The organism is Mycobacterium sp. NGS17, assembly GCF_059813205.1.
This window is the reverse complement of the sequence record NZ_JCALED010000007.1, coordinates 229,792-324,433: the sequence shown is the minus strand read 5'-3', so window position 1 is coordinate 324,433 and position 94,642 is coordinate 229,792. Positions and strand designations below refer to the sequence as shown.

The window sequence follows — 94,642 nt, the reverse complement described above, 5'->3', positions numbered from 1 at the left end:
GGCCGGGAGCCACGCTGGCGTGACGCTCGGCAACGCAGGGGACCAGCTCACGTCACTTCGCTTGCCAGGAAGGCGCTTTCGGTCGTGCCGAAACGCACCCCGGTGGCGTCCTTGCCGATCAGCGTCAGCACCGCGACCGTGATGAGCACCGGTACGATCGTCGCCGCCAGCGCGAACGGGTAGCCGTGTGATTCGGCGAGGCGTTCCTGGATCGGCAAATTGAATGCCGCCAACAAGTTTCCGAGTTGATAGGTCACCCCGGGGTAGAGGCCGCGGATGGCATCCGGGGACATCTCGGTGAGGTGGGCGGGAATCACGCCCCACGCGCCCTGCACGAACAGCTGCATCAAAAACGAGCCCAGGCACAGCATCGCCGCGCTGCGCGAATACGCGAAGAGCGGGATGATCGGCAGCGCCAGGACCGCGCAGAAGACGACGGTGTAGCGGCGGCTGAATCGCTGCGACAGCGTGCCGAAGACCAGGCCGCCGATGATGGCGCCGACGTTGTAGACCACCACGATCCACTTGACCGTCGTGCTGGCCAGGTTGGCGCCGTGGTTGGCGTGCGCGCCGAGGAAGGTGGGGTAGACGTCCTGCGTGCCGTGGCTCATCCAGTTGAAGGCGGTCATCAGCAACGCCAGGTAGACGAACCGCCGGATGATCGCGCCGTTGCGCAGCACGTCGCGGATTCGGGTGCTGGTGAGCTTCATCTGATCCTGCGCGGCCTCCCACACCTCGGACTCCTGCACCCGGTAGCGGATGACCAGGCTGATCAGGGCGGGCACGATGCTCAGGGCGAACAGCCACCGCCACGACAACCCCAGCCAGTCGATCACCACCAGCGAGGCGACGCTCGCCAGCAGGTAGCCGAATGCGTAACCCTCCTGCAGCAGTCCGGAGAAGAACCCGCGTCGCTCCACCGGGACCTTTTCCATGGCGAGCGCGGCGCCCAGCCCCCACTCGCCGCCCATCCCGATGCCGTACAGCAGCCGCAGGATGACCAGCACGGTGAAGTTCGGTGCGAAGGCGCACAGGAAACCCACCACGGAATAGAACATGACATCAACCATCAGGGGCAGCCGCCTGCCGACGCGGTCGGCCCACAGCCCGAAAAGCAGCGCGCCGACGGGACGCATGATCAGGGTGGCCGTCGTGACGAACGCGACTTCGGCCTTGCTGTGGTGGAACGTCTTGGCGATGTCGGCGTAGACGAGCACCACGATGAAGTAGTCGAACGCGTCCATCGTCCAGCCCAATAGCGCCGCGATGAAGGAGTTCCGCTGATCGGCGGTCAACTTCGTTCGGGGACGTTGTGTGGTCACGTCAGCATCGTGGCTTACGCGGTGCGATAACGCGACTTGTTCCACCATGTGGACTCCGGGAGTAAGTTCCGGATACATGCGGATCATCGACGCCGACGGACACGTAGCCGAGAATTCCTCGCTGGCAATCGAAGCGATCAAGCGATGGCCGCAGCACGTCAAGTTCAGCACGGACGGGCGGCCGGGATTGACGCTCGAAGGCCGCAACTACCCCGAGGACACCGGCCCGGGTGCGGGTTGCCCGCCCGAGCACGGGATCAGCAAGGCGCCCGATATCAATTGCCGTTCACCCGAGGGCGTGCTGGGCGACGCGGATCGCGATCACATCGACACGATGGTCCTCTATCCGAGCATGGGGCTGTGCGCGCCCAGTCTCGAGGATCCGGAATTCGCCGCGGGATTCTCGCGCCTTTACAACCAGTGGATCGCGGACTACTGCGCCTCGGCGGGAGGGCGATTGCGCGGCGTCGCCGTGACACCGATCGAGCACGGCCAAGCGGCTATCGACGTGATGGCCGAAGCCAAAGAGCTTGGGCTGATTGCGACTTTGGTGCCGCCGGCGCTCAAGGACCGCAACCTCGACCATCCCGATCTCGACCCCTTCTACGCCGCCGCCGTCGAACTCGGCATGCCGTTGGGCGTGCACGGCGCCCCCGGCATCCATCTGCCCAAGATCGGTGTGGATCGCTTCACGAATTACATCCAGGTGCACTGCATCAGCTTTCCGTTCGACCAGATGACGGCGATGACCGCGATGGTCTCCGGCGGCGTCTTCGAGCGGCACCCGCAGTTGCGGGTCGCGTTCCTCGAGGCGGGCGCGGGTTGGGTGCCGTTCTTCATGGATCGGCTGCACGAGCATTACGAGAAGCGCGGCGACTGGGTCCAGCGCGGCTGGCGTCGCGATCCGCACGACTATCTGGCCGCGGGCAACATCTGGGTGACGTGCGAGCCGGAGGAACCGATCCTGCCGGGGGTGATCGACGTGCTGGGCGACGACTTCATCATGTTCGCCAGTGATTACCCGCACTGGGACGGTGAGTGGCCGGAGAGCACCAAGCACCTGCGTACGAGAAGCGACATCAGCGAGGCCTCCAGGGAGAAGATCGGCGGCTTGAACGCACAGCGCTTCTACAACCTGAACTGAGCGAGCTTCCGCTTACGCCTCGGACTGCCGGCTGGCAGGATCTGAGGGCATGGGCCCTTTTCTGTTGCGCGCCGCATTGACCGGACTCGCGCTGTGGATCGTCACTCTGTTCGTGCACGGCCTGAGCTTCGTGGGCGGCGACACGAAGCTGGAGCGGGTCGGCATCATCTTCGTCGTCGCGGTGATCTTCGGTTTGGTCAACGCGTTCATCAAGCCGATCGTCCAGATCTTGTCGATCCCGCTCTACATTCTGACGCTCGGCCTGTTCCACGTCGTCGTCAACGCGCTGATGCTCTGGATCACCGCGCGGATCACCGAACACACCACGCATTGGGGACTGCACATCGATCACTTCTGGTGGACCGCGATCTGGGCCGCGATCGTGCTGTCGATCGTTAGTTGGTTGCTGTCCTTGGTGATTCGGCGTACCGGCGCCTGACGTCAGGCGCCGTCGACCAGGCGCACCACGTCGCGCGCGCAACCCCAGGACAACGTGACGCCGTTGCCGCCGTGGCCGTAATTGTGGATGCACCGCGATCGCCCCAGCGGTTCGGCTTCCACCCGTACCGACGGCCGGTCGGGGCGCAGTCCGGTGATGACCTCGATCACCTCGGCGTCGTTGAGTCGCGGCTCGATGCGACGGCAGCGCTGCAGGATTCGCTCGGTGACCTCGGGTTCGGCGGTGGTGTCCCAGCGGCCGGGAATGCTGATGCCGCCGCAGACTACCCGCTGCGGATGGGGGAAGTAACAGGTCCATTGCGGCCCGGTGTTGAGTTCCAGAAACAGTTGCCGCAGACCGGGATTGGTGAGCACCACGTGTTGGCCGAACAGCGGCCGCACGGTGTCGTCACCGCTCAGCGCGCCCGCGGCAAGGCCGGCGCAATTGACGACGATTTCAGCGGCGTCGGCGGCCTCGGACAGCGATTGCACCGGACGCTCCTCGACTTCGCAGCCGGCCGCTGCGAGCCGCCGAGTCAGGTAGTCGAGGTAGCGCGGCATGTCGATCATCGGCACGGTCGCGCGAAACCCGGTATCAAAGCCGTCGGGAATGTCGGCCGGATCGGCCGGCCACAGATCGGGGATCAGCGACGCCGCCGAAGACATCGCCTCGCTCGCGGTCAGCTCACCGACGGCCAGCGCGGGTGCCAGCTGCACTCCGGAGTCTGGGTCCGCGGCGAGATCGGTGAACACTCGCAGCGAGTGTTCGGTCCAGCCCAGCGTTTCGGCCGCGCGTTCGGCCGGCCGTGGGGGAGCCCAGACAGCGCCGGCCACCGCCGAGGTGGTCTGCTTCAGCGTCGCGGCCGCCCAGACCCGCACCGGCCGACCCGCCTCGGCCAGACAGATGGCCGACGTCAATCCGCTGACGCCGGCACCGACGACGACAATTGTCCGCGCATGTGCCACGGCGCCACGGTAGCGAAAACAGGCCCGCCGCGGGTCGTCGGCGTCGACCGTCAGCGAGGACGGTCAGGAATGTGCCGCTTGCGAGGTCGCGGGAGCGGTCGGCGCTTGCGGCGCCCGAGACCCAGCCGGCGCCTGCGGAGCCGGAGACACGGCCGGCGCCTGCGGAGCCGGAGACACGGCCGGCGCCTGGGGGGCCGGAGAGGCCGATGGCGCCCGCTGGGCGCCCCCACCAAGCAAACTATTGAGGATTCCGAGCGTGCCCTGCACACCCGCGGGCGGTGAGGTCGCGGGCAGAGCGGCACCCGGCGTCAGCTGCCAGGGCTGGCAGCCGGAAGTCTTGAACGCTTTGTCACCCGGATCGATCTGGACGACCTGCGGTTTTTTGGACATGGCGTTGTCGATGATGCCGCCGTCCGGATTGGTCCGCTTCCAGTAGCAGGTGCCATCGCCGGCGGGGCCGCCAGAGCTGTAGATGCCGGGCGCGATGTCACTACCCACCGCGTAGATGCCGTCCTTGTCGATGGACGTTTTCGGCCCTGCCGGCGCAGGCGGCGGCGCCCCCGGGGACGGCGCAGCGGCCGGTGCCGGTGACCCCGGGCCCGGCCCGGGTGCCGGTCCCGGTGTGTCGTCCGGATCGGCGCTGGCAACCACCGTGGACGCGATCCAGCCCGCGACCATCAGGCTCGCAGCAACCAACCGTGCCGCGGTAGGTACTCCACCCATAGAGATCGAGGGTACCGGGATCATGCACCTAATTCACCGTTGCGACATCGCCGAGCCGCAAAGAAGGCCTAGGGGAGCCGCCGCACCCTGCCCGCATGACTGAGCGCGTGCTCGTAGGTCTTGAGATTGTCCCGGGAAATCTTCGCGTGCACGGGGCGTTCCAGGAAGAAGCGCAGCACCGGGTTGTACGCGTGATAGGTCTCGTGGAACGTCAGCACAGTGGTGCCGTCGGGCTGCTCCTCGAGCTGGTGATAGCCCTCGGCGCGGGACCACAGCGGGGCACCGACCGCGGTGTACCGCGACAGCTTGTTGAGCTCGGCCTCGGTCACCGTCTCCCACGAGCGCGCCCTGCCGCCGGACAGCAGGTACTTAGGCACCGGAAAGACGCAGGTGCGGACTAGACCCTCGCCGGCTTCGTTGCCCTCGTTGAGGATTTTCATGCTGCCCGTCGGCCACTCGAGAACCCGCGGCCTGGGCGCGTCCGGCGGCACCGGCGGATGCAGCACCCGCCAGACCCGTTTCGGCGGCGCATCGACGTGGAATCGCACGGTGTAGGACTGCATCAGCTTTCTCCGTCAGCCGGTACCCAACTGTTCCAGAACGTGATGGTCTCCGCGGGCGGCCGCTTGGCCGGCCGGAAGTCGGTGCCGATGGTGTACGCGACGGGAAAGAGCGCGGCCTGCGTGACGGTCGGCGGAATGCCGAGCAGTTCGGCGACCTCTCGCTCCTTGAACAGATGCATCGTCGTCCATACCGATCCCAGGCCGCGGGAGCGCAACGCCAGCAGAAAGCTCCAGCCCGCCGGGATGATCGACGCCCAGGCCGCCGCGGCGATGCCGGGTTCGGCCGTGTCGATGCGCTGATTGAGGCAAGGGATGACGTGCACAGGCACGTCGGCCAGCGTCTCGGTCAGGCTCATCGCGCTCTGGTACACCCGCTTCGTCTGCGCATCGGTCGCGTTGTCGGCCGCATACGCCAGGTATTGCGCGCCGATGCTGCGGTAGATCTCGGCGATGGCGGCCCGCTTGTCCGCATCGGTGATCACCACCCACCGCCAGTCCTGGGTATTGCTGGCCGTCGGGGCTTGCATCGCCAGCTGAATGCACTCCAGGATCACCTCGCGACCCACCGGGCGGGTCAGATCGAGGCGTTTGCGAACCGAGCGCGTCGTGCTCAACAGTTCGTCGACGGTGGCGATGTCCATGTAGTTCCTTCCGGATGGATGATCAGAGGTCGATGGCGCACGACTGGTCGACGCCCAGCACGCTCAACGAGCGTCCGAGGCCAAGAAAGACCGCAACGCACAGCGTGAGATCCAGGATCTCCTCGTCCGTGAATTCCCGCCGAAGTCGTTGAAAGAACTCGTCGTTGAGGGAGGCGTGATCGGTGGCGAAGCGTTCGGCGTACTCGATGCAAAGGCGTTGGCGCGGACTGTATCCCGGGTAGGTGGCGTACGCGGCGACGTTGTCGTAGAGCTCTGGTGCCACCCCGGCATCGAGCACAGATCGGGCGCGGAAATCCGAGCACGCAACGCAATCGTTGATCTGAGCGATGCGCATCCTGGCCAGCTCACGCTCGTCGGCGGGCAGGATGCTCTGCTGGTACGCGCCGCGGATCATGCGTTCGACCATGTCACCGAGTTGCGGCCGTAGCGTCCAGATCATGGCGGCTTCGCCGCCCGGGCCGTCCGGCACATTGAGACGGGCCATCAGCGAACTCCTGCCGGGTGAAGAGACGTACTGAGCTGAGCAAACCAGATCCGGCGCCACGCAGCTACATGTTCGAGGCGCGGAAGTTTCGCGATCAATGGGAAAGCCAGTTGTTGCGCACCGCGGAACATTCCCTTCACCAACTCAGCGTCGCGCCCGATTCAGGATGTGCGCCGCTTCGCTGACCATGTCGGCGACGATGTCAGCGGCGGGACGGACTTCGCGTACGCGTCCCACCCCCTCGCCGACCAATATCGCAGCGGTGTCGAAATCATCTGCGGCGACGGCCTTCTCGTAGGAAGCGATGGCTTCGGGCAGCCGCGCGGACAGCTCGGCCTCGTTGCCCTGCCACGTGTCCAGGAAGGCGTTTTCCAGCGCCCGCGCGTTGTATCCGGCGGGCCAATCGAGGCGGCGCACAAGGTCATAGACGCGGGTACGCACGGTGTCGTCTCCGCCTGCCGCCACTGCGCGATCCTGCGCCCGCGGTGACACCAGCGCTTCCGGCGTCGCCCAGAACCTGGTTCCCACGACCACGCCGTCGGCGCCCAGCGCCAGCGCAGCCGCCAACCCGCGACCGTCGCCGACGCCGCCTGCCGCTACCACCAACGTGTCGGGCGAACGTTCGGTGACGAAGTCGACGACCTCGGGCACCAAGGTGAAGGTCGACCGCACGCTCATTCCGTGGCCGCCTGCCTCGCCGCCCTGCGCGACGATGACCTCCGCCCCGGCAGCCAAGGCGCCGCGCGCCTGATCGAGGGTTTGCACCTGCGCGATAAGCGGAACGCCGGCAGCGTGGATGCGGTCGGCGAACGGCTGCAACTCGCCGAACGACAGCATCACCGCCGCCGGCCGCTGGTCCAGTGCGATGTCGAGGACCCCTGGGTTTTGGGCGAGGCTCCAGGTAATGAAGCCGTATCCGACTCGGGCGCCCTGAGCCCGGTCGATCTGGGATCGCAGCCATTCGGCGTCGGGATAGCCCCCGCCGATGAGGCCCAGGCCGCCCGCCTGCGTCACCGCCGCCGCGAGCCGGCCCCCGGAGATCAACGCCATCGGTGCGAGCAGAATCGGCTGCTCGATCCCGAACAGTTCGGTGAGGCGTGTCGTCAAACCCATCGCGGCGCTCACGTGAGCTCACCGGTCAGGAACTGCGCCCTACCGTGGCCGAAAGACCAGTCCTCGTCGTCGTTCTCGGTGACCGAAACGATCAGGTCGGCCGGGTCGAGCCGGCACCGGTCGGCGAGGCGGAAGGCCAGCAGTTCATAGAATTTCTGCTTGAGTTCGCGCGGACGTCGCCGGCTCACCATGTGCAAGACCACCTGGCGGGCTGAGCGCTCGATGCCGAGACCGGTATCCAGCGTGACGATCTCGTGGGCCGGGTGGGTGCGCACCACTTGATAGCGGTCCCGCTCCGGAACGCCGAACGCTTCGACAACCGCCTCGTGGATCGCGTCCAGCAGAGCGCGAACCTCGACCGGTGTACGACCCTCGATGAGGTCGACATACAACAGCGGCATCTTTCCTCCTAGGTACAGCGCGGGTTGCGCCCCCATTGCAACCGACGCCAGGCCCGGGGGAATCCCGCGTGAAATGCCTTCTGTGAAGCATTTATGCTCATCAGGCATGGACGTGGTGCAGGCGGGCCGGGTCGAGTTGCGTCATCTGCGCGCATTCGAAGCGGTGGCACGCCTCGCATCATTCACGCAAGCCGCCAAGGAACTGAGCGTCACCCAGCCCGCGCTGAGTCGCACCGTCCAGCAGCTCGAGAAGGCGCTCGAGGCGACGCTGCTGGACCGCAGCTCGCGGCACGTGGCGACCACACAGGCCGGCCGGGTTTTCCTCGGGTACGTCGAACGGGTGCTCGCCGAGTTGGGCAGCGGTGTCGACGCCGTCCGGCAACAGGCGAGCATCCGCCTGGGGTTCAGCTGGCTGTTGCCCGACCCATGGACGCAGGACACCGTCGCGGCATTCGAACGTGCCGCCCGGACTACCGTCAACCTGATCCGCACCGACGACGCGCTCGGTGCGGTCCAGCAGGGGAGGGTCGACGTCGCCGTGGTGCGAGGGCACGTGACGTCGACCGCCGTCCGAATCGTGCACCTTTTCGACGAGCCACGAGTGGCGGTGTGTTCCGTTCATTCACCCCTTGCGAAGCGGGCAGAGCTCGACTGGTCCGAGGTGCCACGCTGGCCGCTCGTCGTCAACACCACCAGCGGCACTACCGGCCCCTGGTCGTGGCCCGCGGGCGCTGGCCCCGAAACCATCGTCGAGACAACCAATTTCGATGAATGGATCGAATCCGTCGCGGCCGACCGGGGTGTCGGAGTCATCCCAGACGTCGCCATCAGGCGCAGCATCCACCCGGGCGTGCGATTCGTCGCGCTGCGGGGCGCTCCCGACATCCCCGTTGTCCTGGTGTTTCTGAAGCGGGCCAACAGTCCCGTACTTCGCCGCTTCATCGGCGCGGCCGTCGACACCGCCACCGGCCTGTGATGTACTCGCGCGAGACGCGCACGCCGTCAGGCGAGCGGCGCCAGACCGGAGCGCACCAGATCCAGACTCGCGGTCACGTCTGCGCCCAAGTCGCCCGAACAACCGCCACGGCCCCAATTCTCCACTGCGGCAACGAGAGCCGCGGCGACCACAGAGCCTGCGACCTCGGCGGCTAGATCGATGTTCGCCATATCCGGATTCCGTCCTCTGACGAAATCGGTGAGCACGCGGGCGAACGAGGACTGCACCACCCGCAGGTGACCGGCGATCCGCTCGGCGCTGATCAGCTCGGCGCGAGCGGTCGCGGCTTGGCGCACCACTTCGAGGTCGTGCGGGAAGGCGGCAACGGCTGCCAGCACCGCATCGAACAGCGATTCCGAGGCCGGTCGGTGGGCAAGCGCCTCGGTGAGCCATTCCAATTGCGTCTCGTAGTCCTGAAAAAGCACGGCTTCCTTGGTCGGGAAATGCCGGAAGAACGTGCGCTCGGTGACACCGGCCTCCCGGGCCAGCTCCGTGACGGTGACGTTGGCAAACCCCTTGTGGGCGAAGCTCTTCAGCGCCGCTCGGCGAAGTGCCTCATGCGTCGATCGTCGTCGCTGTTCATGACGGTTGCCCGGGGCGCTCATCTCAGCGGTGATCGTATCCCAGGTGGGTGGGCACGACTGACGTCTTCCAATTGCGTCAGTACTGACATATCCTTGGCTCGCGGGTACCCGATTGAGCCGAGGGTCAAGATCATGGGCGATACCGATTACGACGCCATCGTGGTGGGCGCCGGACACAACGGGCTGACCGCCGCGGCGATTCTGCAACGCGCGGGCCTGCGCACCGTGTGCCTGGAAGCCAACAGCTACGCGGGCGGCATGGCCGCGACGGTCGAATTGATCGACGGCTTCCGGTACGAGATCGCCGGTTCGGTGCAGTTTCCGATGGCGAGCCAACTCAGCAAGGACCTCGGACTGGACACGCTGCCGGCGGTGGAGCCCGACGTGATGTCAACCAACATCGGCGAGCATGGCGAAGAGCCGATGATCTTCTACCGCGACCCGATGCGGCTGATGACACACCTGAGCGAAAAGCACGGGCTGGAGGCGGTCACCGGCATGGCCGAACTGATCGGCTGGAGTCAGGGACCGGCAAAAGCGCTGGGCCGCTTCGACGTCCGCCGGCCGCCCAAGACTCTCGACGAGATGTATGCCTGCGCGGCCAACGACGGCGAACGCCGGGCGATCCATGAGATGCTGTTCGGCTCGGCCATGGACGTGATCGACCGCTACCTGCCCGACAAAGACAAGCACGCAGTGATGCGGGGCATGCTGGCTTTCCTGGCCGTGAACTCGACCTACCGCGGGCCGTACACGCCGGGCAGCGCAACCTGTTTGGCGTTTGCGTTGGCGGTACCCGACGACAGCACCGCGATGATGACCAAGCTCAAGGGGGGCATCGGCGCGCTCACCGAACATCTGCGTGAGCTCTTCATCGCCCACGGCGGCGAGATCCGGTTCCGGACCAAGGCCGAGGAGATCCTCGTCGTGCGCGACAAGGTGACCGGTGTGCGGCTGCGAGACGGGTCGACGATCTCGGCGCCGATCGTGGTGTCCAATCTGTCGCCCGATATCACGCTCGCCGAACTGATCGCACCCGAACACGTTTCAGCGCAGGTAATCTCGCGGATCTCCGGCCGCGACCACCGGGCATCGTTCGTCCAGATTCACTTCGCCCTCGACGGGCTGCCCGAATTCGCTCCGCCGTACGAGTTCCTCAACGACGAGGGCATGCAACAGTCGGTGGGAATCTTCGGGTCACCCGAATCCCAACAGCTGCACTGGGAGAACTGCCGGCGGGGCATCGTTCCGGACAACCCGTCGATGGGAATGCAGATCCCATCGGTGCACGATCCCGCCCTGGCGCCGCCCGGCAAGCACGCGGCGAGCGTCTTTGCCTACGCCTTCCCGGTCGAGGTCAACCGAGATCAGCACGGGCATCTCAAAAATGAAATGGCGCAACGGGTTATCGACAAGATCACTCGACTGGCGCCGAACTTCAAGGACATCGTGATACGCCACATCACGTTCGCGCCGTATCACATGAACACCATGTTCGGCGCGCCCTCGGGCGACTTCTGCCACGGGTTGCTGCACCCCGACCTGATGGGCCCCAACCGGCCCGGCCCGAAGGGCTTCCTCGATATGCCCATCGGGATCGACGGCCTTTATCTCGCCGGCGCCGGATGCCATGGCGGACCGGGCATCACCTTCACTCCCGGCTACGACGCCGCCTATCAGGCGCTCGACGACATGGCCTGAGTCAGGGTTTGCAGGCGGCTTCGAGGGGAAGCTCGGGGCCGCCGGATTGCAGGGACAGCAGGTACAGGTAGGTCGCGAGCGAATGTTCGCATGACACCGTGTATTTGACCAATGTCTTCGGCGGCCACGGAACCAAGCGGACGGGGATGAGCTCGACCGGATTGAGCACATGCTCGTAGTCCAGCGGCGGGGGCAGCGCAGGGACGATGTCCAGGCGGTTTGCGACGCGCCAGGAGTCTTTGACCACCTGGTCGAAGGTGGCCGCAAACAGGGAGTCGCCGGTGCGTGGGCTGCCGTAGGTGTAAACGACCGGGTCGGTAAACGTTGTGTTGGCGGCGACGTCAAGGGCGAGCAGTGTCGCGAGGGCCCCGCCGAGGCTGTGCCCGCAGATCGTCACGGAGCCGGGTTGCGGGGACGGAAGTTTCGCGAGCGCGTCGACCACCGTCGGTGCGCCCGGCGTGGCTCCGGTCCTCAGGGATTCGTACATGGCGGTGAAGCCGTCTTCGGTGTTGCCGGCGCCGGCCAGGAACGGGCACGGCACCTGGAGAAAGTCGGCGTCGTGAATCCATTCCAGCCATCCTTCCGTGCCGCGAATCGCGATCGCGATGTCGCCCGTTGTGTTCTCCCGGCAGATCAGCCCGATGGATACTTCGTCGTCGGCTCGACTCGGATCCATGTCGGTCGCCAGATCGTTGGCGTAGATCGTGGTGACCACGGTGTAGTCGACGCCGCCGGCGCTCAGCGCCTGACCCGCCTTGTTCGTCAGATCGCCGGGCGGCGTCGCGTACGTGGCATTGACGAGCTGGGCGAATTGTATTGCCTGCGTTACGTTTACCGTCGGTTGCGTTGGCATGGCGGGCCCGCTCCGGTTCAGCCGCCGAACGTTCCGGTGAGCTGCGCTTGCGCAGTCGCGGCACCCCCGATGGTCTGCGCCGCCTGAACACCGGCCAGGCCGCCGGGCAGCTGATAGTCGTTGGGCAGCTGGTAGAGGGTGAACCGGTAATGATGCGTGCCGGTTCCCGCCGGGGGACAGGGGCCTTTGTACCCGGCCTGGCCGGCCGTATTCGGCAGGACGGTCGCCCCCGCCGGAGCCTGTCCGTCGGCCGTGCTGCCGCCGCCCGGTGCGATTCCGATGACGATCCAGTGCACGTACAGGCCGTTGACGGCATCGGGGTCGTCGACGACGAGGGCGCCACCCGACGGTGCCGACCACGCCAATGGCGGCGCGATGTCGGCGCCTCTGCAGGTGTATTGCACCGGAATCGGCGCACCGTCGGCGAAAGCCGGGCTGCTGATCGCCAACGGTCCGTCCGCAGGCGCGTTCGGCGCCGTTCTCCCGAGGGTCGTCACCTTCGGAGCCGACGAGGTCGTCGGGTGGCTATGCCCGTCGCCGCCGCAGCCGACCAGGGCCCCCAGCAGCGCCAGCGCACCCAGCACCGCCGCGCCCCCGTGATATGTGCCCGCCCAAGTCGAATTCATAAGAACAGTCTGACTCGCGCGCCCGCGGTCGGGAAGGTCCCGATTTCACCGCGATTCGGGGCGCGCTACCTGCCGCGCTTTTCGACCTCGAGCACCCGCTTGCGCAGTCCCTCGGTGGCGGTGTCCATCAGGCTTTTGGCGCCCTTCTTGACCAGGAATCCCGGAACCGGCACCACTAGATCGACGGTCAGTTCAAAGTGGACCTTCGTGGAGTCCCCCTCGGGGGTCAGCGTGTAGCGACCCTCTTGCGCGCGTTGCTGTTTGGAGCTGACCAGGGTCCAGCCGACGCCGTCGTCGTAGACGGTGTATGCCAGTTCCTGTTCATCGCTGACGCCGACGAGCTTGACGACCTGCCTGGATCGGGTCGGGTGGTTCTGATCGTCGCGTTCGAGCACTTCGACCTCCTTGTGCGCCGACGACCACTCGGGCAACGTCTCGATGTCGAACAGCACGTCCATGATTTGGTCGGGCGTCGCCTCGATGACGACTTCGCGGGAATCGGTGATAGCCATCCCGGGGAGATAGCCGGTGCGATGCGCGCCGAAACCCGGCGCGCCGCGCGTCAGGGAGTCGGTCGAGCACCAAGCGCCGCAAGGCGGGGGAGGACGACGTCGCGCCATCCCGGCCCCATGCGCTCGAACGCCCGCGCCATGCGATGGTCGTCGAGGTCAAACCCGCTGTGTTCCAAGAACACTCGCGTGCCATTTCCCTCGGCTTCCAGTCGCCAGGTCAGCGTCCAGGCAGCGGTGAACGTGTAGGCGAACAGGTGCGGCGGGTCGACCTCGAGCACCGTGCACGGCTGCTTGCCAAAGCCCGGCATGTCGAGGGTGAACCGGTGGCCCACCACCGCGGCCACTTCACCCTCGGCCCACCACTGCCTCAGCAGCGCGGGTTCGGTCAGTGATCGCCACACCGCAGCCGGTGGCGCAGCCACGAATTGGTCCACCCGGATCGTCGCGAACCGTTCGGTCATTTGAGCTCCTCGGCTACATCGGCGAGCGCGGCCAGTCGGGCGCGCCAGAACTTTTCGAAGGGATGCAACCAGTCGCCGAGTTCCGCCAACGGCTCCGCGGTCAAGCGATAGATGCGATGACGCCCCTTCGGCTGGTCGGCCACCAGCCCGGCGTCGCGTAGCACTTTGAGGTGCTCGGCGACCGCGGGCCGGCTGAGCTCGAACCGTTCACTGAGTTCCCCCGCCGAGAGCGGTTGGTCGAACAGGATCTCCAGCAGTTCGCGCCGCACCGGGTTGGCCAAGGCGAGAAAGACGCGATCGACGCTACCCACATCCGGCAAGATATGTCGGATCTTCCCGACATGTCAACCATTTCCGACGTATCATGGCGGAGAAATGCGCGCCGAGCGGAAGCCCGGGTAGCTACGTTCCTGGTGTGCATCTCGCCTGGGAACGGCTCACCGGCACCGTGCACCGCTGCCGGCTCCCGTTCTGCGACGTGACCATCGGGCTGGTGGGGGGCCGTACCGGCGCGTTGCTCGTCGACACGGGGAGCACCTTGCGCGAGGCCGCCGCGATCGACGCCGACGCCCGGCTGCTTGCCAGGCGCTCGGTGAGCCATATCGTCTTGACGCACAAGCACTTCGACCATGTGCTGGGTTCGTCGGCGTTCACCGGGGCGCAAATACACTGCGCCCCCGAGGTGGCCGAACACCTGTCCTGGGCCACCGATCAACTCCGCGAGGACGCGTTGCGTCACGGCGCCGACCCAGCCGAGGTGGACGCGGCGATCGCGGCACTGCGGCCTCCGCGCCGCGGCGCTTACGACGCCGTCGTCGACCTGGGCAACCGGGCGGTGCAGATCGCCTACCTCGGGAGTGGCCATACCGCCTCCGACCTGGTGGTGGTCGTACCCGGGACCGATCAAGGCGAGCGGACCGTGGTGTTCACCGGCGACTTGGTGGAAGAGTCCGCCGATCCCGCGATCGACGCCGACTCCGATGTCGCGGCCTGGCCCGCGACTTTGGATCGGCTGCTGGCGGCAGGGGGCCCCGACGCGATCTACGTCCCCGGCCATGGTAAGGCCGTCGATGCGGGGTTCGTCCGTCGCCAGCGGGACTGGCTGGCCCGTCGTGCTACCGCCCCGTGATCGATGCCGTATCGAAAAGCCTTGTGCCCCAAGGTGTTGACGCCACATGCGGCCCCGCACCCCGGCAACCGGATGCGCCAACAGTTTTGGCTCGAGTGCTTCGACCCCTGATTGAACTGCCGTTGCCGGGGATAGACTCACATTCATTGGAATCGTGTGCGAAGAGGAGCTTAAGGCATGGCGATCATTGACAAGGACACACAGGTCCGGCCATCGTTCGACGACGAGGTCGCTGCCACGCAGCAATACTTCGACGACCCGCGCTTTTCCCGCATCACGCGCCTCTTCACCGCCCGCCAGGTAGCGGAACAGCGCGGCACGATCCCCACCGACTACACCGTCGCCCGCAACGCGGCGGCCGCGTTCTACGAACGGCTGCGCGAGCTGTTCGCCGAGAAGAAAAGCATCACCACGTTCGGCCCGTATTCGCCCGGCCAGGCCGTCGCGATGAAGCGCATGGGTATCGAGGGGATCTACCTGGGCGGCTGGGCGACGTCGGCCAAGGGCTCCACCACCGAGGACCCGGGACCCGACCTCGCCAGCTACCCGCTGAGTCAGGTGCCCGACGACGCCGCCGTGCTGGTGCGCGCCCTGCTGACTGCCGACCGCAACCAGCAATACCAGCGCCTGAACATGAGCGAGCAGCAGCGGGCGACCGCCACGCAGTACGACTACCGGCCGTTCATCATCGCCGACGCGGACACCGGCCACGGTGGCGATCCCCACGTGCGCAACCTGATCCGTCGGTTCGTCGAGGTCGGCGTGCCGGGGTACCACATCGAGGACCAGCGCCCCGGCACCAAGAAGTGTGGCCACCAGGGTGGCAAGGTGCTGGTGCCGTCGGATGAGCAGATCAAACGGCTCAACGCCGCTCGCTTCCAGCTTGACATCATGAAGGTGCCCGGCATCATCGTCGCCCGTACCGATGCCGAGGCGGCCAACCTGCTCGACAGCCGGGCCGACGAGCGCGACCAGCCGTTCCTGCTCGGCGCCACCAACCTCAACATCCCGTCGTACAAGTCATGCTTCCTGGCGATGGTGCGCCGCTTCTACGAACTGGGCGTCAAAGACCTCAACGGCCACCTTCTCTATGCGCTGCCCGAGGGGGAGTACGCCGAGGCCGGGGCCTGGCTCGAGCGGCAGGGCATCCACGGCGTCATCTCCGACGCGGTCGATGCCTGGCGCAAAAACGGGCAACACTCGATCGATGACCTGTTCGACCAGGTCGAGTCCCGGTTCGTCGCGGCCTGGGAGGACGACGCGGGGCTGATGACCTACGGCGAGGCCGTCGCCGAGGTGCTCGAGTTCGATGCCAGCGAGGGCGAGCCGGCCGACATGAGCGTCGACGAATGGCGAGCCTTCGCGGCGCGTGCGTCCCTGTACTCCGCCAAGGCCAAGGCGAAAGAATTGGGTGTGGACCCGGGCTGGGACTGCGAGCTGTCCAAGACGCCCGAGGGCTACTACCAGATCCGCGGCGGCATCCCGTACGCGATCGCGAAATCACTGGCGGCCGCGCCGTTCGCCGACATCCTGTGGATGGAGACCAAGACCGCCGACCTGGCCGACGCCAAGCAGTTCGCCGACGCCATCCACGCCGAGTTCCCCGACCAGATGCTGGCCTACAACCTGTCGCCGTCGTTCAACTGGGACACCACCGGCATGACCGACGAGCAGATGAAACAGTTCCCTGAGGAACTGGGCAAGATGGGCTTCGTCTTCAACTTCATCACCTACGGCGGGCACCAGATCGACGGCGTCGCGGCCGAGGAGTTCGCGACCTCGCTGCAACAGGACGGCATGCTCGCGCTGGCCCGCCTGCAGCGCAAGATGCGCCTGGTCGAATCGCCTTACCGCACACCACAAACGCTGGTCGGCGGCCCGCGCAGCGATGCGGCGTTGACTGCCTCCTCGGGCCGCACCGCGACCACCAAGGCGATGGGCGAGGGCTCGACTCAGCACCAGCACCTGGTGCAGACCGAGGTGCCGAAAAAGCTGCTCGAGGAGTGGCTGGCGATGTGGAGCGAGAACTACAAGCTCGACGAGAAACTCCGCGTCCAACTGCGGCCGCGCCGGGCCGGCTCGGACGTGCTCGAACTCGGCATCTACGGCAACGACGACGAGCAGCTGGCGAACGTCATCGTCGACCCGATCAAGGACCGGCACGGTCGCAGCATCCTCCAGGTGCGCGACCAGAACACCTTCGCCGAGAAGTTACGACAGAAGCGGCTAATGACGCTGATCCACCTGTGGCTGGTGCACCGCTTCAAGGCCGACGCGGTGATCTATGTGACGCCGACCGAGGACAACCAGTATCAGACCGCGAAGATGAAATCGCACGGCATCTTCAGCGAGGTCTATCAGGAGGTCGGCGAGATCATCGTCGCCGAGGTGAACCGGCCCCGCATTGCCGAACTGCTGCAGTCCGACCGGGTCGCGCTGCGCAAGCTGATCAACAAAGAAGATTAGCCAGCGGCTCGGTCGCGCCGGCCACGTCGACCGGCGTGGCCGCCACTGATCGGTCCTAGAACCCGGCGTCGCCGTGCATCGGCACGTCGCCATGCCCCTGATTCGACCATGCCTGTGGCTGGGTGCTCGCCCTGCTTCGGTTCGCTTCCACACGCGATGCCAAAAATTTACCTAGCGGATAGTTGCTCAAGTGTAGGATTTAGCTTGTAACAAACTTGCGTTTAGATTTAACAAACGCCCCGACAGAGAGGAGCGCCTGATGAGGACCACAATCAGGAACGCGTTAGCCGTGTTCGGCGGGGCGGCGGCGGTTGGTTTGACGGTCGGATTCGGTGTTAGCGACGTTAGCCCCACGGGCGGCGCCTCGACGCCGGCGACGCATTCATCCTCCGGCGTCGCGACGATGCAGACTGGCGCGCCAGCGCCGGGCGTGCACGCCGCCACGCTCACCGGCTGCATTCCCGGAGCGAATTGCTAGCCAAGGACCGTTCGCAACGGCCCATCGCATCTGCGCAATGGGCCATCTTGTGTGCCGCGGTCTTGGCTCCTCAATCTGTTTGCGCGGTCGCGCCGTGGGGTAAGAAAAGGTGGGCGGCGCGAAGTGGCGCATGTGGAGATTGGGGGATCCGATGAGATCAGGACCGAGGACGACGGTCGCGCTATTCGGCGGTGCGGCGATGCTCGTGTTGTCGGTTGCCTGCGGCGGCGGCAATAAAGGTGGCCCGAGCACCACGACCACTCCGACCACCACCCCGTCGTCCAGCGTTGCGCCCTCCACTGCGCCCGGCGGCGGGGGTCAACCGGGCGGCCCGAACGGTGGCGGCGGTCAACCCGGCGGCGCGAACGGCGGTGGGGGACCCAACGGCGGCGGCGGCAGCATTCCGGGCGGCCCGACCGGTGGCGGTGGCCCCGGCGGTGGCGGTGGCAGCATTCCCGGCGGCCCGACCGGTGGCGGTGGCCCCGGCGGTGGCGGCGGCAGCATTCCCGGCGTCGGCGGCGGTGGCGGCGGACCGGGTGGCGGCGGCGGATGCATCGGCAACGTCTGCGGCGGTTACTGATCGGGCGAACCGCGTCTCGCGTCACTAGAAGACCTCAAGACTTGTTCGAATAGCCGGTGGGGCCGGGATCACCTGGCCCCATCGGCTGAACCCTTGTCTGGGCCTAGGGCCCAACCCGTTATCCGAGTTATGGTTCTCCGCAACTCGGATGCAAGGGGACGTCAATGTCGAAGCTCAGATTCGGATACTTCATCGCCCCGTTCCACCGCGCGGGCACCAACCCGACGCTGGCCTTGCAGCGGGATCTGCAGTTCATCGAGCACCTCGACGCCCTGGGTTTCGACGAAGTCTGGTTGGGTGAACACCATTCGGCCGGTAGCGAAATCATCAGTTCCCCAGAGGTTTTCATAGCTGCCGCCGCGGAACGGGCAAAACGCATCCGGTTCGGCACCGGGGTCATTTCGCTGTCGTATCACAATCCGCTCTGGGTCGCCGACCGGCTGATGTTGCTGGATCACCTGACGCACGGCCGCATTATCGGCGGCGTGGGGCCAGGCTCGCTGCCCAGCGACTCGTCCATGATCGGCCTTACCCCGACCGACACCCGCGAGCTCCTGGAAACCAACCTCGACATCGTCGTGCGGTTGCTGGCCGGCGAGACGGTCAGCGCCAAAACCGCCACCCATCAGCTCTTCGACGCCAAGCTGCAGCTTGCCCCATACTCCGACGGCGGGATCCCGCTGTCGGTCGCCGCGGTCGCGTCACCGACGGGTGCGCGGCTGGCCGGCAAGCACGGCATCGGCCTGCTGTCCATCGGGGCGACCCTGACCGTCGAAGGATTCAATGCGCTGTCCTACCACTGGGGCATCGTCGAGGAGCGCGCCGCGGCCTTCGGCACGCAGGTCGACCGCAACAATTGGAGCCTGGTCGGTTTGTTCCACCTCGCCGAGACCGAGAAGCAGGCGCGCGAAGAGGTCAGGTTCGGCATCGAGCCGTGGTTTCGCTACTTCCAGAAGGTGGCGGCCTTCCCCCAGATGACGATGCCCGGAGACCAGCTCGACGAAATGATCGACGTCATCAATGAGAACGGGGCGGGCGTCATCGGTACGCCGGAGCGAGCGCGCGAACAGGTGCAGCGGTTGTGGGATCAGTCCGGCGGCTTCGGCTGCATGCTGCAGATGGGCCACGAGTGGGCTAACCCCGCCGCCACCCGACGGTCGGCCGAACTGTTCGCCGCCGAAGTCATGCCACATTTCCAGGGCCAGGCGCAGCCGACGCTGGATGCCGCCGCGCGTGCCGGTCAGGCTCGGGATGCCTTGGCCCAGTCGCAGTTAGACGCCGTGGCGCACATGACCGAGAAGTATGAAAGCGAAAAAGCGTCCCAGTAACGAAGTCCGGCCCGTTCAACCTGTGTGTTATATGTCGCCCGGTTCAGGGAACCCCTAGTCGAAGGTGGGGCCTACACCGGGCACCGTTACGACAGGAGTTCCAGCAATGATCGGGTCAATAGTTCTCGCCATCGTTGTGGGTGCGCTCATCGGCTTGATTGCGCGTCTCCTCATGCCGGGTAAGCAAGACATCGGCATGATCATGACCATCGCGCTCGGCGCCCTCGGTGGCCTGATCGGTTCATGGGTGGCCAGCCAGTTCGGCTACCACAACGCCAACGGCGGAATCGCTTGGGTTCCATTTCTGATCGGGATCGGCGCTGCCATCGTCCTCATCGCGCTCTGGGAAACCGTGCGAGGCCGCCGCGCCCGCCGTGCCGGGTTGCTTCGCCGGTAACCGGCTGAGGGTCAAGGGGACCGGCGCTCGAGACGCCACGCTTGACCATGTGGTTGGCGCGTAGAGGAATCGCTGCGGTGATTCCGGTGCTGCGTGCGCTTAAGAACCATTCCAGCTGGGTAAACCCGAGAAAGCGTGGCGACCATCGCTCTGGAGGGACCGGCCTCATGTTAAGGCAACACGCGATGCGTGACATCGACAAGGATCTGCAGGCGGTGGCGGCCATCCGCCTGGCGGCTCTTCGCCGCGCGGCTCGAGCTCAAGAGCGGCAGCGGTGCGATCCGTTGCCACCCGCCGGCGTTGCAAATGTCGCGCGGGGTGAACATCTGTCGCCGCACTCCGGTTGGGAATTTCTCCTTCAGTTGCCCGCCTGAATCGACGTCGCCGGCGGCTTCATATCGAGACGACAGCCAGGGCCCAGCGGGTAGCTAAGGACGTGGCGCATACCTGAAGGGTGACCACCGACCTCCCTCATTCCACGATCGGCGGCGCGCGCCGTCGGCTGTTACCGTGCCTCATTCTCGCGGCTGCCGCGACCGTGGCCCTGCCGGCTTGGTACGTGGCGCAGCCCCTGGCCGCCGAGACCTCGGTGGCATCGGGATCGGTGCGGCTGACGGACATGGCCCTTTCACCCCAGCCGGATCGCACCGGGGGCTTCGCGGCCGATGGCGACGACGATCAAGCCCAGCTGCAGCAGCAGCTCAATCAGCAGCAGTTGCAGCAGTCCATGCAGCAAGCCCAAGAACAAAACGACGAGGCCGAGCAGCAGTTCAATCGGGACATGCAGCAGCAACAAACCTACGAGAACCAGTTCAACAACCCGTAAGCGTGATCGAAGCGTGGCGGCCGCTCGGCGCGGCCGTCATGCGCCCTGCCGGAAAGCTATCGCCCGCCTTGGGATTCGCGCTCGGCCGCCTTCACCAGCCGGCTCGCGAAGAACCGAACCGCTCCGCCCATGGCGGCGCGCATCAGCGGGCCCGTCCCGCGAACGCCTTCGGTGAACGCGCCGGTCCAGCGGATGTCGGTTCCGCCCGTCGCGTTAGGCGTAAGGACCACCTCGCCGGTGTAGTCCTTGACCGGGGCTGAGGGCCCCACCAGCTTGTAGGCGTGGCGACGGTCCGGCTCGTACTCGAGCGTCTCCTCCTGCACGTAGAACGGCCACATGCCCACCTTGCGGATCGCCCCGACGCCGCCCGGCGCGGGATCGCCCTGGCGGGCCCAACTCGAGTGCATGACGATCGGCTTGGCCCACTGCGACCAGTTGGCGCCGTCGGCCACCAACCGGAACACCGTCGCGGGTGGCGCGCTGCTGGTGCGGTTGACTTCAAAGGAATAGTTGCGGCCCGGCATGACAACTCCTGGTAGTAGCGGACGGACGGCCCTGGACGCCGCTCGCCGGTAGGGTACCGCCCGGGCTGGGCGTCGGCGGGGCCGGGTGAAGCGCCGCCATCCCGGGCTGATCGAACGTCTGACGGAATCATCGAATGCGCCCGCCGCTCTTGACATTTGCCGATTCGCCTCAGCGAGACGGTCGCATCGGCCTGCCTAGACTGCAGTTATGGATCGCGATTCCCGGCACGACGGCCCGGATGGCCTACTTCGGATCGAGGACTGCCTGGACGCGGCGGGCCGGATCGTGCTGCCGTCCGGGGTCAACCTGATATCGCTGATCGACCGCAACATCGCGAACGTCGGTGACACCGTGGCGTATCGCTATCTCGACTACAGCCGTTCGGCCGGCGGAGATGCCGAAGAGGTGACGTGGAGCCGGTTCGGTATCCGGCTGGAAGCCATTGGTGCGCGCATCCAGCAAGCCGCCAGTCGTGGTGAGCGCGTTGCGGTCCTCGCGCCGCAGGGCATCGACTACGTCGCCGGCTTCTACGCGGCGATCAAGGCCGGAACCATCGCGGTCCCGTTATTCGCTCCTGAGCTGCCCGGGCACGCCGAACGGCTCGATACCGCGCTGCGCGATTCCGCGCCCACCCTCGTACTCACGACGACAACCGCGCGAGAGGCGGTGCAGAAGTTTCTGGACGGCCACCCGCACCTGCGCCGGCCGCGCGTGATCGAGATCGACGCGATACCCGACTCGGCCGGGCAGTCGTTCGTGCCTGCCGAGCTCGGCATGGACGACGTCTCGCATCTGCAGTACACGTCAGGCTCGACCCGGCCGCCGGTCGGTGTTGAAATCACCCACCGCGCGGTGGGCACCAATCTGGTGCAGATGATCCTGTCCATCGACCTGCTGGACCGAAACACCCACGGCGTCAGCTGGCTTCCGCTCTACCACGACATGGGCCTGTCGATGATCGGCTTCCCGGCCGTCTACGGCGGCCACTCCACGCTGATGTCGCCGACCGCGTTCGTTCGCCGGCCCCAGCGATGGATCCAGGCCCTGTCCGATGGGTCGCGGCAGGGCAACGTCGTCACCGCCGCGCCGAACTTCGCTTACGAGTGGGCCGCGCAGCGCGGCCTGCCCAGCCGCGGTGACGACATCGATCTGCGCAACGTGGTGATGATCATCGGCTCCGAACCCGTCAGCATCGACGCGATCAGGACCTTCAACAAGGCATTTGAACCGTACGGGTTGCCCAAGACCGCGTTCAAACCCTCATACGGGATCGCCGAGGCAACGTTGTTCGTCGCGACCATCGCCCCCAGCGCCGAGGCGACGGCCGTGTACTTCGACTCGGAACGGCTGGGCGCTGGGCACGCGGTGCCCGTCGACGCGGATTCCCCCAACGCCGTGGCACAGGTGTCGTGCGGCCAAGTCGCGCGCAGCGAATGGGCCGTCATCGTCGACGCCGCCAGCGGGTCGGAATTGCCGGACGGCGAGGTCGGCGAAATCTGGTTGCAGGGCAACAACGTCGGCCGCGGCTACTGGGGTCTGCCGGACGAAACGCGGCGGGCATTCGGCGCCGTGCTGCGATCGCGGCTCGCCGACGGCAGCCATGCGAAAGCCGCCGGACCCGACCGCGCCTGGCTGCGCACCGGCGACTTGGGCGTGTATCTCGACGGTGAGCTGTACGTGACCGGCCGGCTCGCGGACCTGGTGACGATCGACGGCCGCAACCACTACCCGCAACACATCGAGGCCACCGTCGCCGAAGCGTCCGAGATCGTGCGGCGCGGATACGTCACGGCGTTCGCCGTGCCGGACGGCGATGCGCCGGACGCCGCCCGGCTCGTCGTCGTCGCCGAACGCGCCGCGGACACCAGCCGTCAGGATCCACAGCCGGCGATCGACTCAATCCGCGCAGCGGTCGCGCAGCGGCACGGTCTGACCGTGTCAGACGTGCGCCTGCTGCCCGCCGGTGCCATCCCACGGACCACCAGCGGCAAGCTCGCCCGCCGGGCCTGCCGAGCGGAATACCTCGGCGGCACCCTGGGCGTCCGCTGATCGGCAAGCCGAACGATGAACCGGCTCGGCTTTCGCCTCTGGAGCGATCCGCGAATCGGCCTTGCGGCAGGCTTTGTTTCGCGATGGGCTCGGGGGACGCCCGCAGAGTTGACCGAACGCCCGCGATGCTTGGTGGCATCCTGGCCGTGTGGGCTTGCTATTCCGGTTGGCGGAGCTGTTGATCGTGCTCCTGCCGCTGACGGGCGCGATCGTCGCCGCCGTGCGCGCATTCGGCCGACGGCGCACCGACGGGCAATCGCAGGAGGTCCGCCGAACACGACCACCCGACCCGCCCGCTCCCGACGGTGCCGGTGTCAGTCAGGCGTCCCAGTGGCGCTCGGTCCGACGAGTGCTCGACGAGCACGGCCGCACCGATGCACGCTGGCTCGAATACGAGCTCGACGTCGCCAAGCTGCTGGACTTTCCGCTGATGACCGACATGCGCGACGCAAACACCATCGCATTCCACAAAGCCAAGCTGCGGGCCGATTTCCTGCGCCCCGTCAAGGCCGAGGAGCTGCTCGACGACCGTGACGGTGCTGCGCAATACATGGCCGCTGTCGAGGACTACGTCACGGCATTCGACGCCGCCGAGGCCGAAGCGATCCGCAGGCGCCGCAACGATTTCTCCCGGGCGGATCAGCAGCGAATCGCGCGGGCGCAGAGCCTGTTACGAGTCGCGGCCGACCCCGCGGCGGCGGCGCACGAACGCCAGCGCGCATACGATGTGGCCCGCAACGAACTCGACGGCCTGCTGGTGCTGCCGTCCGCGACGCAGGCGAACCTCGAGCGCGGGATCTCCGGCGAGCTGGAGCGATAGGCGACGCAGGGCGTGAGCTACGGGCAGGTGTATCCGCCGTCGATCACGACGTCAGAACCCGTCATATAGCTGGACGCCTCGCTGGCCAGATAGACGTACAAGCCGATGAGCTCTTCGGGTCGGCCGATGCGGCCCAGCGGTATCTTCGGCTCCCATTGGCGGTGATACTCCGTCAACGGCTCGACGAGCTCGGTCAGGATGTAGCCGGGGCTGACGCTGTTGACCCGAATGTTGTGCGGCGCCAACTCGACCGCCATCGCCTTGGTCATGTGGATGACGGCCGCCTTGGACGTGCAGTAGTGGCCGACCTGTTGTGGCACGTTGACGATGCTGCCCGACATCGAGGCGGTGTTGATGATGACACCGCCGCGGCCCTGGGCCACCATCGCCCGGCCCGCCGCCTGCGCGGTCAGGAACACGCCGGTCACGTTGGTGTCTTGGATGCGCTGGAATTCCCCGGGCGACATCTCCAGCATCGGCGCGACTGTGATGATGCCGGCGTTGCACACCGCGACGTCGATGCCGCCCAGCTCCGCGACCACCCGATCCACCATGCTGCTCACCTGTTCGGGCCGGGTCACGTCGCATCGGATCGGCACCACCTTGCCGGCACCGTCCGCGGCCAGCCCGTCGGCGACGTCCTGCAGGGCCCCGACATTGCGGGCCGCGATGGCCACATCGGCGCCGGCTTGGGCGTAGGCCTGGGCCACCGTCCTGCCGATACCGCTGGACGCCCCGGTGACCAACGCCCGCTTACCGCGCAGGCTGAACAAGTCCATGACGTTCATCCGAGATCCCCATTCACACGAGCGACCCAAAACCGAAACACGTTCTAGTGTGTCCGCTATGGGCAAATTCAGCAGGGCAGAAATCGATAACGCCGTCGATAACTACACCAAAGTCGTCGAAGGGTGCAGCGCCTCGGGCGACTGGCGACCGTTTGCGGATCTGTTCACCGAGGACGTCGTCTACACCGAGCACCACTACGGCGTCTTTCACGGGCGCGAAGCGGTCCGCGACTGGATCGTCGCGGTGATGGCGCCGTTCCCGCACATGCGTTTTCCCAATGACTGGGTCGCCCATGACGACGACAACGACGCCGTCGTCGTCATGATCAAGAACCTCCTGGACCACCCGACCGACCCGAAGGGTGAACCGTTCTGGTTCCCGAATTGGACCCGGCTGGTTTACGCGGGCGACGGGCTGTTCTCCAGCGAGGAAGACATCTACAACCCCGACCGCGACGCTCCCGGCGTCGTTGCGGCCTGGATGCAGGCCGGCGGGCAGCTCGCCACGACGGAGATCCTGCAGCCCGGCGCTTGACGCCTCTGGCGGCGATAGCGCTCTGCTGACTACCTACGGTGTGCGGGCAGCGACACGCGCGCGCGTCCGCCGCGATCGGACCTTGCCCAGCGCCTGCTCCCAGGCGAGCAGGGTCGTGGCTTTCACGTTGGCGGGTTTCACACTGTCGCGGGAGAGCAGCGCCGTCGCGGCGGCCTTCGTGGTCGCCGAGGCCTTCGACATGTGACCCGAGTCGAACGGCGGCTGCGGGTCGTATTCGAGCGCGAGTTGAATCGCCTTCGCGCGGGATTCGCCGCCGATCCGTGCGGCCAGCCACAGCGCGAGGTCGAGCCCGGCGGACACGCCCGCACAGGTGACGATGTCGTCCTGATGCACGATCCGCTCGTCGGCCACGGGAACCGCGCCGAATGCCTTCAGCGCGGGAACGGTCAGCCAGTGCGACGTCGCACGGCGGCCCTCGAGCAGGCCGGCCGCCGCGAGAATCACCGACCCCGAGCACACGGACGTCGTCCAGCTCGCGCTCTGGTGGGCCCGCCGCAACCAGTCGAGCAGCGCCTCGTCGCGGGCGTGAACCGGCGTCGATGGACCCCCTGGGACGAGAATCACGTCGGGGGAAGGGGTTTCGGCCAGTGAGTGCGTCGCGCCGATGACCAGCACACCGGAATCGGCGGTGATCGGCCCGGCTTCGTGCCACACGAAGCGCACGTCGGCACCGGGCAAATTGCGCAGCACCTCGTACGGACCGATCATGTCCAGCGCGGTGAATCCCGGATAGGCCACGATGGCGATTTGGGTCATTGAGAGTCCTTTCGGTGTCAGGCGAAGGCCTTGCGGTATTGGTCGGGCGAGATGCCTACGCGGCGAAGGAAATTGCGTCGCATGGTTTCCGCCGTGCCGAAGCCACACCGGGCCGCGATCGCGACGACGGTGTCGTCGGTCTCCTCGAGTTGCCGGCGCGCGGCTTCGGTGCGGATGCGTTCGACGTATTGGCCGGGCGCCTCGCCGATTTCGGCGGTGAACACCCGGGTGAAGTGGCGCGGGCTCATCGCGGCACGGCGAGCCAGATCCTCGATGCTGTGCGGGCCGCCCGGCTCGGCCTCGATGGTCTCCTGCACGTCGCGGATCGAGTCCCTCCTGGCCCGCGGCATCCAGACCGGCGCCGCGAACTGCGTCTGCCCGCCCGGCCGGCGCAGATACAGCACGAGCCAGCGCGCGACCGTCTGCGCGAGCTCGGTGCCATGATCGTCCTCGATCAGCGCGAGCGTGAGGTCGATGCCCGCGGTGACGCCCGCGGCGGTCCATACGGTCTCCGAACTCCGCACGAAGATCGGATCGGCATCGACGTCGATGGCGGGGAATTCATCGGCCAACCGGTCGGCGAAGGCCCAGTGGGTGGTCACCCGTTGCCCGTCCAACAGGCCCGCCTCGGCCGCGAGAAACGCGCCGGTGCATACCGTCACGATGCGCCGGGCGTGTGTGGCGACGGTCTTGATCCAGGCGACCAGCTCGGCGTCGGCACGGGCGGCGTCGACACCGGCGCCCCCGGGCAGCACGACCGTGTCGATCCGGTCGTCCGGCTCCGGTAACGGGGAGGCCACGAAGGACAGGCCGGTGGCCGTCCGCACCGGCTGCCCGGCGACCGACGACATCACGACCTCGTAGCCGCCGCCCGTCAGCAGCGATGCGCCCGTGAAGACGTCATAAGGTCCCACCACGTCGAGCGCCTGCACGCCGGGAAAGCCGACGATCACCACTTTGCGCGCCATAGATTCAGTGTTGGGCACGCCGGGGTGCGTCGTCTACGCCATGTATCCCACCAATTAGGACATGGGACCTGCCCCACCGCGGCCGCGGCGGCCTTGGCAGACTGTTGCCCATGGCACAGATAACGTTGCGTGGAAACCCGATCAACACTGTCGGCGAGCTGCCTGCCGTCGGATCCAAAGCCCCGGCCTTCAGTCTGGTCGGCGGCGATCTGGCCCCGGTGAGCAGCGAGCAATTCGGCGGTAAGCCCTTGGTGCTCAACATCTTTCCGTCTATCGACACACCGGTGTGCGCCACCAGCGTGCGCACCTTCAACGAGCGCGCCGCGGGTGGCGGGGCGACCGTGGTGAACGTCTCGAAGGACCTGCCGTTCGCGCAGGCGCGCTTCTGTGGCGCCGAGGGCATCGAGAACGTCAAGAGCGGTTCGGCATTCCGCGACAGCTTCGGCGAGGACTACGGGGTCACCATCACGGACGGTCCGATGGCGGGCTTGCTCGCCCGGGCCATCGTGGTGATCGGCGCCGATGGCAATGTCTCCTACACCGAACTGGTGCCCGAGATCGCGCAGGAGCCCAACTACGACGCGGCGCTGGCGGCGGCGAGCTGATCGCCCCCTGGGCGGCCTGAGCTAGGGCTGGCCCACTCGCGTTGAGGTGGCCGCCAGCACCTCGCGGCAGCCGGTCCACATCTCCTTGATGATGTCGGCGGCCGGCGGCAGATCTCGAATGCGGCCGGCCACCTGACCGGTGTTGGCGACACTGGCGTCCAGGTCGCCGTCGAAGTAGAGCCGCTGCACGCGTTGTAGTGCCGCGGCGCCCTCTGCGGCAGACGTCGCGGCGTCAAGCCGCTCGGCGGCGGGCGTACGGATGACACGCATCATCCGGGTGCCGTCGAGGGGGAGCATCACCGTGCCGGTCTCGTCGGCGTCGACGACCGCCTGCTTGAGGTTGCCGTGCACCGGCGAGTCCGCAGACGCGAGGAGCCGGGTGCCCATCTGCACCGCTTCGGCGCCGAGAACAAAAGCGGCCGCCATGGACCGCGCGTCGCAGATCCCTCCGGCGGCCACGATCGGGATGTCGACGTGGGCCGCCACCAACGGCAGCAGCACCATGGTGGACGCCCCGAACCGGTTCTTGAACCCGCCTCCTTCGACGCCCTCGACCACCAGCCCGTCCACGCCGGCGTCGACGGCCTTCTTGGCCGCGGCCAGGGTGCCCACCACGTGAAACACCGTGATGCCCGCGTCGTGGAGCCGCTCGGTGAACACCGAAGGGCTGCCCGCCGACGTGGTCACGAACCGAATGCCGTTGGCGACAAGCAATTCCACCATTGCCGGGTCACGGTTGAACAGCAAGGCGATGTTCGCGCCGACCGCCCCGTCGGTCAGCTCGCGCACCCGCCGCAGGTCGGCTCGCCCCTGGTCCGAGGTGGTCTCGATGACGCCCAGCGCACCGGCGTTCGACACCGCAGCGGCCAGCCGGGCCCCGGCGATATACGTCATCGGCGCCTGGATGATCGGGATGTCGATCTGTGCAAGCGCGCAGACCCGGTTGGGTGCGCCGCCAGGGCTGCCGGCGGTCATCGGTGCCGCGGATCGATGAGGTCGCGGAAGCTTTCCGACGGGTGGACGGAGGCGCCGAAACTCCGCACCCGTTCGGTCAACGCTCTGTCGGATGTCACGACCCGAATGTCGTGCGGCGCAGCGGCGGCCGCGACGAGGCGGACGATCTCGTCGTCGGCCGAATTCGCGGCCGCCCTGGGTGCGTGCGCGACCTCGACCACCGATGATGTGATGGCCGTCGACGGGGGTCGCTCAAAAACCACTGTCACGGTTTCTCCTTGGCCCGACGCCCATCGATCCAGTCTTTCCACCAATGCGACCATGGCACCGTTGCGGTCCTTCCACCAGCCATCGGGACGACTTCCGATCACATTCATGCCGTCGACAATCCACCGCACCACCACACCGTAAACGACGCGCGCGGCAGGTGATTTCCATTCTTAAAGCCGTCGGTGGTTGATACGGTCACCCTCATGACCTCGATCGCCGACACCGCAGACCGGGTTGTCGCGCTGGCCCGCGGTATGCGAGAGCTGGTGCGCGCCGAAGCCGCCCAATCCGAGCGGATGCGCACCCTCACGCCGGCGATCGTCGATGCGATGTGGTCCAGCGGGCTGATGTCGGCGTTCAACCCGGTCGTGGCCGGCGGTGTCGAGCCGTCGTTCACCGAGATGATCGAGACCTGGATCGAAATGGCTTGGCAGGACGGGTCGTTCGGCTGGATAGGGATCGCCAATCTGCCGTCGTCCTTCGCCGCGGCGGCGTATCTGCCCGACGAGGGCTTCGCCGAAGTGTTCACCGCGCACGACAACCGGGTCACGATGGGCGGCCAGTTCTTCCCCAACGGACAAGGCGCCGCCGTCGACGGCGGCTACCTGGTGACCGGCGCGTGGAACTTCGGTTCGGGCATCGGTCACTCCGAATACGTTGCGGCTGGCTTCATGCCGATGGACGACGGCCAGATGCGCTGGATCAGCGAGGGTTTCCCCGAGATGCGGGTGGCCGTGATTCCGCGGGCGGAGATCAGTTTCAACGACGGCTGGTTCGTGCAGGGGCTGAAGGGAACCGGTTCCTATGACTACAGCGCGCAGGAGGTGTTCGTTCCCGAGAGCCGCACGTTCGAACTGTTCGTGCGTCAGCCCTACCGGGGGACGTCGCCGGCCACCCGGATGGGGCTGATGCCGGTGACCGCCGCCGGGCACGCGTCGTGGGCGCTGGGCGTGGCCAAGAGCATGCTCGACGACGTCCAAGAGTTGGCCGCGACGAAGTTCCGCATGAGCGACATGGCGTCGCTGGCCAGCCGCCCGACCTTCCAGAAGGGCTTGGCGCATCACCGCGCCGCCTGGCGCGCGGCTCGGCTCCTGGTCCTCGACGCGTTCACCACCGCCGAGGCCGCAGTGGAGTCGGGGGAGGACCTGACACCGGCGCTGCGTGCGGACATGCGGGTGGCCGCCGTCTACGCCACCGACACGGCCCGTGGCTGTGCCGAGTGGGCGCATCTGGCCGCCGGGACCAGTTCGATCCGCGAAGGCAGCCGGCTGGAACGCGCCTTCCGGGACATCTACACCGGAACCCAGCACGCCTTCATCAGCGAGAAAGTCGCCATCGACGTCGCGCAGATCTGGCTGGGCATCATCGAAGACCAGCCCGGGCTGTAGGTACTGGCTACCATTGCGCGCATGCGTGGCTCAAAAATCCTGATCACCGGCCCGACCGGTCAAATCGCCACCCCCATCGCCCGGGCGCTCGCCGCCGACAACGAGGTCTGGGGAATCGCCCGTTTCACCGACCCCGCCGCGCGGGAAGGCCTCGAAAAGGCCGGGATTCGCTGCGAGAAGGTGAATCTCGCGGCCGGCGACTTCACGGCCCTGCCAACGGATTTCGACTATGTCCTCAACTTGGCGGTGGCCAAGAGCGGAAGCTGGGACAAGGACCTGGCGGCCAACGCCGAGTCGGTCGGCCTGCTGATGGCCCACTGCCGCAACGCAAAAGCCTTCCTGCATTGCTCGTCGGCCGCCGTGTACGACCCGCCGGGCGACGACCCCCGCAGCGAGCGGTCCGCCCTCGGCGACAACCACAAGCCGCTGTTTCCCACCTACTCGATCTCCAAGATCGCCGGGGAGGTGGTCGCGCGATCGGTGGCGCGCATCGTCGGCGTGCCCACCACGATCGCCCGGCTCAACGTCCCCTACGGCGACAACGGCGGATGGCCGTTCTATCACATGGAGATGATGCTGGGCGACATCCCGATTCCCGTCCCACCCGGTGAGCCCGCCCGCTACAACCCGATTCACGAGGACGACATCATCGCGACCATTCCCAAGCTGCTCGAGGTCGCGTCCGTTCCAGCGACCACGGTCAATTGGTGCGGCGACCAGACGGTCAGCCTGCAGGAGTGGTGCGACTTCCTCGGCTCACTCGTCGGCAAGGAGCCGATCTTCGAGGCGAGCGAACAAGCGCTGCGCGGCAACCCCACCACGATCGACCGCATGCACGAACTCATCGGCGGCACCTCGGTCGACTGGCGCGACGGAATCCGCCGCATGGCGGCGAAATTTCACCCGGAGCTCGTCGCATAGACGCGCCGACCATCGACTTGTGGTGCCGATTTCTTGAAGTAGTCCCCGACGACTCGACGTTCGGCGGCCGAGCCGATCGTGCTTGACCAGCCGTGTGCACAATGCTAAGCAAGTGCTCAGCACTGAGCGCATGGGGCGCCGGGGCGCCACGACTGGCAATACGAAAGGGATCAGATGACGGTGCAGGCGGTACTGGACGACATTCGCAAGCGCCCCGGAACGGGTGACGTCATCTCGGTCATCGATCCCGCCACCGAGGAGACCATCACCGAATTCACCGACTGCGGGCAAGAGGCGGTCGACGAGGCCGCCGCGCGGGCGAAGGCGACGTTCGAGTCGGGGATCTGGTCAGAGCTTCCGGGCCGCGAGCGAGCCAAGATCCTGTGGCGGATCGGGGAGTTGATCGACGAACACGCCGAGGAGTTCGCTCAGCTCGACTCGCTCAACACCGGCATGCCGCTGCTGCAGGCACAGTTGCAGATGTCGACCTGTTCGGAGTTCTTCCGCTACTACGCCGGCTGGTGTTCGAAGATCAATGGTGTCGCGTACGACGTCAAGACCGACGGCATCGCGACCGACAACTACGTCAACATGCACGCCTACACGCTCAAAGAGCCGTACAGCGTGGTGGGCCTGATCTTCCCGTGGAACGGCCCGATCTTCAACGCCAGCGCGAAGCTTGCCCCGGCACTGGCCGCGGGCGGCAGCCTGCTCGTCAAACCGGCCGAGGAGACGCCGCTGTCGGCGCTGCTGTTGGACCGACTCGTCCACGAGGCCGGCGTGCCCGAGGGGGTGGTCAACCTGTTGACCGGCTACGGTCACACCGCGGGCGCCGCGATCACCGCACACCCCGATGTGCAGAAGGTCGCCTTCACCGGCTCGACCGAGGTCGGCAAGGAGATCGTGCGGGCCTCGGCGGACAACCTGAAGAAGGTCACGCTCGAACTCGGCGGGAAATCGCCGGTGCTGATCTTCGACGACGCGAACCTGGACAACGCCATCATGATGGCGTCGTTGGGCATCTTCGTGCACTCCGGCCAGGGCTGCGTGTGCGGGTCGCGCATCTTCGCCCAGCGCGGTGTCTACGACCGGGTCGTGGAAGGCATTGCGATGATGGCGAATTCGTTCAAGCTGGGCGCCCCCAGCGAGGAGGGCTGCGTCAGCGGGCCGCTGATCAGTCAGAAGCAGCTGACCCGGGTCATGGGCTTCATCGACGAGGGCAAGAAAGACGGCGTGGAGGTGGTCACCGGCGGCCACCGGCTGGACCGCAAGGGCTACTTCGTCCACCCGACGGTGCTTACCAACGTCGACACCAGCATGCGGCTGTACCAACAGGAGATCTTCGGTCCGGTGGTCACCATCCTGCCGTTCGACGACGAGGACGAGGCCGTGGCGCTGGCCAACGACACCACCTACGGCCTGGCCGCGACCGCATGGACGGAGAACCTCGGCCGGGCCCACCGCATCATGCGGCGACTGCAGGCCGGCAGCGTCCAGGTCAACTGCCAGCTGGTCTTCGACCACGATGTGCCGTTCGGCGGGTACAAGCAGTCCGGCTGGGGTCACGAGTTCGGTAGAGAGGGCCTCGAGATCTACCTGAAGACGAAGTCGGTGTGGGCCCAGCTCTAAACCTGTTGTCGCACAAGGAAAGTCCCGGACCGACCAGGTCCGGGACTGCTCCGATGCCCGTCGGACGTGTCAAGATCCCTTGCGGTAGCGAGTGAGGAACCCGACGGAGGCCACCGCGGCGACGGTGCCGATCACGGCCCACAGCACCAGCTGGAAGGCCATCGCGCCGAAAAACCAGCCGAAAGTCATTCCGATATAAAGCATCCAGATCACCCGGTAAAAGCTCCAGACCGCCAGTAGGCCGGTGCTGATCCCGATGTACAGGCTCCGTTGGCGATCGACGCGGTTGATCTGTTCTTGGATGCTGGTCGGCACGATGTTCATTGCTGTCTTCCTTTCCTGGGGCGCCGCCTTGAGTGGCGGCGTCGTTGCGGTAAGTACAGAGCCGCAAGGCGGCTACCGATCCCAATCGGCTGCCGCCGACCGCACCGCCGATTCCGCGCCGCAACCCTCGCGTGCGCTCTACGCTGCACAGGGGGCCTGGAGAAGGGTTGCCTCGATGAACATGCCCCGCGTGGCCCTAATCTGGGTCGCCCTGCTGACTGCGCTGATCGCAACCTCGTCGGGCGGCCCCGCGGGCGCCGACCCGCCGTCCACCGAGGTGATCACCGTGATGGCCGTCGGGCCTGGCGGCGAAGCGATGAACGGCTACAAGGTCGCATCCGGACCGGGCAACGTCGGGCGGGCCGACAACTGCTCGCAACCGTCGCCGTCGGCGGTTGAAGACAACGTCTACTACTGTTCGCCGAGCGCGGCCGGAGCCGGCACCTGCTGGCCCTCAACCCCGGGATCTCTTCTGTGCGTTGACGATCCGTGGGACATGCGGATGCACCGGGTGATGTTCGACGGCCAGCTTCCGCCCGTGCATCCGACGGCCAATCCGGACCCGTTCGCGCTCGCCCTCGACGACGGGACGCACTGCCTGCTGCGCAACGGCGGCGCGTGGGGTGGGCGTGCCGACGGATACGTCGGCGTCTACGGTTGCGGCGGCAGCGGCGGGAGCGACCCTGCCGTGTTGTGGCTGCCCAGCCAGGGCGCAGGAACCTGCATCGACCGCTCACCGCCGGTGTGGACCGTCAAAGTCGGTCGCCTGGGCGCGCCCGACGCCGTCCTTGCACCGCCTGCAACCCGCGCGGTAACGGCCGCCTGGTTCGCCGGAGGCAGGGCCGGGCAGTAGGGCGGCGCCGGTACTGCTATAACGCAACGTATGTCTGGTCCATCGCACACCATTACCCATGTTTCCGATACGGCCCGGTGGACGGCGTTACACAGGGCAACCGAATCGGCGCGCCCCGATGCGCTGTTCCGTGACCCGCTCGCGGAACGCCTCGCCGGTGAACACGGCCGCGCGATCGTCGACAACTTTCCCCGATCCGATCGCAACGGCTGGTGGCTGGTCGCACGCACCAAGCTGATCGACGACGCCATCGCCGACGCTCTCGCGCACGGCTGCGATCGCGTGCTGAATCTGGCCGCCGGCCTGGACACCAGGCCCTACCGCCTAGAGCTCCCGTCCGAGCTCACCTGGATCGAGGCCGATCTGCCCAAGCTGCTCGCGGAGAAGACGCAAGCGCTCACCGACCAAACCCCCCACTGCCGACTGACCCGGACTGCCGTCGACCTCGCCGACCCGCAGGCCCGAGACGCGTTTCTCAACGACGCGCTGGACGGCGCGACGAAGGCCTTCGTGCTGACCGAGGGATTGTCGATGTATCTGGAGACCTCCGACATCGCGGCGCTTTCGGGTGCGATCCAGCGACCCGAGGTCGCCTGGTGGATGCTCGATTTCGCCTTTCCCGGGCTGAAAAGGAGAATCAACAAGAACGTCGCGGGAATTTCGCAGAACGCGCCGTTCAAATTCGCTCCCGAGAACGGGCTGGCCTTCTTCGAAGACCTGGGCTGGCGGACCGTCGAAGCCGAATCGGTGCTCGAGACCGCCAACAAGCTCCACCGCTTACCCGTCTTGATGCGGCCACTCACGTGGCGACGATCGGATTTGCGCCGGCCAGGCCGCAAACCCACGTCTGCGGTCGCCCTGCTGACCCACTAGAGGCTTACGCGCTTACCCCGCAGCGATACCTACCAGACGCGGATCCAGTCAACGAGCATGTCGGCGGGGTAGCTGCCCGACCCGGGATCGCCGCCGCCGGAACCGGCCACCGCCAAGTTGAACACCGGGTACACCGTGTAACCCGCTCCGTTGAAGGGCCAATCCGGCAGCGAGCTCGCCGGCACGTCGAAGTAGGGCGCGGCGCCGTCGACATAGTCCTTCCAGAAGCGGATGCCGGCCTGATCCCATTGGCAGCGCCAGGTGTGCCAGGCACTGTCCACCGCGATGTTGTGGGTCTTCCACTCGCCGCCGTTGGCTTTGGCGTGCACGGTGGTTGCCGACGGCCAACTGCCGTTGCCGTACCACTCCATGACGTCGATCTCGCCCTGATCGTCATTGCCCAGCCAGTAGGCCGGCCACGCGCCGGCGGTGAGGCAGTTCAGCTTGATCCGGGTTTCCCAGGTGTGGCCGACGCCGCCGCGCCACAGGCTCTGCACCTTGCCGCTGAAGTAGGTGGGGCCATCCTTGGCCGCGCGCAGGACGAGGTTGGAATTGCCGTCCAGGAACACGTTGCGGCGATCGTCGCGGTACTGCCCGATGTGCTCTGGCAGCTCCCAGTAGGTGGGATCTTTGATCGTCTCGCGGGCTTTGGCCACCGCCCACTTGGAAGCGTCGGGCGCCGAGCCGGCCGGACCGTCGAACTCGTCGGAAAAGATGTAGGACCCCGCCTGGCCGCTGGGGGCGGCGGGGGGCGGTATCCGCCCGGCAGGCTCATCCTGTCGGGACGGGTAGGCCCAGGCCTTCGGCCCTGGCAGCGCGGCCGCCAGCACTCCGATCCCGGTTGTCAGGATCATGCGGCGGCGATCGATCTCCGGCATAAGCAAGGGACCCTAGCAGCCAACCCTGCCTGAGGTTAAAACGGGAATTCTGTCGGTGCCCGTCGCTATGGTTCTGATTGCGGTCGGACCAGCAGGGACGACAGCACGGCAGTGGCAACGGATTACGCTCGCAAATTCACGGCCAATTCTCATCTTGACAGATGGTTTGGTCTCAGGATATGGCGGGCATTCTGGAATCACGATCCGATAGCCACACTGTTGTAGCTTTTGCGGGTGGTACTGAGAGGAGTGACGATCGTGGCAAATACACCAGAAGGCACGGTTATGTTCCTTCACTCCCATCCGGCCTGGATCGCCGCGCAGCGGCGGGAACGCGAACGTAATGACGCAGTGCGGCGTCATCCTTCATTTCGCGCCCGTCAGCGCGCCGCAGCCTCTGGTAACCCGGTCGTTCCGATGGTCCGCAATTTGAAGCTTTACTCCAGCGGCAATACGCCCGCCTGAATTCGCCACTAAATTGCGGCGGTCCACAATCCCGCCGCACTTACCTCCGCTCGCGAGCAATCAACGGATCGCCGGCCGGATAGGCCTCGAATATCTAGCGGGCTCGATGTCGAGCTGTGTCAGCTCCGCACGGCGGCCGACCCGCCCATGTCAGTCACTTCCGGATGTCGCGGCGCCGATGTCAAGGACACCGCCGCCATTCGGGTCGTCGATCTCGACGACCGGGTCGTCGACATCGTCGAATTCCAGCCGCAATGCGCGGGACATGATGGCGTGCATTACGTACATGGTGGTGGTGTAAGTGAATTCGAGTACCTCGGTGTCGGTGAAGACCTCACGTAACTGAGCGAACAACCGCTCGGGTACCCGACCATGTTGGCCCGCAAGGCAATCCGCGTACGCCAGCAATAACCTCTCGGTGTGATCGAAACAGTCGGCGGTCTCCCACGACGGTATTGCCGCAATTTTCTCCTCGGACAATCCCGCCGACCGGCACGCTTTGCAGTGCTGCGAGAACACGAATTGACTGCCGACCACCCAGCCCGCCCGGATCTGGCCCAATTCCCGGTGATCGGCCCGGATGGAGACCTCTTCGCGATAGAGGCGGAAGCCGCGGACGGCATGGCGCAGGGCGGCGGGTGACTGCGCCATCACCGTCCACCAATTGCCGGGGGTGCCACCGATGGTGCCCGGCTCGGCCACCGGATCACGATCGCCGAACATGAAGTCATACATCTTCAGCGTGAATTCGTCGCCGACGTCACTCCGCGGGATCGGCTTCAGACGCGGCATTGCGTCTCCTCTCGGGTGTTGGCGAGATCGTGCAAGCGTTGCCCAACTCGCTCAGAGCTTGCTGGCGACGAAGTCCGCCGCCTGGTTGGCCATGCCCGCGTCGATGTAGGCGCCCGCGAGGTGCTGTGGCCAGTTTTCCTTCCAGGTGTTCGGGTCGGCCGGGTTGCAGACGGGATCCGCGCCGTGGCACAACTCGATGGTCCGGTCGTTGTAGGTCGGGTTGAAGTTGGTGATCGGACCGACCCACTGGCTTCCGTTGCCGAACAGCGCGACGGCGGCGATGTGCTGATCGGCGCCGGGCGGCAACGGGCTGTCGAACCCGAACGCGCCGATGGGCGCCGCCAGCACGACGTCGGTGACGGCCGCGCCCAGCGAGTATCCGCCCAGCACCAGTCGGGTGTCGGGGCAACTGTTGATCACGTCCTGGACGTGGTGGCTCATGTTGTTGGCACCCTGGGCGACCTCGGTGTCGGCCGGATACTGCACGGCGTACACGCCAACGGTCCGGTTCACCTTGTTGCGCACATCGCTGATGAACGCGTTCCCCAGCACGCCTGGGCCGGGTGATTCGTTACGGCCGCGGGCGAACACGATCTGGACCGGCGGGCAGTTGGCGGCCGCGGCCGATGGGACCGGCCCCGGCGCCCCGGGGGGAAGCACCGCGGCGGGCAGCATCAGGGCGGCCGCGGCCGTGACCGCGGCGAGGCCAACACCAGCAAAGTTGCGGAGAAGCAAGGCGCGCACGCAGATGATGGTAGAGCGAACCCGCTCCGCGCGCTGGGGAGCCCGTGCACAGACCGCAGGTGATCGCTCACCGCGAACACCGACCACGGCGCCGGCGGTGTCCAGCGAGACGATAGGTTCAGCTGATGAGTCACGTCGACGCGAATGCGCCCGAGCGCTTGTTCGCGCTGGCCGAACAGGTCCAAGGTTTCATGCCGGCCGACGAGGGGCGGGCGCTGTACGACGCGGCGCTGCGGTACCTCGGGGGCGGAATCGGCGTCGAGATCGGCACGTACTGCGGCAAATCCACCCTTTTGCTGGGCGCAGCGGCGCAACAAACCGGCAGCGTGCTCTACACGGTCGACCACCATCACGGCTCCGAGGAGCACCAGGCCGGGTGGGAATATCACGACGCGTCGATGGTGGACGACGTGACGGGATTGTTCGACACGTTGCCGACGTTTCGTCGTGCGCTCGACACCGCCCGACTGGACGACCACGTCGTCGCGATCGTCGGCAAGTCACCGCTGGTGGCGCGGGCGTGGCGCGCACCGCTGCAGTTTTTGTTCATCGACGGCGGCCACAGCGAAGCGGCCGCGAACCAGGACTTCGACGGCTGGGCCAAGTGGGTCGACACCGGTGGGGCACTGGTCATCCACGACGTGTTTCCCGACCCGAAGGACGGCGGGCGGCCACCGTATTACATCTACTGTCGCGCACTCGATTCCGGTCAGTTCCGAGAGGTATCAGCGACGGGATCGCTGAGGTTGCTCGAACGTGTCAGCGGCCTCCCGGGGGGACAGGTCTAGCGAGTCACCGGGCTGGGCCGGTGCCGACGCATTCGCAATCGAAGTCGGTCTGCAGGCCCAACGGCAGCTCGTCGCCGCGAAAGATTCCCGCGCCGCCAGTCGTGTTCGACAGGGCGTCCGCCGCCAGGATCATCGCCGCGCCAGTCCAGGTGGTGCGCTCCTCGGGCCAGCGCTTGCCGTCGGCGAAAACCAGTCCCGTCCAATACGATCCGTCGTCTTCGCGAAGATGCTGCATCGCGGCGAACTGCCGGTGCGCATCTGCGTGGTGTCCGATCGCGTCCAGCGCCATCACCAGCTCGCAGGTTTCGGCACCGGTCACCCACGGACGATCACCGACACACCGGATGCCCAGGCCGTCGACCACGAACGCTTCCCACCGCTGCCTGATGCGCGCGGCCGCCGCCGGCCCGCGCAGTGCGCTACCGAGGATGGGGTAGTACCAGTCCATCGAGTAGCGGTCCTTTTCGGTGAACGCCTCGGGGTGCGCGGAGATGGCATGACCCAGGCGGCCCAGCGCCAACTCCCACTCCGGCTGCGGATCTCCGACCAGAGCTGCCAAGGCAAGCGCGCATCGGATGCTGTGGAAAATGCTGGAGCATCCGGTCAGCAACGCTTCCGGCAGCACACCGGATTCGCTGCGCGCCCAACCGATCTCGCCATAGCCGACTTGCATGTCGATGACGAAGTCGATCGCTTTGTGCACCACCGGCCACATCTCGATGCCGAACGACTCATCACCGGTAACCAGCACGTGATGCCACACACCGGCGCCGATGTACGCGCAGAAGTTGCTGTCGCTGTTGGCGTCTTCGACGGCGCCGGCGCGAAACTGGATGGGCCACGAGCCATCGGGACGCTGCGTGTGGCGGCTCCACTCGAAGGCCGCGCGCGCCGGCTCCAGCAGTCCGGCGGTAGTGAGCGCCATGGCGCACTCGATGTGGTCCCATGGATCGGTGTGCCCGCCCTCGAACCAGGGAATGGCGCCCGATGGTTCTTGTGCGGCGGCGATAGAACGCGCGGTCTGTCGGCATTGTTCGGGAGTCAGGACACCCGGAACTGCGGGCGGGTTAGACCGATGCAACTGAATACTCTTCAGTCACTTGGCTTTTCGCCTCCTGCGGTTTGACGAAGTACATGGCTACGCTCTTGCCCACCAGCGGGTTGAGCAGCGACTCCGCCAGCTGGGTGATCTTTGGCCGCTGCATCAGGTCCCACACCAGCAGCTTGTGGTAGGCGGTGACCGCACGGTGGTCGGCGTTCTGCACACCGACAGCGCATTTGAGCCACCAGAAGGGGGAGTGCAGCGCGTGGGCGTGGTGGGTGTGCGTCAATTCCATTCCGCCGTCGGAGATCTTGCCGCGCAATTCACTGGCCCGGTAGATGCGTACGTGGCCGCCCTCGTTGCTGTGGTACTCGTCGGACAGCATCCAGCACACCTGCTCGGGCAGCCACCGCGGTACGCTGACGGCCAGCGTGCCACCGACTTTGAGCACCCTGATGAGCTCGGCGATCGCCACGTCGTCCTGAGGAATGTGCTCCAGGATCTCCGACGCGATGACGCAGTCGAACGTCTGGTCGGCGTAGGGCAACTTCAGCGCGTCACCGACGACCACCGTCGCAGACGCCCCAGCGGGTGCCTCGCCGGTTTCGGCCATCGCGCGCAGGATGGTGTCCACCGAACGCAATTCGGCCTCGTCATGATCGAAGGCGACGACGTCGGCGCCGCGCCGATACGCCTCGAAGGCATGCCGGCCGGCTCCGCATCCGACGTCGATGACCTTGGTCGACGGTCCGATCCCGAGCCGGTCGAAATCGACGGTCAGCATGACGCTCCGCTCTGCGCGCTGCGTGCGATCGCCCGCTCGTACACCCGCACGGTCTGAGCGGCCACGGCTTCCCAGCTGAAGACGTTGACGGCACGAGCGCGGCCCGCCTTGCCGAGGCTGCGGCGCTTTTCCGGGGAGTCGAGCAGTTCACCGAGCGCGCTGGTCAGCGCATCCACGTCGGCGGGCGGAACCAGTTCGGCGCAGGCACCGTCCGTCCCAAGGACTTCCGGCAGCGCTCCGACCCGGCTGGCGACGATCGGGGTGCCACTGGCCATGGCTTCCACCGCGGGCAGCGAAAACCCTTCGTAAAGCGAGGGAATGCAGGCCACTTCCGCGGACGCGAACAAGGCGGCCAACTCGGCGTCGGACAGCCCGCTGGTGATGTGCACGATGTCGGAGATCCCGAGTTCGGCGATGAGTTTGTGGGTCGGGCCATTCGGCTCCACCTTGGCGACCAACCGCAACTCGAGGTCCCGGAAAGTGCGCAACCGGGCGACCGCCTGCAGCAGGGTGCGGACGCCCTTCAGCGGGGTATCCGCGCTGGCGATCGCGATGATGCGCCCGGGCTCGCGGGGACCGGAACCCGGTTTGAACAGCTCGGTGTTGACCCCAAGCGGGACGACATGGAGTTGCTCCGGTTCGACGCCGAAGTCGGCGATGATGTCCGCGGCCGACGATGACGAGACGGTCAACAGGTCGGGGATGTGCCGGGCGACCTCCTGCTGCATGTCCAAGAACCCATACCAGCGGCGCACCAACGGCTTTCGCCACCATCGTGCGGCGGCCAGGTCCAGCACCCGATCCCGGGTGATCGGGTGGTGCACGGTGGCGACGACGGGAAGCCCCGCCTCGGCGATGCTGAGCAGTCCGGTGCCCAGGCTCTGATTGTCGTGTACGACGTCGAAATCCGTTGTCCGCTGGGCAAGTAACCGCGCGGCCCGCATCGTGAACGTCCGCGGTTCGGGAAATCCCGCGGTCCAGGTGGTGAGCAATTCCAGGAGGTCGATGGAGTCTCTAATCTCGCTGGGCCGCGGCACCCGGAAAGGGTCCGGTTCCCGGTACAGATCAAGGCTCGGCACCTCGGTGAGCCGGACCCGCGGATCGAGCAGGTCAGGATACGGCTGCCCGGAAAACACCTCGACGTCGTGACCGAGTTCGACCAGGCCGTGGCTGAGATGGCGCACGTAGACGCCCTGTCCGCCGCAATGGGTCTTACTACGGTAGGACAGCAGGGCAATTCGCATACTCAACTCTTCTTTGCTGGAAAATGACCGCGGATTGGCGCCGAATACATCGCGGTCAACGGGCTCCCGAACTCCGTGACAGCAAATTGGACATGTGTCCAGACTATAGTTCGATCACCTAATCGAGCGCAACGAGGCCGAGATCCGCCGTCCCGCGCGCAGGCGACCTCCGGGATGTCCGACACGCAAAGATCATGCCACTGGTCAGCGGCCGCTATCCTCTCGGCCGGTCGCCCTCGAACGCGCGGTGCCAGAGGGTTGACCGGCGAAGATCGGCCGAAAGACGCTGCGGGCTTTTGTTACCATCGCGCGGTGCGGGATTCGGCCGGACGGGTAGGGGGCGATCAGCGATCGCCTTCGCGTCGCGACGTCCTCAGATACGCCGCGTTGACCCCGGCCCTGCTGACCCTGGGCGCGCTGGTCCCGGGCCCCGGCGCCCCCAAGGCGTCAGCCGCGGCCATGCAGCTGATCGATTTCGCCGAGCGCAGGATAGCCCCGGACGAGATCAAGTCGGCAGGCTACGACGGCGTGGTGAATTACGTGTCGCTGTCGCGCCCGGGCGCCGACTTCGAGGCCAAACCGCTGACAAAGGACTACGCCGACGCGCTGCGCGCGGCGGGGCTGCATATCGTCAGCAACTTCCAGTACGGCAAGCCCGGCTGGCCGGACCCGTCGGATCTCACGCGCGGGTACGACGGCGGCGTGGCCGATGCTCATAGCGCCATGCAGTTGCACTCCGCGGCGGGAGGCCCGAACTCGGCCCCCATCTTTTTCAGCGTCGACGACGCCATCGACGCCAACACATGGAATACGCTTGCGGTGCAATGGTTTCGGGGAATCAACTCGGTGTTGGGCGTGGGCCGCACCGGCATCTACGGGGATGCCCAGGTGTGCGGGTGGGCGATCAGAGACGGCGTCATCGGCCCGTCCACGAGCGCCGGACACCAATGGGCGTGGCAGACGAGGGCCTGGTCGCACGGCGATCGCGAACCCGCGGCGGTGCTCTACCAAACGGTCGTCAACAGCCCGGGGAATCCGGGCCCGCTGCTGGGTGGCATCAATGTCGATGTCGACGACGTCCTCGCCGCCGACTTCGGCCAGTGGGATCTCGCCCGCTGACCCGACGTCCCTCTCTCCCTACACGAGAAATAAACCACTGCGACCGATTGCGGCGTGTCGTGTGCGTGGTTTAAGTGTCGCGAGATCACCGAACGAAGCATCACCAAAGAAGCGACGCCGAACGAAGCGACACCCCGCGGGGCCGATGACCCGCGGGGCGTCGTTCGGTATCCGGGAAATTACTTGAGGTCGAACCGGTCGTTGTTCATGACCTTCACCCACGCGGCGACGAAGTCCTCGACGAACTTGCCGTGCGCGTCGTCCTGGGCATAGACCTCGGCCAATGCGCGCAACACCGAGTTCGAGCCGAAGACAAGATCAGTCGGGGTCGCGGTCCACTTGAGCGCCCCGGAGGCCCGGTCGTGCCCTTCGTAGACGTTCTCCGCGGTCTCCGACGCCTTCCACTCGGTGTTCATGTCGAGCAGGTTGACGAAGAAGTCGTTCGTCAACGCGCCCGGCCGGTCGGTGAACACACCGTGCTTGCTGCCGCCGTGGTTGGCGCCCAGGGCACGCAGCCCGCCGACCAGCACCGTCAACTCGGGGCCGGTCACACCCAACAGGTACGCCCGGTCCAGCAACAGCTGCTCGAGCGGGGCCTTTTCACCCGGCCGCGCGTAGTTGCGGAAGCCGTCGGCCCGTGGTTCGAGCACCGCGGCGGCTTCCACGTCGGTGGCCTCCTGAGACGCGTCGGTTCGCCCGGGGGCGAAGTGCACCGCGATCTCGTAGCCCGCGTCCTTGGCGGCCTTCTCGACCGCCGCGGAACCCGCCAGCACGATCAGGTCGGCGATCGAGATCTTCTTGCCGTCGGAGGCCGAGGCGTTGAAGTCCTGCTGGATCTGCTCCAGGACGGGCAGCACCTTGTCCAGTTCGGACGGCTCGTTGACCTCCCAGCTCCGCTGCGGCTCGAGACGAAGCCGCCCGCCGTTGGGACCGCCGCGCTTGTCGGTGTTGCGGTAGCTGATCGCCGCGGACCAGGACGTCTTGACCAGCTGTGGGATGGAGAGACCGGACGCGAGCACCTTGCTCTTCAGGTCGGCGATGTCCTTCTCGTCCACGAGCTTGTGCTCGACGGCCGGCACCGGGTCCTGCCACAGCTGCGGCTCGGGAATCCAGGGCCCCAGGAAGCGGGAGACCGGCCCCATGTCGCGATGCAGCAGCTTGTACCACGCCTTGGCGAAGGCGTCGGCCAGCTCCTCGGGGTGGTCGAGCCAGCGCCGCGTGATGTCGCGGTAAATCGGGCTCTCCCGCAACGAGATGTCCGTGACCAGCATCGTCGGGGCGCGCCCCGGCCCACCGAATGGGTCGGGGATGGTCCCCGCGCCGGCGCCGTCCTTGGCGGTGAACTGCCAGGCCCCGGCGGGGCTCTTGGTCAGCTCCCACTCGTAGCCGTACAGCGTCTCCAAGAAGGAGTTGTCCCACTTGGTAGGCGTCGGCGTCCAGACCACCTCGAGGCCGCTGGTGATGGCGTCCTTGCCCTTGCCGCTTCCGAACGAGCTCTTCCAGCCCAGCCCCTGCTGTTCGATCGGGGCGGCTTCCGGCTCGGGGCCGACCAGGTCGGCGTCACCGGCGCCGTGGGTCTTGCCGAAGCTGTGGCCGCCGACGATCAGAGCGGCGGTCTCCTCGTCGTTCATCGCCATCCGGCCAAAGGTCTCGCGGATGTCGATCGCGGCCGCGATCGGGTCCGGCTTGCCTTCGGGGCCTTCGGGATTCACGTAGATCAGACCCATGGTGGTGGCACCGTAGGGCTGCGCGAGGTCACGTTCGCCCGAGTAACGCTTGTCGGTGCCCAACCATTCTTCCTCTTCACCGAAGAGGATCTCTTCGGGCTCCCACACGTCTTCGCGGCCGAAGGCGAAGCCAAACGTCTTGAATCCCATCGATTCCAGCGCCGTGTTTCCGGCGAAGAGCAGCAGATCCGCCCAGGAGATCTTGTTGCCGTACTTCTTCTTCAACGGCCACAGGAGCCTGCGCGCCTTATCCAGGCTCGCGTTGTCGGGCCAGCTGTTGAGCGGGGCGAAGCGCTGCATGCCCTGGCCGCCACCACCGCGACCGTCATAGATGCGGTAGGTGCCGGCGGCGTGCCAGCTCATCCGGATGAACAGGCCCCCGTAGTGGCCGTAGTCGGCGGGCCACCAATCCTGCGAGGTCGTCAGCAGCTTGATCATGTCGGCCTTGAGCGCCTCGACATCGAGCTTGGCGAACTCCTCGGCATAGTCGAAGTCCTCACCGAGCGGGTTGGACTGCGCGACATGCGGATGCAGGCGTGACACGTCGACCTGGTTGGGCCACCAGTCCTGGTTCGTCCGTGGAGCGTTCGACTTCGGTTGCGGCGAAGGGATTGCTGGGTTTTCGCTTTCGCTTGTGCTTGCCGACCCGGCGTCGGGGTTTGGTGGGCGGCTTGCGGATGTATCAGATGACACAGCATTCCTTTCGAGGGTGGGTGAATCGGGCTGCGATCACGGGCTGTGATCTAAGAACCTGTGGCCGAGCAGTCGGCACACAGGCCCCAGTAGATGACTTCGGCCTCGTCGAGTACGAAGCCATCAAGAACGTTGTCGTCGTCCGAGGGCGTCAGACACGGAGCGTCGCCGACGGCGCAGTCGATGTCGGCGATGATCCCGCAGGAGCGGCAGACGACGTGGTGGTGGTTGTCGCCGACGCGCGATTCGTAGCGCGCCACCATGCCCAGGGGCTGGATGCGCCGAACCAGGCCCACGGTGGTCAGCGCGTTGAGAACGTCATAGACGGCTTGGCGCGAGACCTCGGGGAGGCCGACTCTGACGGCCGAAAAGATCGTTTCGGTGTCGGCGTGCGGATTGGCGTCGACGACTTCCAGCACGGCAACCCTGGGCCGCGTCACCCGCAAATCGGCCATCCGCAACCTATCCGCGTAATCGGCCGTCGACGACACGCCACCAATATGACGCACTTATCTGGAACGAGTCAAGACTTTATTGTGAAGTGGGGCACAACTTCGGGTTACGAATGAGCTAGCTCACGCGACGATCAGGTGGGCTTCAGCGCGCTGCCTTTGCGCCACTGGTCCCAGCTGAGGGTCCAGTCGCCGTTCTGCGCCAACGTCAGGGGAGGTCCGCCGCTGTTGCGAACCTCGACGACGTCCCCGGGTACCGAAAAGTCGAAGAACCATTTCGCGTTGTCGGCATTGAGGTTCAGGCAGCCGTGCGACGTGTCGCGGTGTCCCTGAGCCCATACCGTCGCGTCGAGCTCGTGCAGATATATGCCGTCGCTGCTGATCTTGGTGGCCCAGTTGATGGTCTCGCGGTATCCGAGTCTGGAATTCTTGGGCAGGCCGAAGGTCGAGGAGTCCATGATGACGGGATTGCCCTTGTCCAGGACCGTGTAGATCCCGGAGGGCGTCCACAGCGAGATCGCCTTGCCGCCGACGTTTTCGGTGCCGCCCATTCCCATGGACGTAGGCATCGTGCGCTGCAGGTTCCCGTTGCTGAAGACGCTGACCTGATGGGTCGCGTCGTCGGCGATCGAGACGTGCGCATCGCCGATACGGAACGACACCTTGGTGTCGTCTTGCCCGAATAGGCCATCGCCCAGGGCTATTCCGTAGATCTTCGCCTCGGCGGTGACGTTTGTGCCCGGCGGGTAGTAATGCTCGGGCCGCCAGTGCGCGTTCTGATCGTCGACCCAATACCAGGAACCCTCTACTTTCGGGTCGGTGGTCACCGACAGCTGCCGCTCGGCGGCGGCTCGATCGGCGACCTTCTCGTCGAAGTGCGCCACGATCACCGTTCCGACACCGTAGGTGCCGCCGTCGCGCAACGCGGCTTCCGACGTGGTGGTGAACGACACCTTGGTCTGGTTGGACGGTTTCAGCGTGGAGAACGACGAAACCTGTTTGGCCGCAACACCGCCGACACCGCTGCTGGTGATCGTCAGCGTGTAGGTGCGCCCGTAGCCCAGTGGGACGGTGGGCTTCCACACCGTGTTGTCCGGCGTCATGACACCCTCGATCGGTTTGCCGCTCTCGTTGACCATGTCGACGCTTGTCAGCGTCCCGTTGTCGGCTTTGACCGTGACCGGGGCGACCGGGTCGACGTCATGCGCGTCGGCGCTAGGAGTGATCGTTATTTGGGCTGGCCCAGCGGTTTTCGCGGGCGCGCCGCCCTGCCCGCAGTGACCGCCCAGGCAATGTGAGGTCGCAACGTATGTCGCGGCCACCGCAGCGACGATCACGCAGACCGCAAGCAAGAGTCGGCGAGGCCGGCTGACCCGCAGGATTCGGCCGGCCAGCTGATCGCTGTTCTTGGACATCATGAAGCTGCCGAATCCCTGCTTTCTGGTTCTCGCAGGCCTGAGAATCCTGCCCCGGCGAAGTCGATGTTGTAGATGAGGTATCCCGCGACATGCGGTTTTTAAACCGCCCGGGATGACGCGGGCCTGCAACCGGCTTCCGCGAGAGATCATGGCTGCATGGTCGATGAGGAACTCGACGGCCTCTATGACGTGGCGCCGAAGGAGTTCACCGCGGAACGCGCCCGATTGGCCGCCGCGGCGAAGGAACGCGGCGACGACGCGGCCGCCAAACGGATTTCCGGCATTAACAAGCCGACGACGGCGGCGTGGGTCATCAACCGGCTGGCTCTGCGGCACGCCGACACTCGGCAGCGGCTGGCCGATCTCGGTAAGCGATTGCGCGCCGCGCACTCGGCGATGGACGGCGGCCGCATCCGGGACTTGTCAGCCGAGCAACACAAGCTCATCGACGAACTCACCCGCAAGGCGCTGCAGGCGGCCGACCTGACGCAACCGTCGGCGACCGTGCGCGAAGACCTGACCGGCACGCTGCAAGCCGCCATCGCCGACCCGCGGATCGGCGAACGGCTCGGGAGGCTGACCCGGCCCGAGCAGTGGTCGGGCTTCGGCGCCTTCGGCGACGCGGCGCCGGAAGCGGGGGACTCATCCAGCGAACCGGCGAAGCGGCGGAGCACGCCGGGGCAGCGACGGCGCGAAAAACTGAGCGCGGCCCTTGCCACCGCGGAGCGCACCAAGGCAGAGGCCGACGACCTGGTGGCCGAGCGACAAGCCGAGCGGGATGCCGCCCAACAGCGCCGCGACGCCGCGGCAAGGGCACTGCGGGCGGCCGAGCAGGACCTCAAGGGTGCCGAAAGGGACTATGCCAAGGCCCAGCAAGCCCGTCGGGCCGCTACGAAAGCTGTGACCGAGGCAACGAACCGGTTGAAACGGGCCTGAATCCGGCTAAGCGTTTCCCCGCGCCCGGCCGGGGTATCAGCAAAGCCGTGACTTCTTTATGGATGACCGAACGAACCGAACAGCCTTGGGCCTCAAGCCAGCTTGACCAAGAGTCCGGGTCCGCCGATGTCATCGTCGTGGGCGCCGGCATCACCGGCCTGATGACAGCGGTCCTGCTGGCCCGCGCGGGCAAGGACGTGCTGGTGCTGGAGGCGCGCACGGTGGGGGCGTGCGCGACCGGCAACACCACCGCCAAGATCAGCCTGCTGCAGGGCAGCCAGCTCTCCAAGGTGCTGCCGCGGCACGGCAAGGACGTGGCACGCGCATACGTCGACGGCAATCGTGAGGGCCAGGAGTGGGTGCTGGACCACTGCGAGGCGAACGGCGTGGCCGTGCAGCGCGAGGATGCCTACACCTACGCCCAGTCGGTGCGGGGAGTTCCGAGGGCGCGAGCCGAACTCGCGGCGTGTCAGGCGGTCGGTCTGCCGGCGGTGTGGGACGACGATGCCGACGTGCCGTTCGCCTATCACGGCGGTGTGCGGCTGGCCGACCAGGCGCAGTTCGACCCGATGTCATTCCTCGACTCGTTGGTCGTCGAGCTGCTCGCTCGCGGTGGGCGGCTAATCGAGCACACGCGGGTGCGGCGGGTCTCTTGGCGCGGCAAGAAGGTGCGCGTGCACGTCAACGACGCCGCCCAGCGAGACGTCGAACTTCAGGCCGGCCAGCTGGTGCTCGCGACGGGCATCCCGATCCTGGATCGCGGCGGCTATTTCGCGCGGGTGAAGCCGAGCCGGTCCTACTGCTTGGCGTTCAAGGTTCCGGGCAACATCACCCGGCCGATGATGATCTCCACCGACTCGCCGACGCGTTCGGTGCGCTACGCGCCGGTCGCGGACGGGGAGCGGCTGATCGTGGGCGGCGCCGGCCACACCGTGGGCCGGGAGAAGAGTCCGTCCGAGGCGCTGAACGAGCTGTCGACGTGGACCCGCAAGCATTACCCGGGTGCGGTGCAGACCCATTTCTGGTCGGCGCAGGACTACACGCCCATCGACCATCTGCCCTATGTGGGCCCCATCCTGCCGAACAACGAAAGCATCTTCATCGCAACGGGTTTCAACAAGTGGGGGATGACCAACGGTCCCGCTGCGGCGTTGGCGCTGTCGAGTCGCATCCTGGGTGGGCGGATGGATTGGGCCCGCGCGTTCGCCAGCTGGAGTCCGCACGAGCTGACGGGCCTGACGACGGCCTTGCAGGCCAACCTCGAGGTCGGCTTCAACCTGACGAAAGGGTGGATCACCCCGGCGATCCGCACGCACCGCCGCAGCCCGGTCGACGGCGAAGGCGGGGTGGTGAGTGGCCCGCCGTGGCGTCTGGAGGCCCGCTGCCGCGTCGACGGGACCGAGCACCGCGTCTCACCTGTCTGCCCGCACCTGGGCGGGATCGTGAACTGGAACGACGCCGACAACGCGTGGGAGTGTCCGCTGCACGGGTCACGGTTCGCGCCCGACGGCACCCTGCTGGAAGGGCCGGCCACCCGCGACCTCACCGCCTAGACCTGCGGGTCAGCCGGCCTTTTGAAACACGAGCCAGCGCAGCTCTATTGGGGAATCGTCGCGCTCGAGATCGAACACATCGAGGCCGCCGGCCCAACCTTCGAACCAACCCGTCGGCGGCCAGGCCTCCGCCGGGACCCGCGCCTTCTCGTACTCGTAGGCGGGGTCGTCGGCGATTTGCTCGAGAGGTAGGCCGGCCGCGGCGGCCGTCACCTCGTCGCGGGTGAAGATCATACTGTTGCACTGCTGGCTCAGTTGCACCGCGACGTCGTCGGGAACGTAGCCGTCGCGCGCCAGGAAGGTGTTGAACACCAAACGCCCACCGGGCGCCAGGCAATCGGTGGCGAGGTCGAACATGCCGCGCAACTCGTGCGTCGTGCGGAAGTCGGACACCACTTCCGAAAGCACCATCAGCTGGTACTGCTCGCGTACGTCCTCCATCGCGGTGAAGACGTCGTCTTGAATGACGTTCACGCGCAACGATTCCCCGGTGGCTTCCGAAACCATCACCTCGGCGAACTTCGCGGTCAGCTCGACCGCATCGACCGGATGTCCGCGGCGCGCCAGTGCCAGCGCGTTACGCCCTGTTCCCGCGCCGACGTCCAGCACCCGATAGGTCGAAGGGTCGTCCGCCTCGGCGGCCAGCGCCAGCACGCGTGCGTCCGGCTCGGTGCCGAACAGCGGCGGCGGGCGGATGTCCATCCACTGCTGGTAGTCGGCCTCAACCGTGCGCCAGTCGGCCTGGACGCGGAAATTCACGCCCTCCCCGAAAGGAGCGTGATACGAGATGAGGACGTCGGAACGATGGGATGCCCGGAAAGCCTTCGCCAGCTCCACTTCCAGCGCGGCCCGCAGGTGTGCGGACTGTTCGGGGGTGTACCAGACACCCAGGGTGGCGCAGATGTTGCCGCACAACAGGACGTACTCGTCGATCAGGGCCGGCACCGCCGGCACCCTGATCTGACCCTCGGCCGACAATCGGCGGTACAACCGCCTGATCATCGCTTCGCGCAGCATCGACGGATCGAACGATCTATTCGGCGGATCCTGCACCAGAACCTTCTACACGACCGGCGGAGTTTGCACCACCGCCGCGGCGGACGGGCGGTTCGCGCCGCCCGATCAAACCGAGCGTGCCGTGCGGGCAGCCTCTTCGAGGAGATCGGCGGCGTAGGCAACGCTGTCGGCGGGTTTACTCATCTGCGCGGCGACCTCGTGGGCGCGAGCGGCGCATTGCGGAGTGAGGATGGTGCGTAGATCGGCGACCAGCGAGTCCAAAGTGCTTTCCGAAAAGGCGCGTCCCGAACCGACTTTCATTTGTTCGACGGCGGCCGCCCACATCGGCTGGTCCCATACCGTCCACAGGATGAGGGTGGGGACTCCGGCGCGCAGGCCCGCGGCGGTGGTGCCCGATCCACCGTGGTGGACCACGGCCCGGCAGGCCGGGAAGACGGCCGCATAATTCATCGACCTCACCACTTTGACGTGGTCGAACGGCGGGACATCGGTGAAGTCATTGGCACCGCTGCAAATCAACGCCCGCTCACCCAACCGCCCGCAGGCCGCGCTGATCACCGCGACAGTCTCGGCGGGAGAGCTGACGGGCGTGCTGCCGAACCCGAAGTAGATGGGGGGCGTCCCACCCGCTATCCAGGACAAGACCTCGTCGTCGCTGTCAGTCGGCAACTCCAGCGTCAGCGAACCGACAAAAGGACGCCGGCCACCCGGTTCCAGCCATTCGGCGGCGGGCCCGGGCAGGCAGAGCTCGTCGTAAGTCTGGATTTCCAACACCTCACTCGCCGGACGCGCCGTCGAATCGGTTTCGGGCAAGCCAAGCGCGCGACGTTGGACGGCTTCGGCATCCTTCGTCATGCCCGAATACAGGGCGCTCGACGGCATGATCCGTGCCGGGAAAACGTGTAACGCGGCGAGCGGGATGCCTTGCTGTTCGGCGACATTGCCGGCCAGCGCCTGATCGTTCATGTGCGCCACCAGCAGATCGGCGCCCGTTGCCAAGGACGACAACGTCGCGCTTTTATCCATCCAGATCCGCGTCACGCGCTCGACAACGTGCGACAGTCCGCTGACGCCGGACTGGAGCGATCCAAGCAATTCCTGAGCCGCAGTCATCCCACGTTGCGTATCCGGCCCGTACCCGACGGCGGCGAGCCCCGTCGACTCGACGAAGGCGGTCAGGTTGGGGGGGACCGCCAGGCTCACCTGGTGCCCTCGGTTCATCAGCGCGCGGCCGACCGCGGCGCAAGGCTCGACGTCGCCGCGGCCCCCGTAGGCGACCAGCACGATTTTCATCAGCAGACCTCATTCGCAGGGATCCCACAAATCCAAGCAGAAAGGACGTCGCGCGACCCGCTGGGAAGCCATCTCATCGAGCTGACCTGGCCTTTGCCGGTGCCAGGCGACTGGAAATCGGACCGGGAAAGTCGAGCTATGCGCGTTGCGCCCCGTTGAGAGCGGGCTGAGGGTGATTTGCGCAATACGCGCCTAACCCTTGCGAGTTTCCCTCGTCATGTGCAGGTAACCTATCGTTAACCCTCGGCAACAATTTCGCTGTATTGGTTGACGTGGGAGCACCTGCAAACGTGGAGACCGGTCCGCTAGCACTGGGGACGGCCCTATTCGGCTGTCTACTTCCGCGGCACCGGCGGCACCGGAGGGAATGCGATTTGTTTGCTGCTCGGTTGGCTACCCCCACACCACGCGCATCGGGGCCGTCGATGCCCTCGCGGCCCTGAAACGCGATCGGAGGAGAACGACATGGACTTCGCACTGCCGCCGGAGATCAACTCCGCGCGGATGTACGCCGGTCCGGGGTCGGGACCGATGCTGGCCGCCGCGATGGCCTGGGACGAGCTGGCCGCCGCGTTGCAATCGACGGCGACCTCGTACCAGGGCGAGATCACGGCCTTGACTTCCGGTCCGTGGGTTGGGCCGTCGTCGGCGTCCATGGTCGCAGCGATCACCCCTTACTTGGAATGGATGAGGACGACCGGCGCCCAGGCTGAAGAAACGGCCAACAAGGCCAGGGCCGCCGCGTTCGCCTACGAGACGGCGTTCGCCGAGACGGTGCCGCCGCCGGTGGTCACGGCCAACCGCACCCTGCTGGCGACGCTTGTCGCGACCAACATCCTCGGGCAGAACACGCCGGCGATCGCCACCACCGAGGCGGAGTACGCCGAGATGTGGGCGCGAGACACCGCGGCCATGATCGGCTACGCCGGTGCGACGGCCTCGGCCACCCGGGTGACACCGTTCACCCAGCCCGACCCGACCACCACCTCCGACGCCGGTCAATCCGAATCGGTGGCGAAGGCCGCCGCTACCGCCGCCGGAAGCACGCGCAACACCGTGGCCCAGCAACCGTTATCGGCGGTACCCAACCTGCTGACCAATGCGGCGGTGAACCCGGCCGCGGCCGCCGATCCGACGTCGTTGACGGACCTTCTGGGCCTGGAGAGCGACCTCATCGCCATCTTCCTCGACGCGCCGGCCAGCATCGCCGGCCTCACCGTCGACTCGCCTTCGGCCTCGATCGCCCTTCCCTTCGACATCGCCGGCGCGCTGACCGGTTTCCACACCGACGACATCGTCAGCGGTTGGGCCGGGGTGCAGTCCTGGCCGGGCACCGGCGCGGTGCCGCCCTCGCCATTCCCGGTGATCACCAACCCGGCGGGGGGATTCGGACCCCTGCTGTCGGCGGGGCTGGGTCAAGCGAACACCGTGGGTGGCTTATCGGTGCCGCCGGGATGGGCGGCGGCCGCTCCGGCGATCCGCCCGGCCGCCTTGGTGCTGCCGGCCACCAGCGCGGGGGCGGGCGCCGAAGTCGCCGCGGCCGCGGCCGCCGCCGCTCCCAGCGGCTCCGGGAGTCTGTTCGGCGAGATGGCCGTGGCGAGCATGGCGGGGCGCGCGATGGCCGGCACCGGTGGCGCCTTGGGGCGCGAGCGCGCCCGGGCCGGCGAGATCGAGAAGGCGACGCGCGAGGCGCCGAAGGAGCCGACGAAAGAGCCGGCGACACCGCCGCAGGTCGCCGCGGGTGGGCCGATCACGAGCATCGCCGCCGAGCTGCGCGAACTGGCGTCGCTGCGCGACGCCGGAATTCTGACGCAGCAGGAATTCGAAGAGCAGAAGAAGCGCCTGCTGCCAAGCTGATCCGTGTGGGCTCGACAGGGCACACTTATTGACGAACTCTGCAGTGAAGGCGCCGCATGGACAACTCGACCGCCTATACTCCCGCGCCCGTGCCGATGCGGGTGCAGGCGCTGCTTCGCTATCCGGTGAAGTCGATGCTCGGCGAAACCCTCGATCGCCTGCCGGTCGACGAACGCGGCGCCGAGGGCGACCGGCGGCTCGCGCTCCTCGACGCTGAAACCGGGCACGTGGCCAGCGCCAAGAATCCCCGGCTGTGGCGCTACCTGTTGACCTGCACCGCCCACGCCGATGCCCAGGGGGTGCGGATCAGCATGCCCGACGGAGCCGACGTGGCCGCCGATGATCCCGGCGTCGACGAGCTGATGTCGCGGCTGACCGGTCGACGGGTCAGGTTGGTCACTCAACGCCCCGAGGGGGCGACACTGGTACGTCCCGATCCGGAGAAGCTGCTGGAATTGGGTCTGGACACCGAGGTGGACGGTCGCATTCTGCGGATCGCTGCGGCCACCCCCGGCGACTCGTTCACCGACGAAGCTCCATTGCACGCGATCACGACGGCCACCCTGGAGCACATCGGCGTGGAGGCGCTGCGGTACCGGCCGAATCTGGTGATCACGACACCACCCGGCCGCCCCCCGTATGCCGAAAACGATTGGGTGGGCGGCGAACTCGTCATCGGTGAGACGCGGCTGCGCGTCCTCACGGCGACGTCACGCTGCGTGGTTCCCACCCTCGAACATGGCCCACTGCCGCGGGCTCCCCAGGCCCTTCGCATACCGGCGGCCGAAAACCGCTTGAACACAGGCGGTCACGGTGCGCAACCCTGCGCCGGCGTCTACCTCGCGGTGGTCACCAAGGGCGTCATCCGGGTCGGTGACCAGGTCACCGTCGGACCGTAACCGCTTCCGCGGCAACGCATCGAAGTAGCGTCACCCACCCAGATTGCGCACCGCCGTGTCGAGGTCTTCCGCTTGCTCGGCCAACTCGCGGTCGGACAACTCCGCATGTCCAACCCGCTGCACCAATTCCTGGCGCGTCGCGAGCTGCAGGGCGCCTCGGTATTCGTCTGAGTCCAGATCCGCCGGCGTGACGACCGCGGCGCGCCCCTGAATCACCACCAGCGCCGCGTCCGGCTCCGGGCTGGCCAGCAACTGTCGCACGTCCTCGGCGCCGATCGTCACGAGCCACCCCGCCCGGTTCGTTGTTGCAACTCATCGATCAAGCGGGAGGCCTGGGCCTTCGTCAGATTCTCCGGGATCTGCTGGCCCGCTTCCTGCGCCAGCGTGTTCAGGTAGCTACGCTGCGGGCCGGTCATGGGCTCGTCGCCCGTCACCCACTGCGACGTGTCCTTCTCCGGATTCTCCTGTGGCGCCTGCGCGGCATCGTCGACCATGCATGTGGCTATGCCCACAACCGAGCCAACATAATCAGCAAGTGATGGTTCCGGCATCTCAGCCACCCATCCCGACGATCTTCATCACCAATAGGACTGCCACCGCGATGAACGCGACGGCGAAAATGCACACCGCGAGGACCGTGAGGGCGGAACTGGGAGTGAACCGCCGAGTATTCGGCGGTTGTGGCTCAGACACACCGGAGGTTTGGGGCGCGGCCGGGGGAGTGGTGCCCGGTGCGGCACCCCCTCCCGGCTCCAGCCCGGGAGTTTGCATCGGATCAGGATCGGGAGGTTGCGCGGTCATAATTGACACCGGCCTGTTCGTCGCGGGCGACGGTGGAAGCATTCGGTCGCATCGCCACCCGGATGCAGTCGTCCTTCTTGTTCTTGAATAGGTCGTAGGCCCGCACTCCCTCCTCGAGGGACACATCGTGGGTGATCAACTTGGCGGGATCGAGGTCGCCCTGCTGGACGTAGTCGAAGAGCCGCGTTATGTAGCGTTGTCCGTGTTGCTGAGCCGTTTTCAGGGTCAAACCCTTGTTGGTCAATACGCCAGTCGGGAACTTGTCGGTCAAGCCGTACACCCCGAGCACCGACACCACTCCGCCCTTGCGGCAAGCCAGAATCGCCTGTCGTAGCGCGGTGGCGCGATCTGTCTCCATTCGCAGCAGTTGCTTGGCCCGGTCGTAGAGTTGCTGCACTCCGGTGCCGTGGCCCTCCATGCCGACCGCGTCGATGCAGGCGTCGGGCCCCCGCCCGCCGGTCATCTCCCGGAGCGACTCGTGGACGCTGTCGACGGCCTTGTAGTCGATCGTTTCCAGTCCGAACTCATTGCGCGCCAACGCCAACCGCTCCGGTATACGGTCGACGACTATGGCCCGCTCGGCGCCCAGCAGCAGGGCGCTGCGCGCGGCCATCAACCCGACACCGCCGGCCCCCCAGACCGCGACCGTGTCGCCGCCGGCGATGTCGCAGAAATCGGCGCCCATGAAGCCGGTGGGCACCGCGTCGGATAAGAACAGTGCCTGCTCATCGGTGATATCACCCGGAATCACAAAGCAATTCGTGTCGGCGAAGGGCACCCGAACGTATTGGGCGTGCGAACCCGCGTAGCCACCGAACGGATGCGTATAACCGTAGATACCGCCGGACGGATATCCCAACAACGGTTGTTGCAATTCGGCGTTGGGATTCGTTGTGTCGCAGCACGAGTACAACTCATGGTCGCAATACCAGCACCGGTCGCAGGCGATGAAGGACGGCACCACGACTCGGTCGCCGGCGTGGATCTCCCGCACCTGCGGACCTGTCTCCGCCACCACACCCATGAATTCGTGGCCGAACACATCACCGGCCCGCATGCCGGGCAAATACCCGTCGATGAAGTGCAAGTCCGAGCCGCAGGTGGTGGTGAGCCGGACTTCGACGATGACGTCGTGCGGATTGAGGATCTTGGGGTCGTCGACGGTTTCCACGGAGAGGTCGTTGACGCCGTTCCAGCACAGTGCGCGCATGCTCGGCCTTTCGCTTACCGCGCGGAATTCCGCGCGCTCGGGTTGGACTGGATGGTCGGAACCTCGCCGGTTTGCAGCAGGGCGCGTGACCGGTAAAGGATCTTGAAGGCCGCCGCGCCGGACAACAGCGCGGGCGCGGGCGATTTCAGGCACAGGGTGACCTCGGTGCCGAGGTCGTGCGGAGCGGGCCGATAGCGGACGACGATTTCGTTGCCGTCGCCGACGAAGCGAACCCCGTCGGCCTCTGCGACCAACGTCGAGTCCCAGGCCACATCGGGTTCCGCCGATAGCCGCCAGCGATAGCGGCCGCGTCCGTCGGCGTCGATTTCCGCGATGTCACCGAGGACCACGGATAGCTGGCCGGGATCGCGCCAGAACTGCTCGATCCGCTCCAAAGGACAAGCGATGGTCACCGTTTGTGCCCCGACGTTGCGGGGCGGCATGTCGATGATCTTGTTCACCACGCCCAGCACTTGGTTCTTCGCGGTCTTCACATAGCTCACCGCACGCTCCCTCCGTTGGAGCATTGCGGTACCCGCCTACATGCCACCCAAACGGCAGCTGGGCAAGGAGGTTGACGTCGCCATTCGCGGAATCAGCGGTGTCAGCAACCGGTTCGCCGGGGTCTGTTCGGGGCGACGGATGCGCTGGCCATCGAAAGCGTTGTGCGTCAACGACTTCCGGCTCGGCGCCTACGGCGGCGCCGCTAGTTCTCCGAGTTCGGCGTAGGGCTTTGCGCAGATTCCCACTTCGCCTCGAGTGATCGTTTCACCGGGGTACCGGCCGCCAGCTCGAGCTGAAAGGTCTCGCCGCCGTCGGTCTCGAACGTGATGAGATACCCCGCGTCGCTGGGATCCTTGAAGACGACTTTGTAGGGCCGTTCACCGGAGCCGCGGTCCACGGAAATGATGTCGCCGGGGGCGACGTCGTCGATCGGGTCGTTGCCGGAGACTTTGGACATACGGTCGACGTTAGCCGAAGGGGAGAGCGGCAACGGCGAGAGGAGCGGGCGCTGTCAGGCGCGCGGCGCACCCTGGTTGACCTTGTCGGCCGCAAAAGTCGCGGCCTGCGCGGTCATCCCGGTGTCGATGTAAGTCACATGCGCGATGATGTTGCCGCCGCCCGAGCAGATCGGATCGTCGGGGGCGCACACGCTGGTGACCTTGGCGCCATAGGCCGGGTTGATCGTCGGCAGCGGCTGGCCGCCCCAGAGCATGCTGGAGAACTGGCTGGTCGGCTCTCCGAAGAGGGCGACGGCGGCGACATGATCGGCCACCGAGGGCGGCATCGCGTTGGTGGCCAGGTCGATCACCGTCGAGCCCTGGGAGTAGCCGCCGAGCACGATTCGCGAATTCGGGCAGGTGGCCACGACGTTCTGGATGTGCGCGCTCGCGTCGGCGGACCCGGCGTTGGCGCTGTTGTGGTAGTCGTCGTTGGCGGGGTAGTTGACCGCGTACACATCGACGGACTTACCGGGGAGTTGCGACGTCAGCGAGTCGACGAACGCCTGTCCGATGTTGCCGAGGCCGGGCTCCTGATGGGTGCCGCGGGCGAAAACCACCGAGACGTCCGAGCACCCATCGGCGACGGCGGTGGGGATCGCGAAGGGTGCACTCAGCAGCGCCCACGTCGTCGCAACCGACATACCAACCCAGCGAGCAAATCTGCGTGCACTCATGCCGAGATCCTGTCATATCGTCGGCGGCGGCGGTCCCGGCGGTTGGCGCAACCAGTCATAGTCAAGGCCCGGCGCGCCGGATGCGAATGGCGCCAGTCCATTCGCCGTCGGGGTCGACGACGTTGCCGCGTTGCGTGATCTCCACGTCGCCCGATCGGGCGAGCCGGCGGGCGGCCTCCCGCGCGTCGTCCATCAGTTCGCGCCAATTGTCGCCGCCTACCGCACGGGCGGCGTCGGACGGGCAGATGCTGCTCTTCGGGCCACGATGCTCGACCAGCGCGCGGATCGACGACTCTAGCCGCTGTCTCATCGGCCCGTCGCCGAGGGCGATCTTGGCATGCTCTGCGCCTCGGCCGCCGCCGCTTGACACCCGCCCCAACTCGGCACGCAATCGTTCGCCCACCCCACCAGTGAAGGCCACGGCGCCGCCGGTTCGCCACTTGGAACCGCGCCCGGCGCGCAGGCGTTGAATGAGCATGCCGCCCACTCTTGCAAATGACGCGCATCCGGCGCACCGAGTGCCGGCCGATCTCGCAGATCGGCTCCTCGACATCAAGCGGATCTACCACGAGCCCGACATCGACCGGTTTGCCCGTGCGCGTCAGGTGCTGGACCGATTCCCCGACGCCGAACGCATTCAGGTCGCCTCGCACCAGGCGATACCTGGCCTGTACGGCAACGAGGGAAACGTGGAGGACTGGGTTCGCATCAAACGGGAAGTGCTCGTCCTGGGTGAGAAGAAGAGTCTCTCGGCGCGACGCAACGAGCGGTCCAGCGATTGGATCGCGCCGTCGACGGCCAACGGTTGCGCGATGGCGTGCTCTTACTGCTATGTGCCGCGCCGTAAGGGCTACGCCAACCCGATCACCGTGTTCGCGAACATCGAGAAGATCACCGGATACCTCGAACGGCACGCCGCCCGCCAGGGGGTCAAACCCGAACCCAATCAGTGCGACCCGGTCGACTGGGTCTATGACATCGGCGAGAACAGCGATTGCTCGGTCGATGCGCTGGTGTCCGACAACGTGCGCGACCTCGTCGAGCTGTTCGCACGCATCCCCAATGCCAAGGCCAGCTTCGCGACCAAGCTGGTCAACCGCGACCTGCTGAACTACGACCCGCAGGGCGGCACTCGCGTGCGCTTCAGCCTGATGCCGGCGGAGGCGTCGCGGCTGGTCGACATCCGCACCTCCAAGGTCGCCGACCGCATCGCCGCCATCGACGACTTCGTCGAGGCCGGCTACGAAGTGCATCTGAACCTCAGCCCGGTCATCGTCTACGACGGCTGGCGCGACGACTGGGCCGAGCTGTTGCAGCAGGTGGCCGACAACACCAGCGAGCGCACCAAGCGGCAACTCGCGGCCGAGGTCATCTTCCTGACGCACAACCAGGGCCTGCACGACGTGAACCTCGGCTGGCACCCGAAGGGGGAGGAGTTGCTCTGGCGGCCGGATCTGCAACAGCTCAAGCGAAGCCAGAGCGGACAGTGGAACGTGCGCTACAAGAGCCCGTGGAAGGGCCGCTGGGTGCAGGACCTGACCGACCTGCTCGCGGTCACGCTGCCGGGCTGCCGGCTGCGCTACGCGTTCTGACACTCCGACCGTCCCTCACCGGCCGCGCCACTGCGGTTTGCGCTTCTCGGCCCAGGCCTGAAGCCCCTCGGCGACGTCTTCGGTCGCGCCGGCGACCTTGCGCATGGTCTCGCCGAAGCGCACGGATTCGATCCAGCCCATGTCGGCGGTTCGCCACGCCACTTCTTTGGTCGCCCGCTGCGCCAGCGGTGCGGCCTCGGTGAGGGTGCGGGCCCACGCTTGGGCTTCGGCCTGCAGTTGGTCGGGCTCGACCAGCTTCCACACCAGACCGATTTCCTTGGCCCGTTCGGCGCTCATGGGCTTTCCGGTCAGCAGCAACTCCATGGCGTTGGCCCAGCCCACCCGATGCGGCAGACGGATGGCTCCGACGATGGTGGGCACCCCGATCGATACCTCGGGGAAGCAGAACGTGGCCTCGGTGCTGGCGATGACGAAGTCGCAGAACAGCACCCCGGTCACTCCGTAGCCGATGCACGGACCGTGCACGGCGGCGACGGTCGGCTTGAACAGCTCCATGCCGGATTCGAAGGAGTTGATGGTCGGCTTCTCCCAAAAGGTGCCGCCGAACGTGCCGACCGATCCTTCGCCGTCCTTGAGGTCACCGCCGGCACAGAAGACGCCGCCATTGGCCGTCAGGATCCCCACCCACGCGTCCAGGTCGTCGCGGAAGCGATCCCAGGCGGCGTTCAGGTCTTGGCGAAGCGCGCCGTTGATGGCGTTGCGCGCCTCGGGGCGGTTCAGGGTGATGGTGGCAATGTGGTCTTGCAGCTCATAGGTGACCAGACTCATCACTGCAGACTATTGCGCCGTGCCCACGCCCTACTGGTAAGCCGGTGAAAAACCCATTCTCAGGGTGTGCGGGGTCGGTGAGAGTCGTGGAATGCCTCAAGTCGCTCAACGGTTTTCGCGGGCATCCGCCTGATATCGTCGAACCGCACGCTGACCCGCTCGAAGGCTTTGACGCGCTCGGCTTTGACCTTTTTGGTGTAGGTCCGCCGATCCGCCGTCGTCAGATCCGCGTCGTCGCTGAACGCCCCGAGCAGCGCGCGCGGGTAGAGCCGCTCCACCAAGACGACATTGACCTCGGCGCACATCACCAGCGCCACCGACGCGAGGAACAGGAACGCCAACGCCCCCAACACCAGTGCGAACACACTGTTGGTGGCGCTGGCCCTTTTCACGGTGTGCGCCACATAGCCGGCCCCGAACCACTGCAGCATCTGCCAAATGAGCGCTGCGGCAACCGCTCCCGGCAGCACTTGCCGGTACGTCAGGGCGCGCGCGGTCGTCACGCGGAAGGCAACGAGGCAGATCACTGCGTTGATCGCCACCGCGGCCAATACCAGGCCGATCTTGCTGAAGACTCCCAGCGCTGTGGTGGCGTGGCCCGCCGCACCCAACACGGTCGCCGCGATCGCGGCCGAGCCCAGCACCAGCAGCAACAGCAAGCTGCGCAACCGGGATCGAATAGGGTTGGGGCGCTTGTGCTTCGGCACCGCCCACACCGTGTCCATCGCGTTCTGCACCGCCTGTCCGACGCCCAGACCGCCGTAGAGCGCGCCGAGTAGGCCCACGGCCACGCCCACCACTCCGCCGCTGAGGCCCTGGGGGTGGTGCAGCTGGTCGCCGATTACCGGGAACTGACTCAGGGTGCTGCGCAGCACCTGTGCCTGCAGATCCGGCCGGCCGGCCAGCACCACCCCCAAACCGGTGGTCAACAGCAGCAACAGCGGAAACAGCGACACCAGCCCGTAGTAGGTGATCAGGGCGGCGAGGTAACCGCCCTGGTCGTCGTTGTATTTGTAGACGACACCGACTATCACGCCGACGACTCGATTCCGTCGCTGCAGCCTGTCCAGCCAACCGACCATCGCCGATCACTTCCCCCGCAAGCCGGCATCCAATTCGATGCACTCGCCACCTGATACCCGTATTCGGCGGCCATCAACCCGGCCCATGGGTGGACGCGTTGCGGTATACGGCCGAGTGGATGCCTATTCTGTGCGGAGTGGCCGAACCGTCTGCGGCGCAGTTGCGCACACAGCTCGACGGAGTGACGCTGCGCGATGCCGCCCGATTCGGCCGGCGCCTGAAGAACCTGCGCGGCGCCTCACCCGAGAAACTGCGGCTGCTGGCCGACCAGATCGCCGCGGCGCAGGCCGTGGTCGCCACCCGCCAAGCCGCCGTACCGACCATCAGCTACCCCGACTTGCCGGTCAGCGAACGGCGGCAGGAAATCGCCGAGGCGATACGGGCGCATCAGGTGGTGGTGATCGCCGGGGAAACCGGTTCCGGAAAGACCACCCAGCTGCCCAAGATCTGTCTCGAGGCCGGCCGTGGGATCCGCGGAACCATCGGGCATACCCAGCCCCGGCGGCTGGCCGCCCGCACGGTGGCCCAGCGCATCGCCGACGAGCTGGGCGCCCCGCTGGGCGACATAGTCGGCTATGCCGTGCGGTTCACCGATCAGGTCAGCGACCGCACGCTGATCAAGCTGATGACCGACGGCATCCTGCTCGCCGAGATCCAGCGCGACCGCCGCCTGCTGCGCTACGACACGCTGATCCTCGACGAGGCCCACGAGCGCAGTCTCAACATCGACTTCCTGCTCGGCTACCTGCGGGAGTTGCTGCCTCGACGCCCCGATTTGAAGGTGATCATCACCTCGGCGACGATCGAGCCGCAGCGCTTCGCGGCGCACTTCTGCAACGCTCCGATCATCGAGGTGTCCGGGCGGACGTATCCGGTCGAGGTGCGCTACCGGCCGCTGGAGGTTGTCGTGCCTTCGGCCGCCGATGACGACCCCGACGACCCGGACCACGAGATCGTGCGGACCGAGACCCGCGACGAGGTCGAGGCGATCGTCGACGCCATCGCCGAACTCGAGGCCGAGCCGCCGGGCGACGTCCTCGTCTTCCTGTCGGGGGAACGCGAAATCCGCGATACCGCAGAGGCTTTGGGCGGAGTCGAGCACACCGAGGTGCTCCCGTTGTACGCGCGGCTACCCACCGCGGAGCAGCAGAAGGTGTTCGCGCCTCATGCCGGGCGGCGCGTCGTGCTGGCGACCAACGTCGCCGAAACGTCGCTGACGGTGCCCGGGATCCGCTACGTCATCGACCCTGGCAACGCCCGCATATCCCGCTACAGCCGGCGCCTGAAGGTGCAGCGGCTGCCGATCGAGCCCATCTCGCAGGCGTCGGCCGCGCAGCGCGCCGGCCGGTGCGGCCGCGTCGCGCCCGGCGTGTGCATCCGGCTCTACTCCGAACAGGATTTCGCGGCGCGGCCGCGCTACACCGAGCCCGAGATCCTGCGGACGAACCTGGCCGCCGTCCTGTTGCAGATGGCGGCCCTGCAGCTGGGTGACATCGAGGAGTTCCCCTTCCTCGACCCGCCGGACCGCCGCAACGTCCGCGACGGCGTCCAGCTGCTGGTCGAACTCGGCGCGTTCGACCAGCATGGCGCCATCACCGACCTGGGCCGTCGCCTGGCGCGGCTGCCCGTCGACCCGAGGCTGGGCCGGATGATTCTGCAGGCCCAGGCCGAAGGGTGCGTGCGCGAGATGCTGGTGTTGGCCGCGGCGCTGACGATTCCGGACCCGAGGGAACGGCCCAGCGACCGCGAGGAGGCGGCGCGCGCAAAGCACGCCCGGTTCGCCGACGAGCACTCCGATTTCATGTCCTACCTCAATCTGTGGCGTTATCTGCGCGAGCAGCGCAAGTCGCTGTCCGGCAATGCCTTTCGCAGGATGTGCCGTTCTGAATTCCTGCACTATCTGCGGATCCGCGAATGGCAGGATCTGGTGGGGCAGCTGCGCAGCGTCGCGCGTGACTTGGGCATCGTCGAAGACGCCGCGTCGAAGGAGCCGGCGGATCCCGCTCGGGTGCACGCGGCGGTACTCGCCGGGCTCTTGTCGCATGTCGGCATGCGCCGCGAAGACACCCGCGAGTATCTCGGCGCGCGCAACTCGCATTTCGTGCTGGCTCCCGCCTCGGCGCTCACCAAACGGCCGCCCCGCTGGGTAGTTGTGGCGGAGCTGGTCGAGACCAGCCGGCTGTACGGGCGAACCGCCGCCCGCATCCAGCCCGAGGTCGTCGAGCGCGTCGCCGGCGAGTTGGTGCAGCGCACCTACAGCGAACCGCACTGGGACGCCAAACGCGGCGAGGTGCTGGCCTACGAGCGGGTGACGCTGTACGGGCTGCCGCTGGTTGCGCGTCGCCGGGTGGGATACGCCAGGGTCGAACCGGCGGTGGCGCGCGACCTGTTCATCAGGCACGCGCTCGTCGAGGGCGACTGGCAGACCCGCCACCATTTCTTTCGCGACAACGCGAGGCTGCGGGCCGAACTCGAGGAGTTGGAGGAGCGAGCCCGCCGCCGCGACCTGCTGATCGGCGACGACGAGGTCTGCGCGCTCTATGACGCCCGCATTCCCGCCGATGTCGTTTCCACCCGGCACTTCGACGCGTGGTGGAAAGAGCAGCGACACAAGACACCAAACCTGCTGACCTTCACCCGTGCCGACTTGCTGCGTACCGACGACACCGCAGGCAGGGATCGACCGAACACGTGGCGAACGGGCGATGTCGGGCTGCCCCTGACCTACCGGTTTGAGCCCGGTGCCGCCGACGACGGGGTCACGGTCCATGTGCCGATCGACGTGCTGGCGCGGTTGGGCGGCGACGAGTTCGCCTGGCAGGTGCCGGCGCTGCGCGAGGAGCTGGTCACCGCGCTCATCCGGTCACTGCCGAAAGACTTGCGCCGCAACTTCGTTCCCGCACCCGACACTGCCCGTGCGGTGCTGGCGGCAATCGACCCGACCGGTGAGCCGGTGCTGCCGGCACTGCAACGCGAATTGCGCCGTCGCAGTGGAATTCTGGTGCCGACCGACGCCTTCGAACTGGACAAGCTGCCGCCGCACCTGCGGGTGACGTTCGCGATCGAGGCCGGGGACGGCACCGAGGTGGCCCGCGGCAAGGATCTGCGGGCGCTGCAGGAACGGCTCACCGCCCCGACCCGCCGAGCCGTCGCGCACGCGGTCGCGGGCGAGCTGGAGCGGGCGGGCGTGCGCGGCTGGCCCGACGACGTCGACGAACTTCCCCGCGTCGTCGAACGCTCGATTGACGGACGCACCGTGCGGGGCTATCCCGCATTCGTCGACGTGGGCGGCGCCGTCGACCTTCGCGTGTTCGCCACGCCGGCCGAGCAGGACGAGGCGATGGGACCCGGCATCCGGCGGCTGATGCGGCTCAGCGTCGCCTCACCGGTGAAAGCCATTGCGCGGCAGCTTGATCCACGTACCCGGCTGGCTCTCGGCGGCAATCCGGATGGTGACCTGTCCGCGCTGTTGGACGACTGCGCCGACGCGGCGACCGACGCTATCGTCTCGGCGCCGGTGTGGACGCGCGCGGAGTTCGTCGCGCTGCAGCAGCGGGCCGGAAAGTCCCTGCTGCCCACCACCCTCGACATCGTGGGCCGCGTCGAAAAGGTGCTCGCCGCCGCTCAGGAGGTGCAACTGTCGATGCCCGCGAATCCTTCGCCCGCCCAGATCGACGCGGTCGCCGACATTTGTGCGCAGCTGGATCGGCTGTTGCCGGCCGGTTTCGTCACCGCCACGGGGCCCGCGCACCTCGCCGACCTCCACCGCTACCTACTTGGGATCCGTCGCCGCCTCGAGGGGCTGCCCCACGCCCTCGGGGCCGATCGGGAGCGCATGCAACGGGTGCACGCCGTGCAGGTCGCCTACGACGAACTGGTGCGGGAGTTGCCGCAGCCGGCGAAGGCTGCCGCAGATGTTCGCGATATCGCCCGGCAGATCGAGGAACTCCGGGTGAGCCTGTGGGCCCAGCAACTGGGCACGCCGCGTCCGGTCAGCGAGCAGCGGATCCGCCGCGCAATCGACGCGGTGCGCGACCGTTGGTGATTGTTTTCCCCGCCACTTTCAACCTATCGCGCATATGGGGGCTTGCCGCAAGACCCCGGTGATGATGCAAATCGCTGTCCTCGAGCAGAATTCAAGCGGATCGGGGTGGCGAAGTAGATGTTTCGGGGTCAGCGGAACGTCGCCCGAGAGCCTCCTGGACAGCTACCACGCCGAACGGCACCCGGTTGCCCAGCGCGTGCTGCGCAATGCGTTGGCGCAGATGACGCTTCTTCGCCCCGACGAACGCACCAAGGCACTGCGCGACACCGTGTCCGACCTTCTCGGCATGGACGAACCGCGCGCATGCTTCGCCGCGATGATGTCCGGCCTGGATATCGCTTGCGACCCGGGTGGGGGACACCCACTGCTGGGCCGCAGGATGCCCGACCTGGACCTGGTCACCGCCGACGGGCCGCTGCGCGTATTCGAGCTGCTGAGAGACGCCCGCCCGCTGCTGCTGGATTTCGGGAACACCGACGGCATCGACATCGAGACCTGGGCCGACCGGGTCCGGGTGGTATCCGCGAAAAGCATTGCCCCATGCGTGCTTCCGGTGCTTGGCGCGGTCAGCGAGCCGCCCGCCGTGTTGATCCGGCCGGACGGCCACGTCGCCTGGGTCGGCGCCGACACCGACCCGCCGCTGCGCGACGCGCTTGCCACCTGGGTCAGGGCAGGCGCCCCGACGCATGGCCAACTCCCGCAGCGGAAACGGTGACTTGTATCGGCCGACGCAGCGTGTAACGTGCGTGTTCGCTGTTCGAGATCAGGAAGCAGCTGAACATGGCAACCGACCAACCGCCGACCCCGCCCATGGATTGGGCCGAGGCCGGTCCCTTGCTGCGGCCGGTACTGCGTCCGCAAAGCTACGTCAACCATTTGGTCAACGCCGGGGCGCTGCCCTGGGTCCGTCCTGTGTTCCCGTTCATCAACGAGATGGTCGTGGTCGACCTGCCTACGGTGCGGGCCATGGTGACCCCGGCGGAGACGGACGCGTGGGGCATCAGCGGCGATCAGGCCTTCGCGGCGGCCAGGGAGAACCTTTCCGCGCATCGGCAGGCCTTGCAGCCGGGCGAGAAGTTCCTGTTGAAAGACGCCGACGGCGGCACCTATGTCGATTCGATGATCCTGGCGACCGGTTGGCTCGCCTCACTCGCGGTGGCGGACGGCCCCCGTCCACTGGTCTTTTTCCCGGGCGACGGCGTGTTGATACTGGGCACCGACGCGCCCGACAATGCCGCGGACCTCTTCGAGGTCGCCGAGCAGATGTACCTCGACGCCGAGCAGCCCATCTCGCCGCAGGGCTACACGATCGAGGGCAGCGTCATCGCGCCATTCGACCAGGCCGGCCCGCACCCGTTGCGCGATCTGGCGTTGAGAGCTCGAACCCTCTTGGCCGCAAAGGAATACAACCACCAGACCGAGTTCTTGCGGGAGCACTATGAGCGCGAGTTGTTCCCGCAGTACGTCGGCGACGCGCAGATCATCGAGACGGCGTGGGGCCGGCGCACCACGGCGGTGTGGGGCCAGGGCATTCCGTGGGAGCTGCCGCAAACCGATTACGTGACGTTTTTGGTCGGTGACCCGTCGAATGTGTCCGACAAGTTCACCGTGCCGTTCCCGACCGTGGTCGATGCTGTGGGCATTCTTCCCGTCGCGGGAATCAACCCGGTCCGCTACCGGGCCGACGAATGGCCGAAGGCCGAGATGCTGGCGACGCTGAAGGCCCACGCCGTCGACCTACCGAGCGAATGACGATGTGCACGGGAGCCGGGCCTGCGACCCGCTAGTCCGGCGGCTCGCTGGTGGTCCCGTGGGTAGCCGCTTGTTCCCGGTCGCTGCGGTTGCCGGGAACACCTTCGGCTTCGCTTTCCTCGGTAACCTTCTCCTCGAGCTCATCGACGATGTTTTCCAGCTCCTGAGCGCGGCTCAGCGGGTCTTTGTCGGGTTTGGTCATGTCGCTTTCCATTGGCCTGGGTGGGGGATGGGCTCCGGCGACGGGCGCCCCCGCTATTCCATACCCGATCACGCGTTCGCTAACCAGATACGGGAGCAGTCAGAACATACGAGACACAGCGCCGCCGCGGTGGAATCATCGCAAGAGTGGCTACCGAGAAACCTCAGACCATCGCTTATCCCGCTGCCGACGCCCGCAAACGTCGTCACCAGCCCGATCGGCTCGACCCGCACGTCATCGTCCTTTTCGGTGCGACGGGCGATCTGGCGAAGCGAAAGCTGATTCCCGGGCTGGCCTACCTGAATCAATCCGAGTTGGCGCCCGACATCCAAATCATCGCGACGTCGCTGGAAGACATCAGCAGCGACGAATTCCGCGAGCTCGCCAAGAACGCGATTGACGAGTTCGGCACGCACAAGCTCACGTCTGAGCAGTGGGCCAGCTTCGCAAAGATCATCTGTTACGTGCCGCAGGGCGCGGGACCGGAAGCCCTCGCCGAGGCGGTCGCCGAAGCCGAAGACAATCTGGGCCACGATGTGCGGCGGCTGCACTACTTGTCGGTCCCCCCCAAAGCGGCGCGCGACGTGATCACCATGCTGCGCGACGCGAAGCTCGTCGAGCGCTCCCGGGTGGTGATGGAGAAGCCCTTCGGCACCGACCTGGCCAGCGCGGTGGCGCTGAACGACTTCGTCCACGAGACATTCGAAGAATCCCAGATCTTCCGTATCGACCACTTCTTGGGCAAGGAAGCCGCGCAGAACATTCTGGCGTTCCGCTTCGCCAACGGCCTGTTCGAGCCGATCTGGAACCGCAACTTCATCGACCACATTCAAATCGACATTCCCGAGGCCCTGGGTTTGGATCAGCGGGCGAACTTTTACGAAGAGACCGGCGCCTATAAGGACATGGTGGTGACCCACCTGTTCCAGGTGATGGCGTTCACCGTGATGGAGCCGCCGACGGCGCTCGAACCGTTCGCCATCAGCGAGGAGAAGAACAAGGTCTTTCGGTCGATGCTGCCGGTCAAGCCCTCCAACGTGGTGCGCGGTCAGTACAGCGGTTACCGCGACGAGGACGGCGTGGCAAAGGATTCCGACACCGAGACGTTCATCGCGCTCAAGGTGGGGATCGACAACTGGCGATGGGCCGGAGTGCCCATCTACTTGCGCACCGGCAAGAAGATGGCAGAGGGCATTCGCGTCGTTTCGATCGCGTTCAAGGAGGCCCCGCGAACGATGTTCCCGCCTGGATCCGGCGTGGGCACTCAGGGCCCCGATCACCTCACGTTCGACCTTGCCGACAACTCGAAGGTTTCGCTGTCCTTCTATGGCAAGCGGCCCGGGCCGGGCATGAAACTGGACAAGCTGTCCATGCAGTTTTCGTCGCAGGAGATCGACACGGTCGCGGATGTGCTGGAGGCCTACGAGCGTTTGATTCTCGATGCGATGCGGGGCGACCACACGCTGTTCAACACCGCGGAAGGCATCGAATCATTGTGGGAGCGTTCGGAAGATCTGCTCACCGATCCGCCGCCGGCCAAGCTGTATCAGCCGGGTACCTGGGGTCCGAACGCCATTCACCAATTGATCGCACCCAACGCGTGGCGGCTGCCGTTCGAGCGCGAGTGGCGCGAAGCCAAGTCGTAGCGAAAGCGCTCGACGACCCGCGGCCTCAGGCTGATTCGGCGCTGAGGTAACTGATCGCGTGACGGAATTGCTTCAGGATTTCGTTGTCGGGCAACACGAATCCGTAGTCGGCGTACACCTGTTCGGTCGGTCGGCGCGTGACGTTCCAGCCGGTGGCGGCCAGGTGCTCAGCGGCCGGGCGGCGCTCCCCGAGCCAGACGAGCTCGGCGACGTCGATGTCCAGTCCGTGCTGCCGCCAGGCGCTGCGCATCGCCCGTGCTCGTTCGTCGGTGAAGACGCTCATGTCGGTGATGTTCTCGGTGGCCAGCCGGCTGCCCGGGGCACTGAGCGCGGTGATGTTGTCCAGCAAGCGGTCCTGGGCTTCGGGCGGCAAATAGGGCAGCAAGCCCTCGGCGATCCAGGCGGTAGGGGTGTTGGCGTCAAAGCCGCTGTCGCGCAGCGCCGTTGGCCAGTCATCGCGAAGATCGACAGCGACGGTCCGGCGCTCGGCGGTCGGTTCGGCACCGATCTGGGCAAGTGTGTCGGACTTGAAGGCGATGACCTCGGGCTGGTCGACCTCGAACACCACGGTGCCGGAAGGCCATGGCAACCGATAGGCCCGCGCGTCCAGCCCGGCGGCCAAAATGACGGCCTGCCGGATTCCGGCGGCGGTGGAGGCGCCGAAGAAGTCATCGAAGAATCTGGTCCGCACCGTAATCTGCTCGCGTCGCTGCTGCAGCGTCATCGGCATGTCGTCGGTGTCGAGCGGGATCTGGCCATCCAGCATGCGGGTGAAGAACGGATGCCCGACCGCCCGCACCAACGGCTCGGCGAACCGGTCGTCAAGCAGGGCGTCCGGCTCTCGGGACGCCAGCGCCCGGGAGGCCGCCACCATCGTCGCGGTCGCCCCCACGCTGGAGGCCAGGTCCCAGCTGTCGCCCTCGCTGCGCGCCGAGCCAAATGATGACATCCGCTTCCCCTTCCGCAATTCACCCGCCGCGTCGACCAATTCGCCCTCGACGCCGCTCACCACCGGCAACTACACCACCGGTACCGAAGGGTACTTTCTGGCTATGCCACGCGCACCAATGACACCTACCCTGCGCCCGCGTCGATCCGCCCTGTACCTGCCCGGCAACAAGCCCCGCGCGCTGGAGAAGGGCAGATCGCTGCCGGCGGACGTGCTGATCTTCGACCTTGAGGACGCGGTGGGACCAGACGCGAAAGCCGAGTCGCGGACAACGGTGTGCGAGGCGATCTCGTCGGAGAGCTACCGGCCCCGCGAGGTCCTCGTGCGTATCAACGCCTTGGACACCGATTGGCATGACGACGACCTGGCCGCCGTGGCCGCGTCGACGGCCGACGGCGTGCTGGTGCCGAAAGTCGAGACAGGTCAACAGGTTCAAGCGCTGGCCGATGCGCTCGATGCCCTGGGGGCGCGGAAGTCGTTGCAGCTGTGGGTGATGATCGAAACACCCCGGGCCTTTCTGCGGGCCGAGGAAGTCGCGTCGGCCAGCGATCGCCTGGCCGGATTGGTCGTGGGCACCAACGACCTGGTCAACGAGCTGCACGGCCTGCACGTCCCCGGGCGCGCACCCGCCGTGCCCGCCCTCGGCCTCGCCATATTGGGAGCCAGGGCGGCCGGAAAGGTGATCCTGGACGGGGTGTTCAACGACATCACCGACGAGGCCGCATTCCGGGCCGAGGCCCGGCAGGGGCGCGCGATGGGATTCGACGGCAAGACCCTGATCCACCCGTCGCAGATCGGCCCCGCCAACGAGCTCTTCGGTCCGTCCGCTGCGGAGGTGGACGACGCCCGCAAGATCGTGTCGGCCTACGAGCAGGCGCAGGCCGCCGGAACGAGCGTGATCACGGTGGATGGCCGCATGATCGAGAGCCTGCACGTGCGCGACGCCCAGCGAATCCTCACCCTCGCGGATCTGATCTCCGAGCTGGAAGCCGCCTCCTAAGGCGATGCACATGTCGGATGCGTCACTACGGGTGGGTGACGGCAGCCCGCGACGGGCATTCGGGGCCGGCCACACGGTAGGTTGAACGCGTCCCGACGACTCGAGAGGAGATGACGTGGGCCAGTCCGTGGCCATGGCCGAGGCCGACCGCGCGTGGATGATCGACACGCTGCTCGCGCTACTGCAGACCCCGAGTCCAGCGGGCCGCACGGACGCGGTGATGCAGGTGATCGGCGACATCTTCGATGACTTCGGGGTGCCGTTCACGCTGACCCGGCGCGGCGCACTGACCGCCGAACTGCCGGGCGAGTCGGCGACGATCGACCGGGCACTCGTGGTGCACTCCGACACCATCGGCTGCATGGTCAGCGAGCTCAAGGACAACGGCCGCCTCGAATTGGTCCCGGTCGGCACCTTTTCGGCGCGCTTCGCCGCCGGCGCCCGGGTGCGCATCTTCATCGACGACCCCGACGAGTTCATCACCGGCACGGTCCTGCCGCTCAAGGCGAGTGGGCATGCGTTCGGCGACGAGATCGACACGCAACCCACGAACTGGGAGCACGTCGAGGTCCGTATCGACCGCAAGGTGTCCACGCGCGAAGATCTGGTTCGGCTCGGCCTGCAAATCGGTGACTTCGTGGCGCTGATCACCAGCCCCGAGCTCACCGCCGACGGCTTCATCGTCTCTCGCCACCTCGACGGGAAGGCGGGCGTCGCGATCGCGCTCGCCTTGGCCAAGAATTTCTCCGAGAACAAAGTGGTGCTGCCGCACCGCACCACGATCATGGTCACCATCACCGAGGAGGTCGGTCACGGAGCCAGCCACGGCCTGCCCGCGGATGTCGCCGAGCTCGTCTCGGTGGACAACGCGGTGTGCGCGCCCGGCCAGCACTCGCTTGAGGACGGCGTGACGATCCCGATGGCCGACATGCACGGCCCGTTCGACTATCACCTGACCCGAAAACTCTGCCGGCTCGCACATGAGCGGGGAATTCCGTTCGCCCGCGACGTTTTTCGCTACTACCGGTCCGACGCCGCGGCGGCTATCGAGGCCGGGGCCAATACCCGGGCCGCGCTGGTGGGCTTCGGCGTCGACGGCAGCCATGGTTGGGAACGGACCCACATCGATTCGCTGGAGGCGGCCTACCACCTGCTGCATGCGTGGCTGCAGACCCCGTTGACGTTCGCCAAGTGGGACGCCAAGCCCAGCGGCAGCCTGCGCGACTTCCCCTCGTCAGAACAGCCCGCACCCAGCGAGCGGTGGGTGCCGCTGTCCCGCGGCGATTTCGAGAGCCCCGGCGACGCTTCGCCCGGGACACACTGGCCGCCGGAGGGACCGCAAGCCTGAGGCGGCACATCTGCGCCCAGACGATCTTCGTCGGCAAGTACGTCGAGTTGCCGGCGTTGCCGTCGACCATGATCGCAACTTTGGATCACATCTCACCTATGCCGTGGTGACTCGTCATCGAGCGCTAGGAGATTGCAGCTTCGCCAAACTTAGTCAGCCTCAAGAAGACCTGCGTCGTTGGGACGGTCGGGATCCAGGGATTTTCAAACCTCAAAGATCCACGGCCGCAATGCGCTCCGCATGCTCTCCTCGCTCCAGCGATCCTCAAGATCGACGACATGAGTGTGATGGCCGTCGACCGCATGGTCGAATACACCTGTGCTAACACCAGGTTCGCGTAGCAGCAGGAGCGGCAATCCCTTGCCGTAGGCCATTCCCGCTTCAACGTGTGTCCATGGGGTGGTGCCCGCTGATGCCCCAGCAGGATCGGCGCCACTGTGCCGCAGTCCAAGCACCACCATGCCGGCGCACCCGTCCAAACGGCGGGCGATCTCGGCTAGGGCTGACGACGGTGGGTAGTCGTGACGTGGCAGGGCCTCGAGGAGCAGACCCTCGCGGGCGAATAGCTCGGCGAGGCGCTCGCACACCGAAACTTGCGCCGGGTTTCGCTCCGATGGCGCGCTAAGAAAAACATGCGGACGCTTGGCTGCGGGTTTTGCAGGCGCTGGTGCCGGGTCCTTCGAGTCGAATTTCGTTTCTTCGTTTGCGAGGTAAGGCATCAGCTCTTCGGGGATGTTGCGGGCACCGGCAAAAGATGCACCGTGCAGTAAAGCACCCTTGAAATTCGCGCCAAAAAGGTCCGCTTCGAAAAAGGTCGCGCCTTGAAGCTCCGCGTCCCGAAGCACGGTTCCCTGAAGCCGCGCCTGATAAAACTTGGCGCCTTGGGCCTTAACGCCCCTCAGCGATGCTTCGCTGAGATCAGCACGGTAAAAGTCTGCCCCCTTGAGTGAGCCGCCGTGTCCCTTTGGCTTAAGAGGGCCGCCCTCTCCCAGGTATGCATCTTGCAGGTTCGTCCGCTGTAAGTCCTCCTCATCGAGCGTTTTGGCGTGGGCCAGCCCATCGGCTAGGAGCTTCTGCAGATTGCCTCGTGGGACACCGCGAAGGACCGCCGCCATGACGTTCTGGGCCTCCCTGGCGTACGGTGCGCGGCGCCGGAACAGGCCGTCCCGGATACCGAATTCGCTCGACGGGTCCAGGAACCGGCGTAGGAAAATGGCACCGGCAAGTCGGCGCTCTGCATCCTGGGCAGCGAGAAGACCGATGACGTGAGTGAACGCAGAACGGATGGCCGACAGCTTCGCCCTACGGTTCTGGTAACCGACCACGCCGAGCACGGCCACCGCTGCGGCGACAACGACCGAAGCCGTCGAGACTGCACCTCCAACATCGACCGCCACGACACATCCACCTCCCACGCGCTCTTGGCCTCGGTGCATCATCGCACTACTTGACAGCGTGCAGGACCAGAAGAGGTGTTGGAGCGCTATGACTCGCCTCAGAGGAACTCGCCTGTCATCCCGAAGTGGAGCTTGATCGGGTTTACGGCGGAAGAAGAATCGCTCTGTGAGACATCAGAAGTCGCCGTGCGTCACCAGAGCGCACTGTGATTGACCAGCGCATCGGCGATGAGCCCGGTTCCGAACACCAGGAACAACAGCCGCACCGACATCGGGCCATAGCGGGTGAGGCCGCGCACGATCGCGCGCTGAATACGCTTGGCTCGCATGGTTTTTCTCATCGACAGGATGAGGATCAGCAGCGGCGGCGATAGGGCGATCGCCCAATAGGCGATGACGACCAGTGGCCAGAGCGGCGGTCTCGGGTGCAGCGCGGCGATCATTGCCAACCCGGTGAGGTAGGGCACCGCGGTCGGTGCTTGGCCGCTACCCACCGCCAACCCCAAAAATCCCAGCAGCCACGGGCGTTGCCGCATTGCGGCCAGCGCCCACCCCGGTGCCGAGGATTGGGCGGTCAGCGGGAAATAGGCCAATCCGATCAACACGATCCCCAGCAGCAGTTCGCCACGGAAGCGAATCGCCGGTGTCAGGTGAAAGTCAAGCATCTCGGTGATGAAGCCGATGCCCAGCACGGTGCACATGCCGAACGCGGTCGTCACCGCGAACACGCCCGCGATGTAACTCAGGGCGCCGGGAATTGGTGACCGACGACCCAGTCGGCTGTCGAAGATGACGGCCGAGACCACTCCCAGGTTGAGCACGTTCAGCGAGTCGAGAAGCGCCAATCCGGCAAGTGCCAATGCCAGAGCCGCCACGCGTCTGTACCGGCCCTAGCCTGCGGATTCCCCGGCGGCCGGCAACTGGCCGCGCGCTGACCACGAGATCGAAGCGGCGATCATGGTGCAGACTCTAGTTCGAGTGAGGAGTCGCCCGCTGAGGCTGCCCGTTCGCAGTCAAGCGGTGACATCACAAGATGGAGGGGCGCGGGCGCGCGAAGCCGGCCAAATAGCCTGGCGGGTAAGTAAAGTAAGCAGGCTTCGGATGACCGAACGCCGCCCGTCGCGCCGAGCTCAGGAGAACTGAATGGGATTGCTCGACCACAAGACCGCGGTCATCACCGGTGCCAACTCGGGCATCGGCCTGGCCACCGCTCGGCGGTTTCTCGCCGAAGGCGCCGATCGGGTTTTCATCACGGGCCGACGCGAGCCCGAACTCAATGATGCGGCAAAGCAATTGGGGCCGCGCGCCACCGCAGTAACCGGTGATGTCGGATCGCCGGAAGATCTCGATCGGCTGTACGCCGAGGTTGCGGCCGCCGGTCAGGGCCTCGACATCGTGATGGCCAACGCCGGTTCGACGAGGGTGGCGCGGCTGGGGGAGATCACCGACGACGACCTCGACGCGCTGTTGACCACCAACGTCAAGGGAGTCGTCTACACCGTCCAGAAGGCGCTGCCACTGCTCAACGACGGCGCCTCCGTCATCCTGACCGGCTCTACCACCGCCGATCGCGGCCGCGCCGGACTGAGTATCTACGCCGCCACGAAGGCGGCCGTGCGGTCACTGGCGCGTGCCTGGGCCAACGAACTCGCCGACCGCAGCATCCGGGTCAACGTCATCGTGGCCGGGTCCACCGCCACCCCCGGAAGCGACGCGCTGGCCGCGCAGACCGATCCCGAGGCGTCGGTCGAAGAATTCCGCGCCGGGCGCATCGCCACGATTCCGCTGGGCCGCTTCGCCGATCCGACCGAGATCGCCAATGCCGCAGTGTTTTTGGCCAGCGATCTGTCCAGCTTCAGCACTGGATCAACCGTGACCGCCGACGGCGGGTTCAATCAGGTTTGATGCGTCCGCTGGGCTCGCGCATCGACGTGCGTCAGCGCTGATGGTCCACGATGACGCCGGCCAATTCATCGAAGAGCGCCTGGTTCAGGCCGAAGGCGAACTTCACCTCGGCGACGATGCGATCGATTTCGGCGGCGTCGGTGCTGAGTGCGTCGAGGCGAGCCCGGTAAGCGTCCTTGTACGGTTTGGGCCGCACCGGAAATTCGTAGAACGCCAGGCCGGCGCCGCGCAGCCCGAACGTCCGGTCCAGGATTTTGCCGATACCCCGGCCTCCGGAGAGGTCCCCGAGATAGCGCGTGTAGTGGTGTGCGACCAGCGCACCGCCCCACGTGAGAGCACCGAGCCGCTCGGCGTAGGCCACCGCAGCGGGCGAGTCGACTTCCCGTTCGGCACCTTGGGGCAGCCAGTGTTCGAGGTCGGCATCGAGAGCCGTCAGGCGCTCCAAGGCCGGGTCGTACACGGCGGCCACCATGGAATCCTCGCGGCGGGCCCGCACGGCTTCCTCCAGGGCCGCGTACACCACGCGCAATCGCAGCAAGTAGTCGGAATATCCCGCCGCGGCGATCCGGCCGGCGAGTAGTTCGGACATGAACGGGCTCTGCTCGGCGGCGTCGTGTTCGGCCGCCGAGCCCTCCTTCATCGCGACCGAAAGGCGGCGGCTTGTTGGGACGGCGATCGAGCGCATGACCTGCTCAGATTACATTGGTGATCGCGGCGGCGGCGGTTACAGCGGCGGATGCGAATCAGCGCGCGCCACAATCGCGACACACATTGATAGCGTGGAGGTCTGGCTGCCACCCCTCGCAAATCCGATCAAGCCGCTCGCGTGATCAGCGACGAGCGGCTCGTCCGGCCATCGGTGCCCGCGAATCAGCCGATCGAGGGTCTCGTGCCGGTCGGCACCCCGATCGACCTGGACAACTGTGCGCGTGAGCCGATCCACATCCCCGGCAGCATCCAGCCGCGCGGTGTGCTCGCGGTGGTGCACGAGCCGGCCTTCGAGGTGCGTCAGGTCAGCGCCAACGTCGTCGACCTGCTCGGCCGTCCCGTCGAGACCGTGCTGGGCCGGCACCTGTCGGCACTGATCGGTTCCGAGCAAGCGGCCCGCGTCGAGCAGGCCGCGGCGACCTTCGGCAGTCTGCGCCAGCACAACCCGCACGAGTTGACGATCGAGGTCGCCGGGGAGTCGCGGGCCTTCGACGCGATCCTGCACCGTGAGCCGGGCGGCGTGCTGTTGGTGGAACTCGAGATCGCTTACGGGGAGCGGCCGTTCTCGTTCCCTAACACGTATCAGGCGGTCCGCAGTGCGGTGGAGGAGTTGAATCGGGCCGCCACGCTGACCGAGCTGTACGCCACCGCCGCGCGCGCCGTACGCGACCTGACCGGCTTCGACCGGGTGATGGTCTACCGCTATGACGAGGAGTACAACGGCGAGGTCGTGGCCGAGTCCAAACGCGACGACCTCAACTCCTTCCTCGGCCTGCACTACCCGTCGACCGATATTCCGGCGCAGGCGCGCGCACTGTACGAGAAGAACTGGATTCGGCTGATTTCCGACGTCGGATACACCCCGGCACCGCTGGTGCCGAGCGTCGACCCGGTGACCAACGCGCCGCTGGACCTGACGTATGCCACGTTGCGCAGCGTTTCGCCTATTCACATCGAGTATCTGCAGAACATGGGTGTGCACGCATCGATGTCGATCTCGTTGCTGCGGCAGGGGCGGCTGTGGGGGCTGATCGCCTGTCACCATTACGCAGGTCCGCACCTGCCGCCGTTCGGCACGCGGGTGGCGGCCGAGTTCCTCGGCTCGACCCTGTCGCTGCGACTCGTCGACCGATTCGAGGACGAACAACTACACAAGCGGCTGGCCGCGCAGGCCGTCGTCGCCAAGCTCCTCGCCGCCACGCTGGACGATGGCGAACCGCTGTCGGAGGCGCTGCTCGGCGCGCCCGACCTGCTCGACCTCGTGCCCGCCGACGGCGTGGTCATCGACATCGGGGGCGATCTGCGGATGCGTGGCTCGGTTCCACCACCGGACATCGTGGCGGCCGTCGCCGCCTGGGCGCGTGACGTGGACGACGACATCGCGAGCAGCGAGTGCCTGTCGGGCGCGCTGCCTGAACTCGATCTCGATCCCCAGGTGGCCGCCGGGGCGCTGGTGCTCAACCTGCCTGACGGGCAATACGCCATCTGGTTCCGGCGGGAAGTGCTGCGCTCGGTCGATTGGGGCGGCGACCCATACAACAAGGCGATCGCGGGCAGCGAGGATGACCAACTTCGGCTCAGCCCGCGCAAATCGTTCGACCGCTGGCGCGAGATCGTCCACCAGCGCAGCGAGCCGTGGTCGCAGAGCGAGACCGAATCCGCGGTGTCATTGCGGCGCCACCTGGTCGAGTCGCTGTACCGCCGCACGCGGGGAGCGCTGCGCGTGGCCGAGACGCTGCAGCGCAGCCTGCTGCCCGAGTCCATCCCGGCACTCGAAAATTGGGAACTGTCCGCCCATTACGAGCCCGCCTCAGGGGACAACGTCGGGGGCGACTGGTACGACGCGTTCGAGCTGCGCGACGGCCGGCTGATCGTGTTGATCGGCGACGTGGCAGGGCATGGCATCGCCGCGGCCGGCACCATGGCGGCGCTGCGCAACGCCCTACGCGCCCAGTTGTTCGCCGGCGCCACACCGGCCGAGGCGCTACAACAGCTCAACGACTTCTGCGTGCACATGCTGCGCGGAGCCTTCGCCACCGTCATTGCCGCGCGGGTCGACCTCGGCTCGGGTCGGGTGGAGGCGGCGTCCGCCGGTCACCTGATGCCTTACCTGACGAACTCCCGCGCGCCGGCGGTCCCGGCACCGATCAAGCTCTCGCCGCCCATCGGCGTCAAAGGTGTCAGCTACGCCCCCAGCGCTTTCACCATCGAACCCGGACACGGCTTGGTCCTGTTCTCCGACGGCCTCGTGGAACGCCGGGGCGAATCGATCGACGACGGGCTCGATCTTCTGGCCGAAATCCTCGGCCGCGCGCATGATTCGGCGGCGACCCAGATCTGGACGGCGATGGCATCGGGCCATACCGACGACGACGTCACCATCATCACGCTGCGCCGCCCCTGAGCTCTCGTTAAGCGCTTCGTGTATCGGTGCCCAAACCGGTGGCGGTCATCTACAGTTCGAAACCTAGCGAACCGCAACCACCAAGGACGTGAGATGGCGAAAAGTGTTGCGCCCAAAAACGACAACGAGAACATTGTCGTCGATTTCATACATGCCGCCTACGGCCAGAGCATGGACGTGAACGCCATGAACGGCGTCGCGGTCACATTCCACGTCACCGCGCTGTTCGAGCTTCGCGACGGCGCGATCACGCACTGGCGCAGTATTGGGACACCACTCACGTCGCGCGACAACTCGGGATAGATCCCGCGCTCATGTTCGCGCCGTTGAGCGAATGAGCTACGGCACAACGGGTTTGACGGCGGCGTTATCCCGCGGCGTTGAGGATCTTGATGGCAAAGACAAGCGAGTCGCCGGGCTGGATCCCGGCGCTGGGCTGACCTTCGGGGTAGCCATCGGCGGGGACCATCGCGACGGCGACCGTGGACCCGACTTTTTGCCCCGCGATGGCCTTCTGGAAGCCCGGAACGACTCCGGTGAGCGGGAAGTCGACCGGTGCGCCGCGCTGATAGCTGCTGTCGAAGACGGACCCGTCCCGTCCGTTGACGCCCATGTAGCAGACGGAGACCCGCGCGGTGCTGGAGACCACCGGCCCATCTCCGGCATGCAGTGTGTGCACCTGGGTTTGGCTCACGCTGAACGGTGCGGTGACGTTCACCAGCGGAGCGGTCGTATCCGTGGACCCGGTGACCGCAACGCTGCCGGTGGTGCCGCTCAGCGTCCAGTCGGGCGTTCCGCCGTTCTGCGGTGCCGCGGTAGGGCAGGAGCCGGCCGCGGTGGCCGGTCCCGCGGCAGCGAGCGTCATGGCGGTTGCTGCGACAGAAGCCGCAAGCGCGACGGAGGAGTACATCCGGAAGGACTTCACGGCCGACACGCTACAGCCAGTTCTGGCGTTGCCCACCGATAGGTCCTGCCCTGGCTTCTCAGGTGCACAGGCTGGGGGCGTCGCACACATTGCCGGGGCAATAAACCGAGTGGGCGGCGTTGACCAGGCTTCCGACGTCGAGCAACGACACGCCCTTCGTGTCCAAGCGGGCGTGCAGGTCGTCGGCGATCTGTTGCGGCGTCCAGCCCCAAGTGAGGTCGTAGCAGACGTCGTGCGCCTCCGCGATCAAAGCCTCTTCCGTCTTCGGCGGCCACGTGAGGCCGACGGCGCGCAACTGCGCGAGGTACGCGTCGTCTTGGGGGGTCGCGGCCGCATTGCCTGGGCTGCCCACAACTGCCGCGGCAACGATGACCGGGGCGGCGATTGTCGCCAGCCTGCGAGGTGAAGGCATCTGATTCCCTTCCAATCCCTGCGGCGCGAGAGACCCGTCAAAACTGTGCCGCTGCAAAGCAAGACAGACAGCAGAATAGCCCAATGTTCAAAAGCGGCTCGCCCAATTCTCCGCATGCGCCGGCGCACTGGCCCGTGATTCACGCCAAGTCGCGTGCCACCGCATCGAATGCGAGCAACGTGTCGAACATGTGCGGCTCATGAGAGGCGATGTGGGTGGACAACTTGGCGGCGACCAGCTCCGCGCGGCGATTGACGTAGATCATCTGACCGCACATGCCCTGGCACAGCACGACGTCCTTGCCGGGATAGGGAATCCACATCTGGTTGCGGTACATCCCGCCGGGCATTTCGTTGTCGTCGGGGCTGGCGGCGAACGCCTGACGCGAGTCGGGACCGCCGTCCAGAGTGTCCGCGATCCACGTCGTCGGCACGACTTGTTGGCCGGTCATCGAGACACCGTCGCGCAGGAACAGCGAACCGAACCGGATCATGTCGGTGAGACACGCGCTGATACCACCATCGAAAAACCCTGTGCCGCAAGCATCTACACCGATCATCGCGTCTCGTTGGGCCCCGATGCGGCTCCACAGCAATTCCGACATCAGCTGGGGCATTCGCCGGCCGCCGGCGACTTCGCAGATCCAGCCCAGTACATCGGTTTCACACGAACGGTATTCGAACGGGCCGCCATGAGCGGACTTCTGGCGCAGAGTCAACAGGAACTCTTGCAGCGCGGCGGGAGCATCCGCACTGCGCTTGGGTGCCCAGCCCATCGCCTGGTCGAGCAGATGTATCTCCGCGGCCGGGTCGTCGTAGCTCTCCGAAAAGGCGACGCCCGACCTCATGTCCAGCAGATGACGCACCGTCGCGCCCGCATAGCCGCACTTCGCCAGTGCGGGAACGTAATCCGTCACCGGCGCATCGAGTGCGATCGCGCCGGCCCCGTGCAGCGCGCCGACCACCGCTCCCACCAGCGACTTGCTCACCGAGAACAGCAGGTGCCGGGTCTGCGGTCCCATGCCACCGAAATACTCCTCGGCCACCATCTCACCGCGGTGGGCGACGGCCCATCCGTCGGTGGCGGTGCCGGCCATCACCGCCCCCACCGTGGTGGCCGCGCCACCGGTGCCCGTCACGGGGATGGCGGACACGGGAGAAGTGGCTGCCGGCAACGCCGCGACCGGTCCGGTCCCGCGCGTGATCACCTCGGTGGGCACGAAGTCCTCGACGTGCTGGAAGGACCAATGCGCGTAGGGCGCCGAGAGCCAGTTGTCCAAGGCGAGACCGGCCGGGGCGCCTTTCACGCTCGTGCGACGAGCCGGGAAACGATCGGCGCGGCCGGTGTCAGGGGAGTCGAGACGAACTTCGCCTTCATACCCTTGACCCAGCGCTGGCAGCGCTCGCTGAGCCGGTAGTCGTCCGTCTGCAGGTGTGAGCGAGTGACGAGCACGCCGAGTTGGGCGCCCTGCGAACGCAAGTCGCCGGGCGCCGCGACCCGCATGTAGAAGGCCTCAGAGCCGTCGAGCAGCGTGGCCCAGTCGTTGGCGGTCCGCGAAAAGGAGACCCGACCGTCGTCGTCGATGCGCCACACGCCCGTGCGTGGCGTCGCGGTGAACAGCTCGATATCCGGCGAAGTCTCCGTGATGATCACCTGACCCCAGACCTCGTCTTCGCCGTAACCCCGCTCCCAGCGCGAGTTGATCTCATCGATATCGAGCTCGTAGTCCACGTCCATGTACTCGAGCAGATGAAAGAGGAACAACGGCATGTCCGCGTACGCCTCGGTGGTCAAGTTCGTCATCGGGCTGGCCCCGCTCAGGCGCGGGTTCACCTCGCCGAGGTAGAGCTGGTCGGAGTCGAGGTCGTGCAGAAGGTCCACCTCGAAGTACCCGCGGTAACCCTCGCGGCGCATCACGTCACCCAGCTTTGCCACCATCTCTCGGGCGGCGTGAGTCTGGGCGGGCGGCAACACCTCGCGCCAGATGTCGTTTCCACACCAGCTACCCCGGCTCGGGGTCAGTTCCGAATAACCGACGAGGCTCGTCATCGCGGGACCGACGACCGTACCGTGGCGGGTCACCGCGCCCTCGAGGCACACTTCGACGTTGCGTATGCGCTTCATGACCTTGATTTCCTGCTGCGAGGTCAGGTCACCGGCGTGCTGATCCCAGTCGCACTGACCGTGCACAAAGAAGGTCCCGCTGCCGGCGTTGCCGTAGGCCACCGAGATGACCAGGTCATCGCCTAATCCGGCGCTCTGCGCGAGCTGCAGAAGCTCGTCGTAGGAGCCGGCCCGTCCGATCGTGTGTGGCACGCTCGGTATACCCGCCTCGTTGGCCAGGCGCGTCATGACGATCTTGGAGCCCAAGCGCTGACGCACCTCGATCGGCGGATGCATCACCTCGAGGCCCGCCGACCGCGCCAGAGCCTGGATTTCCTCGTTGAGCATCACAAAGCAGCACTTGCCGCCCGGTCCTTTACCGGCGATGAACTCGACCGTTTCGGGATCGGACAGCAGGTGGCTGCACACCTCGTCCATCGACTCGAAGTCACGACGGTCGCGCCGCCGCGGCACGAACACCCGCGAGTGGGTGCCCTCGAAAGAGTCAAAGTAGGTCAGGTAGAAGAAGTTTCGTATCCAGCGGTCAACGCCGAGCAGGTTGAACGGGGTGGGCGAGATGAAGTAGAGCGGCACCTTGTTCGTGTGAAAGAACGCGCGGATGTCCGAGAGGCCGTTCAACGTCCGGCGCGTTTCGGGCGCCGTCACGTCTGCCCCCCACACGTCGATTCCTGGACACTTTCATCCATTGCACCAGTCTGTACCCCGGCACCGCCCTACGGAACCACGAAATGCCTATTGCATTGCTCGCCAGTAGATTAGGTCGGCTTCGCCGCTGGACAACGATAGCCGTGGCGCGGTGGTGAGCGAGTTCTACATCCACAGGCCTGAGGAGTTCACCCTAGTTCGCAAGCCGCGACCGCGCCTGAAGCCATTCGGGGGTGCGGCCGAGATGGTGCAGAATGCGGTCGAGATTCGTCGAGCTGGGCGCATCAACGGCATGCGCAAACGGTGCGTCGGTTGTCTCGCGGTAGTTGCCCTCGGGTACGGCAAGGGCCAGGGGCAACGCGGCGTCAACCACGTCATCGGGGAGGCTGTAGGCCACGCCCAGCGCTTCGGCGACGTCCCAGCCATGTACCACGTAGTCGACGAAGTGGAAACCGATGGCGAGGGCTCCGGGGAACGTCGCGTTCGGCGCGAATTCGGGAAGCGCAAACGACGCCTCGAGTATCCCGTCGTCGCCGAAGGCGGCCAGGACGTCGCGGGCCGCCTCCGCGTACGTGCCGCCGGGGTCGACAGTGATCGCACCCGCCACAGCGTCGGCTCGCCACACGTCGGATCGCGCTCCGAATCCCCTTGCAGCGGCGGCGAAGCCACGATGCTGGGCGGTCATGTGAGCGAGCAGTTCGGCCAGGTTCCAGCCCACGCAAGGGGTGGGTGCGTGGAGATCGGCAACCTGGACGGAGTTGACGAGGGCGATGGAGTTCAGCACGGCGATCCGATGGAAGGGCCGCACGTCGGAGAAAGTCGTATGCATACGCTTATCATATGTACACGTTTATGTTATTGCAACGCTTACCATGACGAGATGCCACCGAAGCCCCGGCGCGACGACCTTGCGGCGATGTTGCATCCGCTGCTCAGAGACCTCGTGACGGCCGAACTGCCGATCCTTGCCGCTCACGACGTGAGCATGTGGGGATACGTCGTCCTCAACGCGTTGGACAAATCGCCGATGCGGACGCAAGCCGCTCTCGCCGAAGCCATTGGCGCCGATAAGACAAGAATCATCGGCACACTCGACGAGCTTCAACACCGGGGATTCATCGAGCGTCGTCCCGACCCCGAAGACCGCCGGGTCCGACTACTCGAGATCACGCCGGCCGGACGCAAAGTCAAGAACCTGGTGCAGGTCGAGATTCAACGCGGCGAGGAACGTTGGCTGTCCCAATTGACGGCCGACGAACGCAATGTCTTCCTTCGCGCGCTCCAACGCCTCAGCGGTGCCGACGCCGAATGACGTGTTCAGCTCGCGATCGAGCGCTCCAGCTCGGTCAGCGACGCGACGAGGTGGTCCTCGCCGAAGATGGGCATCTCGCCGACGCGATCACGAAACGCCTGCGGCGTGCCGCTCCAGTCGTACGTGAGGGTGACGTCGGTCCGATCACCTTTCGGGGCGAGGTCGTAACGCCAGAACCAGCCGCCCGCAGAGTGGTTGCCCGTGTCATCGAGCACCCCAGGCATCCAGCCGATGGCGCGGTCCGGCTCGAACACATTGACCAGGTTGTGCGTGATGTAATCGCCGCCCGCTCGGGTCAGGTACATGTTCATCGCGAACATCTGTCCCGCGGCGGTGATCGGTACGGTGTCCACCGCGTCGCGGACCCAATCGGTGGGCTCGGTGTTCCTGTGGCGGGACGGGTCGGCGAGGACGGCGAAAATCTCGGCGGGGGCGGCGGCGATGGTGCGGGTGATGACGTAGCGTTCGGGGTTGGCGCTCATGGGTTGTCCTCATTGCCGGTGGGTCCGTAAGCCGCGGCAATAGCGGGGGAGTCGAGCCACCCCGAGTATGTTGGCCGCGAGGGCCAGCCTTCTGGCGAATCGAGCCACTCTTCTTGACGACCCCACGGCAAAGTGTCGATCAACCCGAACGAGTGACTGAGTTGCTCGGTGCCCCGCCCGTTCGTATGCCATGTGCGGTACACCGTCTGGCCGGCGCGCAGGAACACGTTGACACCGAAACCACCGCCCGGCGGCGCGTCCATGTCGGCGCCAAACGTGCTCTGCGATGACGAATACCAGTCCATCCGATTGCCGACTTTGTCCTTGTAGGCGAGCGCTTCCTCGATCGGTCCGTTGGTGACGATGACGAACCGGGCATCGTAATTGTCGAGGAACTCCAGTCGGGTGAATTGCGAGGTAAAGCTTGTGCAACCGCCGCACTGCCACTCCGCGCCGTCGGACCACATGTGGTGATAGACGATCAGCTGCGATCGGCCGCCGAAAACGTCGGCCAGGCGGATTGGACCGTCGGCACCGACCAGGGTGTAATCAGCCACTTCGACCATCGGTAACCGCCGCCGCTGGGCGGCGATCGCATCCAGTTCGCGGGTGGCGGCCTTCTCGCGCTTGCGTAATTCGTCGAGCGCTGCCCGCCAGGTTTGGTGATCTACCACCGGCGGCAGGGCCGTGATTTGGGGCGACATGGCACCACCTTCGCTCTCGATTTGCCCGTTTGACAGTCTGACTCCTGGACCGCCCGAAAATCATCGGCAGCTGGCCGAACCGGTGCGCTCGAGCGCGCAAGTGCTCGTCTCCCGCGCATTGAGGACCCGAACGACTGTCTGCGTCAGGTCACGGGGTTCCTGAACACATGAAAGGAAAACCGCACCACGGCTTCTGCAACGCCTCCGGCGGAGGCGGACCACCCTCCCAAATCCCGGGGGCGGCGTTTCCATGGCCCCAATAGACGCCGTACCAGGTGTGGCACTGACTCTCGTCCCAGTTGACTTCCGTCCCCGGACATCCGCGGCCGGTCTGTGGATGAAGCCCGGTCTTCTGGTCTTCCGGGCAACAGGTGTATGGCCCGCTCGCGCCGGGTGGTACCGGCCCGTCTTCTGAAACTAAGCCGTGGGTTTGCGCCACCGGGCCGGGCTGCGCCTCGGCACTACCCACGGCGAGCCACATTCCGGGCACCGCGAGGCCGCCCGACAATGCGGTCGCGGCCACTACTTTCTTCAGGGTTCTGGTCGTGCCCATGGCATTGTCCTCTCGCTCTGCTATTCAACGCCGAAAGCTTGCGAAAGTTTTGCGTTTTGGCCCGGCTACCGATCCCAAGATGCGTTCGCGGCCGATAGCCTCACACCCCGACCGGGACCAGTGCGGCAGAGGTCCGCATCTCGTGGCGCAGCGCGGTGAAATCCGTGATCGTCTTGGTGCTCACCGTCGCCACCGGGCGGGCGTTGCGGCCGGTGGCTTCGCGCTTGGACACCATCACCACACTGTCGATGTAGGGCTGGATGGTGGTGGCGTTCTGCACGGTGGCCACGATGACGAGTTGGAAGCCGAACTTTCGGAACGCCTGCAGAGCCTGCTGAGCGAACTGCGGGTCGGACTTGGAGAAGGCTTCATCCAGCATCAATTGGGCGAAAACCGGTCTGTTGTCAGCACTTTCGGGGTTCGCAAGGTTGAAGCTCAACGCGCCGGCCAGACAGAAGGCCATCAGCTTCTCCTGCTCACCACCGGAGTTGTCGCCGGCGTTGCTGTGTGTGCGAATCAGCTCATCGCCGCCGACATCCCACTCGGCGCAGTCGAACGTGAACCGGTTGCGGACATCGAGGGCGTCCCGGGTCCAGGCCTTGTCTTCGGGTGCCGTCGACGCAAGTCGATTGCGCAGGCGCAGGATGTCGGCGTACTGGTCCAAAATTGCCTGCTTGTCGCCGAGTCCGACTTCGGCGATGCGCCGTGAGATGGCCCGGACGATCTCGGTGAGTTCGGCAACCGCGGTCAGGCTGCGCGGGGTGGCACGCAGTGTCAGCCGGGTACCGCGGTTGAACTCGACCGCGCCCAGGCCGGTGTTGACCCGTTCGATCTGCTCGCTGATCCGCCGCGCCTCCTGCTCGGCGACCCGGTGCAGGGTGAGGATGGCGTCGGGCGCCTGCTCGGTGACCAGTCGCATCATGCGCTCGTAGGCCTCGGGCAGTTCCCGCTCGTCGATATGGCGGCACAACGCGACGTAATCGTGCACGCGTTCGTCGAACACGTCGCTGTCGTTGGGGATCGCGTCGGGGAACGCGGTGTCGAATGTGTTCAGGATGCGCGCGAGTTCATCGTAAGAGCGCCTGCGGCTTTCGCGCAGTTGTTCGCGTTGGCGCCGGATCGCGGTGAACACCGCGTCGCGGTGGGGTTCGGGGTTGAGCATGTCCAGCGGAACCGGCACGTCGGCGGCGTACCGGTTCAACAGGTCGGTCAGCGGTTCGGACACGAATGCCGGGGCGAGCCGTTCCTGCAGCTCGAGCAGCCGAGTGCGACGGCCGTCGAGGTCGTCGCGGCGGGTCTGGATGGCGCCGCGACGGGTCATCAGGGTTTGGATCTGTTCCCAGCACTCCTCGGCGCGGGCGGTGAGCGCCTCGACATCGGGGTTGTCGGCCAGCAGCATCTCGAACTGCTCGCGCAGCCGGTCGGCGTGCCCGTCGGCGGTGTCGGTGTCGACGTGCGTCCACTGCTCGAACTGATCGCAGATCGCCTTGAACGCCGCGGCCCGGTCCCGCCACTGCTGGCGTTCGGCGGCGATATCGTCGGCGACGCTGCGGGCCCGGCGAAACGCTTCTTCGGCGTTGGCCAAATCAACGGTCAGCGCGTCGACTTTGGCGGCGACGTCGCCCTGGTAGATGTAGTCGGCCTGCTTGAGCGGCCGGCGATCGTCCTTGACGGCCAGCCGCTCGGAGTCCTTGTACAGGCCGGTGTCGGTGACGGCGCGGCGGAAGCGAGGAAACACGTCGGGGGTGTCGACGCAGATGTGATCACCGGCGGCGGCGACGACGTCGGCGGCCTCGGCAGCGCAGTCATGGGTCGGGTCGACGACGAACAGCTTGCCGGCCAACGTGTTCGGGTCCGCCTCGGTGACCTCAGCGCCGACGAACTTGGCGCGGACGTGATGCAGCTGCAGCCGGCCACCCATGTTGGTCTCGTTGACGAACCGCAGCACCGCCGCGTACTGACTGTCCGGCACGAGCAGGCGCAGACCCACACCGCGCAGCACCTTTTCAACTGCGACGCGCCACCGGCTCTGCTCTGGCCGCAAATCCATCAGCTCGGCTATGTATGGCAGCTGACGGGGGTCGATACCCACAGCGGCGCAGATGCGTTCGCGCATGGTGAGCGCGAACTCCGGAAGCGCCGAGCCGACGCGCTCGACCCGTTTGAGTTCTCGGGCGGCGTCGTCGCGGGCGATGCGGGCGACTTTTTGGGCGTACTCGGCATCGGTCGACGCTTCCCGCCCGCGGTCCAGTTTGGCCAACAGCTCGGTGGCCCGCGTGCTGAGTTCCTCGCGCAGATTCCAGAATTCCTCGGCGGTGTCCGGGATTTCGAGGCCGTGCGTGTTGAGCATCGCTTCGTAGGCGGTGCGCCGGCGCGATACCTGCTCGGCGTGCGCCTCGGCGCCGGCTACCTGCGACTGCAGCGGGCCCAAGCTGGTGCTGGATCCGCTGATCTGCGCGTTGAGCGAATCGCCTTCGGCCTTGGCGAGATTGAGCTGGCGGGTGACGTCTTCGTATTCGTTGCCCAGCTGATCGATGGTGGCGTCGAGCGATTCGATCTGCGCCGGGCATTGTGCGAGCCGAACGTGATCGGTGTAGGCGCGCACCATCGGTTGGTCGACGAGATCGATGATGCCCAAGTCGGAGGACTCCGAGGCGTAGCGCAGCTGGAGCTTCTCGATGTCGCCCAGGATCTTGCGTTTGCGTTGCGCGACGGCCAGCAGTTCGCGAGCGTCGACCAGCGGGTCGATCTGCTTGAGCGCCTCGGGCAGCCGGGTCAGGCTGCTGGGCTCGTCGAGCATGAACTCCCGGACGAATTGTTCAAGCCCACCAACGCTTTTCAGCGATTTGGCCTTGCCGAGCAGCTGCTGCGCGGCGTCGGACGCACGGATGCCGATGGTCGCGTACAGCTGGGCGAGGTACTGCGATTCCACCTTGGTGGAGAATCGCCAGTCGTCTTTGAACACGGCCGCGTCGAAGCGGCCGGCGGCCCAGCGGTTGCAGACGCTCTCGATGTCGCGGTCACCATCGGCGAGCACGAACCGGCTCGAGGAATCCGACCGCGATTCGCCGGTGAGCCATTTGAGTACCAGGCCGGTGACGGTGCGGCCCGCGTTGCTGCGGTAGGTGACCGCGATCGCCGACCAGGCGGTGCCGTCACCGCGCAGGTACATGACCTTGCTGGTGCCGCCATCGCTGCGCTGTCCCCAAGCGCCGCGAACGTATTTGTCGACGGTCCGCCGGCCCGCGCTCGACCCGGCGGCGGTGGTGTCACCGGAGGCGTTGAAGTTACGCCGGTTGAACGGCAGGAAGCCCAGCGAAATAGCATCCAGCAGTGAGGATTTGCCGCTGCCAGAGGCGCCGGCTATCAGTGCGCCACCCTCGCTGAATCCGATGGAGTGATACCCGTCGAAGACACCCCAGTTGATGACCTGCAGGCGCGACAAGTGGAACTGTTCAGTCATCCCGGCGGTCCTCCTCGTCGGCTGCGACTTGTTCTTGGGCAGCGCCGCCGCGCAGGAGGATTTCGAATTGCTGCTGCAGCTCGGTGATTACCGAGGCTGTCATGACGGCGTTGATGACCGGGCTGACGGTGTAGCTGTCCTCGTCGTCGCGGGTCTTGCGCAGGATCTCCAACGACGCCAACCGGGCGACCGCGCCGTCGATGCGTGCGGTGAACGTGACGGCGTCGCGGTCGACATCGTTGAGGACACCGGAGAACAGCCCGTGCATCTCGTCGCGGCTGATCACGACGGCCTGATCGCCCGAGGCACGCATCATCTGAGCCAGGTGTAGCGCCAGGATCGAGTCGTAGGTGCCGAGTGGTTCACGGCGCAAAAGCTTTACGCCCCGGGCGGATTCGTAGCGGGCCTGTTCGACGAACGCGACCCCGTCAGGCTCGAAGGCGCCCTCGACGACCCGCAGCAACAGGTCCAGTTCGGACAGTCTGACCGACAGCTGGGCGCGGTATTCGAGCACCCAGGTGTAGATGTCGCGGTCGGTCTCGGCGCTGATGTAGCGGCGGGTCAGCAGCTGTTGCAGCGCCCAGCAGGCCCGATCGGGCAGCTCGGACACGTCGCCGTCGAATCGGGGCCGGCGTTGGTGCGGGGGCCGGGCGGTCTGGTCGACCTGGGGGAGTGCGGAGAACCCGCTGTAGCCCGCGATGTCTTGAAAGGCCTCTTCGACGGTCACGCGGTTGCTTCCATCAGGCTGGAGACCGGTTCGGTGAAACTCAAGTACGGAACCTCCATTTCGCGGTCTCGTCCGTCCAAAGACTGAAAGCGGACCGTGACCGACTCGGAGACCTGTCCGGACTCCGGTTGTTTGAGCGCCCAGGACCACAGCACGATGACGTGCCCGAGGTAGGCGGAATCGAGCATCGCGACTGCGTCGGGCAAGGATAGTCTCGTCCCGGAGCTGATCGCGGCGTTGATCATCTCGGACATCGCCGGGGCGTCGACTTGGGTGGTCAACGCGGCGAAACTGCTCAGGTCGACGTCGCCCTCGGCGATGTGGGCAGGTTTGGGGTTGGACAGGTCGCCGATTCGAAAGCTCAGTGCGCCAACCGAACTGAACGCGTGGCGAGCCAGCGGGAGTTCGATGTCCAGCCGGGAATCGGTCAGCGATGTCTTGAGCAGGTTGCGGGCGGCGCCGATGGCTTCGTTGAGCTGACGGGCCACGCCGCGGCTCTGTTCGAGGGTGCCGAACGCGGTGAACCGTTTGACGCGCTGCGCGCAGCGCTGTTGAATGCGTTCCACTTCGTCGATCTGGTGACCGACAAGTTCGAAGAAGCCGGCCATCACCTTGCGCAGCGCCGGGTCGAGGGCGGGGAGAGCCGCGGCGACCGCGGCGACGTCGGCCTCGAACTCCGCACGCTGATCGGGATCGTTGATCATGCGCAGGAAGGCGCGGTGCGAGTCACGGCCCTGGGAGTCCCAGGCGGCCTCGTAGTCGGCGTACATGCGGCGCTGCCGGTCGCGGTACTCGGCGTTGCTGTCGATCGGCTCGTCGAGGGCCGCGGTGGCGCGTTCGATCATCGTCCCGTACTGGCCGATGTCGGTGATCAGACGTTCCATCTGCAACGCGATGGCGTGGGCTTCGTCATAGGCGTCGGTGAGGTCGACGTCATGGTCGTCCGTCGGGCCGGCGTCGTCGAGCGCGTCGAGTTCGGTTTGTAGCGCGACGATTTCGGCCTCGAGGCCGGTGCGGATGCGGTCGCGGTCATTTCCGACCCGCAACGCGACCTGCTTGAGGCGGGAGGCGATGCCGTTGATCGAGCCGCCGGTCGCGATGGTGTCCTGCCGGCGCATGCCCCGGAGGAAGTCGAGTGCCCGGCGCGCCTCCTGAGTCAGGTAACACAGGTTGCGTTCGACGCCGGAGCGCTGGTCGGCGACCCGGTGCAGCCAGCCCTGGCTGGCCCAAGACTTGATCAGGGCCAGGCCGGACTGCTCGCCGGCCTGATCGATCTCGGCGAGGTCGCGTTCGAGGCGGACGACGAGGTCGGTCTCGGCGACCACGCCGCCGCTGAGCTGGCGCTCCATCAGGGTGGCGTAGAGGTTGAGGTTCAGCGCGGCCAGCAGGCGGACCGTCGGCGAGCCCTGAAGGCCACGATTGAGTTCGAGCAGGTCGGCAGGCGACAGCGTGGTGTCGTCGTCCAGCACATGCCCTCCGTCTCGATCGATCGCGTCTCGCGACGATCCAAGATATGGCACGGGGGAGACAATCGGCGTTCAGTGGGCGGGGTGTCGGGGGATGGTTTGGGTTACTCGGTCACAGTGGTCTCAGGCATCTCTCGAGCCTCAGTGGTCGCTGCACATTGCCTCACTGATGCGTCGCGGCGGCAGGCCGCGTGCGCCCGCCGAAGGCTAGGATTCGCTCCATGACTGCGCTGCTGGTCGCCAAGGCGTTACTGCTCGGCTTTCTCATCGTGGCCTGCGGGGCACTGACGGTGACTTACGTGCGAAGGCGTCGAGCCGGCGTGCAGCCATGGAAAAACCCTTACGCCGCACCGTATCTCGATATATATCAGGGCGGACTGCCACCGGTTCCGCCGCCGCCGTCAACCGCCCACGAGCGACCTGCTGACGGCGAGCAGCCCGATAGCGTTGCCGGCTAACCCCAGTAGGCGAAGCTACAGGTGGGCCGCGGCTCACTCTTCAGGGACACGAGCTTGTCACCATCCATGATTATCGTGCAGGTGAGGGCGGCGTCACCGCCGTCGGCGCTAACCTGTGACTCAACCTCGTTGTAGACGGGGTACTGCTTTTCCCACGGCAGTGGCACATTGGACTCGGTCTGCTCTGGACCTCCGTTGATCCGGTAACGAATGGTCACCGGCGCGCTGCCGCCGCTGACCTTCATGACCGCCGTGCCGACCGGCTGGCCGGTAGGCGCCGTGGACGTTGACGCCGGTGGTGAAGACGTCGCGATCGGTGGGGTGGTGCCCCCGCCGCTAGTGGTATGTACCGCTTGTCCGGTAGTGCTCTTGGTGCACGCCGTCGGGGCGACGCCGACCAGAACGATGCTGACGATCAACCCGGCGGCGCGACGATACGAACGCATTGCCAAAGCCTACGATGACCGGCGCCCGACTCGGGTGGGAAACGACGCGCGCTACAGACGTTGCGCAGCGAAATCCGCGCCCTGATCAACCATGCCGTTCGCCGCGTAGAGAGTGTGCGCCAGTCCCGGCGGCCCCGGAGGTGCGCCATCACAGATGTTGTCATCGGCGGCGCACAGCTTGATGGTCTTGCTGGCGTAGAGGGGGCCGATCGTGATGGGCGGCGCGCCGCCGCCGCGCAGGAACTCGTTGGAAGGTGTCCCGAAAAGGACGACCGCGGCCACATGATCAGCCACCGAGGGAGGCAGCGGTTGCGGTACATAGGACGCGAACTCCTGCGGCACTTCCTTGGGCACTGCGGCCGAAGTGACGAAGCCCGCCACGGCAGCGCCCTGCGAATACCCGCCAAGCACCACTTTGGTGTTCGGGCAGGTCGACGCCGTGGACTCGATATGTGTGCCGGCGTCCCTGATCCCGTCCACAACGGTTCTGGCGAAAGCTAGGCCGCCGTTGAAGTCGCTACTGGCCTGGTAATTGACCGGATAGACCCCGACCGATTTGCCGCCCACTCGCGACCCGAGCGCATCGACGAACGCCTGCCCGATCCCGCCTACCCCAGGCGGCTCGCCGGTACCGCGGGCAAACACCACTTCTACGTTGGGACATGGCTCGGCGGAGGCCGCGGGGGCGGGTGCGCAGATCATCCCCGCCCAGGCCGTTACGACGGCGGCAGCGAGAGACCAGATGGATCGTAGCGAGCTCATGCCTGCGAATGCCCACACATGATTCCGCCGAAACCAGGGCCTGCCTTGCAGCAGGGACCGCGACCAGCTGGACGCGATTAGTTTCGCCATGGCTTTCAGTCTGTATCGCCAAACGCCATCGATCGCACTCGAGGAGACCAGCAATGACTGCCACCTATACCTTCGACGTCTTTTCCAGCCTCGACGGCTTCGGCGGCGTGAACGGCGGCGACTGGGGCGGTTATTGGGGCAAGCAGGGCCCCGAATTACTCGACCGCCGCCTCGGGCTGTATGGCGGTAAGCAGCGAATGGTCTTCGGCGCCAACACATATCGGCTGTTCACGCAAATGCTGGCCGAGAGCTCCGAGGATTCCGACGTGCGTGACCCGTGGGTCACGCGGATGAGGCAGCTGCCGGCGACGGTGGTGTCAACCACCCTGGATGGGCCTCTGGACTGGCCTGACGCGGCCGTTGTGCGCGGCGACGCCGTCGATGTCGTCGCCCGACTCAAAAAGGAGTCCGAGGTCCCGCTGCGCTCGCACGGCAGCCTGTCGATGAACCGGGCGCTGATGGCCGCCGGCCTGGTCGACCGGGTCCAGGTGACGCTCTTTCCCGTGATCACCGGTCAGACCGGTGATGACCCGATATTCCGGGGCGCGGCCGACTTCGACCTCGAGCTGATCGAAAGCCGAACGCTCGACGGCAATATCCAAGAGCTCGTCTACCGGCCCGCCCTGCATGTCTGAGCCCGTCCACGCACACCAGCCGGCATGAATCGGCTGCGGCGCGGGGAGGCCAATGGCGTCGAGCCTGACGTCACATATCGACAACACACTCCGTCTAGCGACTAAGAGAACAAGACCTCTGTCGGAAGGGCGGCATGATGAATCGCTGGAATACGCTAGCGCGGCTGTACCTGGTCGCGATGACATCGGGTGTGG

At 66.4% G+C, this 94,642-nt stretch carries 99 protein-coding genes and 1 pseudogene (1 of these 100 cut by a window edge); 41 read left to right on the top strand and 59 right to left on the bottom strand.

What is annotated here, in order from left to right; all coding sequences use genetic code 11:
- Nucleotides 1-47: 47 nt before the first annotated feature.
- Nucleotides 48-1,400: an MFS transporter gene (locus tag AC5Y7E_RS17770; protein ID WP_499950066.1), complete on the bottom strand. Its 1,353-nt coding sequence runs from the start codon at nucleotides 1,398-1,400 to the stop codon at nucleotides 48-50.
- Here AC5Y7E_RS17770 and AC5Y7E_RS17765 point away from each other — a divergent pair.
- Together AC5Y7E_RS17765 and AC5Y7E_RS17760 are read left to right on the top strand one after the other, a co-directional pair.
- Complete coding sequence (locus tag AC5Y7E_RS17765) at nucleotides 1,399-2,466, top strand: amidohydrolase family protein (protein ID WP_499950065.1); 1,068 nt, start codon at nucleotides 1,399-1,401, stop codon at nucleotides 2,464-2,466. The two genes, AC5Y7E_RS17770 and AC5Y7E_RS17765, sit on opposite strands and share 2 nt — an antisense overlap.
- 49 nt (nucleotides 2,467-2,515) lie before the next feature.
- A complete protein-coding gene (locus AC5Y7E_RS17760; protein WP_499916463.1) occupies nucleotides 2,516-2,905 on the top strand; it encodes a phage holin family protein in 390 nt (129 codons plus the stop codon).
- 2 nt (nucleotides 2,906-2,907) lie between these two features.
- On the opposite strand, the gene AC5Y7E_RS17755 is transcribed toward AC5Y7E_RS17760, so the two are convergent.
- The 7 genes from AC5Y7E_RS17755 to AC5Y7E_RS17725 all read right to left on the bottom strand — a co-directional run bounded on the left by AC5Y7E_RS17755 (nucleotide 2,908) and on the right by AC5Y7E_RS17725 (nucleotide 7,816).
- A complete protein-coding gene (locus AC5Y7E_RS17755) occupies nucleotides 2,908-3,870 on the bottom strand; it encodes an FAD-dependent oxidoreductase (RefSeq protein WP_499950064.1) in 963 nt (320 codons plus the stop codon).
- Between the two features lie 63 nt (nucleotides 3,871-3,933).
- A complete protein-coding gene (locus AC5Y7E_RS17750; RefSeq protein WP_499916459.1) occupies nucleotides 3,934-4,593 on the bottom strand; it encodes an Rv1352/Rv1906c domain-containing protein in 660 nt (219 codons plus the stop codon).
- A 68-nt stretch (nucleotides 4,594-4,661) separates the two neighbouring features.
- The gene (locus tag AC5Y7E_RS17745) at nucleotides 4,662-5,156 is read right to left on the bottom strand and encodes an SRPBCC family protein (protein WP_499950063.1); all 495 of its coding nucleotides are present in this window, start codon (nucleotides 5,154-5,156) and stop codon (nucleotides 4,662-4,664) included.
- On the bottom strand, nucleotides 5,156-5,797 hold the full coding sequence (locus AC5Y7E_RS17740) for a nitroreductase family protein (RefSeq protein WP_499950062.1): 642 nt from the start codon (nucleotides 5,795-5,797) through the stop codon (nucleotides 5,156-5,158). Before AC5Y7E_RS17740 ends, AC5Y7E_RS17745 begins: the two co-directional genes overlap by 1 nt.
- A 22-nt stretch (nucleotides 5,798-5,819) precedes the next feature.
- Nucleotides 5,820-6,302 (bottom strand): carboxymuconolactone decarboxylase family protein, encoded by a 483-nt coding sequence (locus tag AC5Y7E_RS17735; protein WP_499950061.1) that lies wholly within the window; start codon nucleotides 6,300-6,302, stop codon nucleotides 5,820-5,822.
- A 144-nt stretch (nucleotides 6,303-6,446) separates the two neighbouring features.
- Nucleotides 6,447-7,415 (bottom strand): NAD(P)H-dependent flavin oxidoreductase, encoded by a 969-nt coding sequence (locus AC5Y7E_RS17730; protein WP_499950088.1) that lies wholly within the window; start codon nucleotides 7,413-7,415, stop codon nucleotides 6,447-6,449.
- A gap of 8 nt (nucleotides 7,416-7,423) precedes the next feature.
- Entirely contained in the window at nucleotides 7,424-7,816 is a 393-nt protein-coding gene (locus AC5Y7E_RS17725; protein ID WP_499916453.1) for a tautomerase family protein, read from the bottom strand.
- Between the two features lie 106 nt (nucleotides 7,817-7,922).
- On the opposite strand from AC5Y7E_RS17725, the gene AC5Y7E_RS17720 reads away from it, so the two are divergent.
- Nucleotides 7,923-8,792 carry a LysR family transcriptional regulator gene (locus tag AC5Y7E_RS17720; protein WP_499950059.1) on the top strand — a complete coding sequence of 290 codons (870 nt, stop codon included), beginning with the start codon at nucleotides 7,923-7,925 and terminating at the stop codon, nucleotides 8,790-8,792.
- Between the two features lie 26 nt (nucleotides 8,793-8,818).
- Here the strand turns inward: AC5Y7E_RS17720 and AC5Y7E_RS17715 are convergent, their stop codons facing one another.
- Nucleotides 8,819-9,418 (bottom strand): TetR/AcrR family transcriptional regulator, encoded by a 600-nt coding sequence (locus tag AC5Y7E_RS17715; protein ID WP_499950057.1) that lies wholly within the window; start codon nucleotides 9,416-9,418, stop codon nucleotides 8,819-8,821.
- A gap of 111 nt (nucleotides 9,419-9,529) precedes the next feature.
- Between AC5Y7E_RS17715 and AC5Y7E_RS17710 the strand changes: the two genes are divergently transcribed.
- Nucleotides 9,530-11,098 (top strand): phytoene desaturase family protein, encoded by a 1,569-nt coding sequence (locus tag AC5Y7E_RS17710; RefSeq protein WP_499950055.1) that lies wholly within the window; start codon nucleotides 9,530-9,532, stop codon nucleotides 11,096-11,098.
- 1 nt (nucleotide 11,099) lies between these two features.
- Here AC5Y7E_RS17710 and AC5Y7E_RS17705 read toward each other — a convergent pair whose 3' ends face one another.
- The 5 genes from AC5Y7E_RS17705 to AC5Y7E_RS17685 form a co-directional block, all read right to left on the bottom strand.
- Entirely contained in the window at nucleotides 11,100-11,951 is an 852-nt protein-coding gene (locus tag AC5Y7E_RS17705; protein WP_499950054.1) for an alpha/beta fold hydrolase, read from the bottom strand.
- 17 nt (nucleotides 11,952-11,968) lie between these two features.
- Entirely contained in the window at nucleotides 11,969-12,577 is a 609-nt protein-coding gene (locus AC5Y7E_RS17700) for a YbhB/YbcL family Raf kinase inhibitor-like protein (RefSeq protein WP_499950053.1), read from the bottom strand.
- 65 nt (nucleotides 12,578-12,642) lie between these two features.
- Nucleotides 12,643-13,089, bottom strand: coding sequence for an SRPBCC family protein (locus tag AC5Y7E_RS17695; RefSeq protein ID WP_499950052.1), 447 nt, complete (start codon nucleotides 13,087-13,089; stop codon nucleotides 12,643-12,645).
- A gap of 50 nt (nucleotides 13,090-13,139) precedes the next feature.
- Entirely contained in the window at nucleotides 13,140-13,550 is a 411-nt protein-coding gene (locus AC5Y7E_RS17690) for an SRPBCC family protein (RefSeq protein WP_499950050.1), read from the bottom strand.
- Nucleotides 13,547-13,861, bottom strand: a complete 315-nt coding sequence (locus AC5Y7E_RS17685) for an ArsR/SmtB family transcription factor (protein ID WP_499916437.1) — start codon at nucleotides 13,859-13,861, stop codon at nucleotides 13,547-13,549. Before AC5Y7E_RS17685 ends, AC5Y7E_RS17690 begins: the two co-directional genes overlap by 4 nt.
- A gap of 104 nt (nucleotides 13,862-13,965) precedes the next feature.
- Between AC5Y7E_RS17685 and AC5Y7E_RS17680 the strand changes: the two genes are divergently transcribed.
- The 7 genes from AC5Y7E_RS17680 to AC5Y7E_RS17650 all read left to right on the top strand — a co-directional run bounded on the left by AC5Y7E_RS17680 (nucleotide 13,966) and on the right by AC5Y7E_RS17650 (nucleotide 20,754).
- The gene (locus AC5Y7E_RS17680; RefSeq protein ID WP_499950049.1) at nucleotides 13,966-14,679 is read left to right on the top strand and encodes an MBL fold metallo-hydrolase; all 714 of its coding nucleotides are present in this window, start codon (nucleotides 13,966-13,968) and stop codon (nucleotides 14,677-14,679) included.
- Nucleotides 14,680-14,856: 177 nt separating this feature from the next.
- Nucleotides 14,857-17,145, top strand: coding sequence for an isocitrate lyase ICL2 (aceA, locus tag AC5Y7E_RS17675; RefSeq protein WP_499916433.1), 2,289 nt, complete (start codon nucleotides 14,857-14,859; stop codon nucleotides 17,143-17,145).
- Between the two features lie 629 nt (nucleotides 17,146-17,774).
- Nucleotides 17,775-18,203: a hypothetical protein gene (locus AC5Y7E_RS17670; RefSeq protein WP_499916429.1), complete on the top strand. Its 429-nt coding sequence runs from the start codon at nucleotides 17,775-17,777 to the stop codon at nucleotides 18,201-18,203.
- A 164-nt stretch (nucleotides 18,204-18,367) separates the two neighbouring features.
- On the top strand, nucleotides 18,368-19,531 hold the full coding sequence (locus tag AC5Y7E_RS17665) for an LLM class flavin-dependent oxidoreductase (protein ID WP_499950048.1): 1,164 nt from the start codon (nucleotides 18,368-18,370) through the stop codon (nucleotides 19,529-19,531).
- A gap of 106 nt (nucleotides 19,532-19,637) precedes the next feature.
- Nucleotides 19,638-19,928: a GlsB/YeaQ/YmgE family stress response membrane protein gene (locus AC5Y7E_RS17660; protein ID WP_499916425.1), complete on the top strand. Its 291-nt coding sequence runs from the start codon at nucleotides 19,638-19,640 to the stop codon at nucleotides 19,926-19,928.
- A 185-nt stretch (nucleotides 19,929-20,113) separates the two neighbouring features.
- Nucleotides 20,114-20,302: a hypothetical protein gene (locus tag AC5Y7E_RS17655; protein ID WP_499950046.1), complete on the top strand. Its 189-nt coding sequence runs from the start codon at nucleotides 20,114-20,116 to the stop codon at nucleotides 20,300-20,302.
- Between the two features lie 80 nt (nucleotides 20,303-20,382).
- Nucleotides 20,383-20,754 (top strand): hypothetical protein, encoded by a 372-nt coding sequence (locus AC5Y7E_RS17650; protein ID WP_499950044.1) that lies wholly within the window; start codon nucleotides 20,383-20,385, stop codon nucleotides 20,752-20,754.
- 56 nt (nucleotides 20,755-20,810) lie between these two features.
- Here AC5Y7E_RS17650 and AC5Y7E_RS17645 read toward each other — a convergent pair whose 3' ends face one another.
- Nucleotides 20,811-21,278 (bottom strand): SRPBCC family protein, encoded by a 468-nt coding sequence (locus AC5Y7E_RS17645; protein ID WP_499950042.1) that lies wholly within the window; start codon nucleotides 21,276-21,278, stop codon nucleotides 20,811-20,813.
- Between the two features lie 208 nt (nucleotides 21,279-21,486).
- Here AC5Y7E_RS17645 and AC5Y7E_RS17640 point away from each other — a divergent pair, with 208 nt between their 5' ends.
- Complete coding sequence (locus AC5Y7E_RS17640) at nucleotides 21,487-23,328, top strand: fatty acyl-AMP ligase (protein ID WP_499950040.1); 1,842 nt, start codon at nucleotides 21,487-21,489, stop codon at nucleotides 23,326-23,328.
- Nucleotides 23,329-23,476: 148 nt separating this feature from the next.
- Nucleotides 23,477-24,148: a hypothetical protein gene (locus tag AC5Y7E_RS17635; RefSeq protein ID WP_499950039.1), complete on the top strand. Its 672-nt coding sequence runs from the start codon at nucleotides 23,477-23,479 to the stop codon at nucleotides 24,146-24,148.
- Nucleotides 24,149-24,165: 17 nt separating this feature from the next.
- Here AC5Y7E_RS17635 and AC5Y7E_RS17630 read toward each other — a convergent pair whose 3' ends face one another.
- Nucleotides 24,166-24,936 carry an SDR family oxidoreductase gene (locus AC5Y7E_RS17630; protein WP_499950037.1) on the bottom strand — a complete coding sequence of 257 codons (771 nt, stop codon included), beginning with the start codon at nucleotides 24,934-24,936 and terminating at the stop codon, nucleotides 24,166-24,168.
- Between the two features lie 58 nt (nucleotides 24,937-24,994).
- On the opposite strand from AC5Y7E_RS17630, the gene AC5Y7E_RS17625 reads away from it, so the two are divergent.
- Nucleotides 24,995-25,471: a nuclear transport factor 2 family protein gene (locus AC5Y7E_RS17625; RefSeq protein WP_499950036.1), complete on the top strand. Its 477-nt coding sequence runs from the start codon at nucleotides 24,995-24,997 to the stop codon at nucleotides 25,469-25,471.
- 33 nt (nucleotides 25,472-25,504) lie between these two features.
- Here the strand turns inward: AC5Y7E_RS17625 and AC5Y7E_RS17620 are convergent, their stop codons facing one another.
- Nucleotides 25,505-26,248, bottom strand: a complete 744-nt coding sequence (locus AC5Y7E_RS17620; protein WP_499950035.1) for a DJ-1/PfpI family protein — start codon at nucleotides 26,246-26,248, stop codon at nucleotides 25,505-25,507.
- Between the two features lie 17 nt (nucleotides 26,249-26,265).
- On the bottom strand, nucleotides 26,266-27,216 hold the full coding sequence (locus AC5Y7E_RS17615; protein WP_499950033.1) for a GlxA family transcriptional regulator: 951 nt from the start codon (nucleotides 27,214-27,216) through the stop codon (nucleotides 26,266-26,268).
- A 110-nt stretch (nucleotides 27,217-27,326) separates the two neighbouring features.
- Here AC5Y7E_RS17615 and tpx point away from each other — a divergent pair, with 110 nt between their 5' ends.
- Nucleotides 27,327-27,821, top strand: coding sequence for a thiol peroxidase (tpx, locus tag AC5Y7E_RS17610; RefSeq protein ID WP_499916405.1), 495 nt, complete (start codon nucleotides 27,327-27,329; stop codon nucleotides 27,819-27,821).
- 21 nt (nucleotides 27,822-27,842) lie between these two features.
- Here tpx and AC5Y7E_RS17605 read toward each other — a convergent pair whose 3' ends face one another.
- Nucleotides 27,843-28,796: an NAD(P)H-dependent flavin oxidoreductase gene (locus AC5Y7E_RS17605; protein WP_499950032.1), complete on the bottom strand. Its 954-nt coding sequence runs from the start codon at nucleotides 28,794-28,796 to the stop codon at nucleotides 27,843-27,845.
- Nucleotides 28,793-29,173, bottom strand: coding sequence for an NYN domain-containing protein (locus tag AC5Y7E_RS17600; protein WP_499950031.1), 381 nt, complete (start codon nucleotides 29,171-29,173; stop codon nucleotides 28,793-28,795). The genes AC5Y7E_RS17605 and AC5Y7E_RS17600 overlap by 4 nt, the downstream gene beginning before the upstream one ends.
- 75 nt (nucleotides 29,174-29,248) lie before the next feature.
- Between AC5Y7E_RS17600 and AC5Y7E_RS17595 the strand changes: the two genes are divergently transcribed.
- From AC5Y7E_RS17595 to AC5Y7E_RS17585, 3 genes are all read left to right on the top strand, one after another.
- The gene (locus tag AC5Y7E_RS17595; protein ID WP_499950029.1) at nucleotides 29,249-30,433 is read left to right on the top strand and encodes an acyl-CoA dehydrogenase family protein; all 1,185 of its coding nucleotides are present in this window, start codon (nucleotides 29,249-29,251) and stop codon (nucleotides 30,431-30,433) included.
- Nucleotides 30,434-30,454: 21 nt separating this feature from the next.
- Nucleotides 30,455-31,354, top strand: a complete 900-nt coding sequence (locus tag AC5Y7E_RS17590; protein ID WP_499950028.1) for an NAD-dependent epimerase/dehydratase family protein — start codon at nucleotides 30,455-30,457, stop codon at nucleotides 31,352-31,354.
- A 174-nt stretch (nucleotides 31,355-31,528) separates the two neighbouring features.
- On the top strand, nucleotides 31,529-32,983 hold the full coding sequence (locus AC5Y7E_RS17585) for an aldehyde dehydrogenase family protein (RefSeq protein ID WP_499950027.1): 1,455 nt from the start codon (nucleotides 31,529-31,531) through the stop codon (nucleotides 32,981-32,983).
- A 69-nt stretch (nucleotides 32,984-33,052) separates the two neighbouring features.
- On the opposite strand, the gene AC5Y7E_RS17580 is transcribed toward AC5Y7E_RS17585, so the two are convergent.
- Nucleotides 33,053-33,307: a hypothetical protein gene (locus tag AC5Y7E_RS17580; RefSeq protein WP_499950025.1), complete on the bottom strand. Its 255-nt coding sequence runs from the start codon at nucleotides 33,305-33,307 to the stop codon at nucleotides 33,053-33,055.
- 175 nt (nucleotides 33,308-33,482) lie between these two features.
- On the opposite strand from AC5Y7E_RS17580, the gene AC5Y7E_RS17575 reads away from it, so the two are divergent.
- Nucleotides 33,483-34,160 carry a hypothetical protein gene (locus AC5Y7E_RS17575; RefSeq protein WP_499950024.1) on the top strand — a complete coding sequence of 226 codons (678 nt, stop codon included), beginning with the start codon at nucleotides 33,483-33,485 and terminating at the stop codon, nucleotides 34,158-34,160.
- 30 nt (nucleotides 34,161-34,190) lie between these two features.
- The gene (locus AC5Y7E_RS17570) at nucleotides 34,191-35,033 is read left to right on the top strand and encodes a class I SAM-dependent methyltransferase (protein ID WP_499950023.1); all 843 of its coding nucleotides are present in this window, start codon (nucleotides 34,191-34,193) and stop codon (nucleotides 35,031-35,033) included.
- A gap of 29 nt (nucleotides 35,034-35,062) precedes the next feature.
- On the opposite strand, the gene AC5Y7E_RS17565 is transcribed toward AC5Y7E_RS17570, so the two are convergent.
- Entirely contained in the window at nucleotides 35,063-35,911 is an 849-nt protein-coding gene (locus AC5Y7E_RS17565; protein WP_499916388.1) for a glycoside hydrolase family 16 protein, read from the bottom strand.
- A gap of 249 nt (nucleotides 35,912-36,160) precedes the next feature.
- Here AC5Y7E_RS17565 and AC5Y7E_RS17560 point away from each other — a divergent pair, with 249 nt between their 5' ends.
- Nucleotides 36,161-36,376, top strand: coding sequence for a hypothetical protein (locus tag AC5Y7E_RS17560; protein ID WP_499950090.1), 216 nt, complete (start codon nucleotides 36,161-36,163; stop codon nucleotides 36,374-36,376).
- Nucleotides 36,377-36,526: 150 nt separating this feature from the next.
- On the opposite strand, the gene AC5Y7E_RS17555 is transcribed toward AC5Y7E_RS17560, so the two are convergent.
- On the bottom strand, nucleotides 36,527-37,168 hold the full coding sequence (locus AC5Y7E_RS17555) for a carboxymuconolactone decarboxylase family protein (RefSeq protein WP_499950021.1): 642 nt from the start codon (nucleotides 37,166-37,168) through the stop codon (nucleotides 36,527-36,529).
- A gap of 51 nt (nucleotides 37,169-37,219) precedes the next feature.
- Nucleotides 37,220-37,912: a cutinase family protein gene (locus tag AC5Y7E_RS17550; RefSeq protein ID WP_499950020.1), complete on the bottom strand. Its 693-nt coding sequence runs from the start codon at nucleotides 37,910-37,912 to the stop codon at nucleotides 37,220-37,222.
- Between the two features lie 125 nt (nucleotides 37,913-38,037).
- On the opposite strand from AC5Y7E_RS17550, the gene AC5Y7E_RS17545 reads away from it, so the two are divergent.
- A complete protein-coding gene (locus AC5Y7E_RS17545; protein WP_499950019.1) occupies nucleotides 38,038-38,700 on the top strand; it encodes a class I SAM-dependent methyltransferase in 663 nt (220 codons plus the stop codon).
- Nucleotides 38,701-38,704: 4 nt separating this feature from the next.
- Here AC5Y7E_RS17545 and mmpH read toward each other — a convergent pair whose 3' ends face one another.
- From mmpH to manT, 3 genes are read right to left on the bottom strand one after another with little or no spacing between them, the layout of a single operon-like run.
- A complete protein-coding gene (gene mmpH / locus AC5Y7E_RS17540) occupies nucleotides 38,705-39,781 on the bottom strand; it encodes an MMP endo-(1,4)-3-O-methyl-alpha-D-mannosidase (protein ID WP_499950017.1) in 1,077 nt (358 codons plus the stop codon).
- The gene (locus tag AC5Y7E_RS17535; protein ID WP_499950016.1) at nucleotides 39,768-40,526 is read right to left on the bottom strand and encodes a class I SAM-dependent methyltransferase; all 759 of its coding nucleotides are present in this window, start codon (nucleotides 40,524-40,526) and stop codon (nucleotides 39,768-39,770) included. The genes mmpH and AC5Y7E_RS17535 overlap by 14 nt, the downstream gene beginning before the upstream one ends.
- Nucleotides 40,520-41,770, bottom strand: coding sequence for an MMP alpha-(1->4)-mannosyltransferase (gene manT / locus AC5Y7E_RS17530; protein WP_499950015.1), 1,251 nt, complete (start codon nucleotides 41,768-41,770; stop codon nucleotides 40,520-40,522). The genes AC5Y7E_RS17535 and manT overlap by 7 nt, the downstream gene beginning before the upstream one ends.
- A 312-nt stretch (nucleotides 41,771-42,082) precedes the next feature.
- Between manT and AC5Y7E_RS17525 the strand changes: the two genes are divergently transcribed.
- Entirely contained in the window at nucleotides 42,083-42,889 is an 807-nt protein-coding gene (locus tag AC5Y7E_RS17525) for a DUF1906 domain-containing protein (RefSeq protein WP_499950014.1), read from the top strand.
- A gap of 179 nt (nucleotides 42,890-43,068) precedes the next feature.
- Here AC5Y7E_RS17525 and katG read toward each other — a convergent pair whose 3' ends face one another.
- From katG to AC5Y7E_RS17510, 3 genes are all read right to left on the bottom strand, one after another.
- The gene (katG, locus tag AC5Y7E_RS17520) at nucleotides 43,069-45,309 is read right to left on the bottom strand and encodes a catalase/peroxidase HPI (RefSeq protein WP_499950012.1); all 2,241 of its coding nucleotides are present in this window, start codon (nucleotides 45,307-45,309) and stop codon (nucleotides 43,069-43,071) included.
- Between the two features lie 50 nt (nucleotides 45,310-45,359).
- Nucleotides 45,360-45,800 carry a Fur family transcriptional regulator gene (locus tag AC5Y7E_RS17515; RefSeq protein ID WP_499916372.1) on the bottom strand — a complete coding sequence of 147 codons (441 nt, stop codon included), beginning with the start codon at nucleotides 45,798-45,800 and terminating at the stop codon, nucleotides 45,360-45,362.
- 95 nt (nucleotides 45,801-45,895) lie between these two features.
- On the bottom strand, nucleotides 45,896-47,179 hold the full coding sequence (locus AC5Y7E_RS17510) for a L,D-transpeptidase (protein ID WP_499950011.1): 1,284 nt from the start codon (nucleotides 47,177-47,179) through the stop codon (nucleotides 45,896-45,898).
- Nucleotides 47,180-47,335: 156 nt separating this feature from the next.
- Here AC5Y7E_RS17510 and AC5Y7E_RS17505 point away from each other — a divergent pair, with 156 nt between their 5' ends.
- A complete protein-coding gene (locus tag AC5Y7E_RS17505; RefSeq protein WP_499950010.1) occupies nucleotides 47,336-48,115 on the top strand; it encodes a hypothetical protein in 780 nt (259 codons plus the stop codon).
- Nucleotides 48,116-48,177: 62 nt separating this feature from the next.
- Nucleotides 48,178-49,668, top strand: a complete 1,491-nt coding sequence (locus AC5Y7E_RS17500; RefSeq protein ID WP_499950009.1) for an FAD-dependent oxidoreductase — start codon at nucleotides 48,178-48,180, stop codon at nucleotides 49,666-49,668.
- Between the two features lie 9 nt (nucleotides 49,669-49,677).
- Here AC5Y7E_RS17500 and AC5Y7E_RS17495 read toward each other — a convergent pair whose 3' ends face one another.
- On the bottom strand, nucleotides 49,678-50,721 hold the full coding sequence (locus AC5Y7E_RS17495) for a class I SAM-dependent methyltransferase (RefSeq protein WP_499950007.1): 1,044 nt from the start codon (nucleotides 50,719-50,721) through the stop codon (nucleotides 49,678-49,680).
- A gap of 69 nt (nucleotides 50,722-50,790) precedes the next feature.
- Complete coding sequence (locus tag AC5Y7E_RS17490; RefSeq protein ID WP_499950006.1) at nucleotides 50,791-51,978, bottom strand: glycosyltransferase; 1,188 nt, start codon at nucleotides 51,976-51,978, stop codon at nucleotides 50,791-50,793.
- Between the two features lie 465 nt (nucleotides 51,979-52,443).
- Here AC5Y7E_RS17490 and AC5Y7E_RS17485 point away from each other — a divergent pair, with 465 nt between their 5' ends.
- Nucleotides 52,444-53,835 (top strand): PPE family protein, SVP subgroup, encoded by a 1,392-nt coding sequence (locus tag AC5Y7E_RS17485; RefSeq protein WP_499916361.1) that lies wholly within the window; start codon nucleotides 52,444-52,446, stop codon nucleotides 53,833-53,835.
- 56 nt (nucleotides 53,836-53,891) lie between these two features.
- On the top strand, nucleotides 53,892-54,734 hold the full coding sequence (locus AC5Y7E_RS17480) for an MOSC domain-containing protein (protein ID WP_499950005.1): 843 nt from the start codon (nucleotides 53,892-53,894) through the stop codon (nucleotides 54,732-54,734).
- A gap of 30 nt (nucleotides 54,735-54,764) precedes the next feature.
- On the opposite strand, the gene AC5Y7E_RS17475 is transcribed toward AC5Y7E_RS17480, so the two are convergent.
- From AC5Y7E_RS17475 to AC5Y7E_RS17440, 8 genes are all read right to left on the bottom strand, one after another.
- A complete protein-coding gene (locus AC5Y7E_RS17475) occupies nucleotides 54,765-55,016 on the bottom strand; it encodes a hypothetical protein (protein WP_499916357.1) in 252 nt (83 codons plus the stop codon).
- A complete protein-coding gene (locus AC5Y7E_RS17470) occupies nucleotides 55,013-55,228 on the bottom strand; it encodes a DUF3072 domain-containing protein (protein ID WP_499950003.1) in 216 nt (71 codons plus the stop codon). Before AC5Y7E_RS17470 ends, AC5Y7E_RS17475 begins: the two co-directional genes overlap by 4 nt.
- 58 nt (nucleotides 55,229-55,286) lie before the next feature.
- On the bottom strand, nucleotides 55,287-55,505 hold the full coding sequence (locus AC5Y7E_RS17465; RefSeq protein ID WP_499950002.1) for a DUF6480 family protein: 219 nt from the start codon (nucleotides 55,503-55,505) through the stop codon (nucleotides 55,287-55,289).
- Nucleotides 55,506-55,509: 4 nt separating this feature from the next.
- Nucleotides 55,510-56,745, bottom strand: a complete 1,236-nt coding sequence (locus AC5Y7E_RS17460; protein WP_499950001.1) for a zinc-dependent alcohol dehydrogenase — start codon at nucleotides 56,743-56,745, stop codon at nucleotides 55,510-55,512.
- 14 nt (nucleotides 56,746-56,759) lie between these two features.
- Complete coding sequence (locus tag AC5Y7E_RS17455) at nucleotides 56,760-57,248, bottom strand: hypothetical protein (protein WP_499949999.1); 489 nt, start codon at nucleotides 57,246-57,248, stop codon at nucleotides 56,760-56,762.
- A 203-nt stretch (nucleotides 57,249-57,451) separates the two neighbouring features.
- Nucleotides 57,452-57,706 carry a hypothetical protein gene (locus tag AC5Y7E_RS17450; protein WP_499949998.1) on the bottom strand — a complete coding sequence of 85 codons (255 nt, stop codon included), beginning with the start codon at nucleotides 57,704-57,706 and terminating at the stop codon, nucleotides 57,452-57,454.
- A 54-nt stretch (nucleotides 57,707-57,760) separates the two neighbouring features.
- Nucleotides 57,761-58,423 carry a cutinase family protein gene (locus AC5Y7E_RS17445; RefSeq protein ID WP_499916345.1) on the bottom strand — a complete coding sequence of 221 codons (663 nt, stop codon included), beginning with the start codon at nucleotides 58,421-58,423 and terminating at the stop codon, nucleotides 57,761-57,763.
- Between the two features lie 61 nt (nucleotides 58,424-58,484).
- A complete protein-coding gene (locus AC5Y7E_RS17440; RefSeq protein ID WP_499949997.1) occupies nucleotides 58,485-58,901 on the bottom strand; it encodes a DUF3253 domain-containing protein in 417 nt (138 codons plus the stop codon).
- Between the two features lie 40 nt (nucleotides 58,902-58,941).
- On the opposite strand from AC5Y7E_RS17440, the gene AC5Y7E_RS17435 reads away from it, so the two are divergent.
- Entirely contained in the window at nucleotides 58,942-60,015 is a 1,074-nt protein-coding gene (locus AC5Y7E_RS17435; RefSeq protein ID WP_499949996.1) for a spore photoproduct lyase family protein, read from the top strand.
- Nucleotides 60,016-60,030: 15 nt separating this feature from the next.
- Here the strand turns inward: AC5Y7E_RS17435 and AC5Y7E_RS17430 are convergent, their stop codons facing one another.
- On the bottom strand, nucleotides 60,031-60,804 hold the full coding sequence (locus tag AC5Y7E_RS17430; RefSeq protein WP_499949994.1) for an enoyl-CoA hydratase/isomerase family protein: 774 nt from the start codon (nucleotides 60,802-60,804) through the stop codon (nucleotides 60,031-60,033).
- A 59-nt stretch (nucleotides 60,805-60,863) separates the two neighbouring features.
- Nucleotides 60,864-61,886: a YihY/virulence factor BrkB family protein gene (locus tag AC5Y7E_RS17425; RefSeq protein WP_499949993.1), complete on the bottom strand. Its 1,023-nt coding sequence runs from the start codon at nucleotides 61,884-61,886 to the stop codon at nucleotides 60,864-60,866.
- 137 nt (nucleotides 61,887-62,023) lie between these two features.
- Here AC5Y7E_RS17425 and hrpA point away from each other — a divergent pair, with 137 nt between their 5' ends.
- The 3 genes and pseudogenes from hrpA (at nucleotide 62,024) to AC5Y7E_RS17410 (ending at nucleotide 67,684) form a co-directional block, all read left to right on the top strand.
- The gene (hrpA, locus tag AC5Y7E_RS17420; RefSeq protein WP_499949991.1) at nucleotides 62,024-65,932 is read left to right on the top strand and encodes an ATP-dependent RNA helicase HrpA; all 3,909 of its coding nucleotides are present in this window, start codon (nucleotides 62,024-62,026) and stop codon (nucleotides 65,930-65,932) included.
- An 85-nt stretch (nucleotides 65,933-66,017) separates the two neighbouring features.
- A pseudogene (locus AC5Y7E_RS17415) lies at nucleotides 66,018-66,647 on the top strand (aromatic-ring hydroxylase C-terminal domain-containing protein); the annotation flags it as partial.
- Nucleotides 66,648-66,706: 59 nt separating this feature from the next.
- On the top strand, nucleotides 66,707-67,684 hold the full coding sequence (locus tag AC5Y7E_RS17410) for a DUF1444 domain-containing protein (protein ID WP_499950087.1): 978 nt from the start codon (nucleotides 66,707-66,709) through the stop codon (nucleotides 67,682-67,684).
- A 31-nt stretch (nucleotides 67,685-67,715) separates the two neighbouring features.
- Here AC5Y7E_RS17410 and AC5Y7E_RS17405 read toward each other — a convergent pair whose 3' ends face one another.
- Nucleotides 67,716-67,898, bottom strand: a complete 183-nt coding sequence (locus tag AC5Y7E_RS17405) for a hypothetical protein (protein WP_499916333.1) — start codon at nucleotides 67,896-67,898, stop codon at nucleotides 67,716-67,718.
- A 134-nt stretch (nucleotides 67,899-68,032) separates the two neighbouring features.
- Between AC5Y7E_RS17405 and zwf the strand changes: the two genes are divergently transcribed.
- The gene (zwf, locus tag AC5Y7E_RS17400) at nucleotides 68,033-69,532 is read left to right on the top strand and encodes a glucose-6-phosphate dehydrogenase (protein WP_499916331.1); all 1,500 of its coding nucleotides are present in this window, start codon (nucleotides 68,033-68,035) and stop codon (nucleotides 69,530-69,532) included.
- Nucleotides 69,533-69,557: 25 nt separating this feature from the next.
- Here zwf and AC5Y7E_RS17395 read toward each other — a convergent pair whose 3' ends face one another.
- On the bottom strand, nucleotides 69,558-70,481 hold the full coding sequence (locus AC5Y7E_RS17395; protein ID WP_499949990.1) for a class I SAM-dependent methyltransferase: 924 nt from the start codon (nucleotides 70,479-70,481) through the stop codon (nucleotides 69,558-69,560).
- 118 nt (nucleotides 70,482-70,599) lie between these two features.
- On the opposite strand from AC5Y7E_RS17395, the gene AC5Y7E_RS17390 reads away from it, so the two are divergent.
- Nucleotides 70,600-71,481, top strand: coding sequence for an HpcH/HpaI aldolase/citrate lyase family protein (locus AC5Y7E_RS17390; protein WP_499950086.1), 882 nt, complete (start codon nucleotides 70,600-70,602; stop codon nucleotides 71,479-71,481).
- 115 nt (nucleotides 71,482-71,596) lie between these two features.
- Nucleotides 71,597-72,829, top strand: a complete 1,233-nt coding sequence (locus AC5Y7E_RS17385; RefSeq protein ID WP_499916329.1) for an osmoprotectant NAGGN system M42 family peptidase — start codon at nucleotides 71,597-71,599, stop codon at nucleotides 72,827-72,829.
- A 203-nt stretch (nucleotides 72,830-73,032) separates the two neighbouring features.
- Here AC5Y7E_RS17385 and AC5Y7E_RS17380 read toward each other — a convergent pair whose 3' ends face one another.
- On the bottom strand, nucleotides 73,033-74,226 hold the full coding sequence (locus tag AC5Y7E_RS17380) for a pentapeptide repeat-containing protein (protein WP_499949989.1): 1,194 nt from the start codon (nucleotides 74,224-74,226) through the stop codon (nucleotides 73,033-73,035).
- 191 nt (nucleotides 74,227-74,417) lie between these two features.
- On the bottom strand, nucleotides 74,418-75,101 hold the full coding sequence (locus AC5Y7E_RS17375) for a GAP family protein (protein ID WP_499916325.1): 684 nt from the start codon (nucleotides 75,099-75,101) through the stop codon (nucleotides 74,418-74,420).
- 268 nt (nucleotides 75,102-75,369) lie between these two features.
- Between AC5Y7E_RS17375 and AC5Y7E_RS17370 the strand changes: the two genes are divergently transcribed.
- Nucleotides 75,370-76,131 (top strand): SDR family NAD(P)-dependent oxidoreductase, encoded by a 762-nt coding sequence (locus tag AC5Y7E_RS17370; protein WP_499949988.1) that lies wholly within the window; start codon nucleotides 75,370-75,372, stop codon nucleotides 76,129-76,131.
- 31 nt (nucleotides 76,132-76,162) lie between these two features.
- On the opposite strand, the gene AC5Y7E_RS17365 is transcribed toward AC5Y7E_RS17370, so the two are convergent.
- Nucleotides 76,163-76,816, bottom strand: coding sequence for a biliverdin-producing heme oxygenase (locus tag AC5Y7E_RS17365; RefSeq protein WP_499949986.1), 654 nt, complete (start codon nucleotides 76,814-76,816; stop codon nucleotides 76,163-76,165).
- A gap of 141 nt (nucleotides 76,817-76,957) precedes the next feature.
- On the opposite strand from AC5Y7E_RS17365, the gene AC5Y7E_RS17360 reads away from it, so the two are divergent.
- Nucleotides 76,958-79,243: a SpoIIE family protein phosphatase gene (locus AC5Y7E_RS17360; protein WP_499949985.1), complete on the top strand. Its 2,286-nt coding sequence runs from the start codon at nucleotides 76,958-76,960 to the stop codon at nucleotides 79,241-79,243.
- A 93-nt stretch (nucleotides 79,244-79,336) separates the two neighbouring features.
- On the top strand, nucleotides 79,337-79,546 hold the full coding sequence (locus AC5Y7E_RS17355; RefSeq protein ID WP_499949983.1) for a hypothetical protein: 210 nt from the start codon (nucleotides 79,337-79,339) through the stop codon (nucleotides 79,544-79,546).
- Between the two features lie 64 nt (nucleotides 79,547-79,610).
- Here AC5Y7E_RS17355 and AC5Y7E_RS17350 read toward each other — a convergent pair whose 3' ends face one another.
- The 5 genes from AC5Y7E_RS17350 to AC5Y7E_RS17330 form a co-directional block, all read right to left on the bottom strand.
- Nucleotides 79,611-80,153: an FKBP-type peptidyl-prolyl cis-trans isomerase gene (locus AC5Y7E_RS17350; protein WP_499950084.1), complete on the bottom strand. Its 543-nt coding sequence runs from the start codon at nucleotides 80,151-80,153 to the stop codon at nucleotides 79,611-79,613.
- 73 nt (nucleotides 80,154-80,226) lie between these two features.
- Nucleotides 80,227-80,580, bottom strand: a complete 354-nt coding sequence (locus AC5Y7E_RS17345; RefSeq protein WP_499916315.1) for a DUF732 domain-containing protein — start codon at nucleotides 80,578-80,580, stop codon at nucleotides 80,227-80,229.
- A 139-nt stretch (nucleotides 80,581-80,719) separates the two neighbouring features.
- Nucleotides 80,720-81,886, bottom strand: coding sequence for a serine hydrolase domain-containing protein (locus AC5Y7E_RS17340; RefSeq protein WP_499949981.1), 1,167 nt, complete (start codon nucleotides 81,884-81,886; stop codon nucleotides 80,720-80,722).
- Complete coding sequence (locus tag AC5Y7E_RS17335) at nucleotides 81,883-83,364, bottom strand: biotin carboxylase (RefSeq protein ID WP_499949980.1); 1,482 nt, start codon at nucleotides 83,362-83,364, stop codon at nucleotides 81,883-81,885. Before AC5Y7E_RS17335 ends, AC5Y7E_RS17340 begins: the two co-directional genes overlap by 4 nt.
- A 178-nt stretch (nucleotides 83,365-83,542) precedes the next feature.
- Nucleotides 83,543-84,178, bottom strand: coding sequence for a TIGR03086 family metal-binding protein (locus AC5Y7E_RS17330; protein WP_499949979.1), 636 nt, complete (start codon nucleotides 84,176-84,178; stop codon nucleotides 83,543-83,545).
- Nucleotides 84,179-84,229: 51 nt separating this feature from the next.
- Between AC5Y7E_RS17330 and AC5Y7E_RS17325 the strand changes: the two genes are divergently transcribed.
- Nucleotides 84,230-84,661 carry a MarR family winged helix-turn-helix transcriptional regulator gene (locus AC5Y7E_RS17325; RefSeq protein ID WP_499916308.1) on the top strand — a complete coding sequence of 144 codons (432 nt, stop codon included), beginning with the start codon at nucleotides 84,230-84,232 and terminating at the stop codon, nucleotides 84,659-84,661.
- Between the two features lie 5 nt (nucleotides 84,662-84,666).
- On the opposite strand, the gene AC5Y7E_RS17320 is transcribed toward AC5Y7E_RS17325, so the two are convergent.
- The 5 genes from AC5Y7E_RS17320 to AC5Y7E_RS17300 all read right to left on the bottom strand — a co-directional run bounded on the left by AC5Y7E_RS17320 (nucleotide 84,667) and on the right by AC5Y7E_RS17300 (nucleotide 92,056).
- A complete protein-coding gene (locus AC5Y7E_RS17320; protein WP_499949978.1) occupies nucleotides 84,667-85,143 on the bottom strand; it encodes an SRPBCC family protein in 477 nt (158 codons plus the stop codon).
- Nucleotides 85,140-85,847 (bottom strand): DUF899 domain-containing protein, encoded by a 708-nt coding sequence (locus AC5Y7E_RS17315; protein WP_499949976.1) that lies wholly within the window; start codon nucleotides 85,845-85,847, stop codon nucleotides 85,140-85,142. Before AC5Y7E_RS17315 ends, AC5Y7E_RS17320 begins: the two co-directional genes overlap by 4 nt.
- A 653-nt stretch (nucleotides 85,848-86,500) precedes the next feature.
- The gene (locus tag AC5Y7E_RS17310; RefSeq protein WP_499949974.1) at nucleotides 86,501-89,863 is read right to left on the bottom strand and encodes an ATP-binding protein; all 3,363 of its coding nucleotides are present in this window, start codon (nucleotides 89,861-89,863) and stop codon (nucleotides 86,501-86,503) included.
- Nucleotides 89,856-90,590: a DUF4194 domain-containing protein gene (locus AC5Y7E_RS17305; RefSeq protein WP_499949972.1), complete on the bottom strand. Its 735-nt coding sequence runs from the start codon at nucleotides 90,588-90,590 to the stop codon at nucleotides 89,856-89,858. Before AC5Y7E_RS17305 ends, AC5Y7E_RS17310 begins: the two co-directional genes overlap by 8 nt.
- Nucleotides 90,587-92,056, bottom strand: a complete 1,470-nt coding sequence (locus tag AC5Y7E_RS17300; protein WP_499950083.1) for a DUF3375 family protein — start codon at nucleotides 92,054-92,056, stop codon at nucleotides 90,587-90,589. Before AC5Y7E_RS17300 ends, AC5Y7E_RS17305 begins: the two co-directional genes overlap by 4 nt.
- Before the next feature lie 221 nt (nucleotides 92,057-92,277).
- On the opposite strand from AC5Y7E_RS17300, the gene AC5Y7E_RS17295 reads away from it, so the two are divergent.
- Nucleotides 92,278-92,514, top strand: a complete 237-nt coding sequence (locus tag AC5Y7E_RS17295; RefSeq protein WP_499949970.1) for a hypothetical protein — start codon at nucleotides 92,278-92,280, stop codon at nucleotides 92,512-92,514.
- On the opposite strand, the gene AC5Y7E_RS17290 is transcribed toward AC5Y7E_RS17295, so the two are convergent.
- Together AC5Y7E_RS17290 and AC5Y7E_RS17285 are read right to left on the bottom strand one after the other, a co-directional pair.
- The gene (locus tag AC5Y7E_RS17290; RefSeq protein WP_499949968.1) at nucleotides 92,511-92,960 is read right to left on the bottom strand and encodes a hypothetical protein; all 450 of its coding nucleotides are present in this window, start codon (nucleotides 92,958-92,960) and stop codon (nucleotides 92,511-92,513) included. The genes AC5Y7E_RS17295 and AC5Y7E_RS17290 overlap by 4 nt on opposite strands.
- A gap of 51 nt (nucleotides 92,961-93,011) precedes the next feature.
- Nucleotides 93,012-93,722: a cutinase family protein gene (locus AC5Y7E_RS17285; RefSeq protein ID WP_499950082.1), complete on the bottom strand. Its 711-nt coding sequence runs from the start codon at nucleotides 93,720-93,722 to the stop codon at nucleotides 93,012-93,014.
- Between the two features lie 143 nt (nucleotides 93,723-93,865).
- Between AC5Y7E_RS17285 and AC5Y7E_RS17280 the strand changes: the two genes are divergently transcribed.
- Nucleotides 93,866-94,447: a dihydrofolate reductase family protein gene (locus AC5Y7E_RS17280; protein WP_499949967.1), complete on the top strand. Its 582-nt coding sequence runs from the start codon at nucleotides 93,866-93,868 to the stop codon at nucleotides 94,445-94,447.
- Nucleotides 94,448-94,581: 134 nt separating this feature from the next.
- Nucleotides 94,582-94,642 carry the start of a PPOX class F420-dependent oxidoreductase gene (locus tag AC5Y7E_RS17275; RefSeq protein WP_499949965.1) on the top strand. It continues 740 nt past the right edge of the window, so 61 of the gene's 801 nt are visible here — the first part of the coding sequence; its start codon is at nucleotides 94,582-94,584; its stop codon lies off the right edge, out of view.

Coding starts and splice junctions, on each gene's coding strand:
- AC5Y7E_RS17765 (WP_499950065.1), top strand. CDS start 1,399: ATGCGGATCATCGACGCCGACGGACACGTAGCCGAGAATTCCTCGCTG.
- AC5Y7E_RS17770 (WP_499950066.1), bottom strand. CDS start 1,400: ATGTATCCGGAACTTACTCCCGGAGTCCACATGGTGGAACAAGTCGCG.
- AC5Y7E_RS17760 (WP_499916463.1), top strand. CDS start 2,516: ATGGGCCCTTTTCTGTTGCGCGCCGCATTGACCGGACTCGCGCTGTGG.
- AC5Y7E_RS17750 (WP_499916459.1), bottom strand. CDS start 4,593: ATGGGTGGAGTACCTACCGCGGCACGGTTGGTTGCTGCGAGCCTGATG.
- AC5Y7E_RS17745 (WP_499950063.1), bottom strand. CDS start 5,156: ATGCAGTCCTACACCGTGCGATTCCACGTCGATGCGCCGCCGAAACGG.
- AC5Y7E_RS17740 (WP_499950062.1), bottom strand. CDS start 5,797: ATGGACATCGCCACCGTCGACGAACTGTTGAGCACGACGCGCTCGGTT.
- AC5Y7E_RS17735 (WP_499950061.1), bottom strand. CDS start 6,302: ATGGCCCGTCTCAATGTGCCGGACGGCCCGGGCGGCGAAGCCGCCATG.
- AC5Y7E_RS17730 (WP_499950088.1), bottom strand. CDS start 7,415: ATGGGTTTGACGACACGCCTCACCGAACTGTTCGGGATCGAGCAGCCG.
- AC5Y7E_RS17725 (WP_499916453.1), bottom strand. CDS start 7,816: ATGCCGCTGTTGTATGTCGACCTCATCGAGGGTCGTACACCGGTCGAG.
- AC5Y7E_RS17720 (WP_499950059.1), top strand. CDS start 7,923: ATGGACGTGGTGCAGGCGGGCCGGGTCGAGTTGCGTCATCTGCGCGCA.
- AC5Y7E_RS17715 (WP_499950057.1), bottom strand. CDS start 9,418: ATGAGCGCCCCGGGCAACCGTCATGAACAGCGACGACGATCGACGCAT.
- AC5Y7E_RS17710 (WP_499950055.1), top strand. CDS start 9,530: ATGGGCGATACCGATTACGACGCCATCGTGGTGGGCGCCGGACACAAC.
- AC5Y7E_RS17705 (WP_499950054.1), bottom strand. CDS start 11,951: ATGCCAACGCAACCGACGGTAAACGTAACGCAGGCAATACAATTCGCC.
- AC5Y7E_RS17700 (WP_499950053.1), bottom strand. CDS start 12,577: ATGAATTCGACTTGGGCGGGCACATATCACGGGGGCGCGGCGGTGCTG.
- AC5Y7E_RS17695 (WP_499950052.1), bottom strand. CDS start 13,089: ATGGCTATCACCGATTCCCGCGAAGTCGTCATCGAGGCGACGCCCGAC.
- AC5Y7E_RS17690 (WP_499950050.1), bottom strand. CDS start 13,550: ATGACCGAACGGTTCGCGACGATCCGGGTGGACCAATTCGTGGCTGCG.
- aceA (WP_499916433.1), top strand. CDS start 14,857: ATGGCGATCATTGACAAGGACACACAGGTCCGGCCATCGTTCGACGAC.
- AC5Y7E_RS17670 (WP_499916429.1), top strand. CDS start 17,775: ATGAGATCAGGACCGAGGACGACGGTCGCGCTATTCGGCGGTGCGGCG.
- AC5Y7E_RS17665 (WP_499950048.1), top strand. CDS start 18,368: ATGTCGAAGCTCAGATTCGGATACTTCATCGCCCCGTTCCACCGCGCG.
- AC5Y7E_RS17660 (WP_499916425.1), top strand. CDS start 19,638: ATGATCGGGTCAATAGTTCTCGCCATCGTTGTGGGTGCGCTCATCGGC.
- AC5Y7E_RS17655 (WP_499950046.1), top strand. CDS start 20,114: ATGCGTGACATCGACAAGGATCTGCAGGCGGTGGCGGCCATCCGCCTG.
- AC5Y7E_RS17645 (WP_499950042.1), bottom strand. CDS start 21,278: ATGCCGGGCCGCAACTATTCCTTTGAAGTCAACCGCACCAGCAGCGCG.
- AC5Y7E_RS17640 (WP_499950040.1), top strand. CDS start 21,487: ATGGATCGCGATTCCCGGCACGACGGCCCGGATGGCCTACTTCGGATC.
- AC5Y7E_RS17630 (WP_499950037.1), bottom strand. CDS start 24,936: ATGAACGTCATGGACTTGTTCAGCCTGCGCGGTAAGCGGGCGTTGGTC.
- AC5Y7E_RS17625 (WP_499950036.1), top strand. CDS start 24,995: ATGGGCAAATTCAGCAGGGCAGAAATCGATAACGCCGTCGATAACTAC.
- AC5Y7E_RS17620 (WP_499950035.1), bottom strand. CDS start 26,248: ATGACCCAAATCGCCATCGTGGCCTATCCGGGATTCACCGCGCTGGAC.
- AC5Y7E_RS17615 (WP_499950033.1), bottom strand. CDS start 27,216: ATGGCGCGCAAAGTGGTGATCGTCGGCTTTCCCGGCGTGCAGGCGCTC.
- tpx (WP_499916405.1), top strand. CDS start 27,327: ATGGCACAGATAACGTTGCGTGGAAACCCGATCAACACTGTCGGCGAG.
- AC5Y7E_RS17605 (WP_499950032.1), bottom strand. CDS start 28,796: ATGACCGCCGGCAGCCCTGGCGGCGCACCCAACCGGGTCTGCGCGCTT.
- AC5Y7E_RS17595 (WP_499950029.1), top strand. CDS start 29,249: ATGACCTCGATCGCCGACACCGCAGACCGGGTTGTCGCGCTGGCCCGC.
- AC5Y7E_RS17590 (WP_499950028.1), top strand. CDS start 30,455: ATGCGTGGCTCAAAAATCCTGATCACCGGCCCGACCGGTCAAATCGCC.
- AC5Y7E_RS17585 (WP_499950027.1), top strand. CDS start 31,529: ATGACGGTGCAGGCGGTACTGGACGACATTCGCAAGCGCCCCGGAACG.
- AC5Y7E_RS17580 (WP_499950025.1), bottom strand. CDS start 33,307: ATGAACATCGTGCCGACCAGCATCCAAGAACAGATCAACCGCGTCGAT.
- AC5Y7E_RS17575 (WP_499950024.1), top strand. CDS start 33,483: ATGAACATGCCCCGCGTGGCCCTAATCTGGGTCGCCCTGCTGACTGCG.
- AC5Y7E_RS17570 (WP_499950023.1), top strand. CDS start 34,191: ATGTCTGGTCCATCGCACACCATTACCCATGTTTCCGATACGGCCCGG.
- AC5Y7E_RS17565 (WP_499916388.1), bottom strand. CDS start 35,911: ATGCCGGAGATCGATCGCCGCCGCATGATCCTGACAACCGGGATCGGA.
- AC5Y7E_RS17555 (WP_499950021.1), bottom strand. CDS start 37,168: ATGCCGCGTCTGAAGCCGATCCCGCGGAGTGACGTCGGCGACGAATTC.
- AC5Y7E_RS17545 (WP_499950019.1), top strand. CDS start 38,038: ATGAGTCACGTCGACGCGAATGCGCCCGAGCGCTTGTTCGCGCTGGCC.
- AC5Y7E_RS17535 (WP_499950016.1), bottom strand. CDS start 40,526: ATGCTGACCGTCGATTTCGACCGGCTCGGGATCGGACCGTCGACCAAG.
- manT (WP_499950015.1), bottom strand. CDS start 41,770: ATGCGAATTGCCCTGCTGTCCTACCGTAGTAAGACCCATTGCGGCGGA.
- AC5Y7E_RS17510 (WP_499950011.1), bottom strand. CDS start 47,179: ATGATGTCCAAGAACAGCGATCAGCTGGCCGGCCGAATCCTGCGGGTC.
- AC5Y7E_RS17505 (WP_499950010.1), top strand. CDS start 47,336: ATGGTCGATGAGGAACTCGACGGCCTCTATGACGTGGCGCCGAAGGAG.
- AC5Y7E_RS17500 (WP_499950009.1), top strand. CDS start 48,178: ATGACCGAACGAACCGAACAGCCTTGGGCCTCAAGCCAGCTTGACCAA.
- AC5Y7E_RS17490 (WP_499950006.1), bottom strand. CDS start 51,978: ATGAAAATCGTGCTGGTCGCCTACGGGGGCCGCGGCGACGTCGAGCCT.
- AC5Y7E_RS17485 (WP_499916361.1), top strand. CDS start 52,444: ATGGACTTCGCACTGCCGCCGGAGATCAACTCCGCGCGGATGTACGCC.
- AC5Y7E_RS17480 (WP_499950005.1), top strand. CDS start 53,892: ATGGACAACTCGACCGCCTATACTCCCGCGCCCGTGCCGATGCGGGTG.
- AC5Y7E_RS17470 (WP_499950003.1), bottom strand. CDS start 55,228: ATGGTCGACGATGCCGCGCAGGCGCCACAGGAGAATCCGGAGAAGGAC.
- AC5Y7E_RS17465 (WP_499950002.1), bottom strand. CDS start 55,505: ATGCAAACTCCCGGGCTGGAGCCGGGAGGGGGTGCCGCACCGGGCACC.
- AC5Y7E_RS17460 (WP_499950001.1), bottom strand. CDS start 56,745: ATGCGCGCACTGTGCTGGAACGGCGTCAACGACCTCTCCGTGGAAACC.
- AC5Y7E_RS17450 (WP_499949998.1), bottom strand. CDS start 57,706: ATGTCCAAAGTCTCCGGCAACGACCCGATCGACGACGTCGCCCCCGGC.
- AC5Y7E_RS17445 (WP_499916345.1), bottom strand. CDS start 58,423: ATGAGTGCACGCAGATTTGCTCGCTGGGTTGGTATGTCGGTTGCGACG.
- AC5Y7E_RS17440 (WP_499949997.1), bottom strand. CDS start 58,901: ATGCTCATTCAACGCCTGCGCGCCGGGCGCGGTTCCAAGTGGCGAACC.
- AC5Y7E_RS17430 (WP_499949994.1), bottom strand. CDS start 60,804: ATGAGTCTGGTCACCTATGAGCTGCAAGACCACATTGCCACCATCACC.
- AC5Y7E_RS17425 (WP_499949993.1), bottom strand. CDS start 61,886: ATGGTCGGTTGGCTGGACAGGCTGCAGCGACGGAATCGAGTCGTCGGC.
- AC5Y7E_RS17405 (WP_499916333.1), bottom strand. CDS start 67,898: ATGGAAAGCGACATGACCAAACCCGACAAAGACCCGCTGAGCCGCGCT.
- AC5Y7E_RS17395 (WP_499949990.1), bottom strand. CDS start 70,481: ATGTCATCATTTGGCTCGGCGCGCAGCGAGGGCGACAGCTGGGACCTG.
- AC5Y7E_RS17390 (WP_499950086.1), top strand. CDS start 70,600: ATGACACCTACCCTGCGCCCGCGTCGATCCGCCCTGTACCTGCCCGGC.
- AC5Y7E_RS17370 (WP_499949988.1), top strand. CDS start 75,370: ATGGGATTGCTCGACCACAAGACCGCGGTCATCACCGGTGCCAACTCG.
- AC5Y7E_RS17365 (WP_499949986.1), bottom strand. CDS start 76,816: ATGCGCTCGATCGCCGTCCCAACAAGCCGCCGCCTTTCGGTCGCGATG.
- AC5Y7E_RS17355 (WP_499949983.1), top strand. CDS start 79,337: ATGGCGAAAAGTGTTGCGCCCAAAAACGACAACGAGAACATTGTCGTC.
- AC5Y7E_RS17350 (WP_499950084.1), bottom strand. CDS start 80,153: ATGTACTCCTCCGTCGCGCTTGCGGCTTCTGTCGCAGCAACCGCCATG.
- AC5Y7E_RS17345 (WP_499916315.1), bottom strand. CDS start 80,580: ATGCCTTCACCTCGCAGGCTGGCGACAATCGCCGCCCCGGTCATCGTT.
- AC5Y7E_RS17330 (WP_499949979.1), bottom strand. CDS start 84,178: ATGCATACGACTTTCTCCGACGTGCGGCCCTTCCATCGGATCGCCGTG.
- AC5Y7E_RS17325 (WP_499916308.1), top strand. CDS start 84,230: ATGCCACCGAAGCCCCGGCGCGACGACCTTGCGGCGATGTTGCATCCG.
- AC5Y7E_RS17320 (WP_499949978.1), bottom strand. CDS start 85,143: ATGAGCGCCAACCCCGAACGCTACGTCATCACCCGCACCATCGCCGCC.
- AC5Y7E_RS17315 (WP_499949976.1), bottom strand. CDS start 85,847: ATGTCGCCCCAAATCACGGCCCTGCCGCCGGTGGTAGATCACCAAACC.
- AC5Y7E_RS17310 (WP_499949974.1), bottom strand. CDS start 89,863: ATGACTGAACAGTTCCACTTGTCGCGCCTGCAGGTCATCAACTGGGGT.
- AC5Y7E_RS17295 (WP_499949970.1), top strand. CDS start 92,278: ATGACTGCGCTGCTGGTCGCCAAGGCGTTACTGCTCGGCTTTCTCATC.
- AC5Y7E_RS17290 (WP_499949968.1), bottom strand. CDS start 92,960: ATGCGTTCGTATCGTCGCGCCGCCGGGTTGATCGTCAGCATCGTTCTG.
- AC5Y7E_RS17285 (WP_499950082.1), bottom strand. CDS start 93,722: ATGAGCTCGCTACGATCCATCTGGTCTCTCGCTGCCGCCGTCGTAACG.
- AC5Y7E_RS17280 (WP_499949967.1), top strand. CDS start 93,866: ATGACTGCCACCTATACCTTCGACGTCTTTTCCAGCCTCGACGGCTTC.